95 protein-coding genes and 6 tRNA genes (2 of these 101 cut by a window edge) are annotated in these 115343 nt (G+C 63.7%); 33 read left to right on the top strand and 68 right to left on the bottom strand.

Features of this window, described 5'->3' with window-relative positions; genetic code table 11:
- A protein-coding gene (ppsA, locus tag G3N95_RS11045; protein WP_205970023.1) for a phosphoenolpyruvate synthase crosses the window boundary here: on the bottom strand, positions 1–730 show its 5' portion. It extends 1676 nt beyond the left edge of the window; the window shows 730 of its 2406 coding nt (coding positions 1–730); the start codon lies at positions 728–730; its stop codon lies beyond the left edge, outside the window.
- 392 nt (positions 731–1122) lie between these two features.
- Between ppsA and G3N95_RS11040 the strand changes: the two genes are divergently transcribed.
- On the top strand, positions 1123–1938 hold the full coding sequence (locus G3N95_RS11040; RefSeq protein ID WP_028368433.1) for a pyruvate, water dikinase regulatory protein: 816 nt from the start codon (positions 1123–1125) through the stop codon (positions 1936–1938).
- A 21-nt stretch (positions 1939–1959) separates the two neighbouring features.
- Here G3N95_RS11040 and G3N95_RS11035 read toward each other — a convergent pair whose 3' ends face one another.
- From G3N95_RS11035 to rpsB, 16 genes are all read right to left on the bottom strand, one after another.
- Positions 1960–2760 (bottom strand): RNA methyltransferase, encoded by an 801-nt coding sequence (locus G3N95_RS11035; RefSeq protein ID WP_205970022.1) that lies wholly within the window; start codon positions 2758–2760, stop codon positions 1960–1962.
- Positions 2761–2829: 69 nt separating this feature from the next.
- Entirely contained in the window at positions 2830–3576 is a 747-nt protein-coding gene (gene rnhB / locus G3N95_RS11030; protein ID WP_205970021.1) for a ribonuclease HII, read from the bottom strand.
- Positions 3573–4742 carry a lipid-A-disaccharide synthase gene (lpxB, locus tag G3N95_RS11025; RefSeq protein ID WP_205970020.1) on the bottom strand — a complete coding sequence of 390 codons (1170 nt, stop codon included), beginning with the start codon at positions 4740–4742 and terminating at the stop codon, positions 3573–3575. Before lpxB ends, rnhB begins: the two co-directional genes overlap by 4 nt.
- A 3-nt stretch (positions 4743–4745) precedes the next feature.
- Positions 4746–5534, bottom strand: coding sequence for an acyl-ACP--UDP-N-acetylglucosamine O-acyltransferase (gene lpxA / locus G3N95_RS11020; RefSeq protein ID WP_205970019.1), 789 nt, complete (start codon positions 5532–5534; stop codon positions 4746–4748).
- A 168-nt stretch (positions 5535–5702) separates the two neighbouring features.
- Positions 5703–6164 carry a 3-hydroxyacyl-ACP dehydratase FabZ gene (fabZ, locus tag G3N95_RS11015; RefSeq protein ID WP_035990836.1) on the bottom strand — a complete coding sequence of 154 codons (462 nt, stop codon included), beginning with the start codon at positions 6162–6164 and terminating at the stop codon, positions 5703–5705.
- 169 nt (positions 6165–6333) lie between these two features.
- Positions 6334–7410, bottom strand: a complete 1077-nt coding sequence (gene lpxD / locus G3N95_RS11010) for a UDP-3-O-(3-hydroxymyristoyl)glucosamine N-acyltransferase (RefSeq protein WP_205970018.1) — start codon at positions 7408–7410, stop codon at positions 6334–6336.
- Positions 7411–7510: 100 nt separating this feature from the next.
- Positions 7511–8002 (bottom strand): OmpH family outer membrane protein, encoded by a 492-nt coding sequence (locus tag G3N95_RS11005; RefSeq protein ID WP_241018377.1) that lies wholly within the window; start codon positions 8000–8002, stop codon positions 7511–7513.
- An 86-nt stretch (positions 8003–8088) separates the two neighbouring features.
- Complete coding sequence (bamA, locus tag G3N95_RS11000; RefSeq protein WP_205970016.1) at positions 8089–10401, bottom strand: outer membrane protein assembly factor BamA; 2313 nt, start codon at positions 10399–10401, stop codon at positions 8089–8091.
- Between the two features lie 65 nt (positions 10402–10466).
- Complete coding sequence (gene rseP, locus G3N95_RS10995; RefSeq protein ID WP_205970015.1) at positions 10467–11855, bottom strand: RIP metalloprotease RseP; 1389 nt, start codon at positions 11853–11855, stop codon at positions 10467–10469.
- Between the two features lie 7 nt (positions 11856–11862).
- Complete coding sequence (locus tag G3N95_RS10990) at positions 11863–13068, bottom strand: 1-deoxy-D-xylulose-5-phosphate reductoisomerase (RefSeq protein ID WP_205970014.1); 1206 nt, start codon at positions 13066–13068, stop codon at positions 11863–11865.
- 22 nt (positions 13069–13090) lie between these two features.
- Positions 13091–13912, bottom strand: coding sequence for a CDP-archaeol synthase (locus tag G3N95_RS10985; protein WP_205970013.1), 822 nt, complete (start codon positions 13910–13912; stop codon positions 13091–13093).
- Entirely contained in the window at positions 13906–14688 is a 783-nt protein-coding gene (gene uppS / locus G3N95_RS10980; protein ID WP_205970012.1) for a polyprenyl diphosphate synthase, read from the bottom strand. Before uppS ends, G3N95_RS10985 begins: the two co-directional genes overlap by 7 nt.
- A 71-nt stretch (positions 14689–14759) precedes the next feature.
- On the bottom strand, positions 14760–15320 hold the full coding sequence (gene frr / locus G3N95_RS10975; protein WP_205970011.1) for a ribosome recycling factor: 561 nt from the start codon (positions 15318–15320) through the stop codon (positions 14760–14762).
- A gap of 93 nt (positions 15321–15413) precedes the next feature.
- Complete coding sequence (gene pyrH / locus G3N95_RS10970; RefSeq protein ID WP_012400732.1) at positions 15414–16127, bottom strand: UMP kinase; 714 nt, start codon at positions 16125–16127, stop codon at positions 15414–15416.
- Positions 16128–16371: 244 nt separating this feature from the next.
- Positions 16372–17253: a translation elongation factor Ts gene (gene tsf, locus G3N95_RS10965; protein ID WP_205970110.1), complete on the bottom strand. Its 882-nt coding sequence runs from the start codon at positions 17251–17253 to the stop codon at positions 16372–16374.
- Positions 17254–17445: 192 nt separating this feature from the next.
- Positions 17446–18198 carry a 30S ribosomal protein S2 gene (gene rpsB, locus G3N95_RS10960; RefSeq protein ID WP_205970010.1) on the bottom strand — a complete coding sequence of 251 codons (753 nt, stop codon included), beginning with the start codon at positions 18196–18198 and terminating at the stop codon, positions 17446–17448.
- Between the two features lie 413 nt (positions 18199–18611).
- On the opposite strand from rpsB, the gene map reads away from it, so the two are divergent.
- The 3 genes from map (at position 18612) to G3N95_RS41005 (ending at position 23994) form a co-directional block, all read left to right on the top strand.
- The gene (gene map, locus G3N95_RS10955) at positions 18612–19421 is read left to right on the top strand and encodes a type I methionyl aminopeptidase (RefSeq protein ID WP_205970009.1); all 810 of its coding nucleotides are present in this window, start codon (positions 18612–18614) and stop codon (positions 19419–19421) included.
- 25 nt (positions 19422–19446) lie between these two features.
- The gene (locus tag G3N95_RS10950) at positions 19447–22026 is read left to right on the top strand and encodes a [protein-PII] uridylyltransferase (RefSeq protein ID WP_205970008.1); all 2580 of its coding nucleotides are present in this window, start codon (positions 19447–19449) and stop codon (positions 22024–22026) included.
- Between the two features lie 1005 nt (positions 22027–23031).
- Positions 23032–23994, top strand: a complete 963-nt coding sequence (locus G3N95_RS41005) for a pseudouridine synthase (protein WP_346778370.1) — start codon at positions 23032–23034, stop codon at positions 23992–23994.
- A gap of 80 nt (positions 23995–24074) precedes the next feature.
- Here G3N95_RS41005 and def read toward each other — a convergent pair whose 3' ends face one another.
- Both def and ligA read right to left on the bottom strand, forming a co-directional pair.
- Positions 24075–24608 carry a peptide deformylase gene (def, locus tag G3N95_RS10940; RefSeq protein WP_205970006.1) on the bottom strand — a complete coding sequence of 178 codons (534 nt, stop codon included), beginning with the start codon at positions 24606–24608 and terminating at the stop codon, positions 24075–24077.
- Positions 24605–26656 (bottom strand): NAD-dependent DNA ligase LigA, encoded by a 2052-nt coding sequence (ligA, locus tag G3N95_RS10935; protein ID WP_205970005.1) that lies wholly within the window; start codon positions 26654–26656, stop codon positions 24605–24607. Before ligA ends, def begins: the two co-directional genes overlap by 4 nt.
- Before the next feature lie 252 nt (positions 26657–26908).
- On the opposite strand from ligA, the gene G3N95_RS10930 reads away from it, so the two are divergent.
- Positions 26909–27739, top strand: coding sequence for a hypothetical protein (locus G3N95_RS10930; protein WP_205970004.1), 831 nt, complete (start codon positions 26909–26911; stop codon positions 27737–27739).
- 139 nt (positions 27740–27878) lie between these two features.
- Here the strand turns inward: G3N95_RS10930 and G3N95_RS10925 are convergent, their stop codons facing one another.
- The 3 genes from G3N95_RS10925 to G3N95_RS10915 form a co-directional block, all read right to left on the bottom strand.
- A complete protein-coding gene (locus tag G3N95_RS10925) occupies positions 27879–29114 on the bottom strand; it encodes a cell division protein ZipA C-terminal FtsZ-binding domain-containing protein (RefSeq protein WP_205970003.1) in 1236 nt (411 codons plus the stop codon).
- A 181-nt stretch (positions 29115–29295) separates the two neighbouring features.
- On the bottom strand, positions 29296–32814 hold the full coding sequence (smc, locus tag G3N95_RS10920) for a chromosome segregation protein SMC (RefSeq protein WP_205970002.1): 3519 nt from the start codon (positions 32812–32814) through the stop codon (positions 29296–29298).
- 166 nt (positions 32815–32980) lie between these two features.
- On the bottom strand, positions 32981–33970 hold the full coding sequence (locus tag G3N95_RS10915; RefSeq protein ID WP_205970001.1) for a DMT family transporter: 990 nt from the start codon (positions 33968–33970) through the stop codon (positions 32981–32983).
- 403 nt (positions 33971–34373) lie between these two features.
- Here G3N95_RS10915 and dapC point away from each other — a divergent pair, with 403 nt between their 5' ends.
- The 6 genes from dapC (at position 34374) to cls (ending at position 40721) form a co-directional block, all read left to right on the top strand.
- On the top strand, positions 34374–35591 hold the full coding sequence (gene dapC, locus G3N95_RS10910) for a succinyldiaminopimelate transaminase (protein WP_205970000.1): 1218 nt from the start codon (positions 34374–34376) through the stop codon (positions 35589–35591).
- A 92-nt stretch (positions 35592–35683) separates the two neighbouring features.
- Positions 35684–36511 carry a 2,3,4,5-tetrahydropyridine-2,6-dicarboxylate N-succinyltransferase gene (gene dapD / locus G3N95_RS10905; RefSeq protein WP_205969999.1) on the top strand — a complete coding sequence of 276 codons (828 nt, stop codon included), beginning with the start codon at positions 35684–35686 and terminating at the stop codon, positions 36509–36511.
- Positions 36511–36882, top strand: coding sequence for an ArsC family reductase (locus G3N95_RS10900; RefSeq protein ID WP_205969998.1), 372 nt, complete (start codon positions 36511–36513; stop codon positions 36880–36882). Before dapD ends, G3N95_RS10900 begins: the two co-directional genes overlap by 1 nt.
- Positions 36883–36981: 99 nt before the next feature.
- Positions 36982–38121 carry a succinyl-diaminopimelate desuccinylase gene (gene dapE / locus G3N95_RS10895; RefSeq protein ID WP_205969997.1) on the top strand — a complete coding sequence of 380 codons (1140 nt, stop codon included), beginning with the start codon at positions 36982–36984 and terminating at the stop codon, positions 38119–38121.
- A gap of 15 nt (positions 38122–38136) precedes the next feature.
- Complete coding sequence (gene prmB, locus G3N95_RS10890) at positions 38137–39024, top strand: 50S ribosomal protein L3 N(5)-glutamine methyltransferase (protein WP_205969996.1); 888 nt, start codon at positions 38137–38139, stop codon at positions 39022–39024.
- 260 nt (positions 39025–39284) lie between these two features.
- Complete coding sequence (gene cls / locus G3N95_RS10885) at positions 39285–40721, top strand: cardiolipin synthase (RefSeq protein ID WP_205969995.1); 1437 nt, start codon at positions 39285–39287, stop codon at positions 40719–40721.
- A 6-nt stretch (positions 40722–40727) separates the two neighbouring features.
- On the opposite strand, the gene G3N95_RS10880 is transcribed toward cls, so the two are convergent.
- Complete coding sequence (locus G3N95_RS10880) at positions 40728–41216, bottom strand: glutathione peroxidase (RefSeq protein ID WP_205969994.1); 489 nt, start codon at positions 41214–41216, stop codon at positions 40728–40730.
- A 126-nt stretch (positions 41217–41342) separates the two neighbouring features.
- On the opposite strand from G3N95_RS10880, the gene G3N95_RS10875 reads away from it, so the two are divergent.
- Together G3N95_RS10875 and G3N95_RS10870 are read left to right on the top strand one after the other, a co-directional pair.
- A complete protein-coding gene (locus G3N95_RS10875) occupies positions 41343–43283 on the top strand; it encodes an ATP-binding cassette domain-containing protein (protein ID WP_205969993.1) in 1941 nt (646 codons plus the stop codon).
- Between the two features lie 57 nt (positions 43284–43340).
- Positions 43341–44429, top strand: coding sequence for a CaiB/BaiF CoA-transferase family protein (locus G3N95_RS10870; RefSeq protein ID WP_205969992.1), 1089 nt, complete (start codon positions 43341–43343; stop codon positions 44427–44429).
- Positions 44430–44465: 36 nt separating this feature from the next.
- On the opposite strand, the gene G3N95_RS10865 is transcribed toward G3N95_RS10870, so the two are convergent.
- The 3 genes from G3N95_RS10865 to alr form a co-directional block, all read right to left on the bottom strand.
- Positions 44466–44729 carry a DUF2866 domain-containing protein gene (locus G3N95_RS10865; protein ID WP_028368467.1) on the bottom strand — a complete coding sequence of 88 codons (264 nt, stop codon included), beginning with the start codon at positions 44727–44729 and terminating at the stop codon, positions 44466–44468.
- 140 nt (positions 44730–44869) lie between these two features.
- A complete protein-coding gene (gene radA, locus G3N95_RS10860; RefSeq protein ID WP_205969991.1) occupies positions 44870–46246 on the bottom strand; it encodes a DNA repair protein RadA in 1377 nt (458 codons plus the stop codon).
- A gap of 74 nt (positions 46247–46320) precedes the next feature.
- Positions 46321–47391 carry an alanine racemase gene (alr, locus tag G3N95_RS10855; RefSeq protein WP_205969990.1) on the bottom strand — a complete coding sequence of 357 codons (1071 nt, stop codon included), beginning with the start codon at positions 47389–47391 and terminating at the stop codon, positions 46321–46323.
- A 219-nt stretch (positions 47392–47610) separates the two neighbouring features.
- Here alr and lplT (G3N95_RS10850) point away from each other — a divergent pair, with 219 nt between their 5' ends.
- Positions 47611–48918, top strand: a complete 1308-nt coding sequence (gene lplT / locus G3N95_RS10850; protein ID WP_205969989.1) for a lysophospholipid transporter LplT — start codon at positions 47611–47613, stop codon at positions 48916–48918.
- Between the two features lie 79 nt (positions 48919–48997).
- Positions 48998–49804 (top strand): bifunctional hydroxymethylpyrimidine kinase/phosphomethylpyrimidine kinase, encoded by an 807-nt coding sequence (thiD, locus tag G3N95_RS10845; RefSeq protein WP_205969988.1) that lies wholly within the window; start codon positions 48998–49000, stop codon positions 49802–49804.
- A 33-nt stretch (positions 49805–49837) separates the two neighbouring features.
- Here the strand turns inward: thiD and G3N95_RS10840 are convergent, their stop codons facing one another.
- From G3N95_RS10840 to tsaB, 4 genes are read right to left on the bottom strand one after another with little or no spacing between them, the layout of a single operon-like run.
- Positions 49838–50866, bottom strand: coding sequence for a DUF1853 family protein (locus tag G3N95_RS10840; RefSeq protein WP_205969987.1), 1029 nt, complete (start codon positions 50864–50866; stop codon positions 49838–49840).
- On the bottom strand, positions 50863–51912 hold the full coding sequence (locus G3N95_RS10835; protein WP_205969986.1) for a uracil-DNA glycosylase: 1050 nt from the start codon (positions 51910–51912) through the stop codon (positions 50863–50865). Before G3N95_RS10835 ends, G3N95_RS10840 begins: the two co-directional genes overlap by 4 nt.
- Positions 51899–52393: a ribosomal protein S18-alanine N-acetyltransferase gene (gene rimI / locus G3N95_RS10830; protein ID WP_205969985.1), complete on the bottom strand. Its 495-nt coding sequence runs from the start codon at positions 52391–52393 to the stop codon at positions 51899–51901. Before rimI ends, G3N95_RS10835 begins: the two co-directional genes overlap by 14 nt.
- Complete coding sequence (tsaB, locus tag G3N95_RS10825; protein ID WP_205969984.1) at positions 52390–53235, bottom strand: tRNA (adenosine(37)-N6)-threonylcarbamoyltransferase complex dimerization subunit type 1 TsaB; 846 nt, start codon at positions 53233–53235, stop codon at positions 52390–52392. Before tsaB ends, rimI begins: the two co-directional genes overlap by 4 nt.
- A 170-nt stretch (positions 53236–53405) precedes the next feature.
- On the opposite strand from tsaB, the gene G3N95_RS10820 reads away from it, so the two are divergent.
- The 3 genes from G3N95_RS10820 (at position 53406) to aceA (ending at position 57483) form a co-directional block, all read left to right on the top strand.
- The gene (locus G3N95_RS10820) at positions 53406–53675 is read left to right on the top strand and encodes an acyl-CoA-binding protein (protein WP_205969983.1); all 270 of its coding nucleotides are present in this window, start codon (positions 53406–53408) and stop codon (positions 53673–53675) included.
- Positions 53676–54105: 430 nt separating this feature from the next.
- Positions 54106–55818 (top strand): DEAD/DEAH box helicase, encoded by a 1713-nt coding sequence (locus tag G3N95_RS10815; protein WP_205969982.1) that lies wholly within the window; start codon positions 54106–54108, stop codon positions 55816–55818.
- A gap of 360 nt (positions 55819–56178) precedes the next feature.
- Positions 56179–57483 (top strand): isocitrate lyase, encoded by a 1305-nt coding sequence (gene aceA / locus G3N95_RS10810; RefSeq protein ID WP_205969981.1) that lies wholly within the window; start codon positions 56179–56181, stop codon positions 57481–57483.
- Positions 57484–57615: 132 nt separating this feature from the next.
- On the opposite strand, the gene G3N95_RS10805 is transcribed toward aceA, so the two are convergent.
- Positions 57616–58050, bottom strand: coding sequence for a universal stress protein (locus tag G3N95_RS10805; RefSeq protein ID WP_012400765.1), 435 nt, complete (start codon positions 58048–58050; stop codon positions 57616–57618).
- A gap of 226 nt (positions 58051–58276) precedes the next feature.
- On the bottom strand, positions 58277–59179 hold the full coding sequence (locus G3N95_RS10800) for a LysR family transcriptional regulator (protein WP_205970109.1): 903 nt from the start codon (positions 59177–59179) through the stop codon (positions 58277–58279).
- 153 nt (positions 59180–59332) lie between these two features.
- Here G3N95_RS10800 and G3N95_RS10795 point away from each other — a divergent pair, with 153 nt between their 5' ends.
- Both G3N95_RS10795 and aceB read left to right on the top strand, forming a co-directional pair.
- The gene (locus G3N95_RS10795) at positions 59333–60121 is read left to right on the top strand and encodes a haloacid dehalogenase type II (protein WP_205969980.1); all 789 of its coding nucleotides are present in this window, start codon (positions 59333–59335) and stop codon (positions 60119–60121) included.
- 76 nt (positions 60122–60197) lie between these two features.
- Positions 60198–61790, top strand: a complete 1593-nt coding sequence (aceB, locus tag G3N95_RS10790; RefSeq protein ID WP_205969979.1) for a malate synthase A — start codon at positions 60198–60200, stop codon at positions 61788–61790.
- A 159-nt stretch (positions 61791–61949) separates the two neighbouring features.
- Here the strand turns inward: aceB and G3N95_RS10785 are convergent, their stop codons facing one another.
- On the bottom strand, positions 61950–62357 hold the full coding sequence (locus tag G3N95_RS10785; protein WP_205969978.1) for a gamma-glutamylcyclotransferase family protein: 408 nt from the start codon (positions 62355–62357) through the stop codon (positions 61950–61952).
- A 53-nt stretch (positions 62358–62410) separates the two neighbouring features.
- Complete coding sequence (rraA, locus tag G3N95_RS10780) at positions 62411–62905, bottom strand: ribonuclease E activity regulator RraA (protein ID WP_205969977.1); 495 nt, start codon at positions 62903–62905, stop codon at positions 62411–62413.
- A gap of 155 nt (positions 62906–63060) precedes the next feature.
- On the opposite strand from rraA, the gene G3N95_RS10775 reads away from it, so the two are divergent.
- Positions 63061–63951: a helix-turn-helix transcriptional regulator gene (locus G3N95_RS10775; protein ID WP_205969976.1), complete on the top strand. Its 891-nt coding sequence runs from the start codon at positions 63061–63063 to the stop codon at positions 63949–63951.
- 69 nt (positions 63952–64020) lie between these two features.
- Here the strand turns inward: G3N95_RS10775 and G3N95_RS10770 are convergent, their stop codons facing one another.
- From G3N95_RS10770 to gltX, 7 genes are all read right to left on the bottom strand, one after another.
- Entirely contained in the window at positions 64021–64485 is a 465-nt protein-coding gene (locus tag G3N95_RS10770; protein WP_012400772.1) for a GNAT family N-acetyltransferase, read from the bottom strand.
- Positions 64486–64656: 171 nt separating this feature from the next.
- Positions 64657–64733, bottom strand: a tRNA-Asp gene (locus tag G3N95_RS10765).
- Between the two features lie 77 nt (positions 64734–64810).
- Positions 64811–64886, bottom strand: a tRNA-Glu gene (locus G3N95_RS10760).
- A gap of 66 nt (positions 64887–64952) precedes the next feature.
- Positions 64953–65029, bottom strand: a tRNA-Asp gene (locus tag G3N95_RS10755).
- A gap of 76 nt (positions 65030–65105) precedes the next feature.
- Positions 65106–65181: transfer RNA gene (locus G3N95_RS10750), tRNA-Glu, on the bottom strand.
- Positions 65182–65326: 145 nt separating this feature from the next.
- A tRNA-Ala gene (locus tag G3N95_RS10745) sits at positions 65327–65402 on the bottom strand.
- A 142-nt stretch (positions 65403–65544) separates the two neighbouring features.
- Entirely contained in the window at positions 65545–66954 is a 1410-nt protein-coding gene (gene gltX / locus G3N95_RS10740) for a glutamate--tRNA ligase (RefSeq protein WP_205969975.1), read from the bottom strand.
- Between the two features lie 380 nt (positions 66955–67334).
- On the opposite strand from gltX, the gene G3N95_RS10735 reads away from it, so the two are divergent.
- Positions 67335–68285: a patatin-like phospholipase family protein gene (locus G3N95_RS10735; protein WP_205969974.1), complete on the top strand. Its 951-nt coding sequence runs from the start codon at positions 67335–67337 to the stop codon at positions 68283–68285.
- Positions 68286–68371: 86 nt separating this feature from the next.
- Here the strand turns inward: G3N95_RS10735 and G3N95_RS10730 are convergent, their stop codons facing one another.
- From G3N95_RS10730 to G3N95_RS10710, 5 genes are all read right to left on the bottom strand, one after another.
- Positions 68372–69043, bottom strand: a complete 672-nt coding sequence (locus G3N95_RS10730) for a C40 family peptidase (RefSeq protein ID WP_205969973.1) — start codon at positions 69041–69043, stop codon at positions 68372–68374.
- 161 nt (positions 69044–69204) lie between these two features.
- Positions 69205–70824, bottom strand: a complete 1620-nt coding sequence (locus tag G3N95_RS10725; protein WP_205969972.1) for a dipeptide ABC transporter ATP-binding protein — start codon at positions 70822–70824, stop codon at positions 69205–69207.
- On the bottom strand, positions 70821–71924 hold the full coding sequence (locus G3N95_RS10720; RefSeq protein WP_205969971.1) for an ABC transporter permease: 1104 nt from the start codon (positions 71922–71924) through the stop codon (positions 70821–70823). Before G3N95_RS10720 ends, G3N95_RS10725 begins: the two co-directional genes overlap by 4 nt.
- A gap of 1 nt (position 71925) precedes the next feature.
- Positions 71926–72966: an ABC transporter permease subunit gene (locus G3N95_RS10715; RefSeq protein WP_205969970.1), complete on the bottom strand. Its 1041-nt coding sequence runs from the start codon at positions 72964–72966 to the stop codon at positions 71926–71928.
- Between the two features lie 75 nt (positions 72967–73041).
- Complete coding sequence (locus G3N95_RS10710; RefSeq protein ID WP_205969969.1) at positions 73042–74964, bottom strand: extracellular solute-binding protein; 1923 nt, start codon at positions 74962–74964, stop codon at positions 73042–73044.
- A 119-nt stretch (positions 74965–75083) separates the two neighbouring features.
- On the opposite strand from G3N95_RS10710, the gene fabI reads away from it, so the two are divergent.
- A complete protein-coding gene (gene fabI / locus G3N95_RS10705; RefSeq protein ID WP_205969968.1) occupies positions 75084–75875 on the top strand; it encodes an enoyl-ACP reductase FabI in 792 nt (263 codons plus the stop codon).
- A gap of 101 nt (positions 75876–75976) precedes the next feature.
- On the opposite strand, the gene G3N95_RS10700 is transcribed toward fabI, so the two are convergent.
- The 7 genes from G3N95_RS10700 to cysS all read right to left on the bottom strand — a co-directional run bounded on the left by G3N95_RS10700 (position 75977) and on the right by cysS (position 83850).
- On the bottom strand, positions 75977–76336 hold the full coding sequence (locus tag G3N95_RS10700; protein WP_205969967.1) for a hypothetical protein: 360 nt from the start codon (positions 76334–76336) through the stop codon (positions 75977–75979).
- Between the two features lie 447 nt (positions 76337–76783).
- Positions 76784–76877, bottom strand: a tRNA-Ser gene (locus G3N95_RS10695).
- A 206-nt stretch (positions 76878–77083) separates the two neighbouring features.
- Entirely contained in the window at positions 77084–78334 is a 1251-nt protein-coding gene (locus G3N95_RS10690; protein ID WP_205969966.1) for an aspartate kinase, read from the bottom strand.
- 463 nt (positions 78335–78797) lie between these two features.
- Complete coding sequence (gene tilS, locus G3N95_RS10685; protein ID WP_205969965.1) at positions 78798–80216, bottom strand: tRNA lysidine(34) synthetase TilS; 1419 nt, start codon at positions 80214–80216, stop codon at positions 78798–78800.
- Positions 80217–80261: 45 nt separating this feature from the next.
- Positions 80262–81233, bottom strand: coding sequence for an acetyl-CoA carboxylase carboxyltransferase subunit alpha (locus G3N95_RS10680; RefSeq protein ID WP_205969964.1), 972 nt, complete (start codon positions 81231–81233; stop codon positions 80262–80264).
- Positions 81234–81379: 146 nt separating this feature from the next.
- A complete protein-coding gene (locus G3N95_RS10675; protein WP_205969963.1) occupies positions 81380–82405 on the bottom strand; it encodes an endonuclease III domain-containing protein in 1026 nt (341 codons plus the stop codon).
- A gap of 47 nt (positions 82406–82452) precedes the next feature.
- Complete coding sequence (gene cysS / locus G3N95_RS10670; RefSeq protein ID WP_205969962.1) at positions 82453–83850, bottom strand: cysteine--tRNA ligase; 1398 nt, start codon at positions 83848–83850, stop codon at positions 82453–82455.
- Between the two features lie 247 nt (positions 83851–84097).
- On the opposite strand from cysS, the gene G3N95_RS10665 reads away from it, so the two are divergent.
- From G3N95_RS10665 to G3N95_RS10650, 4 genes are all read left to right on the top strand, one after another.
- Positions 84098–84910 (top strand): tetratricopeptide repeat protein, encoded by an 813-nt coding sequence (locus tag G3N95_RS10665; protein WP_205969961.1) that lies wholly within the window; start codon positions 84098–84100, stop codon positions 84908–84910.
- An 82-nt stretch (positions 84911–84992) separates the two neighbouring features.
- A complete protein-coding gene (locus G3N95_RS10660) occupies positions 84993–85574 on the top strand; it encodes a peptidylprolyl isomerase (protein ID WP_205969960.1) in 582 nt (193 codons plus the stop codon).
- Between the two features lie 159 nt (positions 85575–85733).
- Positions 85734–86228 carry a peptidylprolyl isomerase gene (locus G3N95_RS10655; RefSeq protein WP_205969959.1) on the top strand — a complete coding sequence of 165 codons (495 nt, stop codon included), beginning with the start codon at positions 85734–85736 and terminating at the stop codon, positions 86226–86228.
- Between the two features lie 66 nt (positions 86229–86294).
- Positions 86295–87095, top strand: coding sequence for a UDP-2,3-diacylglucosamine diphosphatase (locus G3N95_RS10650; protein ID WP_205969958.1), 801 nt, complete (start codon positions 86295–86297; stop codon positions 87093–87095).
- 75 nt (positions 87096–87170) lie between these two features.
- Here the strand turns inward: G3N95_RS10650 and cysE are convergent, their stop codons facing one another.
- Complete coding sequence (gene cysE, locus G3N95_RS10645) at positions 87171–87986, bottom strand: serine O-acetyltransferase (protein WP_205969957.1); 816 nt, start codon at positions 87984–87986, stop codon at positions 87171–87173.
- 247 nt (positions 87987–88233) lie between these two features.
- Positions 88234–89064 (bottom strand): RNA methyltransferase, encoded by an 831-nt coding sequence (locus G3N95_RS10640; protein ID WP_205969956.1) that lies wholly within the window; start codon positions 89062–89064, stop codon positions 88234–88236.
- A 378-nt stretch (positions 89065–89442) separates the two neighbouring features.
- Between G3N95_RS10640 and G3N95_RS10635 the strand changes: the two genes are divergently transcribed.
- The 4 genes from G3N95_RS10635 (at position 89443) to G3N95_RS10620 (ending at position 95693) form a co-directional block, all read left to right on the top strand.
- Positions 89443–90246 carry an inositol monophosphatase family protein gene (locus tag G3N95_RS10635; protein ID WP_205969955.1) on the top strand — a complete coding sequence of 268 codons (804 nt, stop codon included), beginning with the start codon at positions 89443–89445 and terminating at the stop codon, positions 90244–90246.
- Between the two features lie 132 nt (positions 90247–90378).
- Complete coding sequence (gene lplT, locus G3N95_RS10630) at positions 90379–91677, top strand: lysophospholipid transporter LplT (RefSeq protein ID WP_205969954.1); 1299 nt, start codon at positions 90379–90381, stop codon at positions 91675–91677.
- Positions 91678–91798: 121 nt separating this feature from the next.
- Entirely contained in the window at positions 91799–94477 is a 2679-nt protein-coding gene (gene mutS / locus G3N95_RS10625) for a DNA mismatch repair protein MutS (RefSeq protein ID WP_205969953.1), read from the top strand.
- A complete protein-coding gene (locus tag G3N95_RS10620; protein WP_241018375.1) occupies positions 94443–95693 on the top strand; it encodes a hypothetical protein in 1251 nt (416 codons plus the stop codon). The genes mutS and G3N95_RS10620 overlap by 35 nt, the downstream gene beginning before the upstream one ends.
- Before the next feature lie 94 nt (positions 95694–95787).
- On the opposite strand, the gene G3N95_RS10615 is transcribed toward G3N95_RS10620, so the two are convergent.
- Positions 95788–96339 (bottom strand): peptidylprolyl isomerase, encoded by a 552-nt coding sequence (locus tag G3N95_RS10615; RefSeq protein ID WP_205969952.1) that lies wholly within the window; start codon positions 96337–96339, stop codon positions 95788–95790.
- A gap of 32 nt (positions 96340–96371) precedes the next feature.
- On the opposite strand from G3N95_RS10615, the gene G3N95_RS10610 reads away from it, so the two are divergent.
- The gene (locus G3N95_RS10610; RefSeq protein ID WP_205969951.1) at positions 96372–97619 is read left to right on the top strand and encodes a cupin domain-containing protein; all 1248 of its coding nucleotides are present in this window, start codon (positions 96372–96374) and stop codon (positions 97617–97619) included.
- A gap of 803 nt (positions 97620–98422) precedes the next feature.
- On the opposite strand, the gene G3N95_RS10605 is transcribed toward G3N95_RS10610, so the two are convergent.
- The 3 genes from G3N95_RS10605 to G3N95_RS10595 form a co-directional block, all read right to left on the bottom strand.
- Positions 98423–100696: an ATP-dependent DNA helicase gene (locus G3N95_RS10605; RefSeq protein ID WP_205969950.1), complete on the bottom strand. Its 2274-nt coding sequence runs from the start codon at positions 100694–100696 to the stop codon at positions 98423–98425.
- 69 nt (positions 100697–100765) lie between these two features.
- The gene (locus G3N95_RS10600) at positions 100766–100984 is read right to left on the bottom strand and encodes a DUF465 domain-containing protein (protein ID WP_012400800.1); all 219 of its coding nucleotides are present in this window, start codon (positions 100982–100984) and stop codon (positions 100766–100768) included.
- Between the two features lie 125 nt (positions 100985–101109).
- Entirely contained in the window at positions 101110–101907 is a 798-nt protein-coding gene (locus G3N95_RS10595; RefSeq protein WP_241018373.1) for a colicin transporter, read from the bottom strand.
- A 364-nt stretch (positions 101908–102271) separates the two neighbouring features.
- Here G3N95_RS10595 and G3N95_RS10590 point away from each other — a divergent pair, with 364 nt between their 5' ends.
- Positions 102272–104614: a Tex family protein gene (locus G3N95_RS10590; protein WP_205969949.1), complete on the top strand. Its 2343-nt coding sequence runs from the start codon at positions 102272–102274 to the stop codon at positions 104612–104614.
- Between the two features lie 893 nt (positions 104615–105507).
- Here the strand turns inward: G3N95_RS10590 and G3N95_RS10585 are convergent.
- The 9 genes from G3N95_RS10585 to hfq all read right to left on the bottom strand — a co-directional run.
- Positions 105508–107394 (bottom strand): potassium transporter Kup, encoded by a 1887-nt coding sequence (locus tag G3N95_RS10585; RefSeq protein ID WP_205969948.1) that lies wholly within the window; start codon positions 107392–107394, stop codon positions 105508–105510.
- Between the two features lie 317 nt (positions 107395–107711).
- The gene (locus tag G3N95_RS10580; protein WP_205969947.1) at positions 107712–108296 is read right to left on the bottom strand and encodes a phosphoribosyltransferase; all 585 of its coding nucleotides are present in this window, start codon (positions 108294–108296) and stop codon (positions 107712–107714) included.
- Positions 108297–108299: 3 nt separating this feature from the next.
- Positions 108300–109646 (bottom strand): adenylosuccinate synthase, encoded by a 1347-nt coding sequence (locus G3N95_RS10575; protein WP_205969946.1) that lies wholly within the window; start codon positions 109644–109646, stop codon positions 108300–108302.
- Positions 109647–109856: 210 nt separating this feature from the next.
- The gene (locus tag G3N95_RS10570; protein WP_205969945.1) at positions 109857–111008 is read right to left on the bottom strand and encodes an ATP phosphoribosyltransferase regulatory subunit; all 1152 of its coding nucleotides are present in this window, start codon (positions 111006–111008) and stop codon (positions 109857–109859) included.
- A 232-nt stretch (positions 111009–111240) separates the two neighbouring features.
- Positions 111241–111432 carry a DUF2065 domain-containing protein gene (locus tag G3N95_RS10565; protein WP_012400807.1) on the bottom strand — a complete coding sequence of 64 codons (192 nt, stop codon included), beginning with the start codon at positions 111430–111432 and terminating at the stop codon, positions 111241–111243.
- Positions 111433–111475: 43 nt separating this feature from the next.
- Entirely contained in the window at positions 111476–112390 is a 915-nt protein-coding gene (hflC, locus tag G3N95_RS10560; RefSeq protein WP_205969944.1) for a protease modulator HflC, read from the bottom strand.
- Between the two features lie 11 nt (positions 112391–112401).
- Positions 112402–113829: an FtsH protease activity modulator HflK gene (gene hflK / locus G3N95_RS10555; protein WP_205969943.1), complete on the bottom strand. Its 1428-nt coding sequence runs from the start codon at positions 113827–113829 to the stop codon at positions 112402–112404.
- Between the two features lie 30 nt (positions 113830–113859).
- Complete coding sequence (gene hflX / locus G3N95_RS10550) at positions 113860–115104, bottom strand: GTPase HflX (protein WP_205969942.1); 1245 nt, start codon at positions 115102–115104, stop codon at positions 113860–113862.
- Between the two features lie 58 nt (positions 115105–115162).
- On the bottom strand, positions 115163–115343 hold the 3' portion of the coding sequence (gene hfq, locus G3N95_RS10545) for an RNA chaperone Hfq (protein WP_007580427.1). It continues 56 nt past the right edge of the window; the window shows 181 of its 237 coding nt (coding positions 57–237); its start codon lies beyond the right edge, outside the window; its stop codon occupies positions 115163–115165.

Below are 115343 nucleotides of genomic sequence, written 5' to 3'. Positions count from 1 at the left end.
CCGGATTCACCGCGCCTTGCACGACGGTTTCACCGAGGCCATAGCTCGACGTAATGAAGACGGCGTCCTTGAAGCCCGATTCGGTATCGAGCGTGAACATCACGCCCGCTGCGCCGACGTCCGAGCGCACCATGCGTTGCACGCCCGCCGACAACGCGACTTCAGCATGCGTGAAGCCCTTGTGGACGCGATAGGAGATGGCGCGGTCGTTGTAGAGCGACGCGAAGACGTGCTTCATGCGATCGAGCACGTCCTCGATGCCGACGACGTTCAGATAGCTTTCCTGCTGACCGGCGAACGATGCGTCGGGCAGGTCTTCCGCCGTGGCCGACGAACGGACGGCGAACGACAGCTCTTCAGGCGAGCTGTTGGAGAGGACTTCGAACGCAGCGCGGATTTCCTGTTCGAGACGCGACTGCATCGGGGCGTCGACGATCCATTGACGGATTTCCTTGCCCGCAGCGGCGAGTGCCTTCACGTCGTCGACGTCGAGCGTCTCGAGACGTTGGGCGATGCGTTCGGTCAGGTTGTTGTGATGCAGGAAGTCGCGGAATGCGAGCGCCGTCGTGGCGAAACCCGTGGGCACGCGCACGCCGGCTTCAGCGAGCTGACTGATCATCTCGCCGAGCGAAGCATTCTTGCCGCCGACGATTTCCACGTCGGTCATCCGCAACTGCTCGAATGGAACTACATACGCCTGATCCTTAGCAACGTTAACTGCGTTAGTCATACAAGCCCCTAAGTGTGAAAAAAATGCTCGATTGCGCAAGTGGGCTCGAACACGGGGCGCTCATTGGAAGCGTGACCCGTGCCTTACGCAACCTGTTGGAGAAGCAATCGCGGCAGGCTTCATGTTCGACACGAAGCCCGAGGAAGCAGGAGATTGAACGAATTTGCAGCGTTGCCGTGCAAGATACGAACAAATCGCGACGCAATCAAAGAGCGATAACGGATAGTTACACGCGATTTGGCTGCAATTGCTTATCGAACAGGTTGCCGCTATTCTACCGTGCCGACTCTCGAAATGTGACTGTCGGGCGAGAAATGCGCCGTGACGGCGCGCGCGGCTTGCCGCACTGTCTGATTCGAGCGGATTTTGACGCTCATGTTCCCTGCCCACTGATGCCGCCCACCGTATTCATCGTCTCCGACGGTACCGGGATTACTGCCGAAACCTTCGCGCACTCGATCCTCTCCCAGTTCGACCAGAAATTCCGCCTGGTCCGCGTGCCGTTCGTCGATTCGACGGAAAAAGCCTACGCCACGCTCGAAAAAATCAACGAAGCCGCCCATCACGAGGGCCGCCGCCCGATCGTCTTCACGACGCTCGTGAACAGCGCGTCGAACCAGATCGTGAAGGACTCGAACGCGCTCGTGCTGGACATGTTCCAGACCTTCGTCGAGCCGCTCGAACAGGAGCTGGAGCTGAAGTCGAGCCACGCGATGGGCCGCGGCCACCAGAACGCGGACACTGAGGAATACAAGAACCGGATCGAGGCAATCAACTTCTCGCTCGCCCACGACGACGGCCAGTCGAATCGCAATCTGGAAGAAGCCGACGTGATTCTCGTCGGCGTGTCGCGCAGCGGCAAGACGCCGACGAGCCTGTATCTGGCGATGCAGTACGGCGTGAAGGCAGCAAACTACCCGCTGATTCCGGAAGACTTCGAGCGCGGCAAGCTGCCGACGCCGCTGTATGCGCATCGCGCGAAGATGTTCGGGCTGTCGATCGATCCGCAGCGCCTGTCGGAGATCCGCAATGAACGGCGCCCCGGCAGCAAGTACGCGGCGCTGGAAAACTGCCGCTACGAGATCAACGAAGCCGAGACGATGATGCGGCGTGAAGGGATCAAGTGGCTCTCGTCGACACACAAGTCGATCGAGGAAATCGCGACGACCATCCTGCAGGAAATCAGGCTGGACCGGTCGTCGTATTGACTGTGAGGCGTGGTGGCTCGCTTAGCGCGGGCCGCTACCGTGATTACCGCGCTGCTGCCGGCACTGCTCGAACAGACACACGGCGGCGGCCGCCGCCACATTCAGCGACTCCATCCCGCCCGGCTGTGGAATCGTCACGCGATACGTGACGGCGTCGCGCCACGCCTGCGATACGCCCGCCCCTTCATTGCCGAACACCCACGCGACAGGCCCCGACAGATTAGTGTCGTAGATCGCCTCGGCGCCGTGCGAATCCGTGATCGCGACGGGCACGTCGAGCCGTTCGATCAGCGTGTGCGGCTCGATGTCCTCGTGAATCTGCAGCAGGAAATGCGCGCCCATCGCCGAACGCAGCACCTTCGACGACCACGCGTACGCGGTGCCCGGTGCGCAGAACACATGGCCGATGCCCGCCGCCGCCGCGCTGCGCAGGATCGAACCCACATTGCCCGCATCCTGCACACCGTCGAGCACGACGCAGCCGTGCGTCACGCGCTCGGGCAACGGCAGATCGAGCTTCTCGACCAGCAGCAGCATACCGACGCCGTTGACCACGTTCGACAGCTGCCCGAACAGCGCATCCGGCAGCGTGACGATGCGCCGTTCGTCGATACGTGCGACGATCGCCTGCGCCTCGTCGTGACGCAGCGCGCCTTCCGTGACGACGCACGTTTCCGGCTGCCCGGCGACATCCAGGTAAGCGCTCGCGAGGTGAAACCCTTCGAGCAGCGCATGGCCGCTCTTGCGCTGTTGATGCGTCGATCCGGCCAGAGCCTTCAGACGCTTGTAGAGCGGATTGTCCCGCGAGGTGATGGCTTTCACAGGCGACGAGCGAGATAAAAAGCGGTGAAAAGAATAGCGCCCGCAGGCGCTTGATGGCTGACTGCCGGATCAGAACGGCGCGCTGTCGTCGGCGAGAAACGCGTCGTCGGTCGCAACCGGTGCGACGACGACGCCCTTCGGCAGATCGACGGCCTTGCCGAGGCGCAGGTGCGCCTCACGCACGGGCGCGAACGAGCGCCGGTGATGCTCGCACGGACCATGCTCGCGCAGCGCCGTCAGATGCTGCGGCGTGCCGTAGCCGGCGTGCGCGTCGAAACCGTAGACCGGGAACATCTGATGCAATTCGAGCAACATGCGGTCACGCGTGACCTTCGCGAGAATCGAAGCCGCCGAAATGCACGGCACGAGCAGATCGCCGCTGACGATCGCCTCGCTGCGAATGCTCAACGACGGGCAACGGTTGCCGTCGATCTTCGCGAGCGTCGGCGCAATGTGCAGGCCTTCGACGGCGCGCTTCATCGCGAGCATCGTCGCGTGCAGGATGTTCAGCGAGTCGATTTCTTCGACGGACGCCGACGCAATGCAATACGCCAGCGAGCGCTCGATGATCTTCTCGTACAGTTCATCACGCTTTTTCGCCGTCAGCGCTTTCGAATCGGTGAGTCCGCGGATGCGCGGCTTCGCCGGATCGAGAATCACGGCTGCCGCAACCACCGGCCCGGCGAGCGGACCGCGCCCCGCTTCGTCGACGCCGCAAATGACGTCGTGCGGCGACGAGAAATCGAGTCCGGCCTGCGCGGTGGCCTTCGCCGACGTCTTGCGGCGCGGCGCAGCCGTGCCCGCCGCGCGGGTCATGGACGCCCCCGGCGCGTCTCGATCACGCTGACGACGGCTTCGGCGGCGCGCTGCGCTGTGTTCTGCTTGAGCACGTGATGCATCTCGGTGAAGATTTCCGTCAGCGTGCGCCGGTTCGCGTCGTCGCGCAACTGGGTCAGCGTGGCATCGGCCAGCGCTTCCGGTGTCGCGAAGTGCTGCAGGATTTCCGGCACGACGAAACGCCCAGCCAGAATGTTCGGCAGACCGACGTACGGCAGATAGCCTTGTCGGCGCATGATCTGCCCCGTCAGCCAGGGCACCTTGTACGAGATCACCATCGGCTTTTTCAGCAGCGCCGCTTCCAGCGTCACCGTGCCGCTCTTCACGAGGATCGCGTCGGCGGCCGTCATCGCGCGTTGCGCGTTGCCGTCCGTCAGCGTGAGCGGCAGCTTCGGGTGTGCGTCGACGAGCGGCTTCAGCAGTTCGCGCAGCGCCGGCGTCGCGGCCGGCATCACGAAACGCACGCCCGGCTCGCGCTGCAACATCAGCTCCATCGCGTCGAAGAACGTCGGGCCGATCAGCGCAATCTCCGAGCGCCGGCTGCCCGGCAGCACGGCGATCACCGGACCGCTTTCTGGCAGGCCGAGTTCGCGGCGCGCGCCTGCCGTGTCCGGTTCGAGCGGAATCTCGTCGGCGAGCGGATGCCCGACATAGGTCGCCGTCACCCCCGACTTCTCGAGCAGCGCCTTTTCGAACGGGAACACGCACAGCATGTGATCGACGGCCTTGACGATCTTCTTGATGCGGCCACCGCGCCATGCCCAGATGGACGGACAGACGAAATGGATAGTCGGAATACCCGCGTCGCGCAGCGGATGCTCGAGGCCGAAGTTGAAGTCGGGCGCGTCGACGCCGATGAACGCCGACGGCGGCTCGGCCAGCAACTGGCGCTTCAGCTCGTTGCGGATGCCGAGGATCTCGGGAATGTGCTTCAGCGCTTCGACATAACCGCGCACCGACAGCTTTTCCATCGGGAAATGCGCATCGAAACCCTTCGCGATCATGCGCGGGCCGCCGATACCGAAGTACTGCGTCGCGTCTGGCAGACGGGCCGCGAGCCCGTCCAGCATCGAAGCCGCCAGCAGGTCGCCCGACGGCTCGCCGGCCACCATTGCGAGCCGTAGCGGACTGGTAGGCAACGGCATCGGTTAGCGGATGATGCCGCGCTGCGACTGCTCGACGAAGTCGACGAGCGCGCGCACCGGCTCGTCGCCGTCGCCGCCCGCCGTCGCGAGTTCGCGCAATTGCACCTTCGCCTCTTCGAGCGACAGACCGTTCTTGTACAGCAGGCGGTAGGCAGAACGCAGCGCCGAAATCGCATCGGCCGAAAAGCCGCGGCGGCGCAGCCCTTCGACATTGATGCCGTGCGGCTCGGCCTTGTTGCCCGCCGCGATCACGAACGGCGGAATGTCCTGCACGAGCGCCGACGCGCCACCCAGCATCGAATGCGCGCCGATGCGCACGAACTGGTGCACGCCCGACATGCCGCCGACGATCGCGTGATCGCCGATGATCACGTGGCCCGCCATCTGCGCGTTGCTCGACAGGATCACGTTGTTGCCGATCTGGCAGTCGTGGCCGATATGCACGTAGGCCATGATCCAGTTGTCGTCGCCGAGCGTGGTGATGCCCTTGTCCTGCACGGTGCCCGTGTGGATCGTCGTGAATTCACGGATCGTGTTGCGACTGCCGATGACGAGCTTCGTCGGCTCGTCGCGGTACTTCATGTCCTGCGGACGACCGCCGACCGACGCGTAATGGCCGATGCGGTTGTCTTCGCCGATCGTCGTGTAGCCTTCGATCACGCTATGCGAACCGATGGTCGTGCGCGCCCCGATTGTGACGTTCGCGCCGACGATGGCGTACGGTCCGATTTCGACCGATTCGTCGAGCTGAGCGCCCGACTCGATGATCGCAGTGGGATGAATCCTGCTCATGCGCCCTCGCTTGAATTGCGTTGCTTGCGCGGATGACGCTGTCGCATCACCCGGCGCGCCGACGCGGTCACCTGTGAAAGCGTGAGTGTGACCGCCCCGATGTTTCGATTGTCTGTTTTCGCTGCAGCGAGCTCTCCGACAAGCCCGGTGTTCCTACCGATCCAGCGCTTACTCGCTGTCCGTCTGGCGCACCGCGCACATCAGGTCGGCTTCGGCTGCGACCTGGCCGTCCACTTCGGCGCGCGCCTTGAACTTCCAGATGCCGCGCATATGACGCTCGAACGTGACGTTCAGGATCAGCTGGTCGCCCGGTTCGACCACGCGCTTGAAGCGCGCATTGTCGATGCCGACGAACAGGTACAGCGTGTTGTCCGGATCGTGCGGCTCTTCCGCGAACGTCAGCAGCGCAGCCGTCTGCGCGAGCGCTTCCAGAATCAGCACACCCGGCATCACGGGGCGCTTCGGGAAGTGACCCATGAAGTACGGTTCGTTGATCGACACATTCTTCAGCGCTTTGATGCTCTTGTGCGGCTCGAGTTCGAGTACCCGATCGACGAGCAGGATCGGATAGCGATGCGGCAGCAGCGTGAGAATCTTGTGAATGTCGAGATTGATTTTTTCGGTGCTCATGGTGTTTCTGCTCACGCAAGGGTTGCGCGATGATGACTGCGAATGCTGGGGGCAAGGGTCCGATCGATGACGACGCGCCCTGCCGCCCGTTCCTGTGCCGGCGGCCCGCCGCCCATCGGCCGCGCGCGCCAGCGCTTTTCTTCCGTCGTGCTTATGGTGCCCGAGGTGCTTACGCCTTGTCTCCGGAGGCGCTGGCGACTGCTGCTTCGAGCGCCTTGATGCGATCGCGCAATTTGTCGAGATTGCGCATCAACGCGGCGCTCCTGTTCCAGTCGGCATGATCCACGGCCGGGAATGCGCTCGTGTAGATGCCCGCTTTCGGAAGCGATTTCGATACACCCGACTTCGCCGTGACGATCACGTAATCGCCCAAGGTGACGTGGCCGGCTATGCCGACCGCGCCGCCGATCATGCAGTGACGGCCGATCGTCGTGCTGCCCGCGACGCCTGCGCAACCCGCGATCACCGTATAGGCGCCTATCTTGCAGTTATGTCCGATCTGCACGAGGTTATCGATCTTCACGCATTCTTCGATGACAGTATCGGCCATCGCGCCGCGGTCGATCGTGGTATTTGCACCGATTTCGACGTCCGGTCCGATCGATACGCCACCGACCTGTGGAATCTTCACCCAGCTGCCCGTGCGCGCATCGCCGTCGCCGACGAAGTCCGGCGCGAAGCCGAAGCCATCCGAGCCGATTACAGCCCCCGCGTGCACGATTGCGCGTTCGCCGAGCTTGCAGCCGTGATACACGGCAACGTTCGGGTACAGGTGCGAACCCGCGCCGATGCTCGTGCCGCGCCCGACGAACACATTTGCGTCGAGCCGCACGTTCTCGCCGATCACCGCGCCCGCTTCGACCGTCACGTTCGGGCCGACGACAGCCGTTGCTGCAATCTGCGCAGACGGGTCGACGGTTGCGCCCGGATGCACGCCCGGCTTCGCCTTGGGCGCAGCCATGTCGATGAAGGCCTGCGCAAGACGAGCGAAGTACGCGTAGGGATTCGGCGTGACGATGAAATTGCGGCCATCGCGCGACGCAAGCTTCGCGAGATCGGCTGCATTGATCAGCACAGCGCCTGCGCGCGTCGTTTCGACTTGCGCCAGGTACTTCGGATTGGCGAGAAACGCCAGTTGATCGGGGCCAGCCTGATCGAGCGGCGCCAGATTGCCGACGCGGTGCGCGCGATCGCCGACGACCTCTCCGCCGAACCGCTGGACGATCTCCTCGAGCGTGAATGCCATGCGTGTACTGCTCCTGCTGTTCAGTTACCCAAGCGGCGCGGATTCCGCGCGCCGGAGGTGTTGCGCCGGGCGGCCGCTGTACGCGCCGTCCGGTCCGGCTTTAATTGCTGCTCGATGCCAGCGCCTTGAGCACCTGATCGGTGATGTCGATGCGCGGGCTGACGTAGACCGCTTCCTGCACGATCAGATCGTAGTGCTGCTGCTCGGCGATCTGCTTGATCACCTTGTTCGCGCGGTCGAGCACGGACGCCAGCTCTTCGTTACGGCGCTGGTTCAGGTCTTCGCGGAATTCACGCTGCTTGCGCTGGAAATCCGTGTCGAGTTGCGACAGATCGCGTTGCTTCTGCGCGCGGTCGGCGGGCGCCAGCGACGCGCCGTTCTTGTCCAGCGAGTCGGACATCGACTTCAGACGCTGCGCCATGTCCTGCAGGTCCTTGTCGCGCTTCGCGAACTCCGCTTCGAGCTTGGTCTGCGCCGCTTTCGCCAACGTCGACTCACGCAGGATGCGATCCGAATTCACCGCGGCGATTCGCGCTTCCTGCGCCTGCGCCGCGTTGGCGGCGCCCACGCCGAGCGTCATGGCCAGAGCCATTGCACACGCCGCACGTTTCGAAAACATACCAGTTAGCAAAGTCATCCTCTCGATGCTGTAAGGGGTTCCAGTTCCGGTGCGCGCGATCAGAACGCCGTACCGATCTGGAACTGGAACTTCTGATACTGGTCGCCCGTATGTTTCTGGAGCGGGAAGCCCAGCGACAGCTTGAGCGGCCCGATCGGCGAAATCCACGCGAGACCCACACCGTAACCGTAGCGCAGGCCGTTCGAACCGACCGTCGTGTCGCCGCCCTGACGCGAATCGCCCCAGACGTTACCGGCGTCGAGGAACGTGAACACACGCAGCGTGCGGTCATAACCCGTACCCGGCAGCGGGAACGTCAGTTCGACGTTCGACACGAACATCTTGTTGCCGCCGATCGGGTCGTTCGTGACCTTGTCGCGCGGACCCAGCGAGCTCGGTTCATAGCCGCGGACCGAGCCGATACCGCCTGCGTAGTAGTTCTTGAAGATCGGGTACGCGTTGCCGATGCCGTTGCCGTAGCCGCCCTGCACGTTGAAGCCGATCACGAAGCCGCGCGAGAACGAGTAATAGTACTGCGCCTGCAAGTCGGCCTTGTAATACTCGGTGCCGCCGATCGGCGTGCCGTATTCGGCGTTCGCCTGCGTGAAGTAGCCGCGGCTCGGCACCAGCGCGCTGTCACGTGCGTCGCGCGACCAGCCGACCGTCAGCGGCACGTTGTTCGACACGCGGCCGAAGTCCTGCACGTAGTTCTTGTAGGCCTGCGGCGTGTTCGCGTCGACGTCGAGCGTGTTCTGCTCGAAGCCTGCGCCGAAGTACACCGTGTCCACTTCCGAGAACGGGATGCCGAACTTCAGGTCGCCACCCATCGTGACGATGCGGAAGCTCGAGTCCGTCGAGTAGTACAGCGGCTCGTACGTGCGGTAGTAGACGTCCGTGATGCGCTTGATGCCGTCGACCGTGAAGTACGGGTCGACCTGGGTCACCGTCAGCGTGCGGTACGTTTTCGCGGTATTCACGTTCACCGAGAGGCTCGTACCCGAACCGAACACGTTGTCCTGCGACACGCCTGCCGACAAGACCACCTTGTCCGTCGACGAGAAGCCGGCACCCAGGGTGATCGCGCCCGTCGGCTTTTCAGCGACCTTGACGTCGACGTCCACCTGGTCCGGCGTACCTTCCACAGGCACGGTCGTCACGTCGACGTCCGTGAAGTAGCCGAGACGGTTGATACGATCCTTCGACAGCGCGAGGCGGTTCGAATCGAACCACGAGCTTTCGAGCTGGCGCATTTCGCGACGCACGACTTCGTCGCGTGTACGCGTGTTGCCGACCACGTTGATGCGGCGCACGTAGACACGGCGGCTCGGATCGACCTGCAGCGTGAGGTCGACCTTGTGATGTTCCTGGTCGATCTGCGGCAGCGCGTTCACCGTGGCGAACGCATAGCCGTATTCACCGAGCTTGTCGACGATCGCCTTCGTCGTGGCCTGCAGCTTTTCCGCCGAGAAACGGTCGCCCGGTTTGATCTTGATCAGCTTGTTCAGCTCGGCTTCGCGGTCGAGCAGATTGCCCGCGAGCTTGATGCTGTTGATGGTGTACGGCTCGCCTTCGTGCAGCGTCACCGTCAGATACATGTCCTTCTTGTCCGGCGTGATCGATACCTGCGTCGACTCGATGTTGAACTCGAGATAGCCGCGATTCAGGTAGTACGAGCGGACGTTCTCGAGGTCGCCGGTGAGCTTCTCTTTCGAATACAAGTCGTTCTTCGTGTACCACGAGAACCAGTTCGGCGTGGACAGCTGCATTTCGTCGCGCAGCGTGCCCGTGCTGAACGACTTGTTGCCGATGAAGTTGATCTGGCGGATCTTCGCGCTAGGACCTTCGATCACGGCGAACAGGACCGCAACACGGTTGCGATCGATCGGCGTGATCGTAGTCGTGACTTCAGCTGCGTAAAAACCGCGCGTCAGATACTGGCGCTTCAGTTCCTGCTCGGCCTTGTCGACGAGCGCCTTGTCGTAGTAGCGGCCCTGCGACAGACCGACGGCGCGCAGCGCCTTGACCAGGTTGTCCTTTTCGAATTCATGCAGACCGGAGAAATCGATCGTGCCGATGGCGGGACGTTCGAGCACCTGCACGACCACGACCTCGCCTTCCGTGGCGATCTTCACGTCGTTGAAGAAGCCCGTTGCGTACAGCGCGCGGATGGCTTCGGAAGCCTTCTCGTCGGTAAACGTGTCGCCTTGCTTGATGGGGAGGTAGGAGAACACCGTGCCGGGTTCGACCCGCTGCAGCCCCTCGATCCGAATGTCTTTCACCACGAAGGGTGTCGTCGCGTGGGCCGCCAGCCCATGCGCGGCGATTGCCGCGGCTACAACCGTCTTTGGAACAAAGCGATGAGGTTTAAACAACGTGCTTCCCCAGTGTGTATAGCTGCATCAGGTCAGGCGGGCGCCATCGTACGCCGCCAGACACTTTAAAAATGGATTAAACGAGCAAGATCGTTGAACAGCGCGATCGCCGACAAGGCGACGATACAAGCCAGTCCCGCTCTTTGAAGAACGAGCTGCCAGCGATCCGATACGGCTTTGCCGGTAACAGCTTCAACCAGATAATATAACAGATGCCCCCCGTCCAATACCGGTATTGGTAAAAGGTTGAGCACGCCGAGGCTTATGCTGACTAGCGCGAGGAACGAAAGGAATGCTGAAGGACCGAGTCTTGCGCTCTTGCCTGCGTAGTCCGCGATGGTAACGGGACCCGACAGGTTCTTCAGCGATGCTTCGCCGACGATCATCCGGCCGAACATCCGCACCGAGTACACAGCAAGGTCCCACGTGCGATGCACGCCCAGCCGCAGGCTTTCCACAGGACCATAGCGCACGTCGATGGAAGGCACCTGGGTCGCGAGTTCCGCACCGATCCGGCCGATCGGCTGACCCGTCGTTTCATCGCGCTGCGTGCCGGGTACGATGGTTAGATTCTGTAATGCACCCGCTTGCTGATTCTTCGCGCCGCGTTCGATCTGCAGCACGATCGGCGTACCCGCATGCGACTTGATGTAGTTGATGAAGGTCGTTGCGTTGTCAGCGGGATGACCGTCGATCGCGCGAATCCGGTCGCCTGCGCGCAGGCCCGCCTGCAGTGCCGCGCTGCCGGACTGCACACCCGCCACCGACAGCGTGCCCCCGCCCGGCTCGAAGCCGAGACGCGACATGAATTCGTCATCGACCTCCTTCTCGGTAAGGTTCTGCAAGTCGAGCGGGAAGTCGAAGGTGCCGTGCGCGTCCTTCGCGGTCAGCACTACACGCTTGTGATCGAATGCGGCACCCAGCAGCTTCCAGCGCAGATCGGACCACGAGCGAACCGACTCGGATTCGCCCGCATTCGCGTCGCGCACGGCCACCACGGTCTCGCCGCCGTCGAAGCCCGCGCGCGCCGCCGCCGTTTCGGCTGCGGGCGCCGCGACGATTGCAGCGGGTTCCGTGACGCCCGTCGCGAACACCGCAGCGAACAGCACGATAGCCAGGATGAAGTTGGCGACCGGGCCGGCCGCCACGATCGCGATACGCTTGCCCACCGATTGACGGTTGAATGCGCGCGGCAGGTCGTCCGGTGCGATGAGCACGCCCTCTTCGCGCTCGTCGAGCATCTTGACGTAGCCGCCCAACGGCAACGCCGCGATGGTCCACTCGGTACCCGTCTTCTTGCTGACCCAACGCGCGAGCGGCTTGCCGAAGCCGATCGAAAAACGCAGCACTTTGACGCCGCACAGGCGCGCGATGCTGTAGTGGCCATACTCATGGACGACCACCAGTACGCCAATCGCGACTGCGAAGGCGACCAGTTCGATCAGCAGGTTCATAAACGCCTCACTGGACGGCGCGTTCCGTAAGGCGAGCGCCCGCCGGCAGACCGTCGATGTACGCGTGGGCGGCGCGGCGCGCGGCGGCGTCGGCATCGACCACGTCAGCGAGGCTCGTTGCCTCGCGGTTGGGCAAGGTATTCAGCACGGCGTCGACCACTTGCGCGATCGCCATGAAGCCGATGCGGCGCGTCAGGAACGCTTCGACCGCGATCTCGTTCGCCGCATTCAGCGCCGCGCTCGCGACGCCGCCTTCGGCCAGCGCCTTCATGGCCAGCGCGAGGCACGGGAAGCGCGTGTAATCGGGCTTTTCGAACGACAGTTGCGCAATCTGCACGAGATCGAGTTGCGCGACGCCGGAGTCCACGCGATCGGGAAACGCGAGCGCGTGCGCGATGGGCGTGCGCATGTCCGGGTTACCCAGTTGCGCGAGCACCGAACCGTCCGCGTACGACACGAGCGAATGGATCACGCTCTGCGGATGGATCAGGACGTCGATACGGTCGCCCGGCAGATTGAAGAGCCAATGTGCCTCGATCACTTCGAGGCCCTTGTTCATCATCGTCGCCGAATCGACGGAAATCTTGCGGCCCATCACCCAGTTCGGGTGCTTGCACGCCTCTTCCGGCGTCACGTCGACGAGCGAGGACGGTTCGCGCGTGCGGAACGGGCCGCCCGACGCCGTGAGAATGATCTTCGACACGCCGCCATGCAGCGCCGATTCGCGCGGCAGGCATTGGAAGATGGCGTTGTGTTCGCTGTCGACGGGCAGGAGGATCGCGCCGTTGTCGCGCACCGCGTCCATGAAGATCGAGCCCGACATCACGAGCGCTTCCTTGTTCGCGAGCAGAATGCGCTTGCCGGCGCGCGCCGCCGCGAGACTCGGCTCCAGACCGGCCGCCCCGACGATCGCGGCGACCACGGTATCGCAGCCGTCGCTCTTCGACACGTCGACCAATGCCTGCGGACCGTACGCGACTTCCGTCTTGCAGCCCGCTGCGCGCAGTTTCGCGGCCACGCTTGCCGCCGTGTCGGCATCGCCGACCACGGCCACTTCGGGCTGGAAGCGCAGGCATTGCTCGACGAGCTTGTCGCCGTTGCGGTGTGCCGTCAACGCGTACACCGAGAAGCGGTCAGGATGACGCGCGACGACGTCGAGCGTGCTGTCTCCGATCGAGCCCGTGGAACCGAGCAAAGTAAGTCGTTTTTGCATATCTCTTTCTCTAGCCAATGGGCTACGACAATACGAGCATCGCGAGCGGCAGCACCGGCAACAAAGCGTCGATGCGGTCGAGCACGCCGCCGTGACCCGGCAGCAGATTGCTCGAATCCTTCACGCCGGCCTGGCGCTTGAGCATCGATTCGAACAGATCGCCCACCACGCTGAACACGACCAGCAAGGTCAGCGTGGCAAACGCACGAGCGGTGCCCAGATGGTCGAGCAGCGCGGAAAACAGGGTCGGCGCGAAGGCATGGGTGGCGACGGTTACGGCGGCGACGATCATCACGGCCAGCCATCCGCCGATCGCCCCTTCCCAGGTCTTGCCAGGGCTGATCGACGGCGCGAGCTTATGCTTGCCGAATGCCTTTCCGGCAAAGTATGCGCCGATATCGGCCAGCCAGACCACCAGCAGCAGGGAAAGCACGAATGGCACGCCCGCCATCCGCGCCGCGACGAGCGCATGCCAGCAGGCGGCGAACACGACGACACCAGCCAGCAGCAGGAACGGCCGCCATGCGCCCTGCGCGAGCGTCGGCTTGCGCAGCAGCACGAACGGCCCGGCGAATATCCAGAAGATTGACGACGCCTGGAAGAGCGGCCGCGGCGCCGTGACACCCGTGCCGAGCTTCGTGCTGACGACGAGCGCGAGCGCTGCGACGATCGCGTAGATCACAGGCCCGGCGCCCGGCAGCTTCAGAAGCCGCGCCCATTCCCATGCGGCGAACACGACGACGAAGGCGATCAGCGCGCCGAAGCCGCCGATCGGCGCCCACAGCGTGACAGGCAGAAGAATGGCCAGCAGGACGATCGCCGTGATGACACGGGTTTTTAGCATGGAAGCGAATCGACGTTTTGCGATTGCGGCTCGAGCTGCGCGCTGGTCCGGCCAAAGCGGCGCTCGCGACCGGTGTACGAGGCCATTGCGCGGCCAAGCGCGTCGGCGTCGAAATCCGGCCAGTAGGTATCGGTGAAATAGAACTCGGTGTAGGCCAGCTGCCACAGCAGGAAGTTGCTGATGCGCTGCTCGCCGCCCGTGCGGACGAACAGGTCCGGCTCGGGTGCGTAGGCCATCGCGAGGTGTTCCGCGAAGGCTTCCTCGCTGATCTCGACGGAACGGCCCGCCGCCACCGACTGCTCGACCAGCTTGCGCGTGGCCTGCATGATGTCCCAGCGGCCGCCGTAGTTCGCGGCGATGGTCAGCGTGAGACGCGTGTTCTTCGCGGTCTTGGTTTCGGCGCGGGTGATCAGATCCTGGATCTTCTTGTCGAACATCGACAGATCGCCCACGACGCGCAAGCGGATGCCGTTGGCGTGCAGCTTGCCGATTTCGCGCTCGAGCGCAGTGACGAACAGACGCATCAGGAACGACACTTCGTCGGTCGGACGGCGCCAGTTTTCGGAACTGAACGCGAACAGCGTCAGGTATTCGACGCCCTGGCGCGCGCAGGCTTCGACAGCCGCGCGCACGGCGTCGACACCGCGGGTATGGCCCGCAACGCGCGGGAGACGGCGTTGAGTCGCCCAACGGCCATTGCCGTCCATGATGATCGCGATGTGACGCGGTACGGCTGACACGTCAGGTACGCGAACGGTTGAGCTTGTATAGGTCATGGCCGTCGGGTAAAGCTAAAGAAAGAAACGATGATCAGTGAAAATTTGCGTGTCTGGTTTGCGCCAGACCGTCAAACCGTCATGATCTCGCCTTCCTTGGTCTGCACGAGCTTGTCGATCTCGGCCACGAACTTGTCCGTCAGCTTCTGGACGTCGTCGCTGGCGCGGCGCTCGTCGTCTTCCGAGATTTCCTTGTCCTTCACGAGCTTCTTGAGCTGCTCGTTGGCATCGCGGCGCAGATTGCGCACGGCCACCTTGGCCGTTTCGCCTTCGCTCTTGACGACCTTGGTGAGTTCCTTGCGGCGCTCTTCCGTCAGCGGAGGCATCGGAACGCGGATTACGTCGCCGTGTGAAGCCGGGTTCAGGCCCAGATCCGATTCGCGGATCGCCTTTTCGACGACGGAGACCATCTTCTTTTCCCACGGCTGCACGCCGATCGTGCGGGCGTCGACGAGCGTCAGGTTCGCGACCTGCGAGATCGGCACGGGCGAACCGTAGTAATCGACCTGGATGTGATCGAGCAGACCCGTGTGGGCACGGCCCGTACGGATCTTCGACAGATCGTTCTTGAACGCGTCGAGCGAGCGCTGCATCTTCTGCTCAGCGCCTTTCTTGGTGTCAGCCACAGACATGATTAAACCTCCGAACCTTCAAAACGATGCGGGCCCGCCAGCGCGCGAGGCGCAGCCAGAGCCCGCGTTCAAGCCCACAGAATGCAAGAGAGTTTACACGTGGACGAGCGTGCCTTCGTCTTCGCCCTGCACGATGCGCTTGAGCGCGCCCGGCTTCACGATCGAAAACACGCGGATCGGCAGCTTCTGGTCGCGGCACAGCGCGAACGCCGTCGCGTCCATCACCTGCAGGTTGCGGCCGATTGCCTCGTCGAAACTGATCGTCGTGTAGCGCGTCGCCGACGGGTCCTTCTTCGGGTCGGCGGAATAGACGCCGTCGACCTTGGTCGCCTTCAACACCACTTCGGCGCCCACTTCCGAGCCGCGCAGCGCCGCCGCCGTGTCGGTCGTGAAGAACGGATTGCCGGTGCCGGCCGCGAAAATCACGACTTTGCCTTCTTCCAGCTGACGGATCGCGCGGGGACGGATGTAAGGCTCGACCACCTGATCCATGCGCAGCGCCGACTGCACGCGCGCCTCGATGCCGGCGTGACGCATCGCGTCCTGCAGCGCCAGCGCGTTCATCATCGTGGCCAGCATGCCCATGTAGTCAGCCGTTGCACGGTCCATGCCCGCTGCACCGCCTGCGACGCCGCGAAAGATATTGCCGCCGCCGATCACCACGGCGAGCTGCGTACCGAGCCGCACCACCTCGGCCACGTCCGCCACCATTCTTTCGATCGTCGCGCGATTGATGCCGAATGCATCATCGCCCATCAGGGCTTCGCCAGAGAGTTTGAGGAGGACGCGTTTATAGGCAGTGGGCATAGAGATATCCAGATCGCGCTGAGCAGGGCAAAAAGCCGCCAAACAACAAGGAACTAACTGTAGGGGTGAAATACGGGTTCGGGCAAGCGCCGCCAAATTGACGCGCCTCGACGATCGGTCGAAGCCTGCCAACCGGGCGACCACGGCGCGCCTTTCGCGCGCCGTGGCCCAAGGACGCTGCCGGCCGCGGCGGAGTCCAGCCCCGCCGCGGGTCAAACGGTACTGCGTGAAACTTAAATGACGCTTATTGTTGCTTTGCAGCAGCGACTTGCGCAGCGACTTCAGCAGCGAAGTCGTCCTGGCGCTTCTCGATGCCTTCGCCGACCACGAACAGCGAGAACTTCTGCACGCTTGCGCTCGCCGCCTTCAGCATCTGCTCGATCGTCTGCTTGTCGTTCTTCACGAACGGCTGGTTCAGCAGCGACACTTCCTTCAGGTACTTCTGCACCGAGCCGTCGACCATCTTCGCGACGATCTCAGCCGGCTTGCCCGATTCGGCAGCCTTCTGTTCGGCGATGCTGCGCTCCTTGGCGATCAGATCGGCGGGAACGTCGTCCGACGACAGCGAAACCGGCTTCATTGCCGCGATGTGCATCGCGACGTCCTTGCCGACCTGTTCGTCCGCGCCCGTGTACTCGACCAGCACGCCGATGCGCGTGCCGTGCAGGTACGCTGCCAGCTTGTTCGACGTTTCGAAGCGTGCGAAGCGGCGGATCGACAGGTTTTCACCGATCTTGCCGACCAGTGCCGAACGCACTGCGTCGACCGTCGAGCCGTCCAGAGCCAGTGCCGACAGGGCAGCGACGTCAGCCGGGTTCTGCTTGACCACCAGTTCGGCGACCTTCTTCGAGAAGCCGATGAAGTCGTCGTTCTTCGAAACGAAGTCGGTTTCGCAGTTCAGTTCGACGATCGCGCCGACGCCGCCTTCGATGAACGAAGCGATCACGCCTTCAGCCGTGACGCGCGACGCTGCCTTGCTTGCCTTGTTGCCGAGCTTCACGCGCAGCAGTTCTTCCGCGCGCGCCATGTCGCCGTCGGCTTCCGTCAGCGCCTTCTTGCATTCCATCATCGGCGCATCGGTCTTCGCGCGCAGTTCTGCCACCATGCTTGCGGTAATTGCCGCCATCATTCGCTCCTTGAGTCTGTCTGTCACACGCCGCCCGCATTCGATGCCGGCGACAGCATTTCGTTTCCGCGCAGCGCACAATTATTTCTTCGGGCGCTGCAACGTGCCTTTTTCGGCACGCACATTCAGATCGTCGCGACTAAAAAAAAGGGGACTATAGAGAGCCCCCTTTTTTGCCGGACACAGGGTGCTTTACGCTTCCCCGTTGACCTCGACGAACTCGTCGCCGTCGGTGCCGCGGACTGCCTGCACGACTTCGTTGACCGCGTTGGCACGGCCTTCGAGGATCGCGTCAGCCACGCCTTGCGTGTACAGCGCGACAGCCTTGCTTGCGTCGTCGTTGCCCGGGATCACGTAATCCACACCTTCCGGCGAGTGGTTCGTGTCGACCACAGCGATGACGGGCACGCCCAGCTTGTTCGCTTCCGTCACGGCAATCTTGTGATAGCCGACGTCGACGACGAAAATCGCGTCAGGAATGCCGCCCATGTCCTTCACGCCGCCGATCGACTTTTGCAGCTTGGCGATTTCGCGTTCGAACAGCAGCGCTTCCTTCTTGCTCATCTTCTCGAGCTCGCCCGCTTCGACAGCCGCTTCCATGTCCTTCAGGCGCTTGATCGAAACCTTCAGCGTCTTGAAGTTGGTCAGCATGCCGCCCAGCCAGCGTGCGTTGACGTACGGCATGCCTGCGCGCTGCGCTGCTTCGGCGATCGTGTCGCGCGACTGGCGCTTCGTGCCGACGAACAGGATCGTGCCGCGGTTCGCTGCCAGTTGACGCACGTACTTCAGCGCGTCGTTGTACATCGGCAGCGTCTTTTCGAGGTTGATGATGTGAATCTTGTTGCGATGGCCGAAAATGAAGGGGGCCATCTTGGGGTTCCAGAAGCGCGTCTGGTGACCGAAGTGGACACCGGCTTCCAGCATCTGACGCATGGTAACTGCCATGAAAATCTCCGCTAGGGTTGGGTCTTAAGCCGGCTGCCGTATCCGCCGCGCCGTCTTCGCCGCATTTCGGGAAGACCTGACGCCGCAAACACCCTGGGTGCGCCGGCTCGCGAATCTTGCGAACTCACGTTACTGCACTGCTCGCAAGGAAGCCCGCCGCCAGAATGAACAAGCATTCAAACTGACGATTGACTTAGCCAAAGAGTATAGCACGCGAGCATTGCCGGACTCAACCTGCCCGGTTGCCCAAGCTGATGCCGCCGGTTGCGCCGCCATGCGGCACCGCGGGGCACCGGCGCATCGGCGAGGCCGCGCCGCATGCACCCCGCCAAACGGGATCGCCCAGCAAACCCCAGCGATCACGCGAATAAGGTGCGATAATTCCGCGATAAACCGCATTTCAGGCCCGACTCATGGCTATTACGCTCAAAAACGAAGACGATATCGCGCAGATGCGCATCGCCGGACGGCTCGCGAGCGAGGTGCTCGACTACATCACGCCGTTCGTCAAACCAGGCATCACGACGGGAGAACTCGACCGTCTGTGCCACGAATACATGACGAACGTGCAAGGCACGGTTCCGGCGCCGCTGAATTACCAGCCGCCCGGCTATCCGCCGTTCCCGAAGGCCGTCTGCACGTCGGTCAACGACGTGATCTGCCACGGCATCCCCGGCGACAAGGCGCTGAAGAACGGCGACGCGCTGAATATCGACGTCACCGTGATCAAGAACGGCTATTTCGGCGACACGAGCCGCATGTTCATCGTCGGCGAGGGCTCGATCATGGCGAAGCGCCTCGTCCAGACCACATATGAATGCATGTGGCTCGGCATCGAACAGGTACGCCCGGGCGCGCATCTCGGCGACATCGGCCATGCGATCCAGAAACACGCGGAGGGCCTCGGCTACAGCGTCGTGCGCGAATATTGCGGGCACGGCATCGGCCAGGTGTTCCACGACGATCCGCAGATCCTGCATTACGGCCGCCCCGGCACGGGCATCGAACTGCAGGCGGGCATGATTTTCACGATCGAGCCGATGATCAACGCCGGCCGCCGCGAAATCCGCACAATGCCCGACCAGTGGACGGTCAAGACCAAGGACCGCAGCCTGTCCGCGCAATGGGAGCACACGATCCTCGTCACGCCGACGGGCTACGAAGTGCTGACCGTTTCGGAAGGCACGCCCGCGCGTCCGCAAATCGCCGCCGCCACGGCCTGATCATCTTCGTCGCCACCCGCCGCCTATGAGTAGCGTTCACGCTGTCGCCCATTCCGATGCCACGTCTCTCAAGGCGGATTACAAGGTGGCCAAGACCCCGCTGCTCGACCGCTTCAAGACCGCGTCCAACGTCGACACGTTGATGCGCTCGCTCGCTCGCATCACCGACGATGCGCTGCGCGGCGCCTGGACGGCGTGCGACCTCCCCGCCTCGCTGGCACTGCTGGCGGTCGGCGGATATGGGCGCGGCGAACTGGCGCCGCATTCCGACATCGACATTCTCGTGCTGCTGCCCGACGAGCCGATGCCGCATCTCGATGCGCGTATCGAGCGCTTCATCGGCCTTGCGTGGGACCTGGGGCTGGAACTGGGCAGCAGCGTGCGTACAGTCTCGCAATGCATCGAGGAAGCGGCCAACGACGTTACCGTGCAGACCTCATTGCTCGAGGCGCGGCGTATCGTCGGCAGCACGACGCTGTTTGAGAGTTTTTCGCTGCGTTATCGCGACGCGCTCGATCCACGCGCATTCTTCCAGGCAAAAGTGCTGGAGATGCGCCAGCGCCATGCGAAATTCCAGGACACGCCCTACGCGCTCGAGCCGAACATCAAGGAAAGCCCAGGCGGCTTGCGCGATCTTCAGCTGATTCTGTGGATCACGCAGGCGGCGGGCTTCGGCAGCAGTTGGCGCGAACTCGACGCGCGCGGTCTGATCACCGAGCGCGAAGCGCGCGAACTGCGCCGCAACGAAGGTTTTCTGAAGACGCTGCGCGCCCGTCTGCACGTGCTGGCGGGCCGCCGCCAGGACATTCTGGTGTTCGATCTGCAGACGCCGCTCGCCGAGAGCTTCGGCTTCAAGGCCACGTCCGCACGGCGCGCCAGCGAGCAGCTGATGCGCCGCTACTACTGGGCCGCGAAAGCCGTCACGCAGCTCTCGACCATTCTGATCCAGAACATCGAAGCGCAGCTTTTTCCCAGCACGAGCGGTATCACGCGCGTTCTGTCCGATCGTTTCGTCGAGAAACAGGGCATGCTGGAAATCGCCAGCGACGACGTTTTCGAGCGCGAGCCGAACGCTATCCTCGAAGCCTTCCTGCTGTACGAAGAAACGCCCGGCGTCAAAGGCCTGTCGGCACGCACGCTGCGCGCGCTGTACAACGCGCGCGACAAGATGGATCAGCACTGGCGGCGCGACCCCGAAAATCGCCGCCTGTTCATGGAAATCCTCAAGCAGCCGCAGGGCATCACGCATGCGATGCGTCTGATGAACCAGACCAGCGTGTTGGGGCGCTATCTGCTGAACTTCCGACGCATCGTCGGACAGATGCAGCACGATCTGTATCACGTCTATACGGTCGATCAGCATATTCTGATGGTGCTTAGGAACATGCGGCGCTTCGCAGTCGCGGAGCACGCGCACGAATATCCGTTCTGCAGCCAGCTGATTGCGAATTTCGACCGGCCGTACGTGCTGTACGTAGCCGCGCTGTTCCACGACATCGCGAAGGGGCGCGGCGGCGATCACTCGACGCTCGGTATGGCCGACGCGCGCCGTTTCTGCCGCGATCACAACATGTCGGCCGACGACACGGCACTGGTCGTCTGGCTCGTGCAGCATCACCTGACGATGAGCCAGGTCGCGCAGAAGCAGGACACGAGCGATCCGGAAGTGATCAAGCGTTTCGCCGATCTGGTCGGCACCGAGCGGCACCTGACGGGGCTGTACCTGCTGACGGTCGCGGATATTCGCGGCACCAGTCCGAAGGTCTGGAACACGTGGAAAGGCAAGCTGCTCGAGGACCTGTACCGCGCGACGCTCGCTGTGCTCGGCGGCGCGCGTCCCGATGCGCACTCGGAACTGAAGCAGCGCCAGGAAGAAGCTCTGGCATTGCTACGACTCGAAACGGTGCCCGAAAACGCACATCGAGCACTGTGGGACAAGCTCGACGTCGGCTATTTCCTGCGCCATGACGCCGCCGATATCGCGTGGCAGACGCGTGTGCTGTATCGCCATGTCGAGACGGTGACGCCGATCGTGCGTGCGCGGCCGTCGCCCATCGGCGAAGCGCTGCAGGTGCTCGTCTACGTGAAAGATCGCCCCGACCTGTTCGCGGGCATCTGCGCGTATTTCGACCGCAATTCGCTGTCCGTGCTCGATGCACGCGTCAGCACGACCAAACACGGTTACGCGCTCGACAACTTCCTCGTCCAGCACACGGAGCGTGATGTGCACTATCGCGACATCGCCAACCTCGTCGAACAGGAACTGGCGGAACGCCTGAGAGCGGAAGGCACGCTGCTGCCGGAGCCGTCGAAGGGCCGTTTGTCGCGCCTGTCGCGCACGTTCCCCGTGACGCCGCGCGTCGACCTGCGGGCCGACGAGCGCGGCCAGTATTACATCCTGTCCGTGTCGGCCAACGACCGGCCGGGCCTTCTTTATTCGATCGCGCGCGTGCTGGCCGAGCACCGGGTCGGCGTCCATGCGGCGCGGATCAATACGCTCGGCGAACGTGTCGAGGACGTGTTCCTACTCGACGGACACGGCCTCTCGGACAACCGACGACAAATCCAGGTCGAAACGGAGCTGCTGCGCGCGATCGCAGTGTGAGATTTCATGCGAGTCAAACTGACAGCCAAGCATCCGCGGCCGGCTTCGTCCGAACGCGCCCCTGTGCGTTCGGGCAGCACAACTGCCCGCAAGTCGACCCGGGCGTCCGCCCCGGCAGACAAACCCGCCGCGCCAAGGAAGCCGCGCAGCGACGCCGGTTCGTCGGCGGGCGCACCCGCTGCGCGTCGAAGCACGAGCACTTCCGGCGAAGCGGCTAAGCGCCCGTCCACGAGGAGCAACGCGGCCGGGGCGCCGGGAGAACGGCGTGGTCCGTCAACGGGTGCTCGCAACGGCGCACCCGCTCGCTCCGGCGACCGTCCGGCGCGTGCTGCGGGCGCTGGTTCACGCGAGCGCGGCGATTCCGAGCGCGGCAATTCCGCTTCGTTCGAGCGCCGTCCGTCGGCCGATCGCCCGGCGCGCAAGGAAGGCGCTTCCGCCGGTGCGGGGTTCCGTCGCGACGCCGACGCCCGAACCGACCGACGCACCTCCTCCGATCGTCCGCCGCGCAGCGGAGCGTCGGCGGGTGCGGGCGAACGCGCGCCGCGTTTCTCGCGCGAGGACGATGCACGCGGTGCACGACGCACACCGCGCGAGAACGATGATGGCCGCCGTGCTCCGCGTACCGCGCGCCCTGAAGGTGCACCGCCGCGCGAACGCACGGAACGACGTTACCGCGACGACGCCCCCGAAGGCCGCACGACGCGCGCTCCTCGCGGCGAACGATCGGAAGCACGCGGCGAACGCAGTTATGCGCGCCCAGCCAGGGCTGCCTACGAAGATCGCGGCGCGGCACCGGAACGCCGCCCACGCGGCGAAGGCGCACCGCGCCGCGGCCGCAGCGACGACGCAGAAGGTCGTAGCGAACGCACTTACGCACGCCCGCCCAAGGCTGCCTACGAAGATCGCGGTGCGGCACCGGAACGCCGTCCACGCGGCGAGGGCGCACCGCGCCCCGGCCGCAGCGACGATGCAGAAGGTCGTAGCGAACGCACTTACGCAAAGCAAGTGAAGTCGAGCTACGCGGACCGCGCCAGCGACGCACCGCCCAAGGCCGCGCCGCGCGCCACGAAGGCCAAACGCGACGCACGCTCGGTCGAAGACAGCTTCGACCGTCCGGCGCGCTTCGACCGCCCCGCTGAAAAGACGGCACGCAAGCCCCGTCCGGCCACCGCGCCGCGTCAGCGCGACGAAGGCGAATTCAACGACGCGCCCGGCAATCTGCGCCTGTCAAAGTTGATGTCCGAACTCGGCCTGTGCTCGCGCCGCGAAGCGGACGAATGGATCGAAAAGGGTTGGGTCACGGTCGACGGCGTCGTCGTCGATATGCTCGGCACGAAGGTCCGCCCCGACGCCGATATCCAGATCGACCCGGCCGCTCAGGCCGCTCAGCAGAAGCAGGTGACGATACTCGTGCACAAGCCGGTCGGCTACGTGTCGGGTCAGGCGGAAGACGGCTACGAGCCGGCCGTGACCCTCGTCAAACCCGAGAACCGCTGGGACGGCGACCGCACCGACATCCGTTTCACGGCCGTCCACTTGCGGCAACTGGCGCCCGCTGGCCGCCTCGATATCGATTCGACGGGGCTGCTCGTGCTGACGCAAGACGGCCGCATCGCGAAGCAACTGATCGGCGGGCATTCGGAGATCGACAAGGAGTATCTGGTGCGCGTCAGCTACGGCGACGTCGAAACGGATGTCGAGCATCAGTTTCCGGCCGAGGGTCTGGCGCAACTGCGCCATGGTCTCGAACTCGACGGCGTGCCGCTCAAGCCCGCGATGGTCAGCTGGCAAAACGGCGAGCAATTGCGCTTTGTACTGCGTGAAGGCAAGAAGCGCCAGATTCGCCGCATGTGCGAACTAGTCGGCTTGCAGGTGGTGGGCCTCAAGCGCGTGCGGATGGGCAATGTGATGCTCGGCGCCTTACCGCCCGGACAGTGGCGCTACCTCGGCCCGGACGAGTCGTTCTAAGCGCGACTGCGTGCTGTGCCAGGCAAAAGAAAAAGCCCGCGAACCGACTGGTTGCGGGCTTTTTTATCGGCATCTGAAGCTCAATCGTCGGCTTTCGGATCGAGGTCGGGAAACAGCACCTCGGTAAAGCCGAACTTCGCGAAATCCGTGATTCGCATCGGATAGAGCTTGCCGATCAAGTGATCGCATTCATGCTGGACGACGCGCGCATGAAAACCCTCGGCGACGCGGTCGATCGGTTTGCCGAACTGATCGAAGCCGTGATAGCGGATCATCGACAGGCGGCTCACCGCGCCGCGCAGACCCGGCACCGACAGACACCCTTCCCAGCCCTCTTCCGTATCCAGCGAAACAGGCGTGATGGTCGGATTGATCAGCACCGTTTCCGGTACGGACGGCGCATCGGGATAACGCTCGTTGTGGCCGAAACCGAAGATCACGACCTGCAGGTCGACGCCGATCTGCGGCGCCGCGAGCCCGGCACCGTTCGCGTCGTGCATCGTTTCGAACATGTCGCGCACGAGTTCATGCAACTCGGGCGTGTCGAAATGATCGACCGGCTTGGCGATGCGCAACAGGCGCGGGTCGCCCATCTTGAGGATGTCGTGGATCATGTTGTGTGCCCCTCCAGGAGCTTACGCATACCATCTTCGTCGAGCACGGGGATGCCAAGTTCCTCGGCTTTCGCAAGCTTGCTGCCCGCTTCCGCACCGGCCACCACGTAATCGGTCTTCTTCGATACCGAACCGGCCACCTTCGCGCCGGCCGCCTCCAGCAACTCTTTCGCTTCGTCGCGACCCATGTTGGGCAGCGTACCCGTCAGCACGACCGTCTTGCCCGCCAGCACGCCCTGTGGCGCTTTCGGCGCGGGCGGACCTTCAGTCCATGTGACCTTGCCGGGCGCACGCAACTGTTCGATCACGGTACGGTTGTGCTCTTCGGCGAAGAACTGGTGGAGCGCCTCCGCAACGATGGGGCCGACGTCGTTCACTTCGAGCAGTTCTTCGACGGTCGCGCTCATGATGGGATCGAGCGAACCGAAGTGCTTCGCCAGATCTTTCGCAGTCGATTCGCCGACATGCCGGATACCGAGCGCATAGATGAAGCGCGCCAGTGTAGTGTGTTTGGCCTTCTCCAGCGAGTCGATGAGGTTCTGCGCCGACTTCTCGGCGAAGCGGTCGAGTTCGGCGAGCGTCGCGAAGCCCAGGTTGAAGAGATCGGCCGGCGTGCGCACCAGATTGAGGTCGACCAGCTGGTCGATGATCTTTTCTCCGAGGCCGTCGATGTCCAGCGCGCGGCGCTGCGCGAAATGCCACAGCGCCTGCTTGCGCTGCGCCGGGCAGAACAGCCCGCCCGAGCAGCGCGCGATCGCCTCGTCCGGCAGACGTTCGATCGCGGAATCACATACGGGACATTGCGTCGGCATGATGAACTCGCGGGCGTCGGCCGGGCGCCGTTCGAGCAACGCGCCGACCACCTCGGGAATCACGTCGCCCGCACGCCGCACGATCACGGTGTCGCCGATGCGGATGTCCTTGCGGCGCACTTCATCCTCGTTGTGCAGCGTCGCGTTCGTTACGGTCGCACCGCCGACGAACACAGGCTCGAGCCGCGCGACGGGCGTGATCGCGCCCGTCCGGCCGACCTGCACGTCGATGGCGATCAGCTTCGTCAGCGCTTCCTGTGCGGGAAACTTGTGCGCGAGCGCGAAGCGAGGCGCGCGCGACACGAAGCCGAGCGTGTCCTGCTGGTCGCGGCGGTTCACCTTGTATACGACACCGTCGATGTCGTACGGCAGCTTGTCGCGTTTCTCGCCGACCTTATGGAAGAATCCCAGCACGCCTTCGGCGCCCTGCACCACGGCGCGCTCGCTGTTCACGGGCAAGCCCATCTCGTGATACCAGTCGAGCAGTTCGCTGTGCGTGGCAGGCATCTCGATGCCGTCGAGCACGCCAATCCCATACGCGAAGAACGACAGCGGACGCTGCGCCGTCATCTTCGGATCGAGCTGGCGCAGACTGCCCGCCGCCGCGTTGCGCGGGTTGGCGAACTCGCGCTGGCCCGCGTCGCGCTGGCGCTGGTTCAGCTTGTCGAAATCGCGTTTGAACATCAGCACTTCGCCGCGCACGTCGATCAGCTTCGGCACGTGCTTGCCCTTGAGCTTGAGGGGAATCGAACGAATGGTGCGCACGTTCTCCGTCACGTCTTCGCCCGTCGCGCCGTCGCCGCGCGTCGCTGCCTGGGTGAACTGGCCATCCACATAGCGCAGCGAAATGGCCAGTCCGTCGAATTTCAGTTCGCACGCGTAGTCGATGGGCGTGTGGTGCAGCGCGTCCGATACGCGCTTGTCGAAGGCCGCGATGTCTTCGTCCGAGAAGCCGTTGTTCAGCGACAGCATCGGCAGGTCGTGCACGACGGGCTGAAAGCCGCTCGCCACCTCGCCACCGACCCGCTGCGTCGGCGAATCCGGTGTGATCAGATCGGGATGCTCGCTTTCGATCTGTTGCAGTTCCTTGAACAGCCTGTCGTATTCCGCGTCGGGCAAGTCCGGCTGGTCGAGCACGTAGTACGCGTGGTTCGCGCGCTCGAGTTCGTCGCGCAGCCACAACGCCCGCTCGGCAGGTGCGCTGGTTGCAGGATCAGGGACTTGGGTTCGGGCCATGCTGTCGGCGTTTCGGCAAGAGTAACGGGATGTCAGATTATCTCAGGAAGCGCTTTCTGTCGCATCGGCCGGATGGCCAGTTTCGTACGCGCGCAAACCCAACCGCCACGCATTCCTACACGTCCTGGCCGATCGGCCAGTTCACGTGCAAATCGTTGACAGCGCGCGACCCGCAATGCGACCGTGTGGTCTGCCGTCCATCGCGTGCCGACCACCCACACGGGCACGCATCGACCGGGAGAATCCATCGTTATGTCCGCCTCCGCTCTCCGTTTCATGTGCCGCCTGTTCTGGCTGCTGGCCGTGCTCGCCGTCTTGCGGCCAGCCGACGCAATCGCCGGCGAACAGGTGATCGACGTGCCGCTCGCGCAAGGCGCGTCCATCGCCTATCTGCTGACGCAACAGGATGGCAGCCAGCCGCACTGGGTACTGGTGATGCTGCCGGGCAGCAAGGGCAATCTCGAACTGTCGCAACAGCCCGACGGCGCGATCCGTCTGCGCGAGAAGAACAACTTTCTGATTCGCGCACGGCACCTGTTTGTCGATGACCAGTTCGCGACGGCCATCGTCGATGCGCCGTCCGATCAACCCGGCGGTTACTCGGATGCGTTCCGCGCGTCGCCGCGCGCCGCTCAGGATCTCGCGCAGATTGCAGCGGATCTGCGCAAGCGCTTTCCGCAGGCGAAGCTCGTGCTGGTCGGCACCAGTCGCGGCACGATCTCCACGGCCTATGCGGGCCGCGCGTTGCCCGACGTATGGGACGCCGTCGTGCATACGTCGACGCTCAGCAGCCCGGCACGCGGCCAGGCCACGCCGCTGATCGGGTTCGACTACGGCGCGATCCATGCGCGTCAGCTCTTCGTGCATCACGCCGACGACGGCTGCTTCCTCTGTTCATACGAAGCGCTCAGACGCATTGCCGAGAGCAGCCAGTACGCGTTGATCACCGTGCATGGCGGCGACGCGCGCGGCGAACCCTGCGAGGCGCTGTCGCATCACGGTTTCTATGGAAGGGATGAGGCCGTGGTCACCGCGATCAAGGCGTGGATCAGCGGTCAGCCGTGGCAGGACGATGTGGGATGAGGTCGATGCGGGCCGCACTACACGGCACGGCGCGATCGCGAACAGGAAGGCTCAAATGAAAACCGCCTGAAGCAACGACATGCATCAGGCGGTTCATCGGTGGCGGCAGAAGCAGCGCCAGGCAGCTTGCTGGCTGCGCTTACTGGCTGAACAATCGCCGCGTCGCGGGCGAGCCGGCCGGAATGCCTGCCTGCTCGAGCTTCGCATACAGCGTCATCAACTGCTTTTCGATGGCGAGCAACGCGCTCTCGGGCAGCGGCCGGCGTCCGTCGTCGACCACTCGCCCGCCAATGCGCTCGGCCAGCGACTTCGCGTAATCGCACATCAGACGGAACGGCAGAATGTCTTCATCGGCAACGGGCACGTCGAGTACCAGCGTGATCATCTGGCCGCCCTTGTACGTGAGGTCATCGCGCAGGAAGTTGGTGTCGCCGAACTGCAGCATGAAGACGGGGCTTTGCTTCCCATCGAGCTTGACGAAGCGGGTGCCGTCGCGCGACAGCAGCAGTCCGTCCTGCGACGCGACCGCCTGCACGTAGTTCGCCGACCATGGCGCGCCGTCGGACAGCACGTTGATCGACAACTGCGCGTCGCACTGCGCAGCAAAGCCGTCCAGTTCGCGCGCCATCGACACCGTTTCCATCATGTCCGGAAACTCGGGCGAGGCGTCGAGCGCATCCGCGAACTGCTGGACACCCGTCACGAACTCGGAGAACTCCAGTTCGTTGAGCGGACCGCTGCGATTCGCGAGCTGCGCGGCCGCGCGCAGCTCTTCGTAGCGCACGCCGTTTTGCAGCAGCTCCCATGCGCCGCCTTCCGGCTTGCCTTCGATATGCACCGGCTTGCTGCCCGCACGACGCAGACGCTGCGCGAGCGGCAGCACCTTGTCGCCCATGACGGATGCAGACAGCCTGACGGGCACGATGCAGTCGATCCGGCGATCGACGATGGCGGGCGGCGCGGAAGAAATGGTCGTTGCCGCGGGCAGGATCGGCTCGCTGCGCTCGTCCTCCGCGACCTGTTCGCCTGCGGGCTGCACGGCCTCTTCCTCTTCCGGGAAGCCGTTGGGCGAGGTGTTCTCGGCCTGGATGTCGGCCGGCGTATCGAGTGGCGCGGCGCCGCCGAAGGTCGGCTCGACCCGCGCGACTTCAGCCTGCTCGCCCGGCGCGGACTCGCGGCGCGTCGTCGGACGCGCCGGCTCGATAAAGGGGCTCTGCTCGTCCGGGTCTTCCCGGGCGAGCGGTTCTGCCGCATCGGCGGGCATCGGACGCGGCATCTTGCGGCGCACCTTGGCGCCCTGCCACGCGTTGTAGACCACCACACCCCCGACCACCACGGCGCCCGCGCCGATCAAACCGAGTGTCAACTCATCCATGCACGCTCCATCTGCAATTCTTTTTGTCGTTGCGCATCGTGCCGGGTTCGCGCGGCTGGCAGGCGGCACCCAAGGTGACACGCGCCGCCGCTGCGGGCGAAGGCGCGCAGCGAGATCAATTCTGTTTCAGCAACACCCGCACGCGGCCCGGCATCACGCCGGACGACGCACGGGTGGACGTTTAAACGATATTCTGGGCAAATCCCGCAGCCGTTTCCATGTCGACAGCCACGATCCGCGAGACGCCCTGCTCCTGCATCGTCACCCCGATCAGTTGCTGCGCCATTTCCATCGCGATCTTGTTGTGGGAAATGAACAGGAACTGTGTTTTGTCCGACATCGCGCGCACAAGGTTCGCGAAACGCTCGGTGTTCGCGTCGTCGAGCGGCGCGTCCACCTCGTCCAGCAGACAGAACGGCGCCGGATTCAGCTGGAACATCGCGAACACGAGAGCCGTCGCCGTGAGCGCCTTTTCGCCGCCCGACAGCAGGTGAATCGTCGAGTTCTTCTTGCCCGGCGGCTGTGCCATTACCTGCACGCCGGCATCGAGAATCTCGTCGCCCGTCATGATCAGCTTCGCCTGGCCGCCGCCGAACAGACGCGGGAACAGCTCGCCGAAATGGTGATTCACCTGGTCGAACGTGCCTTGCAGCAGCGTGCGCGTTTCCTGGTCGATCTTGCGGATCGCGTCTTCGAGCGTTTCGATTGCGTTCGTCAGGTCGGCCGATTGTGCGTCGAGGAACGTCTTGCGTTCCTTCGCCGCCTTCAGCTCGTCGAGCGCGGCCATGTTGACGGGACCGAGCGCCGCGATCGCGTTGTTGATGCGCGTCACTTCGCCCTGCAGGTACGACGGCTTCATGTCCGGCGTGAGCTTCGCCTGAAGTTCGGCTTCGTCGACGCCCGCGGCCGTCAGTTGTTCGATGAACTGCTCGGCGTTCAGGCGCGCGGCCTGCTCTTTCAGTTGCAACTCGGTGATGCGGTCACGCAGCGGCTGCAACGAGCGCTCCGTCGTCAGACGCAGTTCGTCCGATGCACGCAGCTTCGCGGTCAGATCGTCAAGTTCGAGACGCGCAGCGTGCAGCGCTTCTTCCTTCACACGGCGAATATCCAGCGCGTCCTGCAGGCCTGTATGCGCCGTCTGCTCGTTGATCGTTTCGAGTTCCGCGCGCGCGTCTTCGAGCGAGCCGGCCACGCGTTCGCTCTGCTCGTGCGCGACCTGAATGCTGCGCTTCAGTTCGTCGATCCGGTTCGCCATGTTGCGTGCGGCGAAGCGCGCATCGGTGGCGGCGCGGTCGAGATCGCGCGCGCCGTTGCGCGCGTTGCTCAGTTCTTCGTCGAGCGATTCGAACGCGAGCTGATTGTCTTCGAAACGCGCCTGCAATTCGGCGAGTTCGGCATCGTGCCGCTCGAAGTTCGCTTCCGACTCCGCGCGCAACGCACGCTGCTCGTCGACCTGCGCGGTGATCTCTTCGAGTTCCTCGCTGATCTGCGTGCTGCGCTGCGTGTAGCGCTCGTGCGCCTGCGTGAGCTTGAGCACGTCCATTTGCAGCGCGTGAACGCGCTGGGTCGCGCGTTCGGCTTGCTGGCGCACTTCGGCCAACGCATTCGAAGCCTGCGTATGCGCGGCTTCCGCGCGAATCGCCGCTGCCTTCGCCTCTTCGGCGAGCAACGCCTGCGCGCGCACCTGACGCGTGAGGTTTTCGATTTCCTGCTGGCGCGCGAGCATGCCCGCCTGCTCGGAATCCGCCGCGTACAACTGCACGCCGACGCGCGTCACCACGTGGCCCGCCTTGACGACGAACGCGCCGCCTTCCGGCAATTGCGCGCGCATCGACAGTGCCTGCGGCAGATCGTCAGCGACGAATGCGTTACCGAGCCAGTCGTTGAGCACGGCGCGGATGCCGGCATCGTCGATTCGCACCAGCGACAGCAGCGGCCGCAGCGACGCCGGCGCCGCGACGGGCTGCCCTGCCGCCGGCGGCGCGTAGAACGCCAGCTTCGCGGGCGGCGCGTCGCTGACGAAGTGTTTCACCCAGTCGAGGTTCGACACTTCCAGCGCGGCAAGGCGCTCGCGCAGCACCGATTCGAGCGCGGTTTCCCAACCGGCTTCGACATGCAGCTTCTTCCACAGACGCGGCAGCGCGCCCAGCTCGTGCTTGTCGAGCCATGGCTGGATCTTGCCTTCCGTCTGCACGTTCTCCTGCAACTGGCGCAATGCGGCGAGGCGCGCTTCGAGCTGATGGATCTGCGCGCTTTCGGCCTGCACGCGCTCCTGCGCGGCGCGGCGCTCGCCGTCGAGACGCGGCAGCGTGTCCTGCGCGTCGGCGAGGCGTTCCTGTGCTTCGCGCAGAATTTCTTCGTGCTCGGCGAGCTGCATGCGCAGTTCTTCGAGCTGCGCTTCGTCCGGCGCATCGAGGCCGCCCGCTTCCGTCTTCAGACGCTCCTGGCGCTGCTGCAACTGCTGCAATTGCTGGTCGGCGTTGCGCTGATGCGCGGCTTCGAGCTTGATCGACTGCTCGGTCTGCGCGATGCCGGCGCGTTCCTCGTTCAGCTGCGACTGCGCATCGCGCCAACGCGCTTCGAGCGCGGGCATCGCGTCGTGCTTCGCGGCCGCCGCCTCTTCGGCGATGACGGCCTTCTCTTCGCCTTCGCCGAGCTGGATTTCCGCGTCTTCGAGATCGTCCTGCGCTTTCTGCGCCTGCACGAGCCACTGCTCGCGCTGCGCCGTCAACGCGGCGATCTGCGCCTGCACACGGTTGCGCGACTCGACGATGAACTTGATTTCGGCTTCGAGGCGGCTCACCTCGGCGTTCGCTTCGTAGAGCGCGCCTTGCGCGCCCTGCATCGCGTCGCTGGCCGAATAGTGCGCGACGCGCAGCGTTTCCAGTTGCGCTTCGACTTCGCGCAGTTTCGCGGTGTGCGCTTCGAGGTCGATCTGCGCCTGTTCGATCGCGCGCTTCTGCTTGTCCTGCTCGGTGCCCGCTTCGTTCCTGCGCAGCAGCCACAACAGACGCTGCTTCTCTTCGCCTTCGGCCTGCAGATCCTTGAACTTCGTTGCGACGACGGCCTGCGCTTCGAGCTTTTCCAGATTCGTCGTGAGTTCGCGGACGATATCTTCGACGCGCGTCAGATTCTCGCGCGTGTCGTGCAGACGGTTCTCGGTTTCGCGGCGACGTTCCTTGTACTTCGACACGCCCGCGGCTTCTTCGAGGAACACGCGCAGCTCTTCGGGCTTCGCCTCGATGATCCGCGAGATCATGCCCTGTCCGATGATCGCGTAGGCGCGCGGCCCGAGGCCCGTGCCGAGGAAGATGTCCTGGATGTCGCGGCGGCGTGCCGGAAGATTGTTGATGTAGTAGCTCGAGGTGCCGTCGCGCGTGAGCACGCGTTTGACGGCGATTTCGGCATACTGGCCCCACTGGCCGGCGGCACGGCCGTCGGCGTTGTCGAATACGAGTTCGACGCTGGCGCGGCTACCCGGCTTGCGGGCCGTCGAGCCGTTGAAGATCACGTCCTGCATCGACTCGCCGCGCAGCTCCGAGGCGCGCGATTCGCCGAGCACCCAGCGCACGGCATCGATGATGTTGGACTTGCCGCAACCGTTGGGACCGACCACGCCGACAAGCTGGCCCGGAACCTGGAAATGCGTGGGATCGACGAATGACTTGAAGCCAGCGAGTTTGATCGAGGTCAGACGCACGGCGATATCGCTGTTTGAAAATAATTTATGGAAACGGAACGCGCGGGTTCGATGTGCGAACCGCCTGCGGCTCCCTGCCCGTCAAGCGGCACAACGTGGCGCGAGCCCGCTGCGATTCCGGCGCCGCGGCGCGCCCTACGCTGCACCGCTGGCCAATGAGGGGCAATCATACCATCGCGCGTGGGCGATTCTTACCGTTGCCATCCCGGTTTGCGTCGGGGTTGTCCTCCGGGTTGCCAGTTCCTTCGGCGCCCGCCGCTGCGCCGGGCTTCGCGCGATGCACCCAACTCGACAGCGCCGAGGCCAGCACGATGCACGCGCCGCCCGCCCATTCGCGCGGGCCGGGCACTTCGCCGGCGAACAGCCACGCCGTGAGCGCCGTCACGACGATCTCGAACAGCATGATGATCGACGCGCGATTCGCCGGCACGCGCGCGAGCCCGTACTGCACGAGCATGTTGTTGGTCGCGAGCACGAAGCCGATCCCGAGCACGAGCAGCATGACCTCGCCGACGTGCGCGCCCGCGGGCGCAGCCGGCATCGATTCGAAGAACGATGCGCACGCGCCGAAGATCGCCGCGCCGCCGAAAATCACGGCCGTGCGCATCTCGGCGCGCATGTCCGGCAACTCGCGGCTCGTCTTGAGGATCAGCACGTTGCTCATTGCGAACGACATCCCCGCCGCGAGCCCCGCCCATTCGGCCAGGCTGCCGGGCACGGGCAGCCCCAGTTGCGGCGACCACAGCATCATCATCGCGCCCGCCAGCGACAGCGCCGCGAGCCCGGCGCCCGACCACGTCAGCCGTTCGTGCAGGATGAAATGCGCGAACAACGCGGTCCAGGCGGGCGTCAGATAGAACAGCAGCAGCACGCGCATCACCTGGCCGTGAATCGCGCCCCATACGAAGCCGAGGTTCGTGATACCGGCGAACAGCGCGAGCGCGGGCAGCAGCCAGTGCCAGCGCACCGTTTTGATCGCACTGCGCCGCACCAGCAGCACGAACAGGCAGCCGGCGCCGCTCGTCAGCGCGCTCGCTGCCGTGCCCGTCACGCCGAGCGCGTTGAGCATGCGCAGCGGATACCAGACCATGCCCCATACGGACGCGCCCATCATGATGGCGAGCGTGGGCCACGCATTGCGAAGCGAGAGATTCATCGTGCGGCGCTCCCGCCGATGTCCAGCCTGTGTTGCATTGCCTGTCTGCCTCGTGTGTTGCTGAGAACGGCGGCGCGTAGTCGCTGCCGGCCGTTGCCGCTGAATGCTTTATCGTTACGTCGGGATACCGCCCGCATTGCGTCTCCAGTTATTTTCGACGCGACGCGCGCATCGCGCCGTTCATGTCCTTCGCGCCATCGCGGCGTGCGTGCCATCGGCACCGCAAAGCCTTGTCCAATCGGACGATGCGCCGTGCCGTGGCTGCCCGACACGCTATAATCGGTCACTCGTCGCCCGTGCCGTCAGCCGCCGGGATGCCAACGCATCCGGCCTTCGCGCTGATGGCCGCCGCGCGCCGCCTTCACCTGCGTCAGTCACGCCGAACCCACGCCCGAACCGCCAAGTGAACCCGCTACTCGACTCCCTTCAGCCTTATCCCTTCGAAAAGCTGCGCCTGCTCTTCAAGGACGTCACGCCGCCTGCGCACCTCCCGCACATCAGCTTCGGGATCGGCGAACCGAAACATCCGACGCCCGAACTGATCCGCAACGCGGTGATCGATTCGCTCGGCGGTCTCGCGGCCTATCCGGCCACCGTCGGCGCACCGGCGCTGCGCGAGGCGATCGCGAAGTGGGTCACGACGCGCTACAACCTGCCGCCCGTCGACGCCGCCACGCAGGTGCTGCCCGTGGCAGGCTCGCGCGAGGCGCTGTTCGCGCTTGCGCAGACGGTGATCGACCCGAAGAAAAACGCCGGCGGCGAGCCTGCGATCGTACTCTGTCCGAACCCGTTCTATCAAATCTACGAAGGCGCGGCGCTGCTGGCGGGCGCGCAGCCGTACTTCGCCAACAGCGACCCGAAGCGCAACTTCGCCTGCGACTACTCGGCCATCCCCGGCGACGTCTGGGCACGCACGCAGCTGCTGTACGTCTGTTCGCCCGGCAACCCGACGGGCGCCGTGCTGACGCTCGACGACTGGCGCGAACTGTTCGATCTGTCGGACCGTCACGGCTTCGTGATCGCGTCCGATGAATGCTACTCCGAGATCTATTTCGACGAATCGCGGCCGCCCCTCGGCGGGCTGGAAGCGGCGCACAAGCTCGGCCGCGGCTTCGAGCGGCTCGTGATGCTGTCGAGCCTGTCGAAGCGCTCGAACGTGCCGGGCATGCGCTCGGGCTTCGTCGCGGGCGATGCGTCGATCCTCAAGCAGTTCCTGCTGTACCGCACCTATCACGGCGCGGCGCTGTCGACCGTCTATCAGACGGCCAGCATCGCCGCCTGGAACGACGAAACGCACGTGCGCGAAAACCGCGCGATGTACGTGCAGAAGTTTTCGACGGTGACGCCGATGCTCGCCGGTGTGCTCGACGTCAAGCTGCCCGACGCCGCGTTCTATCTATGGGCGAACGTCGCGCGCACGGGGCTCTCGGATACCGCGTTCGCCCAGCGCCTGTACGCCGACTATAATGTGACGGTTCTGCCCGGTTCGTATCTCGCGCGCACCGCGCACGACACGAACCCCGGCCGCGATTTCGTCCGCCTCGCGCTGGTCGCGGGCGTCGACGAATGCACGGAGGGCGTGCAGCGCATCGTCGATTTCTGCCGCTCGCTGCAAGGCTGAACCGGCAGAGTCATACGCTGCAGGAGCGCCGCCGCAGCGCTCCGCTCTCATCCGCTTTCCGATTTCAACTCTCTCGAAAGATCACCACGAACATGTCGCAACAACTTCAGCAGATCATCGATACCGCCTGGGACAACCGTGCCGACCTGTCGCCGAAGGCCGCGCCCGCCGAAGTGCGCGATGCCGTCGCGCACGCAATCGAACAGCTCGACAAGGGCGCACTGCGCGTCGCGGAAAAGAAGGATGGCGACTGGGTCGTCAACCAGTGGCTGAAGAAGGCCGTGCTGTTGTCGTTCCGCCTGGAAGACAACGCACCGATGCCCGCCGGCGGCTACTCCCAGTTCTACGACAAGGTGCCGTCGAAGTTCGCCAACTACACGGCCGAAGACTTCGCCGCAGGCGGCTTCCGCGTCGTGCCGCCCGCCATCGCGCGCCGCGGCTCGTACATCGCGAAGAACGTCGTGCTGATGCCGTCGTACACCAACATCGGCGCTTACGTCGACGAAGGCACGATGGTCGACACGTGGGCCACCGTCGGCTCGTGCGCGCAGATCGGCAAGAACGTTCACCTGTCGGGCGGCGTGGGCATCGGCGGCGTGCTGGAGCCGCTGCAGGCCAACCCCGTCATCATCGAAGACAACTGCTTCATCGGCGCGCGTTCGGAAGTCGTGGAAGGCGTGATCGTCGAAGAGAACTCGGTGATCTCGATGGGCGTGTACCTCGGCCAGAGCACGAAGATTTACGACCGCGAAACGGGCGAAGTGTCGTACGGCCGCATTCCGGCGGGCTCGGTGGTGGTCGCGGGCAACCTGCCGTCGAAGGACGGTTCGCACAGCCTGTACTGCGCGGTGATCGTCAAGAAGGTCGACGCGAAGACGCGTGCGAAGGTCGGTTTGAACGAACTGCTGCGAGGCGACTGATGGCGCGCGCTTCGTCGAAGACGACCGTCGTCTACGGCATTCCGAACTGCGACTCCGTGAAGAAGGCCCGCGTGTGGCTCGAAGAGCACGGCGTCGAGTTCGAGTTTCACGACTTCAAGAAAGCGGGCGTGTCGAATGCGCTGGTGCAAGACTGGCTGAAGGACGTGTCGCTGGAGCAGCTCATCAACAAGCGCGGCACGACGTGGCGCGGCCTGTCGGACGTGCACAAGGCGGAAGCCGACACCACCGCCGGGGCGATCGCGCTGATGATCCACAAGCCGTCGATCATCAAGCGGCCCGTACTGGTCGTGAACGGCCGCGTGAAAACGCTGGGCTTTTCCGCAGAGCAATACGAGACGCTGTTCGCCTGAATGCTCGTCTGAACGCACGCATCACGTTCGCCGAAGTACCTATGTTGTTGCCGGCCTTCCTGGGCCGGCATTTTTTCACCTGAGTTTGGAACTGCATCGATGTCCGGCACTCTTGCCCTTACCGAAACCCTGATCGGCCGCGCGTCCGTGACGCCCGACGACCAGAACTGCCAGCGCCTTCTGGTCGAGCGCCTGTCCGCGATCGGCTTCGAATGCGAAACGATCGAATCGAACGGCGTGACGAACCTGTGGGCCGTCAAACGCGGCGCCGCGGGCAAGGACGGCAAGCTGCTCGCGTTCGCGGGCCACACCGACGTCGTCCCGACGGGCCCCGTCGAACAATGGTCGTCCGCGCCGTTCGAGCCGACCCATCGCGACGGCAAGCTGTACGGCCGGGGCGCCGCCGACATGAAAGCATCGATCGCCGGCTTCGTGGTCGCGAGCGAGGAGTTCGTAGCCGCGCATCCGCAGCATCGCGGCTCGCTTGCACTGCTCATCACCAGCGACGAAGAAGGCCCGGCAACGGACGGCACCGTGAAGGTCGTCGATGCGCTCGAAGCGCGCGGCGAGCGTATGGACTACTGCGTCGTGGGCGAACCGACCTCGAGCGTGCAGTTCGGCGACATGGTGAAGAACGGCCGCCGCGGCTCCATGTCGGGCAAGCTGACCGTGAAGGGTGTGCAAGGCCACATCGCGTATCCGCATCTGGCGAAGAACCCGGTGCATCTGTTCGCGCCCGCGCTCGCCGAACTGGTCGCCGAGCACTGGGACGAAGGCAACGAATACTTCCCGCCCACCACCTGGCAGGTATCGAACCTGCACAGCGGCACGGGTGCAACCAACATCATCCCCGGCCACGCCGAGGTGATGTTCAACTTCCGTTTTTCGACGGCGAGCACGGTCGAAGGCCTGCAAAGCCGCGTGCATCAGATTCTCGACAAACACGGTCTCGACTACGATCTGAAGTGGACCGTGAGCGGCCTGCCCTTTCTCACGCCGCGCGGCGAGCTGTCGAACGCGCTCGAAAAGGCGATCCACGACGAAACGGGTATCGCGACGGAACTGTCGACGACGGGCGGCACTTCCGATGGCCGCTTCATCGCGCGGATCTGCAAACAGGTCATCGAATTCGGTCCGTTGAATGCGAGCATCCACAAGATCGACGAACATATCGAAGTCGCACATATCGAGCCGCTCAAGAACGTCTACCGACGCGTGCTCGAACAACTGATCGCCTGACGGAGGGCCTCGACCATGACTCATCCGTTTTCCACGGTTCGCGACGTGCTGCGCTACGCGGTGTCGCGCTTCAACCAGGCCGGACTCGCGTTCGGCCACGGCTCGTCGAACGCTTATGACGAAGCCGCGTATCTCGTGCTGCATACGCTGCATCTGCCCATCGATCTACTCGAACCGTTTCTCGACGCGCGCCTGACGCCCGAAGAAATCGAGTCGGTGCTGAAGGTAGTCGAACGGCGCGCGACAGACCGCGTGCCCGCCGCCTACATCACGCAGGAAGCGTGGATGCACGGCCATCGCTTTCATGTCGACGAGCGCGTGATCGTGCCGCGTTCGTTCATCGGCGAACTGCTGCAGGATGGTCTGCAGCCGTATGTCGAGGATCCCGAACAGGTCGGCGCGGTGCTCGAACTGTGCACCGGCTCCGGCTGTCTCGCGATTCTCGCGGCGTACGCGTTCCCGAATGCCGATATCGATGCCGTCGACCTGTCGCCCGCCGCACTCGAAGTCGCGACCCGCAATGTCCACGAGTACGAACTCGACGAGCGCATTGCGCTGTTCGAAGGCGACCTGTTCACGCCGCTGCCGGAGCGCCGCTACGACGTGATCGTCACGAATCCGCCGTACGTCAACGCGGAATCGATGAAGGCGCTGCCGCCCGAGTACAAGCACGAGCCCGAGATGGCGCTGGCGGGCGGCGAAGACGGAATGGACATCGTGCGCCGCATCATCGCCAGCGCGCGCAACTGGCTGACCGAGGACGGCGTGCTGGTCGTCGAGATCGGCAACGAGCGCGCGCATGTCGAAGCGGCGTTCGGCGGCCTCGACCTCGTGTGGATGTCGACGAGCGCGGGCGACGACAACGTGTTCCTGATCCAGGCCAGCGACCTTCCCGCCAACTGATGCCGGCACGCGGCTGATCGCTGCCTCGCACGACGCACGCTGCCTGTCCGGGCGCCGTGCGTCGTGTGCTTTTGGGCGTGTACATTCGACATGCATCGGCGTAGGTCCGCGGATACAGACAGCCTGCCGACCGCGACGCGGGCGCTTTCGGTAAGATGGGCGCGACCAGCGCTGCTGGAACTGGACGCCTGCATCCGGCGCCGCGAAGTACAACCACGAAGTCAACCACGCGCAGCGCGACGGCCATCGCACGCACGCTTATGCAATTCGATCTGCTCCACGTCGGCACGCTCGTATTCCTCGCCCATGCGCTGGGCGTGATCGCGGCGTGCCATGCCATCCTGCATACCCGCACGTCGCAAGGCGCGATCGCGTGGGCGGTGTCGCTCGTCGCGATGCCGTATCTGACGCTCGTCCCCTATCTGTTCCTCGGGCGCAGCAAGTTCGCCGGTTACGCCGACGCGCGCCGCCTCGAAAACGAAACGCTGCGCACGCGCGCGCATCCGCCCGAATGGGACACGGAAGCCTCGTCGCAAGGCCGTCCGACGGAAGCGCTCGGACATCACTTCGTGCGTTCGCTCACGCGCCTTTCCGGCATGCCGTTCCTGCCGGGCAACAGCGTGCGCACGCTCGTGAACGGCGAAGCGACGTTCGCGGCGATTCTCGATGCGATCGAACACGCGCAAAGCTACATCGTCGTGCAGTTCTTCATCGTGCGCGCCGATGCGCTCGGCGAGATGCTCAAGGACGCGCTGCTCGCGAAGGCCGCGCAAGGCGTGCGCGTGTACGTGCTGTACGACAGCATCGGCAGCTTCGATCTGCCGCATCGCTATGTCGCGTCGCTGCTGGCAGGCGGCGTGCAGATGCATCCGTTCGCGACCAACCGGAAGTTCGTCAACCGTTTCCAGCTCAACTTTCGCAATCACCGCAAGATCGTCGTGGTGGACGGCCAGCGCGCGTTTGTCGGCGGACACAATGTCGGCGTCGAGTATCTGGGCGGCAAGCCGCCTCTGTCGCCGTGGCGCGATACGCACATCGAGGTGCGCGGTCCCGCCGTTGCCAGCATCCAGTTCGTGTTCACGGAAGACTGGTACTGGGCCACGCAGGATCTGCCGCAGCTCGAGTCGCCGGCCGTCGATTCCCACGACGACATGCACTGCCTCGTCGTGCCGACGGGCCCCGCCGACAAGCAGGAAACCTGCTCGCTGTTCTTCGTCGAAGCGATCAATGCGGCGCGCGAGCGCATCTGGATCACGACGCCTTATCTCGTGCCCGACGAAGCCGTGTTCGCCGCGCTGCGGCTCGCGGCGCTGCGCGGCGTCGACGTGCGCATCCTGATTCCGAGCCGGCGCGATCATCGTGTCGTGTTCGAAGCGTCGAAGCTCTACGCGTTCGACTCGATCCGCGCAGGCGTGCGCATCTTCCGCTACCGGCCGGGTTTCCTGCATCAGAAGGTGGTGCTGATCGACGACGTCGCGGCCGCCGTCGGCAGCGCGAATCTCGACAACCGGTCGTTCCGCCTGAACTTCGAGATCATGGTGCTGACGGTGGATCACGCGTTCGCCGCCGAAGTCGAAGACATGCTGCTACGCGACTTCGCCGAATCGTACGAGATAGACCGCAGCGAGTATCGCAACGCGCCGGCGCTGAGGCGCATGCTGATGCACGTTGCGCGTCTGTTCGCGCCGATCCTTTAGAGCACGTTAAAGAAGCGCTTCGATGTCGTCCGTAATCGTTTCAGGCTTCGTGGTGGGCGCGTAGCGCTTGACGACCTTGCCGTTGCGGTCGACCAGAAACTTCGTGAAATTCCATTTGATCGCTTCGAGTCCGAGCACGCCGGGCGCCTCGTCCTTCAGAAACCTGAAGAGCGGATGCGCATCCGAGCCGTTGACGTCGATCTTGTCGAACATCTGGAACGTCACGCCATAGTTCTTCTCGCAGAACGCGCCGATCTGTGCCGCGTCGCCGGGCTCCTGCTTGCCGAACTGGTTGCACGGAAAACCCAGCACCTGCAGTCCGCGCGCCGCGTATTGCTCGTGCAGCTTCTGCAACCCCGCATATTGCGGCGTGAAACCGCACTCGCTCGCCGTGTTGACGATCAGCATCACCTTGCCGTCGTAACGTTCGAGGCTGACCGGCTCGCCGTCCAGCGTGCGTGCCGAGAAGGAATAAATCGAAGACTTGTCCGCCATGTGTCGCCCTCCAGGAATGTCGTTAGTCTAATGGCTCCGAGGCCGCTCGCCACCTGGCCGAACGGCCAATGCCTGAGCTTGCGCCGCGCAGTCTAAAATAGCGTTTTTCTTTCAGTCGGCCTCGTTGTGATCCGCTTCAATCAGTTCAGTCTCGCGCGCGGCACGAAACCGCTTTTCGAACAGACCACGTTCTCGCTGAATCCTGGCGAAAAAGCCGGCCTCGTGGGCGCCAACGGCGCGGGCAAATCGACCCTGTTCTCCGTCCTCCTCGGCGATCTGCACGCGGACGGCGGCGATGTTGCCATGCCGCCGTCGTGGCAGATCGCGCACGTCGCGCAGGAAACGCCCGCCGTCGACAAGACCGCGCTCGAGTACACGCTGGACGGCGACGCCGCGCTGCGCGCCATCGAAACCCGCATCGCGGCCGCCTCCGCCGCGCACGACGGTGCGGCCGAAGCCGAAGCGCACGCCGCCTTCGCCGATGCCGACGGCTACACGGCGCCCGCGCGCGCCGAAGCGCTGCTGCTCGGCCTCGGCTTCACGCTCGACCAGACACGTGCGGGCGTCGGCAGTTTTTCGGGCGGCTGGCGCATGCGCCTGAATCTCGCGCAGGCGCTGATGTGCCGTTCCGACCTGCTGCTGCTCGACGAGCCGACCAACCACCTGGACCTCGATGCCATCGTCTGGCTCGAAGACTGGCTGCACCGTTATCCGGGCACGCTGGTCGTGATCTCGCACGACCGCGAATTTCTCGATTCGGTCTGCAATGTTACGCTGCATCTCGAGAACCAGCAGATCAAGCGGTACGGCGGCAACTACTCTCAATTCGAAGTGCTGCGCGCGCAGCAGCTCGCGTTGCAGCAGAGCGCCTACGAAAAGCAGCGCAAGACCATCGAGCATCTGCAGAGCTTCGTCGACCGCTTCAAGGCCAAGGCAACCAAGGCGCGTCAAGCGCAAAGCCGGATGAAAGCGCTCGAAAAGATGGAGCTGATCGCGCCCGCTCATATCGCGTCGCCGTTCACGTTCGAGTTCCGCACGCCCGACTCCGCGCCGAATCCGATGATGGTGATGGAAGACGTGCGCTGCGGTTATCACGCGCCGGACGGTGGCGAAATTCCCATCGTCGAGCGCGTCGCGCTGTCCATCCAGAACGGGCAGCGCATCGGGCTGCTCGGCGCGAACGGCCAGGGCAAGTCGACGCTGATCAAGACGCTCGCGGGCACACTGGAAGCGCTCGGCGGCCATGTCCGCCAGGGCAAGGGCTTGCAGATCGGCTATTTCGCGCAGCATCAGCTGGAAACGCTGCGACCCGACGACTCGCCGTTGCAGCATCTGGCGCGCCTCGCGCCCGACACGCGCGAACAGGAATTGCGCGACTTCCTCGGCAGCTTCAACTTTTCCGGCGACATGGCGACGGCCGCCATCGCGCCCTTCTCCGGCGGCGAAAAAGCGCGTCTCGCGCTTGCGCTGATCATCTGGCAGAAGCCGAATCTGCTGCTGCTCGACGAACCGACCAATCACCTCGACCTCGAAACGCGCCACGCGCTGACGATGGCGCTTGCCCAGTTCGAAGGCACGCTGATCCTCGTGTCGCACGACCGGCATTTGCTGCGCGCGACCACGGACCAGTTTATGCTCGTCGCGAAGCACAAGCTGCAGCCGTTCGACGGCGATCTCGACGACTACCGGGACTGGCTGCTGCAGCATGCCGCCGAGCAGCGCGCCGCGCTCAAGGCGGGCGACGCGTCGGCGGAGAACGACGGCGGCGCCGACGCCTCCGTGAATCGCAAGGAGCAGCGGCGTCTTGAAGCGGAAACGCGCCAGAAGCTCGCGCATCTGAAGAAGCCGCTGCAAACGCGCATCGCGAAGATCGAAAAGGAAATGGACGCGCTGAACGCGGAAAAAGCGACGCTCGACGCGTTCGTCGCCGATTCCGCCAGCTACGCCGCGGAGCAAAAAACGAAGCTGACGGAATCGATACGCCGTCAGGCGGATGTCAACGCACGACTCGAAACGCTCGAAGCCGAATGGCTCGAAGCACACGAGGAACTCGAACAAATCGGCTAACGGCCCCTTCGCCACGGCGGAGGAACCAACAGGGAAGCAAGGCCGCGCCAGCAATCGATGGAGGGCTGGGCATTGTCGTCTACTGCCGCACTGAAGGGCTTGCGCGTGCTCGATCTGACGCGCCTGTTGCCCGGTCCCGTCGCGACGCTCCGGCTCGCGGAAATGGGCGCCGACGTGTTGAAGATCGAAGCACCCGGCGCCGGCGACGCGACGCGCACGATGATGCAGAGCACGGCCGACCGGGTGGCGGGACGCCCCGGCGCGTTCTACCGGCTGGTGAATCGCGGCAAGCGCGAGACGCGGCTCGATCTGAAGTCCGAAGGAGGACGCACGGTGCTGATGGCGCTGGCGCGCGAAGCGGACGTGCTGGTCGAAAGCTTCCGGCCCGGCGTGATGGACAGGCTCGGCGTGGGCTATGACGTGCTGCGTGTGATCAACCCGAAACTCGTCTATTGCGCGATTTCCGGCTATGGCACGGACGGCCCGTTTGCCCAACTCGCCGGGCACGACCTGAACTACATCGCGTATGCGGGCGTGCTCGACCAGTTGGCATCGCGCGATGGGGCGCCCATCCTGCCGAACTTCCAGATTGCGGATCTGCTGGGCGGCGCGCTGTCCGCCGTCAATCAGATACTCGCGGCGCTGTGGGCCGTCGCGCGCGGCGGCGACGGCCGCTTCGTCGATGTATCGATGGCGCATTGCACGTATGCGAACAACGTCGTCGCGCAGGTGGCGCTCGCCAACGACGGCACGGCGCCCGTCGCAGGAAGCAGTCTGCTGAACGGCGGCGTGCCCTGCTACAACCTGTACCGCACACTCGACGGACGGTGGCTCGCCGTCGGCGCACTCGAACTTAAATTCTGGGAAACGCTGTGCATGGCGCTGGACCGCCCGGACTGGGCGACGCGCCACTGGAGTCTCGGTCAGTCGATCGCCGGACCGGATGCCGTGCAGTTGATCAAGGATATGGCCGATGTGATCGCCACACGGCCCCTCGACGAATGGGTGGCGCTGTTCGTGCCGCTGGATTGTTGCGTCGCGCCCGTGCTGACGCCGGCGGAGGCCGCCCAGCACCCGCTGTTCAACGAAGCCGTGCGAGAAGCATTGATGGCGCAGGCTGGCGACGAGACGCCCGAATCCGAGTAGGCCTGTGATCGCCTCGCAGATGGGATCGCGCCCGGCTCAGCGGCGCGGCAAGGTCTGCCGAGGCTCCCGTTCGTCATCGATCAGGCGGTGCTTGCGACCCTCCACGTGATGCCGGATGGTTTCCCGCACTTCATCAGCCGTCACGTTTTCCGCTACGACCCGCCGCGAAATCTGACCGGTCGTATCGATCCACTCGACGATCCGGCAGCCGCCGCCCCACGGCCCCTGAATGGGTGCCGACACACGGCAGCCGCGCAGATTCGACAGAAATTCGCCCGAGGATTGATGAGACTGTTTCAAGACGTCTTCCTTTTCCACTCGTGACATTGCATTTCACGAGGATAGGGAAAACGAAAGTCACCTGGGTTACAGCCAAGGTTTGGAAATTTACAGCGGATTACGCCAGAAAGCCGGTGCGATCCGCTGTTGTCCGAACCCGGCTATTCGAGCGTGCGGACACGGTCGATCGCCTGCTCGATGCGCTCGACCGCGATCACCTGCAAGCCGTCGATGGCTTGCTTCGGCGCGTTTGCCTTCGGAATCAGCGCAATCGAAAAGCCGAGCTTGGCGGCTTCCTTCAGGCGCTCCTGGCCGCGCGGCGACGGCCGGATTTCGCCCGCGAGGCCCACTTCGCCGAATACGATCAGACCCTTCGGCAGCGGCTTGTTGCGCATCGACGAATGAATCGCGAGCAGCACGGCGAGGTCGGCGGCGGGTTCCGTGATCTTCACGCCGCCCACGGCATTCAGGAACACGTCCTGATCGAAACACGCGATGCCCGCGTGCCGGTGCAGCACGGCGAGCAGCATCGCGAGCCGGTTCTGTTCGAGACCGACGGCCAGCCGGCGCGGATTGGGCACGTTCGCGGCGTCCACGAGCGCCTGTACTTCGACGAGCAGCGGCCGCGTACCCTCCTGCGTGACCAGCACGCATGAACCCGGCACGATCTGCTCGTGCTGCGACAGGAATAGCGCCGACGGATTCGCAACGCCGCGCAAGCCGCGTTCCGTCATCGCGAACACGCCCAGCTCGTTGACCGCCCCAAAGCGGTTCTTGAACGCGCGCACGAGGCGGAACGACGAATGTGTGTCGCCTTCGAAATACAGCACGGTATCGACGATATGCTCGAGCACGCGCGGGCCCGCGAGGGCGCCCTCTTTCGTCACGTGGCCGACCATGATGATGGCCGTGCCCGACTGTTTGGCGACGCGCGTCAGTTGCGCCGCGCACTCGCGCACCTGCGCGACCGAGCCCGGCGCGGAGGTCAGCGCCTCTGAATAGATGGTCTGGATCGAGTCGATGACGGCGACGTCGGGCTTTTCTTCGGCAATCGTCGCCTGGATCTTTTCCAGCTGGATTTCGGCGAGCAGCTTCAGGTCGGTGGCATGCGAGCCCGGTTCGAGCAGCGACAACCGTTGCGCGCGCAACGCAATCTGGGCCGCCGATTCTTCGCCGCTCACGTAGAGCGCGCGGCGCTCGCTGGCGATCTCCGCGAGCGACTGCAGCAGCAGCGTCGACTTGCCGATGCCGGGATCGCCGCCGATCAGCACCACGCCGCCCGCCACCAGCCCGCCGCCGAGCACGCGATCGAACTCGCCGACGCCCGTCGTAAAGCGCGGCACGTCCGATGCCTGGATATCGGCGAGCCGCTGCACCGGCTGGTTCTTCGCAAGCGACTGGAAGCGGTGCGCGGAAGGCGACTCCGCAACCGTTTCGACGAGCGTGTTCCACGCGTGACACGCAGGGCACTGGCCCTGCCATTTCGGCGCCTGCCCGCCGCATTCCGTACAGGTGTACAACGTTTTCTGTTTAGCCAACTTGTTTCGTCACGCGTCGTTGTTCGTTATGTCGTGGAGCGAGGTGCGCCAGGGGAAGTGCGATCGAGACTCCGTCACTCGGCGCGTACGGGCACGCGCGGCGCGACGGCGCACACCAGCTCGTAGCCGATCGTGCCGCACGACTGCGCGACGTCGTCGACGGGCAGTTGCGCGCCCCACAGCTCGACGCGCGAGCCGACGCTCGCCTGCGGGCACGGCGTGAGATCGACGGTGATCATGTCCATCGACACGCGCCCGACGATCCGCGTGCGAATGCCGTCGACGATGATGGGCGTGCCCTCCGGCGCGACACGCGGATAGCCGTCCGCGTAACCGCATGCGACCACGCCGATGCGCAAGCCTTCGCGCGCCGTGTAGGTCGAGCCGTAGCCGATCGTGTGGCCTGCCGTGAGCGTCTGCACGGCGATGAGTTCGGAGGCGAGCGTCATGGCGGGCTGCAGGCCCGTGTCCTTGATCGCCGAGCTCATGCCCGACGGCGACGCACCGTACAGCATCACGCCCGGGCGCACCCAGTCGAAATGCGCTTCCGGATACCACAACGTGGCGGCCGAGTTGGCGAGGCTGCGCGCGCCCGCGATGCCCTGCGCGCCGCGCTCGAACGCTTCCATCTGATGCGTGATGCCGCGCTCGCTGTCGGCATCCGAGAAATGGGTCATCAACGTGATCTGGCCGACACCCTGGCAGGCCCGCGCCCGTTCCCACGCGGCCCGGAACTTTTCAGGCGTGTAGCCGAGCCGGTTCATGCCGCTGTTCATCTTCAGCTGGATATTGACGGGCTTGGACAGACGCGCCATTTCCAGCATCCGCAACTGTTCGTCCGAATGCAGCGCCGTGGTCAGACTATAACGGTCGATCACGTCGATATCCGTGGGCCGGAAAAAGCCCTCGAGCAACAAAATCGGCCCAGCCCAGCCCAATTCACGCAACTTCACCGCTTCTTCGAGGTCGAGCAAACCAAAGCCGTCGGTTGCGCGCAAACCGGGGAACGCCCGCGCGAGTCCGTGACCGTACGCATTGGCCTTGACGACAGCCCAGATCTTGGACTTCGGCGCGTAGCGACGGGCGACTGCGAGATTATTGGCGAGAGCGGCAGTATGAATCGTGGCTGAGACTGGGCGCGGCATGGGATATTTTCATAAAGGTATTGTCGAATCAGTAGCTTACAGCGCGTTTGCAACGCGCCATTGGCAAGCTCGACAATGCGATCAAGGATTCTGCTAGTCGGGATTCGACTATTTTCGTGATATAAAGCCGTGCGCACAACCCATTTCGAACGGAATAAGCCCGGACGCACACCTTACGGCCGGGGCGGACAGACCGCAGCGAGGAAAGCATCGCATCAGATGAAAAAAGGTTTTTACACCATCATGGCCGCGCAGTTTTTCTCCTCGCTGGCCGACAATGCGCTTCTGATCGCTGCTATTGCACTGCTGAAAGATCTTCACGCCCCGAACTGGATGACGCCGCTGCTCAAGCTGTTTTTTGTGCTGTCGTACGTCGTGCTCGCGGCTTTTGTCGGCGCCTTCGCGGACTCCCGTCCGAAGGGCCGTGTGATGTTCGTGACCAATACGATCAAGGTGGTCGGTTGCCTCACGATGCTGATCGGTGCGCATCCGCTGCTTGCGTACGGCATCGTCGGCTTTGGCGCCGCCGCTTATTCACCCGCCAAGTACGGCATTCTCACCGAGCTGCTGCCGCCTGACCGGCTCGTTGCCGCGAACGGCTGGATCGAGGGCACGACCGTCGGCTCGATCATTCTAGGCACCGTGCTCGGCGGCGCGCTGATCAGCCCGCATATCGCATCGCACATCATCAAGCACACGCCGCCGGCAATCCACACCCCTGCCGAAGCAGCGATGCTGATCATCATCCTGATCTACGCGATCGCCGCGCTCTTCAATCTGCGCATTCCCGACACGGGCGCCCGCTATCCACGCCAGGAACACGGTCCCATCCGGCTCATCACCGACTTCGCCGACTGTTTCGTCGTGCTCTGGCGCGACAAGCTGGGCCAGATTTCACTGGCCGTCACGACGCTGTTCTGGGGCGCAGGCGCGACGCTGCAGTTCATCGTGCTGAAGTGGGCCGAAGTGTCGCTCGGCATGTCGCTGTCGGAAGGCGCGATCCTGCAGGCCGTGGTCGCCGTGGGCGTCGCGGCGGGTGCGATGATCGCCGCCGCGCGCGTGCCGCTGAAGAAGTCGCTGTCGGTGCTGCCCGTCGGCATCATCATGGGCATTGCCGTGATGCTGATGGCCTTCTACACGAAGCATCTGTTCCCGTCGCACTGGGGCATCTACTTCGGCAGGATGCACGTCCCCGGCTATCTGATCTTCGCCTATATCTTCCTGATGGTCGTCGGTGCACTGTCGGGTTTCTTCGTCGTCCCGATGAATGCGCTGCTGCAGCATCGCGGGCACGTGCTGCTGTCTGCCGGTCACTCGATCGCCGTGCAGAACTTCAACGAGAACCTCTCCGTGCTCGTGATGCTGTGCCTGTACGCGGTGCTCGTGTGGCTCGACGTGCCCGTTGCCATCGTGATCGTGCTGTTCGGCACCTTCGTGTGCGTGATGATGTGGCTCGTGATGCGCCGTCATCAGGCGAACCAGCGCGCGTTCGACTCCGTGTCGCTGATCGGCGAAGCGCGGCACTGACACGCGCACGCGCCGCCGCGCACGCTCTTCGCATCCTTCTGTGCGCGCAGCACGCGCGCCCCGCTTTGCAGGCTTCTCCATGACCCGACCGATTCCCAACGTCCTGACGATCGCCGGTTCCGATTCCGGCGGCGGCGCCGGCATTCAGGCCGACCTCAAGGCCTTCTCGGCGCTCGGCGCGTACGGCGCGAGCGTGATCACCGCCTTGACGGCGCAGAACACGTGCGGCGTGACGGCCATCCACACGCCCGACCCTGCTTTCGTGACCGCGCAACTCGACGCCGTGTTCGACGACATCCGCATCGACGCGGTGAAGATCGGCATGCTGGCGAATGCGTCGATCGTGCGCGCGGTCGCCGATGCGTTGCGCCGCCACCAGCCGAAGCACGTGGTGCTCGACACCGTGATGATCTCGAAGAGCAATCACGCGCTGCTCGCGCCCGAAGCCGTCGATGCCGTACGCAGCGAACTGCTGCCGCTCGCCGATCTGCTGACGCCGAATCTGCCGGAAGCGGCCGCGCTGCTCGGCACGTCGAGCGCGGCGGACGAAGCCGCGATGGTCGGTCAGGGCGAAGCGCTGCGCAAGCTGGGCGCACGCGCGGTGCTGATGAAAGGCGGCCATCTCGCCGCCGCCGACAGCCCCGACTGGCTGATTCAGGAAAGCGGCACGATGCGCCTCGCCGGTCCGCGCGTACCCGTCAAGAACACACACGGAACGGGCTGCTCGCTGTCGTCGGCGATTGCGGCGTTGATTCCGCAGCGCGACGATCTGGCAAGCGCCGTCTCGGATGCCAAGACATGGCTGACGGGCGCGCTCGAACAGAGCGGGCGGCTCGACGTCGGTCACGGCGTCGGACCCGTGCATCATTTCTATCGCTGGTGGTAAGTGCGCGGGTGATGGTCCGCGCGGGAAGTGTCGCTATGATTTGCGCGTCTGCTGGCGCGCGAACGCGTGGGCCCGCTCGGGCCAGTCGTTGGGCACGATGAAGCCGCGCGAGCGCTCGCTCCATTGTCCTGCGGCGTGCTCGACGAATGCCGCTACCATCGTCGGTCCCGTCTGTCCCGCGAGTTGCTGCGCAAGCATTTCCGCCGATACGAAATTCGCTGCGTGAGCCGCACCACTTGTCGCATCATGTGTCGTGTCATGTGTCGCATCACTCGTATTACGCACGCGCAGCGCGAGCCATTCGAGCCGTGGCAACAGCATCCACGCGTCGGCATGGCCGGCTGAAAACGCCGGCCAGTCAGCACGCGTCGTCCACCAGCCGCGCGCGTGCGCCGGCTCGATTTCGACGGGATCGCGTTCGGCGCGTCCGTTGCGGTAAAACAGCCACCCTTTGACGAACATCTGCGCGTCCCACGGTCCGCGATGGCCGAGCGACGCGAACTCCTCGCGCGCACTGAGCCGCAACTGATGATCGAGCAGATGCGCGAGCTTCAGATCGAAGCGATCCTGCAGATTCGGCCCCACGTAGTCGGCCAGCTCGCCCCGGCCGTCGCCCGCGTGCAGATAGCATTTGACGGCCAGCTCCCAATGCAGCCGCCTGCCCGCCTGCGTCTCGACGAGAAAATCGCATTCGCCGAGTGTCACGCCCGCGCGCCGCAGCGGCACGTTCGCCGCGATCAGGCGCGCGGCTGGGCCGTGCTTCAGAAACCACGCGAGCAGACATTCGGCATAGCGGCCGAGTCGCGTGACCCGCGTCGCCGAGATATGGCGATGCAGACCGGCAGGATCGGCGTCCTGCGCTTCGAGCCAGGCCATCGCGGCGGCGGCTTCATCGGGTGATTCGAACGGCGTCGCGAGCACGCCGGCGGGCGGTTGCGCGCGCAACAGGTCGGGACTGAACAGCAGCCACGCGATGTCGCGCACGGCGGCATCAGACAGAGCGTCGAGCCGGGCCGATAACGGCGCCTCGAACGAAGCGTACGGCCCGGCGGGTTCCGTCATTTCGCCGCGTCCCCCGCGTTTCCTTCTGCGCCGGCCTTCTGCCACGTGTCGCGGGCGAGGCACAGGTCCTGCCACGACTTCGCCTTGTCGCCGAGGCTGCGCAGCAGATACGCGGGATGATAGGTAACGACGACGGGCACGCCTTCGTATTCGTGCACGCGTCCACGCAGCGACGAAATGCTCGCTTCCGTCTTCAGCAGACTCTGCGCAGCGAAGCGGCCGAGCGCGACGATCAGCTTCGGCTTCACGAGCGCGACCTGGCGCTGCAGATACGGCTCGCAGCGCGCCACTTCGTCGGGTTCCGGATTACGGTTGCCGGGCGGCCGGCACTTGATCACGTTCGCGATATAGACGTTCGTGCCGCGCGCGAGATCGAGCGAACGCAGCATGTTGTCGAGCAGCTTGCCCGCCTGGCCGACGAACGGCTCGCCCTGCTTGTCTTCGTTCTCACCGGGCGCTTCGCCGATCAGCATCCAGTCGGCTTCGCGATCGCCGACGCCGAACACGGTGTTCGTGCGCCGCTCGCACAGACGGCAACGCTCGCAAGCCGAGACGCGTGCTTCGAGGGCGGTCCAGTCGAGCGTATCGATGCCCGGCTGCGCGGGCTCGTTCGTGCTTGCATCGACGTTCGAGGGCGGCCCGGCCGGGAGATCGTCGAACCACGCGAAATCGTCGTCGGGGAACGGCGGTACGTCGTCGGTTGCAGACGGCGGTGCGCGGCGAGACTGAGGCGCGTCGGCGGGCGAGGCGTCAACTTCGGCTCGCGCGCTTTCGCGGCTGGCAGCCGGTTCGCTTGCTGCGTTTGCAACGCCTGCATCCGATTGCGCCGGGTTTGAAACCTGTGCGTCGGCACGAGCCAGTTCATCGACGCGAACGTCTTCGATACCGACGGGCGTTGCGGCCGGGGAAGACTGCGCTACGTCCGCCACGACATCGGCATCGTCATGCGACGCCTGCGGCTCGACGGCTGCGTCATGTGCGCCCGCGCGGCGCACCCACATCGGCGCGAGGCCGAGTTCTTCCAATGCGGATTCATGCAGCGCCATCTGCGCCCTCCTTCACGAAACTGAAACGCATGACGATGGCGTCCTCCCGGCTGCGATGCCGCGCCGGATAATAGTTCTTGCGACGGCCGATCGACGTGAATCCAAAGCGCTCGTACAGCTTGATCGCGCGATGGTTCGACGGCCGCACTTCGAGCAGCATGCCCGCGAGCTTTTCACTATGGGCGATGCGAACGGATTCGCGCAGCAGTGCGAGGCCTGCGCCCGCATGCTGCGCGACGGGTGCGACGCACAGATTCAACAGATGCATCTCGTCGACGACGGGCATCAGCACGCAATAGCCGATCAACGTGCCCGTCACATGCCGCAGACACACGCCGAAATAGCCGTTGCGCAACGAGTCTTCGAAGTTGCCCCGGCTCCACGGAAACTCGTAGGCGAGTTTCTCCACGACCGCGACCTCGTCGAGATCGCCTTCCGTCATTGGCGACATGTAGCGGTCCGCCAACAGCACGCCGCTCATTGCGCGCCCTCGTCGTGCGCGGAGCGGATTGTTCTACCTGCATGGCCCGGCTGCCCCGGCGACGCAGCGGCCGACTGCGCCTGCGCGGCCTTGGCCGCCATGCGCTCTTCCGTGGTTTGGGCAACCTTGTCGCGAATGTATTCCGGCGCGGCCTGATCGGCAGGCAGCGTGCGGCCGGCGCGGAATGCACGCAGTGCCGCGAACGCCACGGGCAGCGCGTGCGGGACGGCTTCCCGATCGACCTGCCGTGCGGCCGCTGTTGCGTTCAGACGCTCGCCGAAGGCAGCCGCGGCATTACCAGCAAGCGTGAACGGCTGATCCGGCAACGTCAGCGCATCCGGTGCAGCCAGCGATGCAGGATGTACCGTGCGCCACTCGCCCGCGACTTCGTCCCATGCGTAGTCGGCCCAATAGACCTCGTCCATGCGCGCGTCGAGCGCCGCGAGCACGCGCACAGCCGACGGATCTCGCAGGCGCGCACTTTCAGCGCACGCGAGCAGTGTGCCGATGGGCACCACGGGGCAATTCAGCCCGAACGCGAGTCCTTGCGCGACGCCCGTTGCAGTGCGCAAACCGGTGAACGAGCCCGGCCCCGCGCCGAACGCGATCGCGTTGCAGTCGGCGAGTGCGAGGCCTGCTTCGTCGAACACTTCGCGGATGGCGGGCAGCAAACGCGTGCTGGACACGGCGCCCGTCGCTTCATGGCGCACCCACACGCGCGGCTTCGGAGCAGGCGCGTCCGCCTCGGCCGCGGACGCATCGTCGGCGGATTCGGCGGACAGGAGTGCGACCGAGCAAAATTCGGTCGAAGTATCGAGGGCAAGCAGCACGGTTTTCGTCATGACCGCTATTGTAATGCGGCACCCTGCGTCGACGGATGCGAACAAAAGCCGACGCGTGCCCCGCCGGCACATCCGGCGTTTGGAAGAATCGCTCCAGCCTCGTGCGACCTCGCGCCGCATCCTGCTTGTTATGATCGACGCCCTATCTCGAATAAAGCATGGAGGATCCGATGAGCGACGTGAACGGTCTCTTCGCCCAGGCACAAGACGACGTGAAGCAACTGCCGGAGCGTCCGGGCAATCTCACGCTGCTGCGCCTGTACGCGCTCTTCAAGCAGGCCACCGACGGCGACGTGCACGGCGACAAACCGGGCTTCACCGATATCGTCGGCAAGTACAAGTACGATGCGTGGGCCGCGCTGCAAGGCACGGCATCCGACACGGCGAAGCAGCAATACGTCGAACTCGTCGAGTCGCTGAAAAACGGCACGGCAGCCTGATAGGCCGCAAGCGACCGCACACTGCGACCGACATCTCCACATTCTTCTCACGAATTAAGCACTTTCACTCGGAAGGTTCTTAACGGTGGCGCGGTGCAGCAAAAATCGATATAATGCTGGCTCGCGCTTCACCGCTCGTGTCCGGTTCGTTCCGGCGGCGTTGGCGGAAAGAGCGCCTCGTAGCGTTTTGCTCCAATCCAGTTTAGAACCTGTCCCCTCCTGCAAGGCCCCACGGGCCGCAAGTCCAGGCTGGCGGCAAGCCAATTCCGGCCTGTCGCATTCGATACAGCTTCTAACGAGAAACTCGCCTTCATTGTTGCGAGTTGCCCCCGTTTTTCGATTTGCTCGCTGATTTTTTGCTCGCTGAATCCGACGACTTGGGTATGCCGATTGGCGCCGACGTGTTATTTCCCATGTTTCAAGGATTCTCATGACTTCGAGCAATATCTCCAGCCCGCTGAACGCCATCGCCGATCAAGCCCTCGGTCTCGACACGCCGGAAACGGCCGTGCAAGCCACCGAAACGACCGGCCCGACGTTCGTTGAGCTGGGTCTGTCGGCGGAGATCGTCTCTGCGCTGACGGCAGCCGGCTACAAATCGCCGACGCCCGTTCAGCAGCGCGCCATTCCCGCCGGCATCGCTGGCCGCGACCTGCTGGTCTCGAGCCCGACGGGTTCGGGCAAGACGGCTGCGTTCATGCTGCCCGCCATCGAGCGTTTCGCCCAGCTGCAAAAAACGCAGGCCAGCCAGCCGCGCGAACCGCGCGACAACAACGCCGCCGGCCGTGGCCGCCGTCCGCAGCCGGTCGCACGTCCGGGCCTGCTGGTTCTCACGCCGACCCGCGAACTCGCGATGCAGGTGACGACGGCTGCTTCCACGTACGGCAAGCATCTGCGCCGTCTGCGCACCGTCAGCATCCTGGGCGGCGTCGCCTACGGCCAGCAGCTGATGCTGCTCGCCAAGAACCCCGAAATTCTCGTCGCCACGCCGGGCCGTCTGATCGACCATCTGGAGCGCGGCCGTATCGACCTGTCGCAACTGCAGATGCTCGTGCTCGACGAAGCTGACCGCATGCTCGACATGGGCTTCATCGACGACATCGACACGATCGTCGCCGCAACGCCCGCTTCGCGTCAGACCATGCTGTTCTCGGCGACGCTCGACGGCAAGATCGGCTCGCTGACGGGCCGTCTGCTGAAGGATCCGGAGCGCATCGAGATCAAGCAGCACATCGAACAGCGCACGAACATCGCGCAGACGGTGCATTACGTCGACGACCGCGACCATAAGGATCGTCTGCTCGACCATCTGCTGCGTGCCGACGGTCTCGACCAGGCAATCGTCTTCACCGCGACCAAGAGCGACGCCGACATGCTTGCCGGCCGTCTCGCCGACGCCGGTTTCGAATCGGCTGCCCTGCACGGCGACCTGCCGCAAGGCGCACGCAACCGCACGATCCGCGCATTGCGCGAGCGTCGTGTGCGCGTGCTGGTCGCAACCGACGTCGCAGCGCGCGGCATCGACATCCCCGGCATCACGCACGTGTTCAACTACGATCTGCCGAAGTTCGCGGAAGACTACGTGCACCGTATCGGCCGCACGGGCCGCGCAGGCCGTTCGGGCATCGCGGTGAGCCTCGTGCATCACGCCGAGCAAGGCGCGCTCAAGCGTATCGAGCGTTTCGTGCGCGCCCCGCTGCCCGTCAACGTGGTCGAAGGCTTCGAGCCGCGCAAGGCACCGCCCGCAGGCGGCCGTGGCGGCTTCGGCGGCCGTGGCCGCCCGGGCGGCGGCAACGGTGGTCGCCGTTTCGGTGGCAAGCCGGGCTACGGCTCGCGCGATGGTAACGGCAACGGCGGCGGCTACGGCTCGCGCGACGGCAATCGCGGCGGTTATGGCGCACGCGACGGCGGCAATGGCAGCGGTTACGGTGCACGCGACGCCGGCAATGGCGGTGGTTACGGTGCACGTGACGGTGGCAATGGCGGCGGCCGCAGCTGGGGCGACAAGCCGGCAGGCGGCAACCGTGAAGGCGGCTATCGCAGCGAAGGCTATCGCGGCAACCGCGAAGGCGGCTATTCGCGCGACGGCGGCTACGGCGCACGTCGCAACGACGGTCCGCGCAACTCGCGCCGCGGCGACTAAGCCGCTGCGGGAATCGCGCTGAATCAGGAAACCGACGCTCCGGCGTCGGTTTTTTTTCGCATCGACACACATTTCACAATGCGGAAAATTTTTTTGCGTCGTAAAAAATTGTGTTGCGCGGCACAAGAAGCACGATTGCAGCATAGAAAAGTTCATTTCTTATTGTGGAATTTGCGAATCAAATCATTGAATAATAACGAATAAAAATCACCTAAAAAGACTTGGTCGCGTCTGTCATGCCCTTCGCCTTTTGCCTAGACTCTTATATAAGACTTCACGAAACGAAACGCCTACGGCACCTTCGCTTCGCAAAAGCCAAGAGTCCATCGAACCTACTTCAAGGCACAAAAGGAGCACGCCATGACGCGCAACGAACAGGCAAAGCAGCTTCAGCAGCAATGGGAAACGGATAGCCGCTGGAAAGGCATCAAGCGCGGCTTCACGGCGGAAGACGTCGTGCGTCTGCGAGGCTCGGTGCAACCCGAGCACACGCTCGCGCGTCGCGGTGCCGAAAGGCTGTGGAGCGACATGCATCAGGAGCCGTTCGTCAATGCGCTCGGCGCGCTGACGGGTAACCAGGCGATGCAGCAGGTCAAGGCCGGCCTCAAGGCAATCTATCTGTCGGGCTGGCAGGTCGCGGGCGACGCCAACGTGGCAGGCGAAATGTATCCCGACCAGTCGCTCTATCCGGCGAACTCGGTGCCGCTCGTCGTGAAGCGCATCAACAACACGCTGACGCGCGCCGACCAGATCCAGTGGTCGGAAGGCAAGAATCCGGGTGACGAAGGCTACATCGACTACTTCGCACCGATCGTGGCCGACGCGGAAGCCGGTTTCGGCGGCGTGCTGAACGCGTTCGAACTGATGAAGGCGATGATCGAAGCGGGCGCGGCCGGCGTGCACTTCGAAGACCAGCTGGCATCGGTGAAGAAGTGCGGCCACATGGGCGGCAAGGTGCTCGTGCCGACGCGCGAAAACGTCGCGAAGCTGACGGCTGCCCGTCTGGCCGCCGACGTGCTGGGCGTGCCGACCGTACTGATCGCCCGTACGGACGCTGAAGCCGCCGACCTGATCACGTCCGATGTCGACGACAACGACAAGCCGTTCCTGACGGGCGAGCGCACGGTGGAAGGCTTCTTCCGCACGAAGCCGGGCCTCGAGCAGGCCGTGTCGCGTGGTCTCGCGTACGCGCCGTACGCCGATCTGATCTGGTGCGAGACGGGCAAGCCTGACCTCGAGTACGCGAAGAAATTCGCCGAGGCGATCCACAAGGAATTCCCGGGCAAGATGCTGTCGTACAACTGCTCGCCGTCGTTCAACTGGAAGAAGAATCTCGACGACGCGACGATCGCGAAGTTCCAGAAAGAACTCGGCGCGATGGGCTACAAGTTCCAGTTCATCACGCTGGCCGGCTTCCACGCACTCAACTACTCGATGTTCAACCTCGCGCACGGCTACGCACGTCAGCAGATGAGCGCATTCGTCGAACTGCAGCAGGCCGAGTTCGCCGCTGCCGAGCGTGGCTTCACGGCCGTCAAGCATCAGCGCGAAGTGGGCACAGGCTACTTCGACGCCGTTACCCAGACGGTCGAGCGCGACGCATCGACGACGGCGCTGCACGGCTCGACAGAAGACGAACAGTTCTTCGACAAGAAGGTCGCCTGAAGCGCTTGAGCCGGCTGGAACCGGCTGGAACGACAGGCCGCCTCTCGTGCAGCACCACCGGCCCCGCAGCGGACTGGTTCCCTTCGTTCCGGTAAACGCGCGCCAGTGATCACTGGCGCGCGTTTTTTCACGCTAGCGATACACGATCACGGGGATTTTCGTATGCGTGAGCACGCGCTGCGTCTCGCTGCCGATCAGCAGACTGCCGAGCCCGCGCCGCCCGTGCGACGCCATGAAGATCACATCGCAGCCGCCCTGCTCGGCTGCTTCGATGATGCCGAGATACGGCGACGGATGCACGCTCGTCTGGCTCGTGCATTCGACACCCGCGCCGCGCGCCGCCTCCTCGACTTCCTGCAGATGCTGGCGTGCCTCGCGCTCGCTGCGGTCCTGAAAATCGACGGGCGGCTCGATCACGACTTCGGAAAACGGCGAGTACGGATATTGCGGCAGACACGCATAGGCGGTGACGCGCGCGCCGACGGCCTGGGCGAGATCGATTGCGCCGTCGATCGCCTTCTTCGACAGGTCCGAACCATCGGTCGGAACGAGGATGTGCTTGAACATGGTGCCCTCCGTCGTCGACTGCAGGTGTGGAATGCACGCGCGTGCCGCCGTGCCTTGACGAACACAAACGATGGCCGGCCAACGCGTGCAAGCGCCTGCGCCGCAGCGGTCGAAACGCCGCGCGGCGGGCTGTCAAAACGATTGTAGTGCGCCGGAATGTCGTGCAAGCCGTGCCTGCGGGCATGTCCGCATATCGGAAACCCGTGCGCGGTTCGACGCGCTGCCTTCAGATCCAGTACGCCGGATTGCCGTAGGTATGCTTGAGAAAATCCAGGAAAAGACGCACGCGCAGCGGCAGATGCCGCCGCTGCGGAAACACGGCATGAATGCCGATGGGCGGTGCCGCATGATCGTCGAGCACGCTGACGAGCCGTCCCGCCGCGATGTCCGCGCCGACTTCCCACCACGAGCGCCACGCGAGCCCATAGCCTTCCAGGCACCACTCGTGCAGCACTGCGCCGTCCGAGCAATCCATCGTGCCCGAGACCTTGATCGTCACGACCTTGTCGCCCTGCTGGAACACCCAGCCGCGTTGCTGGTTCGCGCTTGCGCCGAGCGCGAGACAGTTGTGGTGCGCGAGATCGGCGAGTGTCTGCGGCGGCGCCCGGCGCGCGAGATAAGCCGGCGACGCGACACAGACGCGACGGTTCTCACCGAGCTTCAACGACACCAGAGACGAGTCCGGCAATTCGCCGAGCCGGATCGCGCAGTCGAATCCTTCGTTGACGAGATCGACCATGCGGTCGGACAGATCGAGAGAAATCGATACGTCGGGATGCGCAACCGTGAACGCGGGCACGAGCGGTGCGACGTGTCGACGACCGAAGCCCGCCGGCGCCGATACGCGCAAATGGCCGCTCGCCTTGACGCCGCCCGCCGACACGCTGGCTTCGGCGTTCTGCATGTCGTGAATGATCCGCTGACAGTCTTCGAGGAACGCGGAGCCTTCGTAGGTCAGCGTGATGCGGCGCGTGGTACGCACGAGCAGTTTGACCCCGAGGCGTTCCTCGAGCGCGTCGATACGGCGTCCGATGATGGCGGGCGCCACGCCTTCCGCCTGCGCCGCCGCCGACAGGCTGCCGCGCGCCGCGACGGTCACGAAGGTCTCGATCTGCTTGAAGCGGTCCATCTGCGGATGAGTGGGCGCATCGATCGCGCGCAAAAAGTAGATGCGCGTCAGATTAGGTTGATGAAAGTAAAAGATCAAGTGATCTTTACTGTCTTTTTTAGCACAAGCCGTCACGAATAAAATCGATCCCGACCTCTGATGGAGCGCACGGCAATGTCGGCCACAACGACACTCTCTCCCACGCAGTACCCGAAAGCAGTGATCTTCGACGCCTACGGCACGTTGTTCGACGTGCATTCCGTCGTCGCTGCCGCGGAGCAGATGTTTCCGGGCCACGGCGATGCGCTCTCGCAGTTGTGGCGGCAAAAACAGATCGAATACACGCAGTTGCGCACGGCCGCGGATCCCGCCGGCGCGCACTACCAGCCGTTCTGGAACATCACGCTCGATGCGCTGCGCTTTTCCGCACGCAAGCTTGGCCTCTCGTTGAACGCGGCGGGCGAAAAACGCCTGATGGACGAATATGCCTGCCTGTCCGCGTTTCCCGACGTGCTGCCCGCATTGCGGCGACTGCGCGAGTTGCAGACCGGCCTCGCGATTCTCTCGAACGGCAATCCGCAGATGCTCGACATCGCGGTAAAGAGCGCGGGCATGTCGGGACTGTTCGACCACGTGCTGTCGGTGGACGCGGTGCGCGCGTTCAAACCGGCGCCCGCGACCTACGCACTCGGCACCCAGGCATTCGGCGCGACCGCGCGCGACATCGTGTTCGTGTCGTCGAACGGCTGGGACGCGAGCGGCGCGAACTGGTTCGGCTACACGGTGTTCTGGCTCAACCGGCTGGGCGCGCCCGTCGAAGAACTGGGCGTCACGCCGCACGGCACCGGCAGGAGCATGAACGAACTGATCGCATTCATCGAAAACCAGCCCTCACCCGAGAAGGCTGACAAGGCGGCCAGACGGGAGAAAGGCAGCCGCACGCGCCACAGCCCTGGCGCATGACGGCATCAGCTGACTAAAAAGACGCATGGCAATCGCATCACCCGCATTTTTGAAACTGACCGACCAAGGAGAAATCATGGCGAACACGTTGTCGCTCCCGCAGGGCATGAACATCACCGGCGAAATCAAGCCCGGCTTTGAGGCAATTCTGACGCCTCAAGCGCTTGAACTCGTCGCCGCCCTGCACAGGACATTCGAGCCGCGTCGCCAGCAACTGCTGAAACTGCGCGCCGAGCGTGCGCAGCGTCTCGACGCCGGCGAGCGCCCGGACTTCCTCGCCGAGACCCGAGCCATCCGCGAAGGCGACTGGACCATCGCGCCGCTGCCGCAAGACCTGCAATGCCGCCGCGTCGAGATCACGGGTCCCATCGAGCGGAAGATGATCATCAATGCGCTGAATTCGGGCGCGGATTCGTACATGACCGACTTCGAGGATTCGAATGCGCCGAGCTGGGACAACCAGATCACGGGGCATATCAATCTGAAGGAAGCGGTGCGCCGCACGATCTCGCTGGAGCAGAACGGCAAGTCGTACAGGCTCAACGACAGGATCGCGACGCTGATCGTGCGTCCACGCGGCTGGCATCTCGACGAGAAGCACGTGACCGTCGACGGGCAACGCGTGTCGGGCGGCATCTTCGACTTCGCGCTGTTCCTGCATCACAACGCGAAAGAGCAACTCTCGCGCGGCACGGGCCCCTACTTCTATCTGCCGAAGATGGAGAGCCATCTCGAAGCGCGTCTGTGGAACGACATCTTCGTCGCCGCGCAGGAAGCCGTCGGCGTGCCGCGCGGCACGATCCGCGCGACCGTGCTGATCGAAACGATCCTGGCCGCGTTCGAAATGGATGAGATTCTGTACGAACTGCGCGAACACAGCTCGGGCCTGAACGCGGGACGTTGGGACTATATCTTCTCGGCGATCAAGAAGTTCAAGAACGACAAGGACTTCTGCCTCGCGGATCGCTCGCAGATCACGATGACGGTGCCGTTCATGCGTGCGTACGCGCTGCAACTGCTGAAGACCTGTCACCGACGCAATGCGCCGGCGATCGGCGGCATGAGCGCGCTGATCCCGATCAAGAGCGACGCGGCAGCCAACGACAAAGCAATGGCCGGTGTGCGCTCGGACAAAGCACGCGACGCGACAGATGGTTACGACGGCGGCTGGGTCGCACACCCCGGACTCGTGCCCATTGCGATGGAAGAATTCGTGAAGGTGCTGGGCGACAAGCCGAATCAGATCGGCAAGCAGCGCGACGATGTACAGGTGACGGGCAAGGATCTGCTCGACTTCCGTCCGGAAGCGCCCATCACCGAGGCGGGTCTGCGCAACAACATCAACGTCGGCATTCACTACCTGGGTTCGTGGCTAGCAGGCAATGGCTGCGTGCCGATTCACAACCTGATGGAAGATGCCGCGACGGCGGAAATCTCGCGCTCGCAGGTGTGGCAATGGATCCGCTCGCCGAAGGGCAAGCTCGACGACGGCCGCAAGGTGACAGCCGAACTCGTGCGCGATCTGACGGTGCAGGAACTCGACAAGGTGAAGGCGGCAATCGCGGGCGATACCGCGCCGTATGTTCGCGCCGCGCAAATCTTCGGCGACATGTCGACGTCGGAGCACTTCACCGAGTTTCTGACGCTGCCGCTTTACGAAGAACTCTGAACGACGCGATGTTTACCGCGCTGACGCTCGACGCAGTGACGCTCGTCGGCGAGCGCCGGCTACGGCACACGGCGCGTAGTTTCAACGGTTGACCGACCGGGATGGCCTGGCGGGCGTCATGCCTGCTGGGCCATTCTTTTTTGGCGATCGTTCTGGTGATCAGCGCGCGTTCGAGCGCCGATGCTCGACCCAATCGCCGCCGCGGATTTCCGGCAGTCCCTTGACGGCGTCCCGCTGCACCGGATAGTAACGGCATGTGACGGGCAAGCCTTCGATGTCGACGGTCACTTCGCGCGGCATGAACAGCCCCTCGACGCCCGGATAGATCTCCTCGATCTCGTCGAGCACGGCCACGAGTTCGTCGTCGATTTCATAGACGTCGCCGCGCACATGAATGCCTGCGTCGTCGGGCACGAAGCCCGGATACGCGCCGAAGTCGAACAGACGGCCACGCAAGGTGGCCGCACCGAGCAGCGTCGGCGCCGAGATATCGTTGCGCGCCGCCGCGGCGCCGATATCGTTGATCTCGCCGGCACGCAAGGTGCCGTACACAAACACGTTTTGCATCAGTCCACTACCCTCTTTCCAGATACCGATCGGATTGCCGATCGTACGAGGCGTCAGACGAGCGGCGCGCTCGCCACCAGCACGCCGTCGCTGTCCGCGTAAATCCACTCACCCGGCCGCACGGCCGAGCCCGGCAATCGCACGGGCACGTCACGCTCGCCGCCGCCGCGTTTCTGGCTGCGTTGCGGATGGGTTGCAAGCGCGACGATGCCGAGGTTGCATTCATTCAGTTCGAGCGTATCGCGCACGCAACCGAACACGACGATGCCCGCCCAACCGTTCTTCTCGCCCAGCTTGCCCAGGTTGCCGCCCACGAGTGCGCAGCGCAGGCTGCCGCCGCCGTCGACGACCAGCACCCGGCCCGCGCCTTTCTCTTCGAGCGTCGCGCGCACGAGCGTATTGTCTTCGAAGACCTTGAGCGTAACGGCCTCGCCGCCGAAACACTGCGCGCGCCCAAACCGGCTGAACACGGGATCGAGCACGCGCAGCGTTCCCGCAGTCAGTTGGTCTTCGTGTGCGTCACACAGATCTGCCGTTGCGAAGTTCATTGGGTTCCTCCTGCTGATCGAACGAGTCCGGTGCATTATGCCGCGCCATTCTTTCGATGTCGCATCGTCCGTTCGGCCAATGGGCGGACAACGCGCGCGACCCTACAATGAGAACCATCTTGCGGCAGTTCTCCTGCCGCCCAATCCGTCACGCCATGACCGAAGCTGCCCGCTCAACACCGCCCACCGCGAAAGCACCCGCAGAAATATCGACCCGCGTCGATTTCGCGGACATTCCGCCGGAGTTCGCGCCCACGCCGACGCATCCCATCCGCGTGCGCTCGCGGCCCATGCCGGCCGGCGTGCGCATCGCGCGTCACACGCACGCGTGGGCCCAGGTCGCGTATGCGTCGCGCGGCGTGCTGCGAGTCGGTACCTTCGGCACGACGTGGATGGTGCCGCCGTCCCGCGCGATCTGGATTCCACCGTACGTGTTGCATGAGGTGGCCATTGTCGAAGAGGCGTTCCTGCGCACGCTCTATGTCAACGAAACGGTCGTGCCGGCTGGACTGGACGCCTGCCGTGTCGTCGAGGTGTCGGGGCTGCTGCGCGAAGTCATTGCTGCGCTCGACACACCGGGCCTCGCGCCCGATCGCGAGCGGCTGCTCGGTTCGCTGGCGCTCGACGAGATCACGCGGTCGCAGCCGCTGCCCCTGTCCGTGCCGATGCCGACCGAGAAACGTCTGCGTGCATTGTGCGAGGCCGTCATCGCCGATCCCGCCAATACCGATTCACTCGAACGATGGGCATCGACAGTCGGCGCAAGTACGCGCACGATCGCTCGGCTCTTTCGGCAGGAATTGGGGGTGAGCTTTTCCCAGTGGCGTCAGCAGGCCGTTCTGGCGCGCGCCATTCCGCTGCTCAGTCAGGGGCGGCCACTGTCGCACGTCGCGCGGGAATTGGGCTACCAGAGCCAGAGCGCCTTTTCGGCGATGTTCCGGCGCGCGTTCGGAGAAAGCCCAAGGGCATTCATGGTGCGCGGCGCGGAACGCGGACGCGATGACCGCGAACGGGAAGAAGAAGCGGAGGAGGACGAATCCAGTTGACGTGACGCGCGGGCGCTGCGCGCATATCGTCCCGAAAAGCAGCGCGAATTCGATGCGCCCGCAACGCTCTCAGACGCGCCGCGCCATATGCCGGATCGAGCCGAGCTGTGCGAGCCGCGGGCCCGCAAGACGGTAGCCCATCCGCTGATAAAGACGCGCGGCAGGATTGTCGACGAACACGCGCAACTGCAGTTCAGAGAGACCACGCGCCCGAGCCCAGCGATGCGACGTATCCAGCAGATAGGTGCCCGCTCCGCGCCGCCGATGGCCTTCGGCAATCTGCACGTCGCGAATATGCAGCGAGTCGCCCTCTTCTGTAATGCGCAGCACACCGATGCGTTCGCCATCCACTTCGAGAATGAAGTTCTCCGACTCGCGCCAGCTGGCGAGAAACAGATCGCTGCGCCACACGAGATGATGCCGGCGGTAGTACCCGCCCATGTTATTGCGCGTCAGCGCCTCGGCGAACTGGAAGTCGTCCATGCTGGCCTTGCGCAAATGGAAGGGAGATGGATCGTCGGTCGGGTCGAGCATCGCACGGAGACGTAAGAGTCAGTCCGCACAACGTTAAGACAGGCGGACCGCGCTGGCAATGGCTGTTTGCCCCACAACGACGCACGCCGAGGTTCGAGCGCCTGGGTGACACCATCTATTGGGAAGAGCAAAACAAAAAAGCCCGCTGACAACTCAGCGGGCTTCTTGATCTGGCGGAGCGGACGGGACTCGAACCCGCGACCCCCGGCGTGACAGGCCGGTATTCTAACCGACTGAACTACCGCTCCAGTCTTGCTACCTGACTTGCGAGCGTCGGTTAGATCTCGCAAGCGCATCACTTGAATCTCAAGCAACGCCAGTATTTTGGCGTCCCCTAGGGGATTCGAACCCCTGTACTCACCGTGAAAGGGTGATGTCCTAGGCCTCTAGACGAAGGGGACAACGTACTTCACACACTACTGCTTACACCTTTAACGAAAAAGCCCGCTCACCGAACGGGCTTAATCTGGCGGAGTGGACGGGACTCGAACCCGCGACCCCCGGCGTGACAGGCCGGTATTCTAACCGACTGAACTACCACTCCAGTCTTGCTACCTGACTTGCGAGCGTCGGTTATGTCTCGCAAGCGCATTACTTGAATCTCAAGCAACGCCAGTATTTGGCGTCCCCTAGGGGATTCGAACCCCTGTACTCACCGTGAAAGGGTGATGTCCTAGGCCTCTAGACGAAGGGGACATAATCTTTTCAGATCTGTCTCGATTTTGCTGCTAACTTCATTCATCAGCAGCGAAGACCGCTATTCTAAACTGCTTTACTACCGTTTGTGAAGTCTTTTTTTCTACAACTTCCAGCTAACCGGAAGAACTTCACTCTGCTCTGATGGTGGAGGTAAGCGGGATCGAACCGCTGACCTCTTGCATGCCATGCAAGCGCTCTCCCAGCTGAGCTATACCCCCTTGCAGAACAGAAGCGAGATTGTAGAGAGCAATTTTCGCTTTGTAAATACCTCTTGAGCAGCTTTCTACAATTTTTTTGCGAGGCCGCGCAATCATCCTCCGCGGCCTTGCTTCGCCTGCTCGTTGTCGCGTCGAACGTGAATCAGACCAGCGCCTTTTCGATGCGGCTCACCACCACATCGCGACCGAACAGCATCAGCACGCTATCGATGGACGGCGTATGCGTGGTCCCCGCCACCAGCAGACGCACGGGCATCGCGAGCTGCGGCATCTTCAGCTTGTGCGCGGCGAGCGTTGCCTTCAATGCCGCGGCGATGCCCTCCTTCGTCCACTCGCACGCCCTCAATGCAGCGGCGAGATCGGCCAGCGCCGGGCGCACGGCGTCCGTCACATGCTGCGCGAGCGCATCCGCTTCCGGATTCGGTTCGCGATAGAACATCGCTGCATTGTCGACGACCTCCTTCACCGTCGATGCACGATCCTTCATCAGCGCAATCACACTGACGAGATCGGCACCCTTCGCGAGCGTCGCTTCGTCGATGTCGAGTGCCGCGAAGAACGGCTTGCTCAGACCGGCGAGACGCGCATTGTCCGCTTCCTTGATGTAGTGATTGTTCAGCCAGTTGAGCTTGTTGTGGTCGTACTGCGCGGGCGACTTGCCCAGATGATCGAGATCGAACCACTCGACCAGTTGCTCGCGCGAGAAGATTTCGGCGTCGCCGTGCGACCAGCCGAGTCGCGCCAGATAGTTCAGCACGGCCTCGGGCAGATAGCCTGCGTCGCGATAGCCCATCACGCTCATCGCGCCATGACGCTTGCTCATCTTCTCGCCCTGCTCGTTCAGCACCGTCGGCAGATGCGCGTAGACGGGCGGTTCGGCGCCGAGCGCGCGCAGGATGTTGATCTGGCGCGGCGTGTTGTTCACGTGGTCGTCGCCGCGAATCACGTGCGTGATCTTCATGTCGAGGTCGTCGACGACCACGCAGAAGTTGTACGTCGGCGTGCCGTCCGGTCGAGCGATCACGAGATCGTCGAGTTCTTCGTTCGAGATTTCGACGCGGCCCTTCACGGCATCGTCCCACGCGACGACGCCCGTCAACGGGTTACGGAAACGCAGCACGGGCTCGACGCCTTCGGGCGGCGTGGGCAGCATCTTGCCCGGCTCGGGACGCCACGTGCCGTCGTAACGCGGCTTCTCGCCGGCGGCGCGCTGGCGCTCGCGCAGTGCGTCGAGTTCTTCAGTCGACATGTAGCACGGATACACGAGCCCCTGTTCCTGCATCTGCTTGAGCACTTCGCGATAACGGTCCATGCGCTGCATCTGGTAGAACGGGCCTTCGTCGTAGTCGAGGCCAAGCCATTGCATGCCTTCGAGAATCGCATCGACGGATTGCTCGGTCGATCGCTCGACGTCGGTGTCCTCGATACGCAGCACGAACACGCCTTTCGATTTGCGCGCAAACGCCCACGGATACAGCGCAGAGCGAATGTTGCCGAGGTGGATGAAGCCGGTGGGGCTCGGTGCGAAGCGGGTGCGAACGGGAGTGGTCATGTGCGGTAACTCGAAGACGGACGCCGGCGCCGGCGAACAGCGATACCGGGCGCGGCGACGAAAACGGTTCGCTTCCGGCGACGGCAACAGCAGCCGGCGGCAGCGCGAACGCGATGAAAAAAGAGAGTGCCGATTATACCCGCCGACGGCACTTCCACCGGGCCGCACGCTTATGCCGCGGATCGCTTCGAAGCGGGCCTCGCCGCGTGTAGACGGTTTCTTCAGCCGATTGTCGCCGTGCGTGCGCTTTGCATTATGATGTGCGCGCGCTGCCGTTCGACTTCATGCAGCGCGTAAAGATCGCCCGCCGGCGATCACGCTCGCAAGACACGCGGCGCGACGCATTCGCATGGACGTCGGCGCCGTCGCTGGAGAATTCGTTGAAACCGTCATCACCACGTTTGTCCCGCCGCACGTTCTCGATTGCCGCGGCCTCCGCTGTCCTGTCCGCCTGCGCGTCGACGGGCGGCAAGCCTGAGAACGTCACGTCCAACACCGCCACCGTTCCGCCGGCGCCGCCCGAGATCAGGCCGCAGCGGCCGCTGCGCGTCGGCCTCGCGCTCGGCGGCGGCGCCGCGCGCGGCTTTGCGCATATCGGCGTGATCAAGGCGCTGGAAGCGCGCAACATTCAGGTCGATCTGATCTGCGGAACGAGCGCCGGATCGGTGGTCGGCGCGCTGTATGCATCGGGGCTGAACGGTTTCGCGTTGAACAAGCTCGCGCTGACGATGGACGAAGCCTCGATCAGCGACTGGGCGATGCCGTTTCGCACGCGCGGCTTTCTACAAGGCGTCGCGCTGCAGAATTATCTGAACAAGACCCTCGACAATCGCCCGATCGAAAAGATGGCGAAACCGCTCGGCGTCGTCGCAACCGATCTGAAAACGGGCCAGCCCATTCTCTTCCAGCGCGGCAACACGGGGATCGCGGTGCGCGCGTCGTCGAGCGTGCCGTCGGTGTTCGAGCCCGTGAAGATCGGCGGACATGAGTACGTCGACGGCGGCCTCGTCAGCCCGGTGCCCGCGTCGTTCGCCCGAAAAATGGGCGCGGACTTCGTGATCGCCGTCGACATCTCCGCGCGACCCGAGACGGCCGTCACGGAAAGTTCGTTCGACGTGCTGATGCAGACTTTCACGATCATGGGTCAGACGATCAAGGCGTATGAACTCGACAAATACGCCGACGTCGTGATTCGTCCGAATCTCAACGCGATGAGCGGCACGGATTTCGGACAACGCAATGCAGCGATTCTGGCAGGCGAGGAAGCCGCCGCGCGCGCCGCGCCGGAGTTGCTGCGCAAGCTGGCGGCGGCACGGGCTGCCGCCGTTTGACGCGCGAAATCAGACAGCAGAACGCAAAAGGCCCGCTTCGAATGAAGCGGGCCTTTTGTTTTGAAACCGGCAAGTAGACGATCGTCTTAGTTGCTGCCACCGATCGTCGCGCTCACACGCTGACGCAGGTCCTGCTGCTGCGGCACCGTGGTCTCGATGCGGCGTGCGCCCGTGAAGCGCTTTTCCCAGTAGCCGTCATCCATGTCGTCGACGCGGATCGTGCTGCCCGTCGACGGCGAATGCACGAACTTGTTGTCGCCGATGTAGATGCCAACGTGCGAGAACGTGCGACGCATCGTATTGAAGAACACGAGATCGCCCGGCTTCAGGTCGGAAACCCGAACCTTCTCGCCGACACGGCTCATTTCTTCCGCGCGGCGCGGCAGGGCCATGCCCAGCGTGTCCTGGAACACGTAGCGCACGAAGCCGCTGCAATCGAGGCCGGAGTCCGGCGTATCGCCGCCCCAGCGGTAACGCACGCCGATCATGTTGAGGGCGCCGACCACCACATCACCCGCCTTGCCGGCCATGCCGGACAGAAACGAACGAGCGCCACTCTCGGAATTCGAGGCGGCGCTTTGCGTGTTTTGTGTGGTGGAGGACACTGAATTCGACCCGGAAGAGGTCGAAAATGAGGCATTCTGGTTAAAGCTGCTTACTTCATCGGCGAAAGCGCCGGGAGCTGCGGCCATCAGTACGCCAATGAACATCCCGGCGACGACGCGCGTGCAAGCCTGGGTTAGATTTCGGTGCTGCATTGGTCTGGTGGTTGGTCTTGGTTATCGCGGGTGTCCGCGGTAGTTTTTGCCTGTAAATCAACAGGCTACGAAAAAAAGTTTGGTCGATACTAGCCAGTAAGTATTCCTATGTCAAAACAAATAGAAAAAATCAATGACTAGGCGCACCCAATTGGTGAATGTCAATTCGTGAAGGCGGCTTTCAGCAGCTTTCGCGTGTAAGGATGGGTAGGCTCGCCGAAGATCTGCTCGACGGCGCCCGACTCGACGATCTCCCCGTTTTGCATCACCGCGACGCGGTGCGCCATCGCGCCGATCACGGCCAGATCGTGGCTGATGAACACGAAACCCAGGTTGTATTTGCGTTGCAGACCCGCGAGCAGCTTCAACACCTGTTGCTGGATCGACACATCGAGCGCGCTCGTCGGTTCGTCGAGAATCAGGATGCGCGGTTCCAGCACCAGTGCGCGCGCAATCGCGATGCGCTGCCGCTGCCCGCCCGAAAACTCGTGCGGATAGCGGTGCAGCGCCGTGCGGTCGATCCCCACTTCGCGCAGCACGGACACGACCTTCTCACGGCGCGCGTCGGCGGCGAGTTGCGGCCGGTGCAACGCGAGCCCTTCGCCGACGATCCGTTCGATCGTCTGTCGCGGTGAAAGTGAACTAAAAGGATCCTGAAAGACGACCTGCATGTTCGAGCGCAGCGCCGTCTGATCTCGTCCCCGATAACTGCCGAGCGCCCTGCCCTGAAACTCGATTGCGCCGTGAGAAGTCTTTTGCAGGCCGAGCAGCGCCATCGCCAGGGTCGATTTTCCCGATCCCGATTCGCCGACGATGCCGAGCGTCTCCCCCTGCCGCAACGACACCGTCGCGTCCGCCACCGCGCGAAAGTGCCCCGCGCGGAACCAGCCCGCGAAGCCGGGCAGCTTCGTCTTGAAATCGACCGACACATCGCGCGCGTCGAGCAGCACGGGAGCGATCGGCAGCACGGGCACCACCGTGCGCTCCGGACGGCTCTGCAGCAGACGCTGCGTGTACGGATGCTGCGGTGATTCGAATAGTGTGTCGACAGCGCCGCTTTCGACCAGCACGCCCTTCTCCATCACCGCGACGCGTTGCGCGAAGTGCCTCACGAGGTTCAGGTCGTGCGTGATCAGCAGCACGGCCATGCCGCGCTTTTCGGCTTCGTCGCGCTGCAGTTCGAGCAGCAGGTCGACGATCTGTGCGCGGATCGTCACATCGAGCGCCGTCGTCGGTTCGTCTGCGAGCAGCAGACGCGGGCGACAAGCCAGTGCCATCGCGATCATCGCGCGCTGCCGCTGTCCGCCCGACAACTGGTGCGGATAACTGTTGACGCGCTTGCCCGGCTCCGTGATCCCCGTGCGTTCGAGCAGCGCGACGGCACGCTTGCGCGCTTCGCCGGCACTCACACCGTCGTGCAGCACGATAGTTTCGGCAATCTGCTCGCCGACCGTGTACAGCGGGTTGAGCGCCGTCATCGGCTCCTGAAAGATCATCGCGATATCGGAGCCGCGCAGACCGCGCATCTCGCGCTCGCTTTTCGTCAACAGGTCTTCGCCGTCGAAGCGCACCGTGCCGCTCGTCTGCGCGTCGTTCAGCAGACGCAGGATGGACAGCGCCGTCACGCTCTTGCCCGAGCCGGACTCACCGACCAGCGCCACACGTTCGCCGCGCGCGATCGACAGCGATACGTCGTCGACTGCAACCGTGTCGCCGAACGTCACGCGCAGATGATCGAGTTCGAGCAGCGGCCCGTCGTAGTGCTTCACGTTCGCGCTCACTGGTTGCCTCCCGCTTTCATCGCGTCGGAGATGCGCGTGTCGAGCGCGTTGCGCAACGCGTCGCCCATGAACGTCAACAGCAACAGCGTGACGACCAGCACGCCGAACGTCGCGACGGAGATCCACCACGCGTCGAGATTCGCCTTGCCTTGCGCGAGCAGTTCGCCGAGGCTCGGCGTCGGCGCCGGCACGCCGAGACCGAGAAAGTCGAGGCTCGTGAGCGCGAGAATCGCGCCGCTCATGCGGAACGGCAGAAACGTGATGACGGGCGTGAGACTATTGGGCAGCACGTGCCGCCAGATGATCTGCCAGTTCGACAAACCCATCGCGCGCGCGGCGCGCACGTAGTCCTGTTGCCGGTTGCGCAGAAACTCCGCGCGCACGTAGTCGGACAGACCGATCCAGCCGAACAGCGACAGCAGCACGATCAGCAGGATGAAGCCCGGCTCGAAGATCGACGCGAAGATGATCAGCAGATACAGCTCCGGCATCGCGCTCCAGATTTCGATCAGACGCTGCCCGATGATGTCCGTCTTGCCGCCGAAATAGCCTTGCACGGCGCCCGCCAGCACGCCGAGTATCGTGCCGATGAAGGTCAGCACCAGCGCGAATTCGACCGACACGCAAAACCCGTAGACGAGCCGCGCGAACAGATCGCGTCCGCGGTCGTCGGTGCCGAGCCAGTTGTCGCGCGACGGCGGCGCCGGATTCGGCACCTTCGAAAAATAATTGAGCGTGTCGTAGTAGTAGCGATTCAACGGATAGATCGCGAAATTGCCCGGTGCGGTGAGTCGCTGCTTGATGTACGGATCGAGATAGTCCGCGGGCGTCGGAAAGTCGCCGCCGAAGGTCGTCTCCGCGTAGTCCTTCGCGAGCGGGAAATAGTAGTGACCGTCGTAGCGCACGACGATCGGCTTGTCGTTCGACCACAGCGGCGCGGCGAGGCTCGCAGCGAACGCGACGACGAACACGATCAGACTCCAGTAGCCCAGACGCTGCTGTCTGAAGCGCGACCACACGCGGCGCGCGGGCGACGGCGACACGAACGCGCGCACCGGCTGCGCACGCGACACTTCGGCATCTGTACGGACGCGGCTCAAATCAGCGCTCCAGTTGTTCGAATTGAATGCGTGGATCGACCCACACGTAGCAGAGATCGGAGATGAGCTTGGTCGCGAGTCCGATCAGCGTGAACAGATAGAGCGTGCCGAGCACGACGGGATAGTCGCGCCGCACCACCGACTCATACGACAGCAGCCCCAGCCCGTCGAGCGAAAACAGCGTTTCGATCAGCAGGCTGCCCGTGAAGAACGCGCCGATGAACGCAGCCGGAAAGCCGACGATCAGCGGCAGCAGCGCGTTGCGAAACACGTGCTTCCACAGCACGCGCCGCTCGGAGAGCCCCTTGGCCCGCGCGGTCAGCACATATTGCTTGCGGATTTCATCGAGGAACGCGTTCTTCGTGAGCATCGTGACGACGGCGAAGCTGCCGACCACCGACGCGACGATCGGCAGCGTGATGTGCCACAGATAGTCGAGCACCTTGCCGATCAGACTCAACTGACTCCAGTTGTCGGACGTGAGATTGCGCAGCGGGAACAGTTGCAGGAACGTACCGCCGCCGAACAGCACGAGCAGCAGCACGCCGAGTACGAAGCCCGGAATCGCGTAGCCGATCAGCACGATGAGACTCGTCGCGACGTCGAAGCGCGAGCCGTTGCGTACTGCCTTCGCGATGCCGAGCGGCACCGATATCAGATACGTGAGGAAGAACGTCCACAGCCCGATACTGATCGACACGGGCAGCTTCGACACGATCAGCGACCACACGCTTTGATGGCGAAAATAGCTTTGCCCGAGATCGAAGTGCGAGAACTGCTTGAGCATCATCCAATAGCGTTCGAGCGGCGGCTTGTCGAAACCGTACAGCGCCTTGAGTTGCGCCATCTGCTGCGCGTCCACTCCGCTATGCGCGCGCAGCCCGAACGGCATGCCGCCTTCGGCCGCATTGCGCCGCAGTTCATGCGCCATCTGTTCGACGGGGCCGCCCGGCACGAACTGGATGACGGCGAACGTCAGCGTCAGCACGCCGATCAACGTCGGGATCATCAGCAGCAGACGTTTGAGGATGTAGCTCCACATGGCGGCGGTCCGGAATGCGTCGCCGGGTAGCGGCGCGCGTTGTTCAAGAGTGCGTGATGGGGATGCGGACCGCGCTCACTGCGGCGCCGCGAACCACCACATCGAAGTGATCCAGCCTTCCGCCGTATAGTACAGCGGCAAGGTCGCCGGCCAGGCGAGGCCGCGCTTGAACGCCACGCGGTGCGTCGCGCTGTACCAGTGCGGAATCATGTAATAGCCGTTGATCAGCACGCGATCGAGCGCGTGAACGGAATCGACGAGTTGCTCCCGCGTCTGCGCGCCGACCAGCGCACGCAGGATCGAATCGACGGCGGGCGACTTCAGGCCGATCAGATTGCCGGAGCCCGGTTCGTCCGCGGCCTTGCTGCCGAAGCGGTCGATCATGTCCGCGCCGGGTACCTGCACGTCAGGGAAACGGATCGTCGTGACATCGAAATCAAACGCGTCGAGGCGCTTCTGATACACCGCGAAGTCCATCACGCGGAAGCGCGCTTCGATGCCGAGCTTTTGCAGATTGCGGATATACGGCGCGATCACCGGCTCGAATACCGCCGATGACCCCGAGTCGTCGAGTATCTCGAACACGAACGGCTCGCCCTTCGCGTTACGCAGCGCGCCGTCGCGATAGGTCCAGCCCGCCTGCGCGAGCAACGCGCGCGCTTCGAGGAGATTGGCGCGCAGCGAACCGGGCGCATCGGTGTCGGGCTGCTTCGGCGGCACGCCGAACACCGACGGCTCCAGCTTCGCACGCCACGGTTCGAGCAGCGTCAGTTCGCCCGGCGACGGCAAGCCCTTTGCCTGCAGATCGGTATTGACGAAGTAGCTGTCGATCCGCTTGTACTGGTTGTAGAACAGTTGCCGGTCGAGCCACTGGAAATCGAGTGCGAGGTCGAGTGCCTTGCGCACACGCACGTCGCCGAACAGCGGCCGGCGCTGATTGAGGATGAAGCCCTGCATCCCCGTGCCGTTGTGATGCGGAAACTCGCGCTTGATCAGCTCGCCGCTATCGAACTTCTTGCCGACATCGCGCCGCACCCAGTTACGCGCGACGTTCTCGACGAGCGCATCGTACTCCCCTGCCTTGAACGCTTCGAGGCGTGCCGTCGCATCCGAATACAGCTTGTAGTTGATGCGCTCGAAATTGTAGGTACCCACACGCACGGGCAGTTTGTCGCCCCAGTAGTTCGGGTCGCGTTTGTAGGTGATCGTCCGCCCGTTGTCGTAGCGCTCGATCAGATACGGCCCGCTGCCGATCGGCTTTTCGAACGCGAGCTGATCGAACGGAATGCGACTTCCGTCCGCCTTCACGCCCCACTTGCGCGAGAACACGGGCATGCCGCCCGCGAGCAGCGGCAACTCGCGATCGTGCTGCTTGAACTCGAACCGTACCGTCGCGGGATCGACGATCACACAGCGCGTGATATCCGCGAAATACGCGGCGAATTGCGGCGCGGCCTTCGGGCTCTTCAAGGTATCGAACGAGAACTTCACGTCTTCGGCCGTGACCGGATCGCCGTTCGAAAAGCGCGCGTGCGGGTTGATATGGAACGTGGTCGACATGCCGTCGGACGCGACGTCGATGTCGTCGGCGAGCAGGCCATAGGCGGACGCGACTTCGTCGGCGCTGCCCGTCGCGAGGCTCTCGAACAGCAGCCCGATGCCGGGCGCCGCACTGCCGCGCAGCGTGAACGGATTGAACTTGTCGAAACTCGTCGATCGATCGGGATTCGCGAGCACCAGCGTACCGCCGCGCGGCGCGTCGGGATTGACGTAGTCGAAGTGCTTGAAGTCGCGCGGATATTTCGGCTCGCCGTACTGCGCGATCGCGTAGGCGGCTTGCACACGCTGCGCCGTAACGGGCGACAACGCGATCAGCGAACCAAGACACATGGCAAACGCGGCGCGCGATACCGTCTTGCAACGCACACGCGACCACGGACGAATCAGAGTGCGCCATCCCGGGCGCGGCGCTTCAACCCGTCGCGTGCCTGTCGTCATAAGTGCCTTATTGGTCCGTGGTGGTCGGTGGGTTGTTGCAATGTGAGAGAATTCTACCCAAAATCCCGCGCGCTCCCGCACTCTGTCCGCGCGGCGCGCTGACCTCATTAGGAGAATTCATGGGCTTCCTCGCTGGTAAACGAATCTTGCTGACGGGCCTCCTGTCGAACCGTTCGATCGCGTACGGTATCGCGCAGGCCTGCAAGCGCGAAGGCGCAGAACTGGCGTTCACGTATGTCGGCGACCGCTTCAAGGACCGCATCACCGAATTCGCCAACGAATTCGACAGCAACCTGGTGTTCCCGTGCGACGTCGCCGACGATGCGCAAATCGAAGCGCTCTTCGTGTCGCTGAAACAACATTGGGACAGCCTCGACGGTCTCGTTCATTCGATCGGCTTCGCGCCGCGCGAAGCGATCGCGGGCGACTTCCTCGATGGCATGACGCGTGAGAATTTCCGCATCGCGCACGACATCTCCGCGTATAGCTTCCCGGCCCTCGCGAAAGCCGCGCTGCCGATGCTGTCGAACGATGCGGCACTGCTCACGCTGTCGTACCTCGGCGCAGAAAGAGCAATCCCCAACTACAACACGATGGGTCTCGCGAAGGCATCGCTCGAAGCCAGCGTGCGTTACCTGGCCGTGTCGCTGGGCAACAAGGGCATTCGCGTGAACGGCATCTCGGCCGGCCCGATCAAGACGCTCGCGGCAAGCGGCATCAAGGGCTTCGGCAAGATTCTCGATTTCGTTGAAGAGAATGCGCCGCTCAAGCGTAACGTGACGATCGAACAGGTCGGCAACGCCGCGGCGTTCCTGATGTCGGATCTCGCTGCCGGCATGACGGCCGAGATCATGCATGTCGACAGCGGCTTCAGCAATGTGGTCGGCGGGATGGCGGCAGTCAGCGAGTAAGCGCGGCTACACGTCCTCGCGAGCGGCGCACGTCGTTGCGCGTGCAACCAGAAAAAAACCGCCCCTCGGGGCGGTTTTTTGTTTGCGCATGCGCTTCGGGTTCAATGCCAGCCATTGTGGCGGCCGTTGTCCCAGTGACCATGACCGCGATCATAGCCGCCATGATCATAGCCGCCGTGATGGCGATACCAGTCGTCGCGGCCCCAGTAACGGCGGCCATCCCAGTAGCGGTCACCGTGCCAGCCGACCACGACGGCGGGCGCGACCACGACGGGCGCCGGCTGATACACGACGGGCGGCGGCGGGGGCGGCGGCGGCGCATATACGGGCGCCGGTGCAACGTAGACAGGAGCGGGAATACCGATGTTGACACCGACGTTCAGTCCCCCGGCCATCGCCGCGCTCGACGCGCCGATCGCGAGCACGCCGGCGATCAACGGGATAAGACGCATGGACTTCATGGTTTCACCTTTTCTTTGCGGGAAGTTGTGTTTATCGACTGCGTGATTCGAATATAACAAAGCAACGCTTAACGCGTATTTCAACTTTGTAATAACTGATGCACAAGTTCGCATCGCAACGCGTGTCGTAACGTCCGGTTACACGCGACAGCATTTCGTGACGTGTCCCGTACGTTCGGTGTTGCTTGCACGCACGTCGCGCCTGTTCGATTGGTCATGCCAGGCAACGCACTCATGCAAACAATTCGATTGTCGCTTTCGACGCGAAGACAATTTTCCATTACCCGCATTGACGGATACGCGAATGAAAAATGGAGTGCCGCAATGCAATGCGGTCAAATGACGGGATGAAAAGACAGGTAAAGAGCCGTATGCATATCCAAATGCATGTGCGTAAAAAACAAAACCCCGCAGAGCCGCAGCTCTACGGGGTTCCACCGCCATTGCTGGCGGAGACGGAGGGATTCGAACCCTCGATCCAGGTTTTGGCCCAGATGCTCCCTTAGCAGGGGAGTGCCTTCGACCTCTCGGCCACGTCTCCCAAACTTTCGGTTGCGCCAGGGAGGCAGCGCAACGAAGCCAAGATAATAGCGGGTTCGAAGGCCCAGGTCAATTTTTACTTCACACTTTTTGTGCCTGAAGTGTCAATTCAATGTCACTTCTTCGACCTGTCCACTGAACCACGCTTTATCCAACACAACCTTTGAACAAATGCCTGCCACCGTAGCGAACAGGCATTCGCGTGCATCAAGCCTGATCGAGTTCGAACGCCTTATGCAGCGCGCGCACGGCGAGCTCCATGTACTTCTCGTCGATCAGCACCGAGATCTTGATTTCCGAGGTGGAGATCATCTGGATGTTGATGCCCTCTTCCGACAGCGTGCGGAACATCTTGCTCGCGATGCCGACGTGCGAGCGCATGCCGACGCCGACCACCGACACCTTCGACACCTTCGGATCGCCCAGCACCTGCTCCGCGCTCACATGCCCCTTCACCTGATTGGTGAGGATGTCCATCGCGCGCTGATAGTCGCCGCGACCGACCGTGAACGTGAACGCCGTTTTGCCTTCGACGCTCTGGTTCTGAATGATCATGTCGACATCGATATTCGCGTCGGCGACCGGGCCGAGGATCTGATATGCGATGCCCGGCTTGTCGGGCACACCCATCACGGCGATACGGGCTTCGTCACGCTGAAACGCGATTCCCGAGATGACTGCTTTTTCCATGGTTTCGTCTTCTTCAAAAGTAATCAGGGTGCCCGACTTCATTTCCTCGTCGAGCGACATCAGCGGATCGGTCAGGCTGGACAGCACACGCGTCTTCACCTGATATTTGCCGGCGAATTCCACCGAGCGGATCTGCAGCACCTTCGAACCCAGGCTGGCCATTTCCAGCATTTCCTCGAACGTCACGCGATCCAGACGACGCGCTTCTTCGACCACGCGCGGGTCCGTCGTGTAGACGCCGTCGACGTCCGTGTAGATCAGGCATTCGTCGGCTTTCAGCGCCGCGGCCACTGCGACGGCGGACGTATCCGAGCCGCCACGTCCGAGCGTGGTGATGTGGCCTTCCGGGTCGATGCCCTGGAAGCCCGTGATGACAACGACCTTGCCTTCGTCGAGGTCGCGCAGCACGCGCTCGCCGTCGATGTCGCTGATGCGCGCTTTCGTGAATGCGCTATCCGTTTTGACGGGCACTTGCCAGCCGGTGTAGCTGACGGCATCGACGCCTGCGTCATGCAGCGCGATGGACAGCAGGCCGACGCTGACCTGTTCGCCCGTCGACGCGATCATGTCGAGTTCGCGCGGGCTCGGCTGGGGCGAAATTTCTTTCGCGAGGCCCAGCAGGCGGTTCGTTTCGCCGGACATCGCCGAAGGCACGACGACCATCTTGTGGCCTGCCTTGTGCCATTTCGCGACGCGCTTCGCGACGTTCTTGATGCGCTCGACCGAGCCCATCGATGTGCCGCCGTATTTGTGTACGATGAGTGCCATTGTCGTTCTGAACTGAAGGAGAAACTGATACGCCAACCGGCGCGCGCCGGACGCGCTGGAGACGGCCGCACAAAGAGAGCACAGGGCACAACGTTCGGGAACGACGGCGCAGTGTGGCGGCGCAGATGCAGCGCGCGTGCAGTACGCGCGGATTTGCCGGGGTTGCTTTTTCCGGCCCTGCCGAAACCTGAGGATAAACAGGCCGCTGACGACGCTAACGGGTGGCTACCGGGGTTAGCGGCTTGGAGCGCGCCCGGGCATTCGCATAAGAACGGCCGGGAACGCGTCAAAAGCGACGACAAAAAGCGGGTCGGGCAAACAAGTTACACTACCCGATCAGGGATAAAAAGACAAGCCGAAATCCGGTCAAAGGCCGTTGCAAATGCTTGTCGGAGAAGGATTTGCGGCCAATGTTGCGTGCTGATGACAATAGCCGTCCGGTCAGTCGGGCATGGGCGCCCGATCACGCGAGCGTGAGATCCTCGCGCCATTCGATCCTGACGTAACGGGTGCTCGTCCGTTGCGCCGCTTCGGCGATCGCCGCGCGGTTCACGCCGATCAGCGGCACGAACAGCAAAGCGTCGCCTGCGAACAGCAACGGCACGTCGCGCTTCCATGACGGTACGCCGCGCTCCTGAAAGAGATTCTTCAACGTTCGACTTGGGCCGTTCGACGCGCAGCGCATCCGTTCGCCACCGCTGCGTGATCGCGCGACGAGCGGCGCTCGCGTGAGCGCATCAGCGGGAATCGCATCGGGTGCATCGGCGGCCGCGTCGCTGAACACGAACGTGCCGCGCCACTGCGGCAGTCGCCACACGCTTTCGCCCCGCCATGCGAGCACGCTCTCGCTCCGTTCGACGAGCGCCGTTTCGTCGGCGGGATCGCTGCTGTCGCCTGCTTCCCAATAGATCTGTCCGCGATAGCTGCGCAACGCCTGCCCAGCGTGATCGACACGCAGCGTGTGGGCATCGCTGATCTCGCGCAGCTGACGCAGCGCATCCATCAGGCGCGCAGTCGACGCAGCGGGCAAACCGAGCGTGCGCATCCAGTAGCGCAGCAGGTTGGCTGCGCGTTCGTCGTCGAGTGCGAGCAGCGCGTCGCGCGACAAGGCACCCTCTTCCTCACCACGCGCCGTTTGCAGATCGATGCGCGCCAGCTCGTCGAGCAGACGCTGGGCCGCCGCCGCATGCGCCGCCGTACGCGCGAGCGCGTCACGAAAGCCCGGAAAATGCACGGCGAGACCCGGCAGCACATCGTGACGTAACGCGTTGCGTGCATAGCGGGTGTCGGCGTTCGACTCGTCATCGATCCAGCGCAGATCGCGTGCGTGCGCATACTGCTCCAGTTGCGCGCGCAGCAGATGCAACAGCGGACGCACGCGCGTGACCGAGGCGCCGGGCGGCAGATATTCCGGCGCCATCGCCGCGAGCCCGGCGAGCCCCGCACCGCGCAGCAGTTGAAGCAATACGGTTTCCGCCTGATCGTCCGCGTGCTGCGCGAGCCACAGCGTGTGCACGCGATGCTGCGTGCACAGCGCATCGAGTGCGCGATAACGCGCGTCGCGTGCCGCGGCCTCGATGCTCACGCCTGCCGCTCGCGACACGTCGACGTGTGTCGAAGCAAACTCGACACACCGTTCGCGCGCAAACGCCTCGCCATGCGCGAGCCATTCGTCGGCGTTGGGACTGAGACCGTGATGGATATGCAACGCGACACAACGCGCCGCACCACCGACGCGCACCGCCGCGTCGAGCAGCACAGTCGAATCGACGCCGCCGCTGAACGCGATCGCGACGCGCGCATCGTTCGGCAACGCGCCAAAAGCAACGCCGACCGCATCGAGAACGAGGCGGTCGGCGGATGTGTCAGCGGAGAGAGTCACGAGGTGACGGCGCCGAAGCGCCTGCTGATGAAAACGCTAGCGCGCTTACGCGCCCGGCGTGGTTTCCTTGAACTTGCCGTAGGCCATCAGACGATCGAAGCGGCGTTGACGCAGATCGTTCGTGCTCATGCCGTGGAACTGGCGCAGCGAATCAGCCAGCGCGCGGCGCAGCATCGCCGCCATGCCCTTCGGATCGCGATGCGCGCCGCCGAGCGGCTCGCTGACGATCTTGTCGATCAGACCCAGCGCCTTCAGACGATGCGCCGTCAGGCCCAGTGCTTCAGCCGCTTCGGGCGCCTTCGCGGCGCTCTTCCACAGAATCGACGCGCAGCCTTCGGGCGAAATCACCGAGTAGGTCGAGAACTGCAGCATCAGCACGCTGTCAGCGACGGCGACAGCCAGTGCGCCGCCCGAACCGCCTTCGCCGATGATCGTCGAGATGATCGGCGTCTTCAGCTCGGCCATCACATACAGATTGCGGCCGATCGCTTCCGACTGACCGCGCTCTTCCGCGCCGATGCCGGGATACGCGCCCGGCGTGTCGATGAACGTAAAGAGCGGCAAACCGAATTTCTCGGCAAGGCGCATCAGCCGTTCGGCCTTGCGATAGCCCTCGGGACGCGGCATGCCGAAGTTGCGCAGCGCGCGCTCCTTCGTGTCACGGCCCTTCTGGTGGCCGATCACCATGCACGGCTGGCCATTGAAGCGCGCGAGGCCGCCGACGATCGACAGGTCGTCCGAAAACGAACGGTCGCCATGCAGTTCGTGGAAATCGGTGAACAGTTCGTTGATGTAGTCCTGCGTGTACGGACGCTGCGGATGACGCGCGATTTGCGAAACCTGCCACGGCGACAGGTTCGTATACAGATCCTTCGTGAGTTGCTGGCTCTTCTTCGACAGCCGCTCGATCTCTTCCGAAATATCGACGGCCGAATCGTCCTGCACGAAGCGCAATTCTTCGATTTTCGCTTCGAGCTCCGCGATTGGCTGCTCGAAATCCAGAAAGGTGGTCTTCATTGGTTTTTAATCCTTCGACTTACCGGCAGCGCGTATTCTAACCGCGCGCGCCCATGACGAAATCGTCTCGAATCTATCGATTTTAACAAATCGATAGACGATGAGGGGTTCCGCTTTTTGCTTCGCTCGTTGCTTCGTTCGTTTCTTCAGTTGCCGGCGGGCGCCGGATCAAGGCTTCGCCACATATACCACGTTGCGACGGTACGCCACGGCTCCCAGTTCGCAGCGACTTCCCGCGCCTCGCTGCGCGTCACCGGCTCCCCGCTGAAATAGTTCTGGCTGATTGCGTGGATCAGATTCGGATCGTCGAGCGGCAGCACGTCCGGACGCGAGAGGTCGAAAATCAGGAACATCTCGGCCGTCCAGCGGCTGATGCCGCGAATCTGCGTCAGCTCGGCGATCACGCCCTCGTCTTCCATCGACGTCCACTTGCCGACGTGCAAGGCACCCGAGACGAAGTGATGCGCGAGATCGAGAATGTACTCGGCCTTGCGCTTCGATACGCCGCAGCCCATCAGATCGCCCTGGCCCAGCTTGATGATCTGCTGGGGCACGAGCTTCGGACACGCAGCGACGATGCGTTGCCACATTGCCTGCGCGGACGCGACGGAAATCTGCTGACCGATCACCGACCGCGCAAGCGTGACGAACGGATCGGCACGGCTCGACAGATGCACCGGGCCGAATTTCGGAATCAGCTTCTTGAGAATGCGGTCGCGCTTGACGAGATCGGCGCACGCCTTGTCCCAATACGCGGGACGCGTGACGACCGACGGCTGCGCGGCCTGCACCGCGTCGACGCCTTCCGCCGACGACACCGCCGCGCGCGGCTTGCGCGCCGGCTCGACTTCCTGGTTGTCGTGCGCGGTGTCGCGCAAATCACCCGCGAGTCCGGCAGGCAGCGAACCGTTGCCCTTCGCGTGCGCAGTCCGCGCGCGCGACGGCTTCACCGCTGCAGCCTCGGGCGCGTCCGCGCCGTTGACGTGAGATCGCGTCGGCACAGGCCTCGCGAGCGCACCCGCCTTGACCCCCTTCGCCGATGCCGATTTCACCGCCACCTTCGCGGCGCCCTTCGCGGTCACACCGTTTCGCGCACGCACTGCCCTTACTTTAGATGCCGCGTCAGATTGAGACGCGGCCCGTTTAGCCGGCGTCTTCGTGGCCGTTGCCATCCTGCCTCCTGCCTGGCGAGTCGATCAGTGGGAAGTTCGAGGTGCGTTCAAACGCGACGCCACTCGGTCAACCCGCCCGGTTTATCTTCGAGTGCAATACCGGTGTCCAGCAATTCCTTGCGGATCCGGTCTGCCTCGGCGTAGTCCTTTGCCTGCTTCGCGGCGACGCGCGCGGCGATCTTCGCTTCGATCGCTGCCGTATCCAGCGCGCCTTCGCCGACGCTCCCCCCCGCCTGTTGCAGATAGACGCGCGGCTCGCGCCCGAGCAACCCGAGCACAAGCCCAAGACCGTGCAATTGACGCGCAAGCGCCCCATCGCGCGTGCGGTTCACTTCGCTCACCAGCTCGAACAGCACGGACACGGCGACAGGCGTATTGAAATCGTCGTTCATCGCCGCGCGAAAACGCTGTGCGTACGCTTCGCTCCAGTCGACTTCGCCGGCTTGCGGCGGTGTGTCCTTCAGCGCCGTGTACAGACGCGCGAGCGCGCCGCGCGCATCGTCGAGATGCACGTCGCTGTAGTTGAGCGGCGAACGGTAATGCGCGCGCGCAATGAAGAACCGCACGACTTCGGCATCGTACTTCGCGAGCACCTCGCGGATCGTGAAGAAGTTGCCGAGCGACTTCGACATCTTCTCATTGTCGATCTGGACGTAGCCGTTGTGCATCCAGTAATTGACGAAGGTTTGGCGCGTTGCGCCTTCACTTTGTGCGATCTCGTTTTCGTGGTGCGGAAACTGCAGATCCTGGCCGCCGCCATGAATGTCGAAATGTTCGCCGAGCAGCGTGCAGCCCATCGCCGAGCACTCGATATGCCAGCCGGGACGCCCGCGGCCGTACTTCGAATCCCAGCCGGTGTCGGCGGGCTCGTTGGGCTTCGACTGCTTCCACAGCACGAAGTCGAGCGGGTCCTGCTTCGCGTCGTTGGCGGCCACGCGCTCGCCTGCGCGCAGGTCTTCGAGCGACTTGCCCGATAGCGCGCCGTAGTTGTCGAACTTGCGCACCGCGTAGTTCACGTCGCCGTCGGCGGCCTGGTACGCGTAGCCGTTCGCTTCGAGCTTCTCGATCATGCCGAGCATCTGCGGCACGAACTCCGTCGCGCGCGGCTCGAGATCGGGCCGTTCGATACCGAGCGCGTCGGCATCTTCATGCAGCGCCGCGATGAAGCGGTCGGTCAGCGACTTGATGGTCTCGCCGTTCTCGACGGCGCGGCGAATGATCTTGTCGTCGATGTCGGTGATGTTGCGCACATAGGTGACCTTGTACCCGAGCGTGCGCAGCCAGCGCTGCACGATGTCGAACACGACCATCACCCGCGCATGGCCCACGTGGCAGTAGTCGTACACCGTCATCCCGCAGACATACATGCGCACTTCGCCTTCATGAAGCGGCACGAAATTTTGCTTGTCACGCGCGAGCGTGTTGTAGATGCGCAGAGATTCCATAGAGACGATGCGTGGGCCGAAAGAAATCCGCTTGGTGTTCGTTCATACCGCGCCCGAAGAAAGCATGCAACTGCATGAACGAACACGGGCGGTGCGGCATGACTGACAGCATGTCGCGCAACGGTGCGGGATCAGGCTGACGTCAAGGCGGAGACGACCACGAGTGGCGAAAGACAGTCTGTGGTTCGACGGAACGCGCAGACCTTTTGTTAGAATGGGTCGGAGTATAACATCCCGACCTGAGCCTATGAAACACTCCAGCGGCCGCGCGCGAGGCGCCACGCCCCTCTTCGCGACGGCGCTCCGTTCGACATTTTCTTCGACGTCGGACACATCGTCCCGCCCGGGTTTGCTCGCGGCTTTGAGCGCGGCAGCGGGCACGGCCTGCTGCGGTCTTGCCCTGTTGATGCTGCCCGCCGCACCGGCTTTCGCGCAGAAAACGCAGACGGTTTCCCACGGTCCGGCCGTGCGCGACGTCACGCCGGACGCCGACGCGTCCATCCAGGAGAAGAACTGGACGGCCGCCCTCGCGCAGCTCGACGCGCGCATCGCCGCCAATCCGCGCGACGCGCAGGCCAAATTCAAGCGCGCCACGGTGCTCGCGCGACTGAATCGCGACGACGACGCCATCGCCGCGTTCACCGAACTCACCCAGACCTACCCCGAACTGCCTGAGCCGTACAACAACCTCGCTGCGCTGTACGCGAAGCAGGGCCGCTACACGGAAGCGCGCGCCGCGCTGGAAACGGCTGTCAAGGCGAGCCCCGGTTACGGTCTCGCGTATGAAAATCTCGGCGACCTGTATCTGCGCCTCGCGGATCAGGCGTATCGCCGTGCGCAAAGTCTTGGTGCCGGTAACGGCACGACGAGCCAGCGCATCGCCGACATCGAGAAAATCGTGTCGCCGCGCAAGACGCCCGTGAAGAAGACGAGCCAGCCGGCAGCCGAATCGGACTACACGAATCGCGCGATGGAGAACATCACGAACTCGCAGGGCTTCCAGTTCGGCGGCCCGAATGGTTCGCTCGCGACGCCGCCATACGTTGCACCATCGCAGTGAGCGCTCGCGCGCGTGCCTTCGGGCCGCGCGCTTGCCGACGTTTTTCTTCTGAGTTCACCCTGCTTTCACCCCGAGGATTTACATGAAATGGTTGATGTTGGCGCTCGGCAGCGCCGCCCTGATCGCAAACGCACCCGCCTTTGCGCAAAACGGGTCACAGGCTGCGCATCCGTCCGTTCTCTTGAAGACATCGGAAGGCGATATCCGCGTCGAGCTGTATCCTGAGAAAGCGCCGAAGACGGTTGCCAACTTCCTCGACTACGTGAAATCCGGTCAATACAACGGCACGATCTTCCATCGCGTGATCCCCGGCTTCATGATCCAGGGCGGCGGCTACACGACAAGCTTCGCGGAGAAGCCGACGCGCGCGCCGATTCCCCTCGAAAGCCGCAATGGCCTGAAAAACATGACGGGCACGATCGCGATGGCGCGTACGGGCGATCCGAATTCGGCCACGGCACAATTCTTCATCAACACGGTCGACAACGCCGGCCTCGACTATCCGAATCCGGATGGCAACGGTTATGCCGTGTTCGGCAAGGTGACGGCAGGCATGGACGTCGTGAAGAAGATCGAAGGAACACCTACTACGTCGCGCGGCCCGATGAGCGATGTGCCGCAAAAGCAGGTCGTGATCCAGTCGGCGACAATAGTCGGCAAGTAAGGCGGCAAACAGGTCGGCGGAACCGGCAAGGCGACGGGCGAATCAGCCACGAAGCCGACATGCAGCACCGGAACTAACCATGCCACGGGCGCGGGCCACTCACCGCTCAGACGGCGATGCACCGCGCCTTCCACTCACTCAGACCCAAAGGAAATCATCATGGTTGAACTGCACACGAACCACGGCGTCATCAAGCTCGAACTTGACGCGGAAAAAGCGCCGAAGTCGGTCGAAAACTTCCTCGCCTATGTGAAGGCCGGCCACTACGACAACACGGTGTTCCACCGCGTGATCGACGGCTTCATGATCCAGGGCGGCGGCTTCGAACCCGGCATGCAGCAAAAGCCGACCAGCACGCCGATCGCCAACGAGGCGAACAACGGTCTGAAGAACGTCAAGGGTTCGATTGCGATGGCACGCACGAACGACCCGCACTCGGCAACGGCCCAGTTCTTCATCAACGTGAACGACAACGACTTCCTGAACCACTCGTCGCCGACGCCGCAGGGCTGGGGCTACGCAGTGTTCGGCAAGGTCGTCGAAGGCCTCGACGTCGTCGATGCGATCCGCAAGGTCAAGACGGGTTCGAAGGGCTTCCACCAGGACGTGCCCGTCGACGACGTGATCATCGAAAAGGCTGTCGTCGTCGAGTAAGAACATTACTCAGCCGAACGGCCTATTCTTTAAGAAGCGCTGAGAAACCAAGAGAAGCACACTTCAATGCTGCAAGAAACGCCGCTGCGAAGCGTCGCTGCGGGCGTGCCTGGCGAGGGCAAACGCCCCCACGCGGCGCGCCCGTTTTTCTTTATCGCCGACCTGCATCTGAGCGAGGCGATCCCGCAAACGGTCGCCGCGTTCGAGCACTTCGTCATGGTGACGGCCGAGCACGCGGATTCCGTCTTCATTCTCGGCGACCTGTTCGAATACTGGATCGGCGACGACATGCTCGCCGAACCCTTCCCCGCCCGCATGGCCAAGCTGATGCATACGCTGTCGGAGCGCGGCATTGCGCTCTACATCATGCACGGCAACCGCGACTTCCTGTTGGGCAAGCGCTTCATGAAAGCGGCGGGCGCGATCTGGCTGCCCGATCCGTTCGTCATTACCGCATTCGGTACCAAGATCGCGCTCACGCATGGCGACGCGCAGTGCACGCTGGACCGTGGCTACCAGCGCTTTCGCGGCTTTGCGCGCAACCGTCTCGCGCAGTGGCTGTTTCTGGCATGGCCGTATCGCTGGCGCAAGGCGCTGGCTGAAAAGATGCGCAGGACGAGCGAAGCGGGACGTGTACGCCCGGTGACGCCGCGATATGACGTGACGTCGGAAGGCATCGCCGCGCTCTTCAAGAAGACCAAAACGGCCACCATGATTCACGGCCACACGCACCGGCCCGCGCTGCATCACGAGAAAGGCGGCATGCGCTGGGTACTGCCCGATTGGGACCTCGACCACGGCGAGCGCCGTGGCGGTTACGTGCGTATCGATTCCGAAGGGATCAAGGCGCTGCGGCTCGACAAATAAATAGCCGCTTGCAATGTCGCGGTCCAGTTGACGCGTCGTTCGCGTCGGCGCAGCGACGCCGCTGTCGACGCCAACTCAGCGCGTCGTTTCCTCGACCTTCCCCGCAATCGCCGCCGAAAGACGGCGCAGATCCAGCAACGCGGCATCCGCGCCGTGCAGCGCTTCGAGACTCGCACCGAGCCGTTCGAGCGCGGCGACGATTTCATCAATGCGCTGCGACTGCGTAGCCGCATGGTCGATCAGCCCGTGAATCGCGAGCGAAACGGGATCGTCCGCATTCGGCGTGATGCCGTATGCACAGAAACCCGGGCGCGTGCGCGTTGGGTTGGCATCCGGTTTCACGTCAGTGTCGAGCGGCGCGTTCGCGGCTGCCCTGGCCGGCATGATCACGCGCGCCGGATTGCCGACAGCCGTGCCGCCCGCCGGCACCGGCTTCACGACCACGGCATTCGAACCGATTTTCGCGTCCGCGCCGATGGTAAAGCCTCCGAGCACCTTCGCGCCCGCGCCGACGATCACGCCGCGCTCGAGCGTCGGATGGCGTTTCGCACCGCGCGTCAGCGACGTGCCGCCGAGCGTGACGCCCTGATAGATCGTGCAATCGTCGCCGACTTCAGCCGTCTCGCCGATCACGACGCCCATGCCGTGGTCGATGAACACGCGCCGTCCGATGGTCGCGCCCGGATGAATTTCGATGCCCGTCATGAAGCGGCCGAACTGCGATGCGAAGCGCGCGAGCCAGCGGCGATTCGCGCGCCAGCAAGCGTGGGCGAAACGATGGAAGATCAGCGCATGCAAACCCGGATAACACGTGAGGACTTCCCAGGCGCTGCGGGCGGCGGGATCGCGCTCGCGGATCGTGGCGATGTCTTCGCGGAGTCTCGTGAACATGGCAGTGGGGCTGTCGTAGGGATGGAGCGCCGCCGCGCGTCGCGCGGGCAGCAGCAGGCCGCCGTTGCATCCGGCGTCGGGACGTTGGCGTCCGACACCACGTCTATTGCAGCCGGCGTGCTTTGCTTATGACGTTTCGGGCCATTGTAGGGCGAATGCGCGAAACCTGCCGGAAGCCCACGCAGACGACAAGGTCTGGCGCCTCATGGGCAAAACGGGCGCCCGGCTCGACCTGCCCGCGCACGATTCAACGCTCGTCGGCGTCGCGCCCTTTTGCCTTCAGCAGAATGTGCTTGGCGATGCCCCGCACGATATTGACCTCTTCGCGCTCGAGACCCGAGCGAGCAAAGAGCCGCCGCAAGCGCGACATCAGCTTCTTGGGATTGCCGGGATCGAGGAAGTCGAGCGCGATCAGTGCGTTTTCCAGATGCACGTACATACGCTCGATTTCGTCGCTGGCCGCGAGTGCGCCGGCACTGCCCGACACGGAATCCGCGCCCTCGCCGTCGACCAGATACGCCATGCGCAGTTCATACGACAGCACCTGGATTGCCTGCGAGAGATTCAGCGAACTGTACGCAGGATTCGCGGGAATGTGCGCAAGCGCGCTGCACCGCTCGACATCTTCGTTCGACAGACCCGTACGCTCGTTGCCGAACACGAGCGCGATATCGCCATGCGCGGCATGCTCGCGCGCCTGCGTCGCGGCGGCGCGCGGCGCGAGTTGCGGCGGCCCGTATTCGCGAGCGCGCGCCGTCAGCGCCAGCGACCAGCTCGCGCCCGACAGCGCGTCCGCGAGCGTCGGCACGACATGAGCCGACGCGAGTACGTCGTCCGCGCCGCTGGCCATCGCGATCGCTTCCGGGTCGTTCTTCACATCGGCCACACGCGGCGACACCAGCACGAGCCGCGAGAAGCCCATGGTCTTCAGCGCCCGTGCCGCTGCGCCGACGTTGCCGGGATGACTGGGCTCGACGAGCACGAAACGCGTCGACGTGAAGCCGCCGCCGATGGTGCCGGAGTTGTCGGAAGCAGTACTGGTAGAGGTCGAAGAAGGCGTCTGAACCACGATAGGCATTTAAGTGCAAGGAAACAGTCATGTTAGCGCCGCCCGCCCGCTCTTTCCATCTGCCGTTCGGCTAACGTCTGCCCTGTTGCTTCGGAATCGACGCGCTTGCATCCGCCACGTATCCATCATGCACCGGTCCGGATAGGCCCCGACCGCCATGAAACCACCAGACTCAGGTAAAATCCCGATATTCGCGCCCTGCCAACTCGTCTCTCACAGGGATCATCCGCAAGGCGCACCGCTCTTCTTCAATTCGTCTCCGTCGACGGAATGTGCTGCCAGGTTGCGACCCCGTCGTGTCCGGCGCCCGTTTCGCGTGATTAACAGCTTATTTTCAGCTCAACACCGGGCAGCCGCCGTGCGCGTCCGGCACAAGGATCCAGACTCATGCATCCCATGCTCAATATCGCTGTCAAGGCCGCTCGCCGCGCCGGGCAGATCATCAACCGCGCGTCGCTCGATCTCGACCTCGTGCAGGTCAGCAAGAAACAGCACAACGATTTCGTCACGGAGGTCGACAAGGCGTCGGAAGCGGCCATCATCGAAACGCTGACCACCGCCTACCCCGATCACGCCATCCTCGCCGAAGAGTCCGGCGAATCGGGCAACGAGTCCGAATATCAGTGGATCATCGATCCCCTCGACGGCACCACGAACTTCATCCACGGCTTCCAGTACTACTGCGTGTCGATCGCGCTCGCGCACAAGGGCATCGTCACGCAGGCGGTCGTCTATGACCCGACGCGCAACGACCTGTTCACGGCATCGCGCGGCCGCGGCGCCTACCTGAATGACCGCCGCATCCGCGTCGCCCGCCGCGACCGGCTCGCCGACAGCCTGATCGGCACGGGCTTCCCGTTCCGCGAAAAGGACACGCTCGACGCCTACACGCAACTCTTCGCCGACATGACCAAGGCCTGCGCGGGCCTGCGCCGCCCGGGCGCGGCCGCCCTCGATCTGGCAAACGTCGCAGCGGGCCGCCTCGACGGCTTCTTCGAGCAAGGCATCAGCGCATGGGACATGGCGGCAGGCAGCTTGCTCATCACGGAAGCAGGCGGCCTCGTCGGCAACTACACGGGCGACTCGGACTTCCTGCATCTGCATGAGATCGTCGCGGGCAACCCGAAGGTTTATGCGCAGATGATTCCGATTCTGTCGCGCTACACGCGGACGAAGGAACAGGCGGCGTAAGACGCTGTGCGATATCGAAAGCGGCTTCGGCCGCTTTTTCTTTTTGAGCCGCCGCACACGACGCGCTTCGCGCACATACCGCAAAGCGTGCGTCAACGGCAAAAATGCGGGCGCTGTGTTCCAATCGGGACCATGAAGAAAGGTTTCTACACGATCATCGCGGCACAGTTCGTGTCGTCGCTCGCCGATAACGCGCTGCTGATCGCGGCCATCGCGCTGCTCACGGTAATCCGCTCGCCCGCGTGGATCACGCCGCTGCTGCAGATCTTCTTCACGATCTCATACGTACTGCTCGCGCCCTTCGTCGGCGCGTTTGCCGATGCATTGCAAAAGCGCCACGTGATGTTCATTTCGAACGCGCTGAAGGCAGGCGGCTGCCTGCTGATGATCGGCGGCGTGCATCCGATGATCGCGTATGGCGTGGTCGGCTTCGGCGCGGCCGCGTACTCGCCGGCGAAGTACGGCATTCTCACCGAACTGCTGCCCGCCGAACGGCTCGTCGCCGCGAACGCGTGGCTCGAATCGGCGACCGTGCTGTCGACCATCGTCGGCACGATGCTGGGCGGCGCGCTGATCAGCACCTACGCGTCGCGTCTGGTTCAGCACATGCAGTGGCCGCTGATCCATTCCGCCGCCGACCTCGCGATGCTCGCCGTGATGATCACCTACGCGATCGCCGCGGCGCTCAACGTCGGCATTCCGGACACGGGCGCGCGTTATCCGAACCGGCTGGTCGAACCCGGCGCGCTCGTCGGCGAGTTCGTGCGCTGTTTCAACGTGCTGTGGGCCGATCGCCTCGCGCAGATTGCGCTGTGGGTCACGACCCTGATGTGGGGCGGCGCCGTCACGCTCCAATTGCTCGTGCTCAAGTGGGCGGACGCGAACCTCGGGCTGTCGCTCTCGAAGGCGGCTGTCATGCAGGGCGTCGCGGGCCTTGGCATTGCGATCGGCGCGGCGGCCGCCGCAGCATGGATTCCATTGCGCGCTTCGCTGAAGGTGTTGCCCATCGGCCTGATCACGGGCGGCGTCGCCATTGCGATGGCCTTCTACAGCAAGAGCCTGTTTCCTCCCGGCGCCGGCCTGCGCGTCGGCGAACTGTTCGCGCCCGCTTACCTGATCTTCTCCTATCCGTTGATGGTTCTGCTCGGCGCGCTGTCCGGCTTTTTCATCGTGCCGATGAATGCGATTCTTCAACATCGCGGCGCGACGCTGCTCACGGCGGGCCATTCGATCGCCGTGCAGAACTTCAACCAGAACCTCGCCGTCCTGCTGATGCTGGGCGCGTACGCGATCCTGCTGACGGCGAAAATGCCCGTGCAGTGGATCATCGCCGTGTTCGGCCTGTTCATCACGGGGATGATGTGGCTTGCGCAGCGACGCAGTGCCGCGAACGCGCACAAGGTCGACATGCGCGCGCTCATCGAGGAATGAACGTCTCCGCAGCTTACGCAACGGAATGTCGCTGCGGCAGCCTGGCCATCCGGCCAGGTTCGCTCGACGCGTCGCCGGGTTAAACTCACGCCCTGAACAGTTACGCAAGAAAGACACGAGGATGGGCACTCAAACGGCAGCCGCAAGCGATATCGCGCAACACACTCCCATGATGCAGCAGTACCTGCGCATCAAAGGGGAGCATCCGGGCACGCTCGTGTTCTACCGGATGGGCGACTTCTATGAACTGTTCTTCGACGACGCGGAAAAAGCCTCGCGCCTGCTCGATCTGACACTCACGCAGCGCGGCGCATCGGGCGGCAATCCGATCAAGATGGCGGGCGTGCCGCATCACGCCGTCGAACAATATCTGGCGAAACTCGTGAAGCTCGGCGAGTCGGTCGCGATCTGCGAACAGATCGGCGACCCGGCGACATCGAAGGGGCCCGTCGAGCGCAAGGTCGTGCGCGTGGTGACGCCGGGCACGCTGACTGACGCCGCCCTGCTCTCCGACAAGAGCGATACCTATCTGCTCGCGGTATGCGCGGGACACAACCGGCGCGGCGTGGTCACGACGGTCGGTCTCGCCTGGCTGAATCTGGCCAGCGGCGCGCTGCGCCTCGCCGAAGTCGCGCCCGATCAGGTCGCGGCAGCACTTGAGCGCATCCGTCCCGCTGAAATCCTCGTTGCCGACGCGCCGTCGTCGGGCGACGCGAACGCGTGGTCGATGCCCACGGGTTTCGGCGCGACCACGCGTGTCCCCGTCTGGCATTTCGACGTCGCGTCGGGCACGCAGCGGCTGTGCGATCAACTCGAAGTAGCAGGCCTCGACGGCTTCGGCGCGCATTCGCTTTCCAGCGCGTGCGGCGCGGCAGGCGCATTGCTGCTGTACGCGGCGGCCACGCAAGGTCAGCAGTTGCGCCACGTGCGCAGTCTGAAAGTCGAATACGAATCGGAGTACATCGGCCTCGATCCGTCCACGCGGCGCAATCTCGAACTCACGGAAACGCTGCGCGGCACGGACTCGCCCACGCTCTGCTCGCTGCTCGATACCTGCTGCACGACGATGGGCAGCCGGCTGCTGCGTCACTGGCTGCATCATCCGCCACGCGATGCCTCGTTCGCGCAGGCGCGCCAGCAGGCCATCGGCGCGTTGCTCGACGCGCCGCCTCAAGCCAGCCTCGATGCGCTGCGCGGCGCGCTGCGACAGATCTCGGATATCGAACGGATCACGGGGCGGCTGGCGCTGCTGTCCGCGCGTCCGCGAGATCTATCCAGCCTGCGCGACACGTTCATCGCGCTGCCCGAACTGCGCGCGCAACTCGTCGCGGTCACGGCGGCAGCGGATTCGCTCGCGCGCATCGATGCGTCGCTGGAACCGCCCGCCGATTGCGTCGATCTGTTGAAACGCGCCGTCGCGCAGGAACCGGCGGCGATGATCCGCGACGGCGGTGTCATCGCACGCGGCTATGACGCGGACCTCGATGAACTGCGAGATATTTCGGAGAACTGCGGACAGTTCCTGATCGATCTCGAAACGCGTGAACGCGCGCGGACAGGCATCGGCAATCTGCGCGTCGAGTACAACAAGGTGCACGGCTTCTATATCGAAGTCACGCGCGGCCAGACGGACAAAGTGCCCGACGACTACCGTCGCCGCCAGACCCTGAAGAACGCCGAACGCTACATCACGCCCGAGCTGAAGACGTTCGAGGATAAAGCGCTGTCCGCGCAGGAACGCGCACTCGCTCGCGAAAAAGCCTTGTATGACGCGCTGCTGCAATCGCTGCTGCCCTTCATCGCCGACTGCCAGCGGGTCGCGTCGGCGCTCGCCGAACTCGATCTGCTCGCTGCGTTCGCCGAGCGGGCCCGCGCGCTCGACTGGGTCGCGCCGAGCTTCTCCGCAACGGGCGGCATCGATATCGAACAGGGCCGGCATCCCGTGGTCGAAGCGCAGGTCGAGCAGTTCATCGCGAACGACTGCGTGCTGAACCCCGAACGCAAGCTGCTGCTGATCACCGGTCCGAACATGGGCGGTAAGTCGACCTTCATGCGGCAGACCGCGCTGATCGCGCTGATGGCGCATGTCGGCAGCTATGTGCCGGCGCGTCGGGCATCGTTTGGACCGATCGACCGGATCTTCACGCGGATCGGCGCCGCCGACGATCTGGCGGGTGGGCGCTCGACCTTCATGGTCGAAATGACGGAAGCGGCCGCGATCCTGAACGACGCGACACCGCAAAGCCTCGTGCTGATGGACGAGATCGGCCGCGGCACGTCCACCTTCGACGGCCTCGCGCTCGCGTGGGCAATCGCGCGACACCTGCTTGCGCATAATGGCTGCCACACACTCTTCGCGACGCACTACTTCGAATTGACGCAACTGCCTGCCGAGTTTCCGCACGCGGCCAACGTCCATCTGTCGGCGGTCGAACATGGGCACGGCATCGTGTTCCTGCATGCCGTCAACGAAGGCCCTGCCAACCAGAGTTACGGCCTGCAGGTCGCACAACTCGCGGGCGTGCCGAATGCCGTGATTCGCGCCGCGCGCAAGCACCTCGCCTACCTGGAACAGCAATCGGCTGCTGCGCCCGCGCCGCAACTCGACCTGTTCGCCGCGCCCGTGGCAATGCTCGAAGACGCCGACGACGAGCCCGTCGCCCCGGCGCTCGATCCCGCTACCCAGACGCTCGTCGAGCGCCTGCGCGAGATTGACCCGAACGATCTGCGGCCGCGCGACGCACTCGATCTGCTTTACGAACTGCATGAACTGGCCAAGTCGCCAGATGCGCCGCGCTGACACGCACACGAACTGCGCGCTGACACGCCGCCGCTGTTCGGGCGGCGCAGTGCGCGCCATCGCGGTCGCCGCCACGCTGGCGCTGGCAGCGTACGGCTCCGGGTCGTTTGCTAAAGAATCGGCGCCCAACTACGCGTTCGCGGTCATCGGCAGTACGCTGCAGGGTCCCGCCGACGAAGCGCTCACGCAGCGGCTCCTGGAAGCAATCGGGCGCGAGCCGGACGTTTCGTTCGTCGTGTACGACGGCAATCTGAAAAGCGGCAAGGAAGCGTGCCGGGACTCGCTGTTCGAGACGCGCCATACGCTGCTCGAAACTTCGAAGCCCGCACTCGTCTTCATCCCTGGCCAGCATGACTGGGCCGATTGCGGGACGGCTGAGGCAGGCGGCTACGATCCCGTCGAACGACTCGATCAGTTGCGGCAGACCTTGTTCGCGGATGCGTCGTCGATGGGACAGAATCCGCTTCCGCTTGCGCGGGAAAGCGAAGTATCGCGATTTCATCCGTATCGGGAAAACGTGCGCTGGATGGTCGGCGACACGGTATTCGTGGGCCTGAACGTACCGGGCCCAAACAATCATTTTCTGTATGCAGGCGGTCGCAACGGCGAATTCGAAGACCGCGTGATCGCCAACACCTTCTGGCTCGATCATGCGGCCGAGTACGCAAAGCGCCGTGGTGCGCGCGCGATCGTCGTGCTGGTTCAGGGCGATTTCGATCCCGAGCGCTACGAGCGCCCTGAACGATTCGCGTGGCTGCGCTTCGGCCATCGATCGAAGCGCGATGGCTTCATGGAATTCAAGCGCAGTCTCGTGAAACTGGCGGAGACGTTTCGCGGACCCGTGGTCGTGATTCATCAGGACGACGATCGATCGCACCCTGGCTTCATGATCGACCAGCCGTTGCGCAACGACAAAGGCGATCTGGTGACGAATCTCACGCGTATCGCATTCGCGCCGCGTAGTCCTCAGAACCAGTGGGTGCAAATCGACGTCGATCTGGCGAAACGGCCGCCGTTTCGCGTCACCGTGCGGGATGTGCCGAAGAGTCTGCCGCTGCCTGCTGCGCCCACTATGCCGAACGCGGCGCCCCCCGTACCGCCGCCGATGCCGCCCGTACCGGATTCCTCACCCGCTTCGGAACTGCCGCCGATACTGCCCGAGCCTTCGCCCCCAGGCATGGGCGCGAGCGGAACGAACCGGGGCAACGGCTACTAGCGCCACTCCACGCCCAGATGCGACAACGGGCGCTTTCGCGCCCGCTGCGGGAACTGCTCCGACTTCCCGTCTCTGACCTGTCAACCCTGCACGGTCAGTGCAGCGTCGGCCGTGACGGTTCGGCTTCGTCGGCACCATCTTCGTCATCGTCTTCATCGACGATTTCGAGGCCGCTCGCACCATGCGCGTGCTCGTGCTGGATCTCGTCTTCCGTCGCTTCGCGCACGTCCTTCACGGTCAGCGCGAAACGCAGCGCCATACCGGCGAGCGGATGATTGCCGTCGAGCACGACTTTGTCTTCCGCGACGTCGGTCACCGTATAGATCAGCGAATCGAGGTCTTCGTCGCCCTCTTCAGGCGTGCCTTCGAACTGCATGCCGACTTCCAGCGGCTCGGGAAACCGGTTGCGCGGCTCTATCTTCACGAGTTCGGGATCGTATTCGCCGAATGCGTCGCCCGGCTCCAACTGGATCTGGGTTTCGAAGCCGGGCTCATGGCCGTCGAGCTCTTCCTCGATCTTGGGGAACGTGCCATCATAGCCGCCGTGCAGATAAACCATCGGCTCGTCGCTTTCCTCGATCAGATTGCCTTGCGCATCCGACAACTTGTAAGAGACCGATACGACGGTGTTCTTTGCGATTTTCATTCGATTCTCCAGATTACGACTCACATTATACGATGCCCGTGCGGCCCCCTGACTACCCCGCTGGCAAAGGTTCAGCGCGTCCTTCTCCGAGTTCCGTTTCCATGTCTTCCGCGCCATCGCCGGATCAGCCTGCAGCGCTGCTCGGCAATCTGACACCGTCGCAATTCATGCGGCGCTACTGGCAGAAAAAGCCGCTGCTCATCCGTCAGGCCATTCCCGATATTGCGGCGCCGCTCTCGCGCGACGAACTGTTCGAGCTGGCCGATCAGGACGAAGTGGAGGCACGCCTCATCACGCACTTTCGCAACAAATGGCAACTCGAGCATGGTCCGTTTGCTGCAGACGAATTGCCGTCCGTCAAACAGCGCGCGTGGACTTTGCTCGTGCAAGGCGTCGACCTGCATAACGACCGCGCACGAGCATTACTTGACCGCTTTCGCTTCGTGCCCGACGCGCGCCTCGACGATCTGATGATCTCGTATGCGACGGACGGCGGCGGCGTCGGTCCTCACTTCGACTCTTACGATGTCTTCCTGTTGCAGGTGCACGGCAAGCGTCGCTGGCGAATCGGCGCGCAACGCGATCTGACGTTGCAACCGGGTTTGCCGTTGAAAGTTCTACAACACTTCGAACCCGAAGAAGAATGGGTGCTGGAGCCGGGCGACATGCTGTATCTGCCGCCGCACATCGCACACGACGGCGTCGCGGAAGGCGAATGCATGACGTGCTCGATCGGTTTCCGTGCGCCGTCGACGGCCGAACTGGCCGCGCAGTTCCTCTACTACCTTGCTGAGCGCGGTGAAGCGAATGGCGCGCGGGATGGCGCTACGCTCTATCGCGATCCGCAGCAACCGGCTGTCGCGAAGCCCGCGGCACTGCCCGCTGCACTCGTGGACCGCGTGGGCGCAATCCTTGCTAAGATCGACTGGAGCGAGAAGGACGTGTCGGCTTTTCTCGGCACGTATCTGAGCGAACCGAAGCCGAGCGTCGTGTTCGATCCACCCGAAAAACCGCTCGACGAAACGCGTTTTTTGAAGCGCGCAAGCAAGGAAGGTGTGCGGCTCGATCGCAAAACTGTGCTGCTTTACGACACCCGCTCTTATTACCTGAATGGAGAAGAAAGCCGGTTGTCGGGCGTTAAAAATTGGGTGATTGAACTCGCCGACAACCGCTATCTGAGTGCGAAACGCTTTGTAACACTCTCACAGCAATCGTCGATGACAGCACTGCTACACGAGTGGTATCGTGCGGGCTGGATACAGATGGGTGAACTGAGATAAGATTCGCTCCGCTGTCATACCGTATAGCGAAAAATTGTCTGAGAAAGACAACGTATTGGCCCCGGATTTGTCGACGGTCGATATGAAAGTGCATATAATTTCCGCCCAAGCCGTAGGGAAGATTCACGCTCATGAAGTGCGGTCTCCACCAGCGGCCCAGGTCGGTGTTGGAGCACATTACCGGTTTTATTTTGCGCTGTTGCTTACCTTTAACCATAAAAGGACGTGATCATGAAGAAATCCCTCCTCGTAGCATCCCTGTTGGCAGCTGTGGCACTGGCTGCATGCAACAAGAGCAGCGACCAGGCAGCTGCCCCGGCTAGCGACGCTGCTGCCGCTTCGGCACCGGCTGCTGCTGCTTCGGATTCGGCTGCTGCTGCTTCGGGCGCTGCTGCTGCTGCGAGCGACGCTGCTGCTTCGGCTACGGCTGCTGCTTCGGACGCAGGCGCTGCTGCTTCGGACGCTGCTGCTTCGGCAGCTGCTCCGGCTTCGGGCGCAAGCCAGTAAGCTGTAGCACAGGGTTCGCCTCAGGGCGAAAACTGCAACGGGAAGTCCGAGGGCTTCCCGGGCAAAAAACAAAACGCCACGGATTTCAGTCCGTGGCGTTTTGCTTTATGCGCCCGCTTTACGTGCTCGATATATGCGCGCGATATTGATATCGATTATCCGGCTCGCATTCATTCGATGCGTTTCAGCTTCTAGTGTCGTCAAGCCGCGACACCTGGCAATCTATTTTTTGAAACGCGATGAACGGCCCGTTGCATCGGCAGACATCATGTATCGATGCAACGGATCGTCCCTTCTCAAGCCTGCTTCTTCTCGTCGAAAAACTCGCGCACGACATCCATCTCACGCGTGCGCTTGAAAGGCGGCAGGCTCTGCCATATACGGCGTCCATACGGCTTGTCGACGAGCCGCGTGTCGCAGATCATCAGCACGCCGCGATCGGTCTCAGAGCGGATAAGACGCCCGGCGCCCTGCTTCAGCGTAATCACCGCCTGCGGCAGCTGATGCACGGCAAACGGACTCAAGCCCTTCTTGGTCAGCGCATCGAGCCGCGCGGACAGCACGGGGTCGTCGGGCGGCGCGAATGGCAGCTTGTCGATCACGACGAGCGACAACGCATCGCCGCGCACATCCACGCCTTCCCAGAAGCTCTGACTGCCCACGAGAATCGCATTGCCATACGAGCGAAAACGATCGAGCAGTTCAGTGCGGCTCGCATCGCCCTGCACGAGCAGCGGCATGTTCCAGCCACGCGACTCGATCACGTCGCGCAACTTCGATGCGATGCGATCGACGGCGCGCAGCGTCGTGCACAACATGAACACACCGCCGCCCGATGCTTCGATGGCGGGCAGCGCCGCATCGAAGACAGCGTCGGTGAACATCGGCGACGACGGCTGCGGCAGATTGCGCGGCACGTAGAGCAGACCCTGCGTGCCGTAATCGAACGGACTGGGCAGCGTCATCGAGCGGCGCGAGTTGAGGCCCATCTGCGCCGCGTAATGCGCGAAGTCGCCACGCACGGACAGCGTCGCCGACGTGAAGACCCATGCGCGCGGCACGCCTGCGCGTTGCTTCGCGAAAATGGGCGCAACGGATAGCGGCGTCTCGTGAAGTTGAACGGTATGCGAGAACACTTCGATCCAGCGCACCTTCTCGTTCGGATCGCCTTTCTCCGCTGCCGATCCGGCAGCGGATGCCGCGTCGCGCTCTGCTTCCGTCGGCGGCGTGGTCCAGCCCGACAGCACGTCCTGCAACTCGCGCGCACGACGCAGCAGCGCGCCCAGCGACTCGGCGCGCTCCGACTGTCCGGCGAGCGCGCCAGCGAGCGCATCGAGTTCGGTCTCGACGGCTTCGAGTGCCGGGAACAGCGGATGATCGTCGGGCAACTGTCCGATCGACAGACGCACGGAATCTTCCTTGAACGCGAGCCGCACGTCGCGCGCCGAGCGTTCGAGCGCCGCACCGAGCTTCACCCAGTCGACGGCATCGCGCGCATGACCGAGGCCTTCCGCTACAGAGTCGCGCGCGAGTTCGAGAAACTGCGTGGTCGACAGCGTCTCGCCGAAGAACAGCGTCGCGGTTTCGGGCAACTGATGCGCTTCGTCGAAGATGACGGTATTCGCCGTCGGCAGCAGTTCGGCCATACCCGTATCGCGCAACATGATGTCGGCGAAAAACAGATGGTGATTCACGACGACGATATCGGCCTGCTGCGCTTCGCGACGCGCCTGCATCACGAAACAGTCCTTGTACTGCGGACATTCCTGACCGAGACAGTTGTCGCGCGTCGACGTCACCATCGACCACACGGCGGCCGTCTCCGGCACGCTCGCAAGCTCGGCCTTGTCGCCTGTACGCGTGATCTTCGCGAAGCGGATGATGTCCTGCAGATACGACGTTTCCTGCCGCGACGGCAGGCGTCCGTTGTCCGCCGTGCGTTGCAGGTAGTAGTGGCACAGATAGTTCGCGCGGCCCTTGAGCATCGCAACGGACACGGGCACGGCGAGCGCGTCGCGCACAGTCGGAATGTCGCGCTGAAAGAGCTGATCCTGCAGGTGCTTCGTGCCCGTCGAAACGATGACCTTGCCGCCCCACAACATGGCGGGTACGAGGTACGCATAGGTCTTGCCCGTGCCTGTACCGGCCTCCACGATCAGCGTGTTTTCGCCGCCTTCGAGATCGCCTTCGTGAGCCGATGCCTGATCCGCGTGCGTTTCGCTTGCCGATGGCGATGCCGATTGCTGCAAACGCCGCGCCGGTCGCTTCTGCGCCTCGAACATCGCGGGCTCGGGCATCGCGCGGCCCGAGGCTTCCATTGCGGCCGCAACGGCGCGTGCCATCTCGATCTGCGATGCGCGCGGCCGGTAGCCGTCGATCTGACGCGCGAGCAGTCCATCGGCGGCGAAGATGTCGGCAAGTTCCGACGATCGCTTGTGAGTCAGCGACGCTGCCAGCGCGCCGCCGCCCGACGCGCCTTTCGTGGCGCGTTCGTCAGGGGCCGGCGCAGCGGCGCCCGACGCGTCATCGGCCGACGCCGCCCGGGAAGAAGATTGAAGCGGTGAGTTCAAGGCAAGCGATTCCTGCAAAGTCCGGCGCGCCACACACTGAACGGGGCCGGCGCCTGCCTGGCCGCGCTGTCAGTTGCGTGCTTCCGGTTCAAGCTGCAATTGCAGCAAGATGATGGTGTCCTTGACCTTGAGTTTGCGCTTTTTCAGGCGCTGTATCTCGAGGTCGTCGATGCCGGGTTCCTCGGACATTCTGTCGATCAACCGGTCGAGTCCGCTGTGCTCCGATTCCAGTTGCAGAATGCGGTCGCGCAGTGTGTCCGCGTCGATGACGCGATGATGGTCGCGCATGCTCGCCTCCTCTTTCGAAATGGCGAAGGCCGCGCTGCGCGGTCGCTCCGCTCGAGGTTGCTGTCCGGCCTGAAACGCGTTACGGCTGTTGCTGACTTGATGCTACCGACTGATGCTACTTACTGCTATTGCTGTTGCTGTTGCTTCTGTTGCTGGTCGAGCTGCTGTTGCTGCTTCGCCTGCTCGTCCTGCTTCTGCCTCGCTTTCTCGGCCGCCTGCTTCTGACGCTCTTCGACGTCGGCCTTATGCTGCGTCGCCTCCGTCTGCTTCTGCTCGTAGCGCTGCTGCTTCTCGACGCGCTCCTGGGCCTTCTGCGCGGCCTGACGATGCGCCTCGTCGAGCTTGCGCTGGAAGTCGGCCTGTTTCGCGTCATAGGCCTTCTGGTTCGCGGCCGCCTGCGACGGCGAGATACCGCGCTGCGCCTGATCGATAGCGTGCTGCTGCTGCTTCTGCTGATACGCCTGCTCGTTCGCGGACCGCTGCGGCGCTTCGGCTTCGCGCTGCGCCTGGTTCAACTGATGCTGGCGCTGCTTGTCCTCATAGGCTTGCGCGTTGCGCGCGTCCTGCGCTTCGCGTCCGGGCGCGTCGGCTTCATACTGCGCGCGCTTGACGGCCGCCTGCTCGTCGCGTTGACGCGCGTGCTGCATGCGCTTTTCGTCGTCGAGCGCGAGTTGCTCCTTGCGGATGTCGGCCGCGACCACGCGCATGTCGTCGCGCGCCGAGTTCAGGCAATGATTGACGAAAAACTTGCTATAACAGTTGTGCTGGGCGACGGCGTAACGATAGTTGTTGTCGGCCGTGCGGCCATCGAGCGCCTTCTGGCGCAGGTCGAAATCGCTCGAATCCGAGACATCCACGGCCGCCGCCCCCGAAGCCGCCACCGCCGACGATGCGCCCGGCGTGCTCTGCTGCGCATCGGCCATTCCAGGTGCAACGGCCGCACAGGCGACGAACGCGAGCGATGCGGCAAGCGCGACACGTCGGATGGACGCGGCAGACCCGAAGGCAACGGAAGCAACTGGCAGCCTGGAAACGGGCGATGCGGGCGATGCGAGCGGGGATCGAAGCGAGGATCCGGGCGAAATGCGGGAGGTTGGCAACGTCGTAGATGGGCAACGGAACATGCCTGAAATTCTATCACCCCGCGCTTGAGCGCTCGGTCATTTATGGCAAAATGCCCCGCTTCAACGAGCTTTCACGCGCTTGCGCGCCTTTTTCAGCAACCCGGCCGCCGCGCCTCTCGCGCCGCACGGCCACAGTCGAATCCGGCAGGAACATCAAGACCCTATGACGGACACCGTAGCACTCAAGATCGTACAGCGCATCGCCACCGAACTCACCGTCCAGCCCCGCCAGGTCGCGGCCGCGGTGGCCCTTCTCGATGAAGGAGCGACTGTTCCGTTTATCGCCCGGTACCGGAAGGAAGTCACCGGCAATCTCGACGACACGCAACTGCGTACGCTCGAAGAACGCCTGCTCTATCTGCGCGAACTCGAAGACCGCCGCGCCGCGATCATCGCGAGCATCGACGAACAGGGCAAGCTCACGGACGAACTGCGCACTGCGATCGAAGGCGCCGACAGCAAGCAGGTGCTGGAAGATCTCTATCTGCCGTACAAGCCGAAGCGCCGCACGCGCGCGCAGATCGCCCGCGAAGCCGGCCTGCAGCCGCTCGCCGATGCGCTGCTCGCGAATCCGCTGCTCGATCCGCAGACGGAAGCCGCGCAATACGTCGACGCCGAGAAAGGGGTTGCGGACGTCAAGGCCGCACTCGACGGCGCGCGCGACATCCTCTCGGAACAGTTCGGCGAAACGGCCGAAGTGCTCGGCAAGCTGCGCGACTATCTGTTCAATCAGGGCGTTCTGACGTCGACGGTGGTCGAAGGCAAGGAAGGCGAAGAAGGCGAGAAATTCCGCGACTACTACGACTATTCCGAAACGATCCGCACGGTGCCGTCGCATCGCGCGCTCGCCCTCTTCCGCGGCCGCAATGCGGGCGTGTTGATGATCAAGCTCGGGCTCGGCGAAGAACTCGACGCGCAGGTGCCGCACCCTGGCGAGGCGATGATCGCGCGCCACTTCGGCATTGCGAATCAGGGCCGTCCCGCCGACAAGTGGCTGTCGGACGTGTGCCGCTGGTGCTGGCGCGTGAAGGTGCAGCCGCACATCGAAAACGAGTTGCTGACGAATCTGCGCGAAGAAGCCGAAAGCGAGGCGATCCGTGTGTTCGCACGCAACCTGAAGGATCTTCTGCTTGCAGCACCGGCCGGCCCGAAGGCCGTGATCGGTCTCGATCCGGGTCTGCGTACGGGCGTGAAGGTGGCCGTCGTTGATCGCACGGGCAAGCTGCTCGCCACTGACACGATCTACCCGCATGAACCGCGCCGCGACTGGGACGGTTCGCTCGCGAAGCTCGCACGCATCGCCGCGCAGACGCAGGCGGAACTGGTGAGCATCGGCAACGGCACGGCATCGCGCGAAACGGACAAGCTCGCGAGCGAGCTGATCGCGCGTCATCCCGAGCTGAAGCTGCAGAAGATCGTCGTGTCGGAAGCGGGCGCGTCGGTGTACTCGGCGTCGGAACTCGCTGCGAAGGAATTCCCGGAGCTGGACGTGTCGCTGCGTGGCGCAGTATCGATTGCGCGCCGACTGCAAGACCCGCTGGCGGAACTTGTGAAAATCGAGCCGAAGGCGATCGGTGTCGGTCAGTATCAGCATGACGTGAATCAGCGCGAGCTTGCGCGTTCGCTCGATGCCGTCGTCGAAGACTGCGTGAACGCGGTCGGCGTGGATGCGAACACGGCGTCCGTCGCGTTGCTCGCGCGCGTGTCCGGCCTGAACGCGACGCTCGCGCGCAACATCGTCGACTATCGCGATGCGAACGGTCCGTTCCCGACTCGCGACCACCTGCGCAAGGTGCCGCGCCTCGGCGACAAGACTTTCGAGCAGGCTGCGGGCTTTTTGCGGATCAACGGCGGAGAGAATCCGCTCGACCGTTCGTCGGTCCACCCGGAAGCGTATCCCCTCGTCGAGCGGATGCTGGCGAAGATCGCCAAGAACATCGGCGAGGTACTCGGCAATCGAGATGCATTGAACCGTCTGTCGCCGGCCGAATTCGTCGATGACCGTTTCGGTCTGCCGACGGTGCGCGACATTCTCTCCGAACTTGAGAAGCCGGGCCGCGATCCGCGTCCTGAGTTCAAGACGGCGACGTTCCGCGAAGGCGTCGAGAAGATTTCCGACTTGTCGCCTGGCATGGTCCTGGAAGGCGTGGTGACGAACGTAGCCGCGTTTGGCGCGTTCATCGATATTGGCGTCCATCAGGATGGACTCGTGCATGTGTCGGCGATGTCGACCAAGTTCATCAAGGATCCGCACGAAGTCGTGAAGGCTGGGCAGATCGTTAAGGTCAAGGTGCTGGAGGTCGACGTCAAGCGTCAGCGGATTTCGTTGACGATGCGGTTGGATGATGATTTTGCTGCCAGCGGCAGTGGCGCGCCTGCGCGCGCTGGGCAGCAGGATCGGGGTGGGCGGTCGGGTGGTGCCGGTGCCCGGACGCAGCAGGCTCGCTCGCGGGAGGCCGAGCCTGTTAATGCTATGGCTGCTGCTTTTGCTAAATTGAAGCGGTAAGGTTTTCGGGGTTTTACGCCGGCATCCGCGGTTTGCTTCTGGTTTGCTGGCGTTGCCCCTGTGGCATTTTTGCCTGCGGCGCGGCGTTGCCCGTTTTTTTGCTGTCGATTTTGCTTTCGCTGGCATCCGCGATTTCTAGCGTTGGCATCCGCGTGATGTTTCTGGTTTGCTAGTGTTGCCCCTGTGCGGGGCGGCACTTACTTTCTTTGCCGCCGCAAAGAAAGTAAGCAAAGAAAGCGGGCTAACACCGCCAGTGCTTGTTGTTGCCTGCGGGCCCCCAGCGGGTCCCGCTCTCCACACGGCAACACTTTGTTTTTGCGCCCATTGCCAACGCCCTGAACAGGCGCATCACCCACTCCAGTCACCCGTAGCGCAGCCAGCGGCAGCGACCCGTCTGCGCCGCCCAGGTGGCAAACTGTGTGTAGGTTGTCGCACCGCACACTTGAGCGCTTCTACGACACCGATCCCGCTTTTCCGTCCGGAGTGGTGCATTTGCATCGAGACGGCCTACACACAGTTTGCCACCTGGGCGGCGGTCGACGTCTGGTAACGCAGTTTGTGACGCGGGGGCGTGAAGTGGGTTAGGCGAATCCAGGGGCGCTGGCAACGAGCGTGGGTTAGCTCGTTGCCGCATGAGGCGTAAGAACTGTCGGGGGCCCGCAGGCAACAGCTAGGATTGGCGGGGTTAGCCCGCTTTCTTTGCTTACTTTCTTTGCGGCGGCAAAGAAAGTAAGTGCCGCCCCGCACAGGGGCAACGCTAGCAAACCAGAAGCAAAACGCGGATGCCAGCGAAAGCGAAAGCAAAACCGCAGAACCGCAGAACCGAAACCAAACGGCGAAGCCCGGCGCCGAGAAGGCAAGAATGTCGACTGCGTCGCAGACAAAAAAAAACGTCAAATCTCGATCTTAGTCCCCAACTCAACCACCCGATTCGCGGGAATACTAAAGAAATCCGTCGGCTTGGCCGCATTCTGATGCATCCACGCGAACACACGTTCGCGCCACACCGACATGCCGGGCAACTGCGTCGGCACAACGGTCTCGCGTGCCAAAAAGAACGACGTGTCCATCAACTCGAACGACATGTCATGCGACACGCTGATCTGTTCGAGCACCGCCTTGACGTCAGGCGTCTCGTTGAACCCGTACGCGGCCTTCACGAGAAACAGCCCACCGCTCACGTCCTTCACCGTCAGCCGGTCCTTGTCGTCGACATACGGAATATCCCGCGTGATGAACGTCAGAAAGATCGTCCGCTCATGCAGCACCTTGTTGTGCTTGAGATTGTGCAGCAAGCTCACGGGCACCAGCGTCGCGCTGCCCGTCAGATAGATCGCCGTCCCCGACACGCGATGCGGCGGATGCGCCAGCAATCCCTGCACGAAGGGCATCAGCGGAATACCGTCGGCAGCCGTGCGCTCCTTCACGATCATGCGCCCCTTGAACCACGTCATCAGCAGGAAGAACAGCAGCGCGCCAATGCCGAGCGGCAGCCAGCCGCCCTCCGCCACCTTCAGCAAATTCGCGCCGAAGAACCCCAGGTCGACCATCAGCAACGCCCCGATGATCAGCGCCACCACGCCCTTGTTCCAGTTCCACACCTTCACCATCACGACGCTAGCGAGAATCGTCGTGATCACCATCGTCGCCGTCACGGCAATACCGTAAGCCGCAGCCAGATTGTCCGAACTCTTGAACGCAATGACGATGCACAGAATGATGAACAGCAGCATCCAGTTGACGACGGGTACATAGATCTGCCCGATCGCGAGCTCCGACGTGTGCAAGATCTTCATGCGCGGCACGTAGCCGAGCTGGATCGCCTGGCTCGTCAGCGAATAAGCGCCGGAAATCACCGCCTGCGACGCGATAACGGTGGCAACCGTCGACAGCACGACGAGCGGCAGCAGCGCCCAGTCCGGCGCGAGCAGGAAGAACGGATTTTCGATCGCCTTCGGATCGTGCATCAGCAGCGCGCCCTGGCCGAAGTAGTTCAACACCAGCGACGGCATCACGAGCGAATACCACGCGCAACGGATCGGCGCCGCACCGAAGTGGCCCATGTCGGCGTAAAGCGCTTCCGCGCCCGTCAGCACCAGCACGACCGAGCCGAGTACCACGTAGGCCTGCAGCACGTGCGCCGACATGAACGAGAACGCGTAGTACGGATTGAGCGCCTTGATCACTTCCGGCGACTGCACGATGTGCGACAGGCCAAGCACGGCGAGCGTCAGGAACCACAGCACCATGATCGGGCCGAACAGCCGGCCGACCATCGCCGTCCCGTGGCGCTGGATCCAGAACAGCAGCACGAGAATCACCATCGTGAGCGGCAGCACCAGATGTGAGAGCTTCGGCGCCGCTATCTCCAGACCTTCAACGGCGGACATCACCGAAATGGCGGGCGTGATCACCGCGTCGCCATAGAACATGCAGGCACCGAAGATGCCGAGCATCATCAGCAGGCCGGCCGCCTTGCTCTTCGTGTCGAACGAGCGCAGCGACAGCGCCATCAGCGCGAGCACGCCGCCCTCGCCGTTATTGTCGGCACGCATCACGAACATCACGTACTTGATGCTGACGACCACGATGATCGCCCAGAACAGCAGCGAAATGACGCCGAGAATGGAGCTTTCGGTGAGAGGAATACCGTGGGAGGGGCTGAAGGCTTCTTTCAGCGAGTACAGCGGGCTTGTACCGATATCCCCGAAAACCACGCCGATCGCAGCAACTGCAAGCGAGGGCAAGGGCTGCTTCGGGACGTGAGGGTTATCTGTCATAAACGCGAAAAGAATCCGTTCCTGAGCGGCAAAAACGAACGCTATTCTAATGAATAGTGGCGTCAAAGCCCACCACCCGGCCCGTTGTGCGCACGCCACGCCATCGCGTAACGGCAGCCCAGTGTAGCATCGCGCCCCTGTTCCGGCCTGTGTTTGCGCGTGTCAAGGGTGGTGTTGCGAAATTTTTGCGGATCGCGTTGCGGGCCCGCGCCCTGCCCGCCTCGACCACGAACGGACATAAAAAACGGAGCCTCGAAGGGCTCCGTTTCAATTTGCCGCGGATCGCGGCCATCGATTGGCGCGACGGCGGCTGAATGCTAGCCGGCGTCCGTCGAACGCTCCTGGCCGCGCTTGATCCACGCGCCCAGGTTATGCGGACGCACCGTGTCCCATTCCTCGAACGGCTGGTGGATCCACGGGTTCGTCCCGAGATACTGCACGTGATAGTCCGGCTTCACCTTCGAGCACGCCTTCCACCACAGCACGGCGGAACGCACCGACGTAATCGCCGGATAGCGTTCCTTCAGATGCTGCTGCACGCGCGCGAGCGTCACGCCCGAATCGACGAGATCGTCAACCAGCAACACGTTGCCCGACAGTTCGCCGCGCGTCATCGTGATGTATTGCGCGATATCGAGGTCGCCTTGCTCCGTGCCCGCCGCTTCGCGGTACGAACTGGTCGCGAGGATCGCGAGCGGCAGATCGTAAATGCGCGACAGCTGATCGCCGACGCGCAAGCCGCCGCGCGCGAGGCACAGGATCTTGTCGAACTTCCAGCCCGATTCGTGCACGGCGAGCGCCAGCATTTCGATCAGCCGGTGATATTCGTCCCAGCCGACCCACAGATTGCGCTCGTCGTTGCGCGGGTCCTTCATTTCAATCATCGGTACACCCTGGATCATGCGTTAAACCTTGAACGGGTGACGCAGAAGAATGGTTTCGTCGCGGTCCGGACCCGTCGACACCATGTCGATGGGCACGCCCGCCACTTCCTGCACGCGCGTCAGATACGCCTGAGCGTTGGCGGGCAGCTTGTTCCATTCCTTGATACCGACCGTGCTTTCCTTCCAGCCACCAAAGGTTTCGTACACCGGCTCGCAGCGCGACACTTCAGACGCGCCACGCGGCAGGATGTCGGCGTCCTTGCCGTCGATCGTATAGCCGACGCACAGCTTGACTTCATCGAGGCCATCCAGCACGTCGAGCTTCGTGATGCACAGACCCGACACGCCGTTGATCTGGATCGCGCGGCGCAGCGCGGCAGCGTCGAGCCAGCCGGTGCGGCGCGGACGACCCGTGACCGAGCCGAATTCCTTGCCGACCTTCGCGAGCGTCAGACCGACTTCTTCCTGGCGGTTCGCATTGTCCGCGTCGTACAGCTCGCTCGGGAACGGGCCCGAACCGACGCGCGTGCAGTATGCCTTCGTGATGCCGAGAATGTAGTTCAGCTTCTGCGGACCGATGCCCGCGCCTGCCGTCGCGGCACCCGCGACGCAGTTGCTCGACGTGACGAACGGGTACGTGCCGTGATCGATGTCGAGCAGCGTGCCTTGCGCGCCTTCGAACAGCAGGTTGTTGCCCACGTGGTTCTCGTCGTAGAGACGGCGCGACACGTCGGCCACCATCGGCTTGAGACGATCGGCGTAGCTCAACATCATGTCGAGCGTCTGCTGATAGTCGACAGCCGGCGCGCCCAGATATTGCGTGAGCACGAAGTTGTGGAAATCGAGGTTCGCACGCAGGCGCTCGGCGAACGCCTTCGGCTCGAACAGGTCTTGCACGCGCAAACCGCGGCGCGCGACCTTGTCTTCGTAGGCCGGACCGATGCCGCGTCCCGTCGTGCCGATCTTGCCGGCGCCGCTGCGTGCTTCGCGCGCCTGGTCGATGGCAACGTGGTACGGGAGAATCAGCGTGGTGGCTTCGGAAATGAAGAGACGCTTTTGCACGTCGACGCCGGCCGATTCCAGCTCTTCGATTTCCTTGAACAATGCTTCCGGAGACAACACGACGCCATTGCCGATGTAGCAGGCGACGCCCGGGCGCATGATGCCCGACGGAATCAGACGCAAGATGGTTTTCTTGCCGCCGATGATGAGCGTATGACCGGCGTTATGACCGCCCTGGAAACGAACGACGCCTTGCGCGTGGTCCGTGAGCCAGTCAACGATCTTGCCTTTGCCCTCATCACCCCACTGGGTACCCACGACGACGACATTGCGCCCAGGGTTCACATTCACTGCGCTGGCAGACATGTTGTTTCTTAAGCTGGTTAAAAACGTATTTTACCTATGTTCGCGGAAGCTTCCGGATTTTTTCGCGGACTGATGTCCAGAATTTCCGTTTCCGCTCAAAGGCATGGATGAACCGCATCGTCCAAAGGCCGTCGCTGCGGCCGATGGCGGGCGGGCATTCCGATCGTTGCGGCGTCACGTTTCACATGACGCCGCGCGCACTCACCACACTCAGGACTTCGATTCGACGACCCACTGGCCATTGCGCTCGACCAGCACCCGGTCGCACGCGAATTCGTCGAGCGCATGATCGTGACCCGGCAGCGCCTGGATCACGACTTCGCCTGCATCGCGCAATGCGGCAACGCTCGCACGCAACGCTTCGCCATGCTGCCACGGCGCGAGGATGGCGCTGCTGCGCGCCTCGATGGGCGAAATGCGCGCGACTTCGCGCAGATCCAGCGAAAAGCCCGTCGCCGCGCGGGCACGGCCGTATGCCTGGCCGACCTTGTCGTATCGGCCGCCGCGCGCGACGGCATTCGGCACGCCGTCGACATAGGCCGAGAACATCACGCCACTGTGATACGCGTAGCCGCGCAGATCCGCGAGATCGATCATCACTTCCGCGCCGCCGACCTGTTGTGCGAGGAACGCGAGGTCGTCGAGTGCGCGCGCGATTTCCGGCGCGTTCGGCAGGCGCGCACGCGCCTCCTCGAGCACGGTCGCGTCGCCGTACAGCGTGGGCAACGCACGCAGCGCGTCGCGCGTGACAGGCGTGAGGTTCGCGGTCAGTTCGTTCAGCAGCGGCACATCCTTGCCCGAGAGCGCTTCGTACAGCGATTCGCCGAGTTCGGCAGCGGCCGGCTCACTGTCGACCAGCGCACCCAGCACGGCGGCATGGCACAGGTCGAGACGCACACGGCCAAGGCCCGCGAGATGCAGCGCGTCGAGCATCAGTTGCTGGATTTCCAGATCGGCTTCAAGACCGGCATGACCGTAGATTTCGGCGCCGATCTGGATCTGCTCGCGCGTCGCGTGCAGGCCACGCGGACGCGTATGCAGCACATTGCCGGCGTAGCACAGACGCGTCACGCCCTGACGGTTCAACAGGTGCGCGTCGATGCGCGCGACCTGCGGCGTGATGTCGGCACGCAGCCCGAGCGTGCGGCCCGATAGCTGGTCAACGAGCTTGAAGGTGCGCAGATTCAGGTCGCGGCCGCCGCCCGTCAGCAGCGACTCGAGGTATTCGAGCAGCGGCGGCATGACCATTTCGTAGCCGTATGCGCGAAAACGGTCGAGCAACCGCCGACGCAGTTCTTCGATCTTGCGTGCCTCCGACGGCAGCACGTCGGCAATATTCTCGGGAAGTAACCAGGTCGACATCGATACAGTCCTACGACGGTGAATCCGGCGTCATGGCAGACGCCGTTGGGAATGGGAGCGACGCAATGGCGCATGAACGCACGAGTGCGCTGGCGCGCTGCGGGTGTTGCTTTCCGGGCCGACGATGTGCCGCCCTGTCATGCGCCGGGCAGGCGCGCTGCGGCACAGGCCGCAGTGGTCAAAAGCGAAGAGGACGCCGCCTCGTGAGCGGCGCTCGATAGTTCCGCGACGTCTACGTCGCGATCAGCAGCAGCAACAGCCCTAGCACCATGACGATCAATCCGCCGATCCGGATGTGGTGCGGCGGACGCTCCGCTATTTTACGGAACGTGTCGCGCCAGGCGCCCGGAAACACGAACGGGAACATCCCCTCGATGATCAGCATCAGTGCGATCGCGAGCAATAACGAGCCGGCTATGTCCATGCGATGAGGCCGCCGCGATTCGTATGCCGCGGCGTTCCGGTAATCAGTGTTTGTGCGCGCCCGTCGGCGCAACGGAAGTCGATGGGGCGGCGCCGCCGCCATCCGGGCCGCGCATGAAGCGGAAGAACTCGCTGCTCGAGTCGACAACCATCACGTCGCCCGGCTTGAAGCTGTTCTTGTACGCCTGCATGCTCTGGTAGAACCGGTAGAACTGCGGATCCTGGCCGTACGCTTCGGCGGCAATCGACGCGGCCTTGCCGTCGCCGTCACCCTTGATCGCCTGCGCCTGCTTGTATGCGTCGGCGAGCACCGCTTGCTGCTGCTGTGCTGCGTCCGCCTTGATCTTGTCCGCTTCGGACGCGCCTTCCGCGCGTTCCTGGTTCGCGATCTGTTCGCGCGCGGCGATCATCCGCTTGTAGACGGAGTCGGCCATGGCCGCCGGGAAGTCAATGCGCGTGAGCGTCACGTCGACCACATCGACGCCCAGCGACGCCGCGCCCTTCTGCATGCCGTCGCGCGCTTGCGTCGCGATCGCGTCCTGCTTCGCGAGCGCGTCGGGCAGCGTGTACTTCGCGAACGCATCGCCGAGTGCGCCGCGCGTGAGCAACGCGAGACGCTCGGGCAAGCTCTGCACGTCACCCTTCGTTTCCGAAACGAGCTTCACGGGATCGGACACGCGGAATTTGACGACGGGATTGACCAACAAGTCGGTCTTGTCCGACGTGGCGTAACGGTCTTCGTCCGGTGTGTCGAGCGACTGGATGCGCGTGTCCACCGACGTCACCGTTTGCAGCGGCGGCGGCAGCTTCACGTGCAGACCCGGACCGGCGAGCGTCGGCGCGGCGTCGCCGCGGCCGGACACGACAGCCATATGCGGCTGATCGACGACAAACACCATCGACGATGCCGCGAACAGCACGATGACGATGGCCACGACGAGCGCAACGATTTTATTCATGTTCGCGCTCCTTATTGCAGATCGTCTTCGCGGCCGCGGCTGCGGAACGAATCGCGCGAACGGAACGCATCGCTGGCGGCTGCAGCCTGGCTTGCGCTGCTGACGGGTGCGGCCGGCTGCGTGACGATGGTCGGCGTATTGCCGCCTTGCGCCGCCGCTTGTGCACCCTGCGATGCGCCCTGTGCGTTCTGTGCGTTCTGTGCGTTTGGCTGGTTCGGCGCGGACGGCGCCCCCTGCGCTGCCGACGCCGAGTTCGCCGCCGTTCCCTCGGCCGCCCGTTGGCGCGTCTGCTCGACGAGCTTATCCAGCGGCAGATACAACACGTTGCTGCCCGACTTGCTGTCGACGAATACCTTCGTCGTATTCGAATAGATCTGCTGCATGGTTTCGAGGTACATCCGGTCGCGGATCACAGCAGGCGCCTTCGAATACTGCGCATAGACTTCCTTGAAGCGTTCGGCGTCGCCTTCCGCCTGTGCGACCACGCGGTCGGCATACGTCTTCGCGTCGTCGATCATGCGCTCGCCTTCCGCCTTCGCGCGCGGCAGGAGTTCGTTTGCATAGGCTTGGGCATCGCGCTTCGCACGCTCGCGATCCTGACGTGCCTTCGCGGCGTCGTCGAACGCGGCCTGCACCTGGTCGGGGGGCTGCACGCCCTGGATCGTCACGCCCGTGACGGCGAGACCCGTGCGATATTCGTCCAACGAATGCTGGATCGCTTCCGACAATTGCGCGCGAATCGCCTCACGGTCCTGATACAGGATGTCGTTCGTGCTGCGCGAACCGACGATCTGCCGCACAGCTGCCTGCGCAGCCTGCGTGACGCTCAGATCGGGATCGGCGCTACGGAACAGATAATCGGTCGGCTTGCGGATCTGGTACTGAACGGCAAAACGGACATCGACGATATCGGCGTCGTGCGTGAGCATCGACGCGTCCTTCACGTTCGCGAGACGCACCACGTTGTTGCGGCCGATTTCCACCGAGCGCACCTGGCCGACATTGACGAGTTCATGCGATTCGAACGGATACGGCAGGCGCCAGTGCACGCCCTGCCCGGCCGTGTCGCGCAACTGGCCGAAGCGCAGCACCACGGCCGCCTGGCCGTCCTGCACGACGAACACACCGCTGCCGAGATAGATGGCGATCAGCACGCCGATGATGATGCCCACGCCGATACGCGCTCCGCGCCCGTTGTCAGGACGCGGACCGCCGCCACCGCCCTTGCGGCCGAACACGCGCGACAGGCGCCGGTTGAAGTCGCGCCACATTTCGTCGAGATCGGGCGGACCTTCGCTGTCCTTGCCGTTGGGCGGACGCTTCGAATCGTTCAGACGCTGGCGGTCGCCATTGCCTTCGCCCCGGCCCCAGCGCGGGTCGTTCAGCGACAACATGGCGCGCACACGCAGCCAGATACTCCGCTCGTTGTAATCGTTCACCTGTGTTCGTTCACCAGAGTAGACAGCGGGTCAATGCAATTGGAACGGGTCGGTGCCCGTGTCTGGGATCTTGCGGTCGTCGCGGTGGTCTTCGCCTGCATCATCGCGTAGCTCTTGATGAATGACGGCCGCTCTCGGATCTCCCTCCGACAATAGACCGTCAGGCTCCGGAAGTTGTTCGGCAGTTGCGATTTCGGCGATAGCAGCGCGCAATGTGTCCAGCCCTTGCCCCGTACGCGCGCTCAAAAAGACGCGCGAAATATTACCATACTCGTCCCTTTCAACCGCGTCGCCTCGGGCCGCCAGTTCGGGCACGGCGTCGATCTTGTTGAACACGAGCACCTGCCGGATCGTGTCCGCGCCGATCTCGCGCAAGACGTCGTTGACCTGATCGATCTGATCGAGACGCACCGCGCTCGACGCATCGACGACGTGCAGCAGCAGATCGGCGTGGATGGTTTCTTCGAGCGTTGCACGGAACGCCGCCACCAGTTGGTGAGGCAGCTCGCGGATAAATCCTACGGTGTCCGATACAACAATCTGGCCGACATCTTCGCCAAGGTAGACACGGCGCGAAGTCGTGTCGAGCGTGGCGAACAGCTGGTCGGCCGCGTACGCCTGCGCCTTGGTCAGCGCATTGAACAGCGTCGACTTGCCCGCGTTCGTATAGCCGACGAGCGACACCGACATCGTGCGGTTGCGCGCCCGCGCGCGACGCTGCGTGCCGTGCTGGCGGCGCAGTTTTTCGAGCCGGCCCTTGAGCATCTTGATGCGTTCGCCGATCAGCCGGCGGTCAGTTTCAAGCTGTGTTTCGCCAGGACCGCGCAAGCCGATACCGCCTTTTTGACGCTCGAGGTGGGTCCATGCGCGCACGAGCCGCGTCGCGAGGTACTGGAGTTGCGCGAGTTCGACCTGCAGCTTGCCTTCATGGCTGCGCGCGCGTTGCGCAAAGATGTCGAGGATCAGGCTGGTGCGATCGACGACACGTCTGTTAAGCGTACGCTCCAGATTGCGCTGCTGCGCAGGGGCGAGTGCGTGATTGAAGATGACGATGTCGACGTCGTTGGCCTCACACGCGAGGCGCAGTTCTTCCGCTTTGCCGCTGCCGACGAACATCGCGGCATCGGGGCTGGAACGGCGACCGGTGAGAGTGACGGCGGGATGGGCGCCCGCGCTTTGCGCGAGCAGGCTGAGTTCTTCGAGACTGGCTTCGAAATCGATCTTTCCGAAGTCGATGCCGACTAGCGCTGCGTTGATCAAATTAGTGGATGTCAAAATGAAGCGGCCGGTCAGTGTCGCCTGCGGACGACGCTCGACCGGCCGCGACGAAGGGTTAGGACGATTCGGAATCCGGGTGGAAATTCACCGGACGGGCAGGCACGACAGTCGAGATAGCGTGCTTGTAGACCATCTGGGTCACCGTATTCCGGAGCAACACGACGTACTGGTCGAACGATTCAATGTTCCCTTGAAGCTTGATGCCGTTGACCAGATAGATCGAGACCGGCACGTGC

The organism is Paraburkholderia sp. Tr-20389 (assembly GCF_017104565.1).
In the GTDB taxonomy this organism is placed as follows: domain Bacteria; phylum Pseudomonadota; class Gammaproteobacteria; order Burkholderiales; family Burkholderiaceae; genus Paraburkholderia.
This window is presented reverse-complemented; position numbering and strand designations above follow the sequence as displayed.

Coding starts and splice junctions, on each gene's coding strand:
- prmB (WP_205969996.1), top strand. CDS start 38,137: ATGACTCATCCGTTTTCCACGGTTCGCGACGTGCTGCGCTACGCGGTG.
- rseP (WP_205970015.1), bottom strand. CDS start 11,855: ATGAACCTGCTGATCGAACTGGTCGCCTTCGCAGTCGCGATTGGCGTA.
- cysS (WP_205969962.1), bottom strand. CDS start 83,850: ATGGAATCTCTGCGCATCTACAACACGCTCGCGCGTGACAAGCAAAAT.
- G3N95_RS10715 (WP_205969970.1), bottom strand. CDS start 72,966: ATGTGGAGCTACATCCTCAAACGTCTGCTGCTGATGATCCCGACGTTG.
- rraA (WP_205969977.1), bottom strand. CDS start 62,905: ATGAACTTCGCAACGGCAGATCTGTGTGACGCACACGAAGACCAACTG.
- G3N95_RS10820 (WP_205969983.1), top strand. CDS start 53,406: ATGAGCGACGTGAACGGTCTCTTCGCCCAGGCACAAGACGACGTGAAG.
- ligA (WP_205970005.1), bottom strand. CDS start 26,656: ATGGCCCGAACCCAAGTCCCTGATCCTGCAACCAGCGCACCTGCCGAG.
- G3N95_RS10565 (WP_012400807.1), bottom strand. CDS start 111,432: ATGGACATAGCCGGCTCGTTATTGCTCGCGATCGCACTGATGCTGATC.
- thiD (WP_205969988.1), top strand. CDS start 48,998: ATGACCCGACCGATTCCCAACGTCCTGACGATCGCCGGTTCCGATTCC.
- lplT (WP_205969954.1), top strand. CDS start 90,379: ATGAAGAAAGGTTTCTACACGATCATCGCGGCACAGTTCGTGTCGTCG.
- G3N95_RS10665 (WP_205969961.1), top strand. CDS start 84,098: ATGAAACACTCCAGCGGCCGCGCGCGAGGCGCCACGCCCCTCTTCGCG.
- rimI (WP_205969985.1), bottom strand. CDS start 52,393: ATGAGCGGCGTGCTGTTGGCGGACCGCTACATGTCGCCAATGACGGAA.
- G3N95_RS10585 (WP_205969948.1), bottom strand. CDS start 107,394: ATGACAGATAACCCTCACGTCCCGAAGCAGCCCTTGCCCTCGCTTGCA.
- G3N95_RS10950 (WP_205970008.1), top strand. CDS start 19,447: ATGAGTAGCGTTCACGCTGTCGCCCATTCCGATGCCACGTCTCTCAAG.
- G3N95_RS10635 (WP_205969955.1), top strand. CDS start 89,443: ATGCATCCCATGCTCAATATCGCTGTCAAGGCCGCTCGCCGCGCCGGG.
- rnhB (WP_205970021.1), bottom strand. CDS start 3,576: ATGACCCGCGCGGCGGGCACGGCTGCGCCGCGCCGCAAGACGTCGGCG.
- dapE (WP_205969997.1), top strand. CDS start 36,982: ATGTCCGGCACTCTTGCCCTTACCGAAACCCTGATCGGCCGCGCGTCC.
- lpxB (WP_205970020.1), bottom strand. CDS start 4,742: ATGCCGTTGCCTACCAGTCCGCTACGGCTCGCAATGGTGGCCGGCGAG.
- G3N95_RS10680 (WP_205969964.1), bottom strand. CDS start 81,233: ATGAAGACCACCTTTCTGGATTTCGAGCAGCCAATCGCGGAGCTCGAA.
- G3N95_RS10575 (WP_205969946.1), bottom strand. CDS start 109,646: ATGTCTGCCAGCGCAGTGAATGTGAACCCTGGGCGCAATGTCGTCGTC.
- G3N95_RS10870 (WP_205969992.1), top strand. CDS start 43,341: ATGGAGGGCTGGGCATTGTCGTCTACTGCCGCACTGAAGGGCTTGCGC.
- mutS (WP_205969953.1), top strand. CDS start 91,799: ATGGGCACTCAAACGGCAGCCGCAAGCGATATCGCGCAACACACTCCC.
- G3N95_RS10570 (WP_205969945.1), bottom strand. CDS start 111,008: ATGTCGACCTGGTTACTTCCCGAGAATATTGCCGACGTGCTGCCGTCG.
- pyrH (WP_012400732.1), bottom strand. CDS start 16,127: ATGCCCACTGCCTATAAACGCGTCCTCCTCAAACTCTCTGGCGAAGCC.
- G3N95_RS10840 (WP_205969987.1), bottom strand. CDS start 50,866: ATGACGGAACCCGCCGGGCCGTACGCTTCGTTCGAGGCGCCGTTATCG.
- def (WP_205970006.1), bottom strand. CDS start 24,608: ATGATCCACGACATCCTCAAGATGGGCGACCCGCGCCTGTTGCGCATC.
- G3N95_RS10880 (WP_205969994.1), bottom strand. CDS start 41,216: ATGGCGGACAAGTCTTCGATTTATTCCTTCTCGGCACGCACGCTGGAC.
- G3N95_RS10985 (WP_205970013.1), bottom strand. CDS start 13,912: ATGCTAAAAACCCGTGTCATCACGGCGATCGTCCTGCTGGCCATTCTT.
- gltX (WP_205969975.1), bottom strand. CDS start 66,954: ATGACCACTCCCGTTCGCACCCGCTTCGCACCGAGCCCCACCGGCTTC.
- alr (WP_205969990.1), bottom strand. CDS start 47,391: ATGCCGCGCCCAGTCTCAGCCACGATTCATACTGCCGCTCTCGCCAAT.
- G3N95_RS10655 (WP_205969959.1), top strand. CDS start 85,734: ATGGTTGAACTGCACACGAACCACGGCGTCATCAAGCTCGAACTTGAC.
- G3N95_RS10700 (WP_205969967.1), bottom strand. CDS start 76,336: ATGAAGTCCATGCGTCTTATCCCGTTGATCGCCGGCGTGCTCGCGATC.
- lpxD (WP_205970018.1), bottom strand. CDS start 7,410: ATGGCATTCACGCTCGAGGAGATCGTCCAGCGGTTCGGCGGAGAGGTC.
- frr (WP_205970011.1), bottom strand. CDS start 15,320: ATGTCTGTGGCTGACACCAAGAAAGGCGCTGAGCAGAAGATGCAGCGC.
- G3N95_RS10590 (WP_205969949.1), top strand. CDS start 102,272: ATGACGGACACCGTAGCACTCAAGATCGTACAGCGCATCGCCACCGAA.
- G3N95_RS10690 (WP_205969966.1), bottom strand. CDS start 78,334: ATGGCACTCATCGTACACAAATACGGCGGCACATCGATGGGCTCGGTC.
- aceB (WP_205969979.1), top strand. CDS start 60,198: ATGGCGAACACGTTGTCGCTCCCGCAGGGCATGAACATCACCGGCGAA.
- dapD (WP_205969999.1), top strand. CDS start 35,684: ATGTCGCAACAACTTCAGCAGATCATCGATACCGCCTGGGACAACCGT.
- hflC (WP_205969944.1), bottom strand. CDS start 112,390: ATGAATAAAATCGTTGCGCTCGTCGTGGCCATCGTCATCGTGCTGTTC.
- aceA (WP_205969981.1), top strand. CDS start 56,179: ATGACGCGCAACGAACAGGCAAAGCAGCTTCAGCAGCAATGGGAAACG.
- G3N95_RS10580 (WP_205969947.1), bottom strand. CDS start 108,296: ATGATCCAGGGTGTACCGATGATTGAAATGAAGGACCCGCGCAACGAC.
- G3N95_RS10925 (WP_205970003.1), bottom strand. CDS start 29,114: ATGGATGAGTTGACACTCGGTTTGATCGGCGCGGGCGCCGTGGTGGTC.
- G3N95_RS10660 (WP_205969960.1), top strand. CDS start 84,993: ATGAAATGGTTGATGTTGGCGCTCGGCAGCGCCGCCCTGATCGCAAAC.
- G3N95_RS10800 (WP_205970109.1), bottom strand. CDS start 59,179: ATGGACCGCTTCAAGCAGATCGAGACCTTCGTGACCGTCGCGGCGCGC.
- G3N95_RS10595 (WP_241018373.1), bottom strand. CDS start 101,907: ATGGCCGATGCGCAGCAGAGCACGCCGGGCGCATCGTCGGCGGTGGCG.
- G3N95_RS10600 (WP_012400800.1), bottom strand. CDS start 100,984: ATGCGCGACCATCATCGCGTCATCGACGCGGACACACTGCGCGACCGC.
- G3N95_RS10835 (WP_205969986.1), bottom strand. CDS start 51,912: ATGGCGCTGCATGAATCCGCATTGGAAGAACTCGGCCTCGCGCCGATG.
- G3N95_RS10770 (WP_012400772.1), bottom strand. CDS start 64,485: ATGCTCGACCCGACCGACGATCCATCTCCCTTCCATTTGCGCAAGGCC.
- G3N95_RS10815 (WP_205969982.1), top strand. CDS start 54,106: ATGACTTCGAGCAATATCTCCAGCCCGCTGAACGCCATCGCCGATCAA.
- G3N95_RS10610 (WP_205969951.1), top strand. CDS start 96,372: ATGCCCGTGCGGCCCCCTGACTACCCCGCTGGCAAAGGTTCAGCGCGT.
- G3N95_RS10930 (WP_205970004.1), top strand. CDS start 26,909: ATGTCCGCCTCCGCTCTCCGTTTCATGTGCCGCCTGTTCTGGCTGCTG.
- G3N95_RS10650 (WP_205969958.1), top strand. CDS start 86,295: ATGCTGCAAGAAACGCCGCTGCGAAGCGTCGCTGCGGGCGTGCCTGGC.
- tsf (WP_205970110.1), bottom strand. CDS start 17,253: ATGGCGGCAATTACCGCAAGCATGGTGGCAGAACTGCGCGCGAAGACC.
- G3N95_RS10990 (WP_205970014.1), bottom strand. CDS start 13,068: ATGCAAAAACGACTTACTTTGCTCGGTTCCACGGGCTCGATCGGAGAC.
- G3N95_RS10730 (WP_205969973.1), bottom strand. CDS start 69,043: ATGCAGCACCGAAATCTAACCCAGGCTTGCACGCGCGTCGTCGCCGGG.
- cysE (WP_205969957.1), bottom strand. CDS start 87,986: ATGTTCACGAGACTCCGCGAAGACATCGCCACGATCCGCGAGCGCGAT.
- G3N95_RS10785 (WP_205969978.1), bottom strand. CDS start 62,357: ATGCAAAACGTGTTTGTGTACGGCACCTTGCGTGCCGGCGAGATCAAC.
- G3N95_RS10795 (WP_205969980.1), top strand. CDS start 59,333: ATGTCGGCCACAACGACACTCTCTCCCACGCAGTACCCGAAAGCAGTG.
- G3N95_RS10710 (WP_205969969.1), bottom strand. CDS start 74,964: ATGACGACAGGCACGCGACGGGTTGAAGCGCCGCGCCCGGGATGGCGC.
- G3N95_RS10900 (WP_205969998.1), top strand. CDS start 36,511: ATGGCGCGCGCTTCGTCGAAGACGACCGTCGTCTACGGCATTCCGAAC.
- tsaB (WP_205969984.1), bottom strand. CDS start 53,235: ATGACGAAAACCGTGCTGCTTGCCCTCGATACTTCGACCGAATTTTGC.
- rpsB (WP_205970010.1), bottom strand. CDS start 18,198: ATGGCAGTTACCATGCGTCAGATGCTGGAAGCCGGTGTCCACTTCGGT.
- map (WP_205970009.1), top strand. CDS start 18,612: ATGGCTATTACGCTCAAAAACGAAGACGATATCGCGCAGATGCGCATC.
- G3N95_RS10640 (WP_205969956.1), bottom strand. CDS start 89,064: ATGCCTATCGTGGTTCAGACGCCTTCTTCGACCTCTACCAGTACTGCT.
- G3N95_RS10615 (WP_205969952.1), bottom strand. CDS start 96,339: ATGAAAATCGCAAAGAACACCGTCGTATCGGTCTCTTACAAGTTGTCG.
- lplT (WP_205969989.1), top strand. CDS start 47,611: ATGAAAAAAGGTTTTTACACCATCATGGCCGCGCAGTTTTTCTCCTCG.
- G3N95_RS10915 (WP_205970001.1), bottom strand. CDS start 33,970: ATGAATCTCTCGCTTCGCAATGCGTGGCCCACGCTCGCCATCATGATG.
- G3N95_RS10805 (WP_012400765.1), bottom strand. CDS start 58,050: ATGTTCAAGCACATCCTCGTTCCGACCGATGGTTCGGACCTGTCGAAG.
- lpxA (WP_205970019.1), bottom strand. CDS start 5,534: ATGAGCAGGATTCATCCCACTGCGATCATCGAGTCGGGCGCTCAGCTC.
- cls (WP_205969995.1), top strand. CDS start 39,285: ATGCAATTCGATCTGCTCCACGTCGGCACGCTCGTATTCCTCGCCCAT.
- G3N95_RS11040 (WP_028368433.1), top strand. CDS start 1,123: ATGCCGCCCACCGTATTCATCGTCTCCGACGGTACCGGGATTACTGCC.
- fabZ (WP_035990836.1), bottom strand. CDS start 6,164: ATGAGCACCGAAAAAATCAATCTCGACATTCACAAGATTCTCACGCTG.
- G3N95_RS10620 (WP_241018375.1), top strand. CDS start 94,443: ATGAACTGGCCAAGTCGCCAGATGCGCCGCGCTGACACGCACACGAAC.
- G3N95_RS10675 (WP_205969963.1), bottom strand. CDS start 82,405: ATGGCAACGGCCACGAAGACGCCGGCTAAACGGGCCGCGTCTCAATCT.
- uppS (WP_205970012.1), bottom strand. CDS start 14,688: ATGACCTATACAAGCTCAACCGTTCGCGTACCTGACGTGTCAGCCGTA.
- fabI (WP_205969968.1), top strand. CDS start 75,084: ATGGGCTTCCTCGCTGGTAAACGAATCTTGCTGACGGGCCTCCTGTCG.
- G3N95_RS10775 (WP_205969976.1), top strand. CDS start 63,061: ATGACCGAAGCTGCCCGCTCAACACCGCCCACCGCGAAAGCACCCGCA.
- G3N95_RS11005 (WP_241018377.1), bottom strand. CDS start 8,002: ATGGCTCTGGCCATGACGCTCGGCGTGGGCGCCGCCAACGCGGCGCAG.